The organism is Desulfotruncus arcticus DSM 17038 (assembly GCF_900113335.1).
GTDB lineage: Bacteria > Bacillota > Desulfotomaculia > Desulfotomaculales > Desulfallaceae > Desulfotruncus > Desulfotruncus arcticus.
Map to the genome: position 1 here is coordinate 1 of NZ_FOOX01000004.1, position 115,343 is coordinate 115,343.

Sequence of the window (115,343 nt, forward strand, 5' to 3'; positions counted from 1 at the left end):
AGCAGACCGGGGGCGATGACCAGTTTGTTAAATGGTCCCAGGGCGTCACAGGTGGCAGGCACTTCGTCGGCTATAAGCTGCGAGGTTAGGGCACGACCGCCCAGGGAGGTGTACTTGTCCGCAACTTCTTCAAACTTAACTTCTTTTTGGGTCATGTTGACCCTGATTATTTTGGACATTATCTCTCCTCCTTAAATTATATCCTCTCCTTTCCACACTGGGAGGCATAACAGTTTCCCGTTATACCCTGACGTCCTGTAAACCACCTGAGCAGAAGGTTAACAGGCTCGGAGAAATAATTACAAAATACAATTATTTAATTAATTAAAATTATTAAATAATGCAAAAAACGTGCCATGGCTTAGAAACGGTAAGCTGTTGATTAATAGCGCGGAGCACCGTCGTTATTTTAAATAATTTCATAACGACGGTGCTCCGTTTTGGAACAATTGTTCCGTATTGGTGCACTTGTTAGATATTATTATTACATAGCGTTGCGGTAAATCTGGATTACATCTTCTAACGTGGCCAGGCGCGGGTTGGTAAAGCTACAGGCATCCTTCATGGCGTTTTCTGCCATGATTTTGAGATCTTCTTCCTTAACATTCAGTTCGGTCAGTCCGCTGGGTATGCCTACGTCTGCAGAAAGCACCTGGATAGATTCGATCGCTACATCGGCGGCGGCTCTTGTGCTGAGTCCTTCGATGTTTTCACCCATGGCTACTGCGATTTCGGCAAAGCGGTCGGGGCAGGCAATCAGGTTAAAGTTGCATACGTGCGGCAACAGTATGGCATTGCAAACTCCGTGGGGAAGGTTGTAATAGCCGCCAAGCTGGTGAGCCATAGCATGTACATAACCAAGGCTGGCGTTATTAAAGGCCATGCCGGCGAGGAATTCTGCGTAGGCCATTTTATCCCTGGCTACCATGTTTGTTCCGTTGGCAACGGCGTTGCGCAGGTTTTCAGAAATAAGTTTAATGGCCATGAGCGCTGCGGAATCGGTAACCGGTGTGGCGATGGTGGAAACATAAGCTTCAACGGCATGGGTTAGGGCGTCCATACCGGTGGCAGCGGTTAATGCGGGAGGCATGCCAACCATTAGCATAGGATCATTGATTGCTATATTTGGGGTGACCCGCCAGTCGACGATAGCCATTTTAACCTTGCGGCTGGTGTCGGTGATAATGCAGAAACGAGTCATTTCACTGGCGGTTCCTGCAGTGGTATTGATGGCAATGAACGGGGGCATGGCCTTTGTAGACTTGTCCACACCTTCGTATTCGCGAATGTTTCCGCCGTTGGTGGCTACAATGCCGATACCCTTGGCGCAGTCGTGTGAGCTTCCGCCACCCAGTGATATAATCATGTCGCAATTGTTCTCTTTATAAACTTTGAGCCCGTCATGAACGTTGATATCGGTGGGGTTGGGTTCAGCCCCGCCCCAGACGGTAGCTTTGGCGCCGGCTGCTTCAACCAGTGCTTTAATTTCGTCGGCCATGCCTGATTTGGCTAAAAACGCGTCGGTAACAATCAAGACGTTGGTGCCACCCATAGTTTTAACCTGAGCGGTGGTTTCCTTGGCAGAGCCCACACCCATCAAGTTAACTGTAGGAATAAAATAACCGTAAACCTGTTCTCCAATAGCCATTAAAAAAAACCTCCTTGTTTTGTTATTATTATATTTTTTATTAATGATAAGTTATATACGCAAAGGTTATGCCAGTTCGCAATTGCGGGAATATTATCTTAGTTTTAACAGTATGAATATTTTGATGAGTCAAAATGGAACTAAAAAAGATATTTTTTTATCTGTTTTAAGTTCGAAGATGGGACAAGGGTTCCAAAAAGGAACAGTCCGCCTCTATGCCATAAAGTTTTTCCCGGTAGATTACCAAATAAAAAACGCCGGCTTAATGGCGTTTATATTTTTAATCCATATTCTTTTATTTTTCTGTAAAGGGTATTTCGTCCGATGCCCAGCGACCGTGCGGCGGTAGAGATATTTCCGTCATAAAAGGCCAGCGTATCTGTTATTGCTTTAATTTCAATCTCCCGCAGGCTGGGGGGTAAGGGCCCTGTCACGCCTAGCGCTATCATGCGTTTAAACAGTAGTTCTTCAATTTGTTTGTTGATTAAATATGTTTTAAGTATATTCTTCTCGTTGAGGCTTTGTTCTACCTTAACTGCTTGTAGGGCTGCTTCCAGGCTATCAACCGGACTTCCGGCAGGAGTCATTTGGTCTCCCATTGCCCCCCCCGTATGTTCCGTATTTCTGGGGATTATTTTATCCGGTAGATGGGACGGTAGGATGGTGCTGCCGTCACAAAGGGCAACTGCCTGGTCCACCAGGTTTACCAGTTCTCTGATATTACCGGGCCAATCATAATTAAGCAAAGCCTGAGTAACTTCGGGGGAAACCTGCAGGCTGCCTGTACGCGAGATAAAAAGGTTCAACAGCGGGGGGATGTCTTCCTTCCTTTCCCTCAATGGCGGTAGTTCAAGCCTGATTACATCAAGCCGGTAAAAAAGGTCTTCCCGGAAGGTTTTGGCCTTAACTGCTTTTTCCAAATCCACATTGGTTGCGGCGATAATCCTTACGTCCGTTTTAACAGGTTTTTCCCCGCCAACCCGCAGGAATTCGCCTGTCTCCAAAACCCTTAAAAGTTTTACCTGGATGGACAGGCTGGCTTCTCCGACTTCGTCCAGGAACAAGGTGCCGTTATCGGCTATTTCAAAAATCCCCCGGCGCAATGAGGTTGCTCCTGTAAAAGCGCCCTTTTCATGCCCAAAAAGCTCGCTTTCCAGCAGGTTTTCAGGCAAAGCGCCACAATTAACCGGAATGAAAGTATGGTCGCGCCTGTTGCTGGCAGCGTGAATGAATCTGGCCAGAACTTCTTTGCCGGTGCCTGTTTCGCCCTGGATTAAAACATTAATGTTTTTACGCGCAATTTTTTCCGCCACTGAAGCCAGCCGGACCATTTTGGGAGTGCTTCCCACAACAAAGCCCGTACGATTGGCTATTGTTTGCCATTCGTGCTGTCCGCCGGTCTGGCCGGTTATCCGGCGCTGATATTCAAAAGCTTTAGTTACAAGCTCTTCTATTTCAGAAATATCATCAAACGGTTTTTCAATATAGTCAAAAGCCCCCAGTTGAATGGCCTTTACGGCGGTTTTAGTGGTGGCGTAACCGGTCATGATGATGGCTTCACAATCCGGTTGGCTGTTTTTCAGCTGCCGTAAAATATCCAGCCCGCAGGTGTCCGGCAGCTTTAGGTCGATCAAAGCCACCGCAAAACCTGTAGATGCTATCAATTGAAAAGCATCGGCCCCCGTACCGGCGTAGCTGGTATGATAGCCGTTCTTTTCAAGTAGACGGCTTAAAAAGGTTCCTACTTCAATTTCATCATCAATTATTAAAATTTGATTAAGATTGGGCAAAAGCTTCGCCTCCCGCTCCAAAATTTTCGGTGTTAACCGGAATCACCAGGGAGAATTTGCTGCCCCCTTCAGGGTTGTTTTCCACTTCAATAGTGCCACCATGGGCCTCGGCTATGCCCAGGCTGACTGAAAGGCCCAATCCCGTTCCCCTGGTGGCTGCCTTGGTGGTGAAAAAAGGATTGAAAATTTTCGTTATGTTTTCTTGCGGTATGCCCTCGCCGTTGTCAGCCACAGAAGCTATGGCGTATGTTGTCTGGTCTGATTTCCTGATTTGGGTGGAGATGATGATCTTTTTGTTGCCGGTGCTGTTCTCCAGCGCATCCCGGGCATTTAACAGAAAGTTGATTAAAACTTGGTCCAACTGGTGTTCGTTAGCCAGCACTTTGGGTAAATCGGGGTCGAGTTCTACATTTATCTCTACGTTATTGCGATTAATTTGATATTGGATCAGGCTCAGCACTCTGTCCACAACATCATTCAGGCTGGTACGGGACATCGGGCGCTGGTCCTGCCGTGAAAAAGTCAACAGGTTTTGAATGATTTTTTTACAGCGCAGACCGCAATTATATACGTCCTTGAGCAGTTCGGTATTGGATTCATTGTTTTCACCATCGCGCAAAATCATTTGGGAGTTTCCGATAATCACAGTCATTGGGCTGTTCAATTCATGGGCAACGCCCGCGGCCATTTCACCGATAGCCGCCAGCTTGCCTGATTCCATTAATTGCGCTTCCATTTTAATTTTTTCGGTAACGTTTTTAATGTGTTGAATAACGGATTCAACCTGACCGTCTTTAAGCACCGGGTAATAGTGAACATCGTAAGTCTTTCCCAATTCCATTTGCATTCTCCTGTAAGCGGGCGCTTTGGTTATCATAACCTCGTCCATCAGGCAGTACTCGCATTTCTCAGTGCGGCCCCAGGCATAAGTATAGCACTTGCTCTTGGGTGACACTTGGCCGGGACGGTCAGGCAGCTCTACTGTCTGATTGTTGCAACGCAAAATATTATAGTTTTTGTCAATCAGTAAAATTGGGTCGGTTAAAGCCCGGAATGTTTCTTCCCATTCACTTTTGCTTTTTAACACCTGCTCATACAGCCGGGCGTTCTCTATACAAATCCCCAGTTGGTCGGCCAACTGGCGGGTAAAATTCATTTCATCCTCCAGATAAGCATTCTCCCTGCTGCTGCCGATCATTAAAACACCTATAACATTGCTCTTAACAATGAGCGGGTCCAGGGCGAGGGAGGCCAGGTTTAATATTTTAACCGGGGGGCATTCCTGCAGCACGGCTTGTCCTCCGTCGAGGGAGTAAAATCCGCTTTTTCTTTCCCTGACCACATTCCACAGCAATGATTTGAAAGGCACCGGTTTGCCGGTGCAGTCACAGTCCGGGATCATGGCCGTCATTACCAGATCATCCTCCTGCATCAAGGCAAGACCCAAAAACTCACAATGGATTACCGATGGCAGCTTTTTGTATACCCGCTCAATAATATCACCAAGAGACATATCTATATTAATGTCTTTAATAATTTGGTGAATAATCTCCAGCCGGTTGTTTTGCTTTTTTACTTCGGTATAATAACTTATTTTGGAAGAGTTAATCCCGGTGAGATTTTCTATAATCCGTCTTTTTTCGTTAATCAGTTGCTGGTTCTTCATCCTTTAACCCCCCTAAAGAGCTTTATAAAAGATTCGGGCCAGGTCTTCAGCGCTGGCGTCCCTTGGATTGGTGACGATGCAGGCGTCGTCCAAAGCGTTTTTGCTCAATTCGGGAATGTATTCTTCTTTAAATCCCATAGCGGATAAACCATAGGTAATGCCGATATCCTGAACCAATCGCCGGACCGCTTTGATCGCCATTTCCGCGGCGTCCTGCTTGCTCAGGCCCGCAACATTTTCACCCATGGCTATGGCCACCTGGCGGTATTTTTCCGCGCAGGAGATCAGGTTAAACTCTATCACGTGGGGCAGCAGCACGGCGTTGGTTTCACCGTGGTGCAGGTCTAAAAGGCCGTCCACCTGGTGGGTCATGGCATGGGTTGCGCCGAGCATGGCATTGGAAAAAGCTATCCCGGCCTGCAAGCTGGCTATGGCCATGGCAGATTTGGCCTGCATGTTGGTCCGGCAGGCCACCGACTTCCGGAGGTTTTCTGAAATTAACCGAATGGCTTCCAACGCCCTTACGTCGGAAAGGTGATTAGCAGCAAGGGAGACGTAGGATTCAATGGCGTGGCTCAGGGCGTCGATACCGGTGGCTGCCGTCAGACGCGCGTCCTTGGTTTGTAAAAGCTGGGGGTCGATGATAGCTATGTCTGGCATCAGAGATCTTGAGATAATGGTCATCTTTTTTTTGCGCTCTTTATCCACGATGATGGCGTATTGAGTTACCTCCGAGCCGGAACCGCCGGTGGAGGGCACCATGACCATGGGGGGGAGGGGTCTGGTTATTTTATTTACCCCCTCGTAATCCTGGATTTTACCGCCGTTTGAAACTAATATGGCCACCGCTTTAGCCGCGTCGATGGGACTGCCGCCTCCTACTGCGATGATGGCGTCACACTGTGAGGATAGATATTGTTTTACGCCGCCGGTAATTTCGGTATCCTTGGGGTTGCTGGTGATGCCGTGCCAGACCGTATACTCCAGGCCGGCTTGTTCTATAAAACCAAGGGCTTTATCAACCCAACTGTTATTTTTCACCCCGTCATCGGTAACTAAAAAGACCTTCCTGGCGCCAAGGCGCAGGGCGCTTTCACCCACCTGACTGATAGCTTCCAAGCCAAAGATTATTTCAGGAGCCATAAATTTTATAATATTCACAAAGTTAACCTCCAAAATTGTTATGTTCCAAAATGATACGGTCTCACGGTTATATTTTAACAGATAAAACAATAAGTTAGTAATATAAATAATTCCCTTATTAAATAAAATGTTGTAACTATTCAGCATTTGTAACTTCAATATAAATGCTTCAAAAAAATAAGGGGTGCGATTATTTAATCGCCCCCCGGCCTGCCGTCTCTATAACATCGAGCGTTCTGCCTTTTGGATGGCCAAGCGGACAAGGTTACCGCAGTCCCTTGATGAGACACTGCCAAAACCGCCCTCCTGGCGCACGACATCGGCAACCCCAAGTTCTTCGGCTAACTCCATCTTTAGTCGGTCGGACATAACGCCGTTCCTTCTAGCCATAGCAGCCTTCCTCCTTTGGGTTTTTGAGATCGGCAGATCCGTTATTATTATTTATCAAAGAATAGGTCCTATTCCGAAAAATACTGGGAAATGTTTTGAATTATAGCGGTAACGAAGTGAAAATGTCAGCTGTGTCACCTCATTTAGTTTTCTTCAACTGTTGTTGACTCCTCGTCGGCTTGCGGTTTCGGTGTTCTTAAATATTTTGACCCCGTCCAGATCAGCACGGCGGCGAAGATGGCGCGTAAAGCATCTTCTGTCAGGATGTGGGCCAGAGAGCCGCCCAGGTATGTACCTAAAAGAACGCCCGGGACTAATCCAGGCAATATACTTGTGCTGACGTTCCCCAAACGCCAGTGGGTATAAGCGCCTACTATTCCCACCGGGATCATGGCCAGAAGGGAACAACCCTGAGCGGTGTATTGGGTGAAGCCGATGAGCAGCACCATAGAAGGCACCATGATCGTACCTCCGCCAACCCCCATCATCCCGGAGAGGAAGCCGGTAAAGATCCCTGTCGACAAGAGAACTACTATTTTTAGCCATCCCGTGGTGGGCTCGGCAACATGATACAAATAAGGTTTTAGAAGCAGGAGCAGGGAAATTAGGATTAAAAACCCGCCGAAGGACCTTTTGAGTTTCCATTCCGGAAGGGCATTGGCAAAACGCGCGCCCGCCCTGGCTGTGAATATGGCGGTGGATGCCAAAAGCAAGGAAGCCGGTATATCCACTGAACCATTTAAGGCATAGGTGAAAGCTCCTGATATTCCGGTGAATACCAGCGCCACAAGACTTGTGCCGTGGGCCTTGTGCTGGCCCATTTTGAGAATTCCCACCATCAGGGGGATCATTATCACCCCGCCGCCGAGACCCACAAGCCCCCCGAAGAACCCTGCCGCTAATCCTATGAACAAATTTATCATTCTGCTACCTCAACAATCTAAGAGTCGTGCATTTTATTCCGGGCCATTGCACTTGGCAGACACGCTGACATTAATATTAATTATATATTTATCTGCTAATCTGGTAAACAGGGTGGTTGGGGAAAATTTTAGTCTAATTAAGCGGCAAGGGCGGCTGCATTGAGCAGGGCACCCGCAAGAGGTGCCCTTATAAGTTTATTAATATATCGACATGGAAATAGAATGCCCGGTTATTGAGTCGGCAAGAGCGGTAGGCGGATCTCGAACCAAGTACCCCGGCCCACTTCGCTGCCGGCTGTAATAGTTCCGTCCAACCGCTGGACAGCTTCCCGGGCTATGGCGAGCCCTAATCCTGTACCGGGGATGGACTGGGTGTCGATCCCCCGTTGGAACCGCTCAAAGATGAAGGGTAATTCCTCCGGTGCAATACCTTTACCGGTGTCTCTGACAGTGATGACCGCTCTGCAGTCGTCCACCTGCAAAGTCAGAGCAATTTGACCGCCGGGTGGCGTATATTTGCTGGCGTTGTCCACAAGGTTATTTAAAGCAAGTTCCAGCAGACGCTGGTCTAACAATACCGTCACCGAGTTATCCGGGCAGGCGGTGGTCAGGCAATGCCCGCTGTCTTCAGCCAGGGCCTGGTAGGCCGGCTCCAGGTTGCGTATCGCTTTGCGGAGGTCGGCAGGCTGAAGCACTAAGCCGCTGCTTTCGCCCAAATTGGCTAACTGCAGCAGCCCGGCGATAATCTTTTCCATTCGTTCGATCTGTCGGCCGAAGGCAGGTAAGACCTGTTGCAGCCGCTCGTGGTTTTCCGTAATTAACTCGTGGTGAGCTCGCAGCGTGGTCACCGGCGTCTTTAATTCGTGGGCGGCATCAGCGGCAAAGCGCTGCGCTGTATCCCGCTCGGCGGCCAGAGAGCGAAAGGACTCTCGCAGGTACAGGACCATCCGGTTGAACTGCTCCCCCAGCCGGTCCAGCTCAATGATGCCCGACCGGTCCACCGTCTCCAGAAAGTTGCCCCCTGCCACCGCTTCCGTTGCGGCGACCAGTCGGGACAGCGGCCGGGCGAGCCAGTGGCTTAGCAGCCAGCCGATGAGTATGGCCAGTGTCAGGGCCAGGAACAGCACTTCCAGCACCTGACGGTAAAGGTTGGATAAAGCCGTAAATGCCGAGGGGCTCATTGTAAACCGGTAAAGCGTGGCTGAGGATACCCCTTGTGTTACGGTAACCGTTGGCAGGGTAAATGAAATTTCTCCCGGTTTTGTTATATACAGAAGGCCGATTTTCCCGGGCCGGAGAATGGATGTTTCGACCTGGGAAGGGAGCGTCAGGACTTTACCATCGGGAGGCGCTGCCTGTTCGGGTGACATAAAGATTTTGGGTTCAGCCGGCACGATTTCTTTTTCCGGTGCCACTGTTTCCAGTTCAATACGTACGCCGGGAAGGTTTTGCCGCAACAGAGCAAGAGTTTCATCCCCGGAGAGGCTTCGCTTCTGGGCTTCCCCCAGTACTCTCAAAGCCTGCCTGGCATACAGGGCCTGTTGAGAACGCTGGACCGAAATTGCGTACCAGGACAGAGCGTTGGAAAATATATAGCCGGAAAAGGTAAGCAGCAGCAAGGCCAGGGCCACATAGCTGAAAATCAACCGCACACGCAGGCTCCGCCAGGCTTTCATCGTTCTTCCCCCCGCAGTTTATATCCAACACCCCGTATGCTGGCGATATACCGGGGATTTTCCGGATCGTCGCCCAGCTTGGCCCGCAGGTTGCGGACATGGACGTTAACCGTCAGCGGGCTGCCGGTGTTATGGTCGGTCTGCCAGAGGGCCTCCATCAGCATTTCCCGGGTAAAGATCATCCCGGGGCGCTGAGCCAGGGTGAGGAGTATCTGGTACTCGCTGGCGGTAAGCGGAAGCCGTTCCCGGTCTCGATAGACGGACTGCCGCTCCGGCAGAATGAGCAGGTCGTGCACCCGGATGCGCTTTTCCTCCCCCGGTTGCGCATGGGCACGCCGCAGGAGCGCCCGCACCCGGGCCCGCAGTTCCCGCATGCCGAAGGGTTTGGTCAGATAGTCGTCACCGCCCAGCTCCAGGCCGACCACCTTGTCCGTCTCGGAGCCGCGGGCGGTAAGAAAAAGCACCGGTATGTTGCTCGTGCGGCGCAGCTCCCGGCAGACGTCGAAGCCGTTCAAGCCGGGCAGCCGGACATCGAGAATGACCAGATCATGCTCGCCGGAAGCGGCCCGGGCAAGTCCCGTGGAACCGTCGGCCGCATGTTCCACCCGCCATCCTTCGTCCTCAATTCCCATTTTTATTGCCTCGGCCAGATCGCGATCATCTTCCACCAGAAGTACAACCACTGACACGCTGCGCCCCCCTTTCCCGAAACAATGGTGCCCCCCGTTGGCGGCAAGGGCCTCCATATCCTTTTGCAAGTTATTTTACCACCTTTGCCGGGAGTGTCCAACCGTCTGGCCAGTTCTCCAAGCCCACAACCACTTCTATCGCTCTTAACGGCCAATACCCTCACCGGTTATAAGAAAGGCTGGTTGGAGTTTCCTCCAGCCAGCCCCACGTTCAGAAGTCTCAGTTTTGGTTGTCGTCGGAGGTGGTGCTTTGAATTGAGAAGAAGACATCCTGCCCGCCGTGAATCCCGCTGTCCGGCGCCTCGCCGTTGATTGCCACACCGGACGCTCCCAGCACGGCCTCTCTTACGGCGTCGGCCTGCTGCTGAGTGATGATCCCCTGATCAACCATTTGGCTGACCGGGTCCTTGATGTCGCCCATGTTTTCCTTAAAATATTGGGTCATTTGTTCCTTGTCCATGTCTTTGGTTTGATCCAGTATATTCTGCTTCATATTCTTCATCTTTTGATCATTGTCCGCCAGGAAAACCTGAATATTGTCGGCCTGCTCCTGGGTGATGGTACCCTCGCTTACCAGCGCGTCCAGATTCGTCTGCAGTTGCTGCGGCGACGGTTTCTGCATACGTACAACATGCGGTAAGGATGGCATTGCTTGTTTCAGTGCGTCGACCTGCTGTTGGGTGATGATCCCCTGATCAACCATTTGGCTGACCGGGTCCTTGATGTCGTCCATGTTTTCCTTAAAATACTGGGTTATTTGTTCCTTGTCCATGTCTTTGGTTTGATTCAACATACTCTGCTTCATATTTTTTATCTTTTGATCATAGTCCGCCAGAAAGGCCTGAATATTGCCGGCCTGCTCCTGGGTGATGGTACCATCGCTTACCAGCGTATTAAGACTTGTCTGCCACTGCTGCTGTCTCTGCTGGTCGGTGATGTCGCGCATCTTATCCCTGATCGACTGGACCTGGTTCTCCGTGATGGTTCCCTCGTCTACCAGATCCTTCAGGGGGTCGACTATTTTTAGCACCGGACCCTGCCCGGACTCATTTTCGCCATCAGCCGGTTTTGTAATATCAAGTACTGGTTTCTGGGGTAGATTTTGTTGGAGATACGTGAGCACGGCATCAGATTGGGTCTGGGTGATGGTTCCTGCGGTCACCAGATCAGCCAGAGCCTCTTTGAGGATACTTTGATCGGTATCCCTGTTAGTGATACTGTAAACTATGGTTTTACCAGCCGCCATGTTAGCCGCACCGGTATTGACGGTTGTGGTGTTGCTGCTGGCCAGTACCGGACTGCCAAAGGAAGTTAGAAATCCCGCTACCAAAATTCCCGTGGCTGCAACTTTAGCAATTTTCTCGTTTTTCATTAATTAATTCCCCTTTCATTTTTTGGCATTATGTGCTTACTATTTACCTTATTGCCTTCCGACAACTGTATGTTTGAGTGCTCCAGCCGTCGATTGTTATTAAACCATATGAATATGTAGATTCAAGACAAGGTTTAATTAAGAAATCTACTCTGAAGATAAAACTTACCAAGCTTTGGACCGGTCGTTGTTTCTGGAAATCTTGCCAGGTTTTATTTTGTATGCTATATTTAACATAAGATAAAAAATAGCATACATTGCTGGGGGAAAAAGCAATTGCATATTTCCAAAATTATTGGCGACAACTTTGCCCGTATACGTAAAGCGAGAGGTTTAAGCCTGGATAAAGTCGCGGAGCAAACCGGGGTAAGTAAGCCCATGTTGGGTCAGATTGAGCGGGGGGAATCCAACCCTTCAATTGCAACCGTTTGGAAAATTGTCAACGGGCTGCATATCCCATTCAGTGAGCTTATAACTGAAAAAAAGCCTAAGATTGAGCTTGTTCGAAGGGGTGAAGTTGCTCCGATAGTTGATGATGAGATCGGTATAACAGTTTATCCTTTATTTTCTTTTCAGCAAGATCGGCGCTTTGATATATTTTTCGTTATTATTAATGCAAACAGCTCCTACTTGTCGGAACCGCATGACGACGGCTCTGAGGAATACATTTTGATGATGGAAGGAACTCTCGAAGTGACAGTGGGAGAAGCAACATTCGCTTTGTCTGCCGGAGATATCATGAAGTTTCAGGCCAATCGGCAACACATATACAGGTGTATATCAGGTCAAACAGTTAGCTTTTATAATATTGTTTATTACAATGAAATGATCTGAACAATTTCTTTAAAAAGTAACTATGGTGAGGAGGGCTTGGCTAATAGGTATTATTGAGATTAAAAGAAAGAGGTGTATAATATGGGTAATGCAGATATAGTGATACGCAAAGCAGTTCGATCAGATGCCGGGGAAATATGGCAGCTATTACATAACAACAGTATTCCTTGGGATATGGGCCGTATTCATCAAGAAATAGATTTCTTAAATGTACTTTCTTTTGAAAAAAAACTGCTGGGTGTTTTCCATGGCTCGGTCAGCCCCGGGTTTGAAAAAATATCCTGGGTGGCCGGACACCCGATGTATGCTGAGGATTCTTTACGTGCGGCTTTGGTTTATAGCTTGTTTGGCGTTATCTGCCGTTTGCCCGGCACCAGGATAGAACAATTAATGAAATCGTATCTTAAAATGCCTATTAATAAGCCGAACAGCATTGGTTTTGGAATCAGATGATTGATTTTGCTCAAGCTTTTGAGCGCAGAAATTCCGTTGTTTTTGAGTTAAATGGTTTTTAAGTTTAAGAAGAAAGAGATTTATTAAAGAGATTTATAAATGTATAATAAAAAATAGCGATACGTAAAGGGGGATATGCGATGCCGGATGCTTCCAGTTTAACAGTATTCATCTTGGCTTCGTTATTGCTTTTAGTGACACCTGGTCCTGCTGTTCTTTACATAGTGACCAGGAGCATTGATCAGGGAAGAATTGCCGGGGTCGTATCCGCACTGGGGATCGCTGTAGGTAGTTCCATTCATCTTGTTTTTGCGGCTGCCGGGATATCTGCAATTCTCGTTTCTTCTGCGACGGCGTTTAACGTGGTGAAATATCTTGGTGCGGCTTATCTTGTGTATCTGGGTGTCAGAAAGTTGTTCTTCAAGGTGAATCCTGTTATAGCGGACGAGAGTGAAGAGCCGGTTAAAATCTCCCGCGTGTTCACCCAGGGAGTGGTCGTAAACCTGTTAAACCCCAAAGTTGCGCTATTCTTCTTTGCCTTTCTGCCGCAGTTTGTGCATACCGGCGGTGCCCCGGTGGCTTACCAGATTATGTTTCTCGGTGCCATCTTCGTCGGTATGGGTATTTGCAGTGATAGTATTTACGCTTTGTTGTCCGGAACCTTTAGGCAGTGGCTGCGTGGCAACAGGCTTTTTACCCGGGCTGAATGCTACGTCGCCGGAACAGTTTACGTGGCGCTTGGCCTGGCAGCAGCTGCCTCCGGCAGCAATCATACTATAATGACAACGGAAAAATGAATGCCACGCGTCCAGAATCACCTCAAACAATTTTTGTTTTCCCCAGTTGATAAATGTCATTTTGCGTTTTAGGATTATCCTGCACCGAAACCGTGCCGGAACACACGCCATAGTACTGGATAAAATCCATCCCCAAATAATTACAGATATCATGGAACATATTTTTGATGATATTTGTTCCCGAGTTTGGGTCTTCATTTCCATAAGTCGTCAACAAGACAAACTTTTTTCCCTTAAAGTTATTATTAAAATTAAGTGCATAAAACCTGTCTATAAACTGTTTCGCTTGGGCTGTTATGTTCCACCAGTAAATCGGTGACGCTAGGATTAAAATATCAGCCTCTAAAATTTCCGGGTATATTTCCTGCATATCATCTTTGATCACACATTTTCTTTTGGAATTCCTGCATCCGTCACAGCTCATACATGACTGGATGTTTTTTTCAGCTACGTTAATTACTTTAATTTCTGCATTATGATGACTTTCCTCAAGACCAAGTAGATAATGCTTTAAAAGAACAGCTGTATTACCGTTTTTTCTCGGGCTCCCCTGAATGGCTAATACTTTCATTCTATGCTCCCCCATCTATTATTTAATGCCTTACCAAAACCATGATATAATAATAAATGCTAGTATGGATTATTGCTAGTACGCACTTTTTTGTAACATTGTATCTGTTTGTATACCATGATAATATTGTTAATTCCTTGGGATGAATGAAGGGGGAAGAATCATTTAATGATAAAATATAGAGACACCGAATACCGATGCTCAATGGAATTAACCATTGATCTTATTGGTGGGAAATGGAAATCACTTATTCTCTGGAATTTAGGCGAAGACACACTGCGGTTTGGTGAACTGAGAAAAAAACTTCCACAGGTCACGCAAAAAATGTTGACACAACAACTTAGAGAACTAGAAAAAAGCGGACTTGTAAATCGGTTTGTTTATACCGAGGTGCCTCCAAAAGTAGAGTATTCTCTTACGCCTGCAGGAAAAAGCATTTTACCTATTTTAGCCTCCCTTTGCCAGTGGGGTTTGGACTACATCGGCAAAACCGAAAAAATAAATGTCGATGCAGCTTGTCAAAATCGCATTGACAAATATATCAATAGTAATGCAAACCAAGAATAGCGGAGCCGGACGATTTGGGAAAATTGATATAATTGCTTTCGCAACTATATTGTGATACAATTCGAAAAAAGGCGATCAAATTATGGTAACTAAACTACCATTTGCTAAAGCCTGCTGAAAGCAAGAGAAAGGGTATGTCTATTGGGAAGAGGATCCTCAGGACGCCAGAAAGAAGCGGATCGGTAAGTCTTTGGAATTTGAAACAGAATTCCAATAAAAATTAATATAAAAATAGGTTCGGCAGATATTTGTTATCTCCGATAAAAGGGAAGTGGGTGTAAATCCCACGCGGTCCCGCCGCTGTAATAGAGGAGTTTTTGCAAAAAGCCACTGGGTAACCGGGAAGGCTGCAAAAATGATGATGCTTGAGCCAGAAGACCTGCCTATTTTACGTACCGGGGGTACTCTACGAGCGATAGGGCGGTATATGTGGATTTGTCAACCGGGTAGTTGAACAACTCTCAGCTTCTAAAGGATTGTAGGGGCTGGGAGTTTTTTATTTGATCAATTGCACTGCATTATGGGGAGGTGCATTAAATGTAACCAGAAAAAAATTATTTTTAGCGAGTTGCGAAGGAAGTTTTAAAAAGGAGAAAATAATGAGAAAAACAGTAAAAACAAGTGTTGCTTTAGCTTTTATTGTGGCCTTGCTCATTTCTCTCGCCGGGTGCGGCTCGTCAATCACAGCGGGAGGCTTTACGGGTGCGGCGGCAGGTTATCACGGAGATCTTGAGGTAACGACCGAAGTTGATCAAGACGGAAAAATTACCGGTATTACCGTGTGTGAGAACAACGAAACAGAAGATATCGGAAGTGTGGCCATAGAGAAAATTCCCCAACGCATTATTGAGGCGCAGTCGTTGGATGTAGATGTTGTTTCCGGCGCCACACTCACAAGCAACGGCATCATCAATGCAGTTGCCGATTCATTGAGAACCGCCGGCGCAGATCCGGCAAAATACGGATATGTTTCTCCTCCCGAAGAAGAAGTGGTAGCCACTGCCATAAACAAGGATGCCATGCCGGTAAAACAGGAAATTACAGATTCTGTAACGATAACAGATGCAAAAGGCAGGAAAGTAACCATTGACTTGCCGATTTCGTCCTATGCAATAAGCACCATGGATGTTGTTGACTACATTATACCCCTTAAAGGCAAGGATGCCTTTAACATGCTGGTGGCTTCCGGACAGGATGGTGGCGGGGGCATCCAAAAATATGGGAAGCTGTACACACCCGCCGTGGGTAATTACCTGGAGCACCTGGGACAGATATCCGACCATAACGCTCCCTTTGACCTGGAAATGATTCTGGCTATGGATCCCGATGTTCTCATCGTTAACTCCGCCATGTCCGCCCATAATTATGCGCTGGAAATAGAAGATCAGTTGACCAGGGTAGGAATCCCCATTGTTTTGATCAATGTTCCCGGCAAAAATTTGGATAAGTCTGTTCAGCAGACCATGAAACTGCTTGGTCAGATATTCCAGGAGGAAGAGAAGGCTGCCGCAGTGTCGGCTTTCATTGATGAGCAGTATGGATTGATCGCTTCAAAGAAGCTTGCCAAGCGTGAGGATAAGCCAGCGGTATACTATGAAAAGTCGGGATATTCCGAAATCTATGGATCTACCGCAACCAGTGTCACGGGCTGGGGTTTGCCCATCAGCATTGCTGGCGGTGAAAACATTGCCGACGCGCTTCTTTTAGATACTGCAGCCTCAGGCGGAGGCGGCAATACTCTTGATCCTGAGTATGTAATCAAAGCCGATCCGGATTATATTATTCTCAGCGGCGTCAACGACGGATGGCTAGATTCTGTCAAAGAAACAAAAAAATGCGAATTTGATATCTTCAACAGAATTGGCTGGCGTGACTTGGCGGCTGTTAAAAATGGCCATTTATACGAATTTGCCCATGCAACGAGCCGATCTATCTACGCTTTCTATCCCTGCTTGAAAATGGCCAAGATATTCTATCCGGAAGAATTTAAAGAGGTTGATCCGGAAGCGGTTCTCGATGAGTTCTTTGAGCGGTTTATGCTTCTTGACAGTGACATCTCCACCTGGTTTATAAGTCCTGAAGATGTACAGGCAAGTAAATAATACGGCGCAAGGGCCGAGGAAAAGCAGCACCGAAGGCGCCGGGTCCGGGGGGGATGCCGGTCCGCCTGTTCCTGACTTCCGGAGCCCTTTGGCCATACTTTACCGAAAAAATATACAGCGGAGTAATATAAAATAATGGAATATCAAATAAGGCATAAAGATAGTGCCAACCGAAAGCTGTATAACAGCCTGGTAAAGAAAAGAATTGTATTGATCGTAGTCATGTTGATTGGATTGGCTTTCTTGGCAATCCTGAATATTTCCATCGGTTCGTCTTCCATAGCCATCCAGGAAATATTGAGCGTGCTGTTTGCGGGTGGAGGGGACGGACATAATCCAATGATCATCAAGGAGATCCGCTTGCCCATGGCTCTTATGGCAATGGTTATCGGGGGGGCCCTAGGTATTGGCGGCTGTGGAATTCAAACAATACTGCGCAACCCCATAGCGAGTCCCTTTACACTGGGCATATCTGCCGCAGCCTCCTTTGGGGCAGCCATGGGACTGATATTGAACGCCAACCTGTTTCATGTTTCAGATACGCTGGCAGTGACGGTGAATGCCTTTGCCTTTTCGCTTCTGGTGGCCGTGGGGATATACACATTCTCACGTCAGAGAAATATCAGCAAAACTGCCATCATTTTATTTGGCATAGCACTTAATTTTCTTTTTAACGCCCTCACTATGATTTTGCAGTACATTGCTGATGAAGATGAGCTCCAAAGTTTGATTTTCTGGACCTTTGGCAGCCTGCTGAAAACCACCTGGAATAAGTTTTTTATTGTATTTGCTGTGCTTGTGGTGTGTTATCTGCTTTTGTTTAAAGATGCGTGGAAACTGACCGCCATGACCCTTGATGATACGAAGGCGAAAAGTTTGGGTGTAGATACTGCCAAAGTGCGAAGAAAGGTTATTTTTGTGACTTCCCTGCTTTCCACCGTAGCTGTTTGTTTTGTGGGAACCATAGGGTTTGTGGGTCTTATTGCTCCTCATATCGCCCGTCAGCTGGTGGGTGAAGACCAACGGTTTTTTATGCCGCTTTCAGCATTAATAGGTGCTTTTATCATGTCCTTTGCCTTTGTTGTAAGCAAGGTTATTATAAAAGGAGTCATACTGCCCATAGGATTGATAACGGCCGTAATCGGAATTCCGTTTTTTGTCGCCATCATATTTACGAAAATGAGGACTATGCAATGATTACAGTAAATAATCTGAGCTTTTCCTATAAAAAAAACAAAGGAGCACATAAAGTATTTGACGGCTTGAATCTTGCTTTCGCCAAAGGTTTCAATGCGATCCTCGGACCCAACGGCGCAGGAAAATCCACGCTGCTTAAATCCATTTTCGGATTGCTGCATTATGACGGAAACATATTATACGGCCATGAAAGCATTACCGCCATGGATACCGAAGACAGGATAAAACTGATGTCCTATTTGCCGCAAATGGATGTGGATATATCCACCCTCACCGTTTTGGAAATGGTTATTTTGGGGAGATTGCCCGAGCTTGGCTATAAAATATCGGATGAAGATTTAAATATCGTTATGGATACACTGGAATCTTTGAATATCGCCGCTCTGGCCACCCGTAACTTTAGTGAATTAAGCGGAGGACAAAAAAAGCTTGTCTTTATTGCCCAAACCCTGGTGAGAAAACCGAAACTGATTCTGCTAGATGAACCTGTGAATTCACTGGACTTACAAAAACAATTGGAACTGTGTCAACTTCTGCAGAAAATTGTGGACAAGCAAAACGTGGATATTATCGTTGTCCTGCACGACATCAATCTTGCGGCAAGGTATGCCGGGCATATCGTCGTTATGGATGAAAATGGTTCCCTTTACAGCACGGGCAAGCCGGGTGAAGTCATTACTGCGCGTATGCTGAAAGAAGTTTACGGCGTAATAGCGAATGTAATTTATGATGAAAAAGGCACCCCCATGGTTTCACCCGTATGTTCAGTACGCAAAGTCTAGGGTTTTTCCTTATTCCGGCGGGTTCTTGCTCCCAACGGATAAAAGCCGCTAAATTGGAAACTGCAAAAATAACAGGCAGAGAGTAATAAGGAGAGTGCCCGTTGAAGAATAAAAGTATATTCTTGATGTTTATGGTGATATTTTTCAACTTCGGCTGGCTGGCCGGCTGCAGCGGCAACTCGGAAATACCTGTGGAAAAACAGGGTTTTTATATGGGAACGGTTGTAACGGTAAAAGCCTATGGCCAAAAGGCACAAAGGGCAGCCGATGAGGGAATGAAGCGTATTAAGGACTTACAGGATAAAATGACGAGCCATGCTCCGGACGGCGAAATCCATCAGTTGAACGCATCCGCCGGGAATGGCGCCTGGGTACCGTTGAGTTCCGATTCCATCTATGTTTTAAAGACCGCTCTGAAGTATGCTCAATTAAGTCAGGGTTCCTTTGATGTTACCATCGGGCCGCTGGTTCAGTCCTGGGGAAGTTTTACACAAAATCCGCAGATACCTTCCCCAACAGAGCTTGACCGGATTAATAAATTAATTAATTATCGGGATATGGAAATTAACGAAAAAGAAAAAACGGCCAGACTAAAAAAAACAGGGCAAATGGTGGATTTGGGCGGAATCGCCAAAGGTTATGCCGGGGATGAAGTGATAAAAATCTTTAAGGCTTACGGGATTGAATCCGCCTTCGTTAATTTGGGAGGCAATGTTGTTGTCTTAGGCGAAAAGCCTGACGGCAGTCCGTGGAATGTGGGCATCCAAAACCCCGGGGCGCAAGACGGGGGATGTATTGGTGTCTTGGAGATCAAGGACAAGGCTGTCGTAACTTCAGGGGACTATGAAAGGTATTTTGAAGAAGGTGGCGTTCGTTATCATCATATTTTAGATCCCCAAACCGGGTATCCCTCCAAATCAGGTCTTATCTCCGTTACCATCGTAGCAGAGACATCCATCGACGCGGATGCGCTTTCCACGGCTGCTTTTGTCTTGGGTTTGGCTGAAGGTCTGGAATTGGTGCAAAGCCTGGAGGGAGTCGAGGCCATCTTTATCACCGGGGACAGACAGGTCCATATCACACCCGGGCTAAAGGACCGTTTTACCCTTACCGATCCCGGAGGAATATTTCAATACCATGAAAAAACATGACGGTATCCTTGTTGGCATCATTATCTTCATGGTGCTCACCGGTTTTGGCAGTTTAAAGTTTTATCAGTCACAAAATGAAAACGAACCCCGGTTTGCCGTAATCATGCAAGATAACGTGCTGGTGGAGCGCATTGACTTAAATGCTGTAGAGGAACCGCGGGAAATTATCCTTCCCGGGCCGTACCACGAAATCGTTCAGGTGGAAAAAGGCCGGATCAGATTTAAAGAAGCAGACTGTCCCGACCAGATTTGTGTCCGCACTGGGTGGCTGCAAAACCCCGGGGAAATGGCTGTCTGTCTGCCCAATAAGGCCATCGTCCGTATTACCGGAGACTAAGCGTCGTCTTTACCGGAGCCAAATATTGGCCGTGCTTTGGTTTTTTTAAGCAAGCTCAGTATTTCTTTGCTTGCTTCCTGCATGCTGCGGACATTCGTTTTCAGATCAAATCCCCTGGCCGATAAGGCCAGCAGAACTTGTAAAAACTCCGGCAACTCAAAATGGTAGCGTGCAAGGATTTCCGTCCTGGTCAGCAGGTCCTTGACGTCTCCGAAAAAGGCCAGGAAGCCTTTGTCCAGAATGGCGATCTTATCTGTTATAGTCATGATTTCTTTGAGGCTATGAGAAATGATGATCGTTGTTTCGTTTTTTTGCCGTCGTTTTTTTATGATATCAAGAATGAACCTTCGTCCGGCTAAATCCAAGCTGGCCATTGGTTCATCCAGTATGAGCAGTTCAGGCCGAATGGCCAGCATTCCGGCTATAGCCACCTTTCTCCGCAGTCCGCCACTCAGGGATGCCGGCGTTAGCGGAGCGGTTTTTTCCCGGGTTAGACCAACTTGCTGCAGGGCTTCGGCAACCCTTGCTTTGATTTCCCTTTCCGGCAGGCCCAGGTTTCTCGGACCATAGGCTATCTCATCATAAACGGAAATTTGAAAGATCTGTTGTTCGGGATATTGAAAAACCAAGCCCGCTTTTTTCCAAAGATCTTTGCTTATTTTAGGATCGGCAGTATTCAGCCCGCACACAAGCATGGAACCGCCGGTTGGCCGGAGCAGTCCGTTGAAATGCTGAGCGAGCGTTGATTTGCCGGAACCATTGGGCCCGAATATACCCAGGACTTTTCCCCGGTCCAGGGAAAAATTAATGTCCTTGAGTGCTTGATGCTCATAAACCGAGCCCGGTAAATAGGTATGTGAAAGCTGTTCAGCTTCTATAATTTTAGGCATAGGTCATCCACCAGCTCTGAAATGGATTGAATGTTTCCGGAAACAGCGTACCCGTTTAATCTCAATTGATTAATTAATTCGTAAATAGGGGGAATATCCAAACCCAGGGCGGCCAATCCGGCATCAGCATATACTTCCCGGGGAGATCCCTGCATATGGATTGACCCGCGGTCCATCACAATGAGTCTGTCCGCATGGATTAAATCTTCAGGGTTATGACTGATCAAGATGACGGTCATGTCTTCCTGCTTGTTTAAGATATTGAGCTGTTCCAAAAGTTCTCTCCGGCTTGAAGGATCCAGCATGGAGGCCGGTTCATCAAGAACAAGGTATTCGGGCAGCATCGCCAGGACGGAAGCCAGCGCCACCCTTTGTTTTTGTCCGCCGGAAAGCAGATGCGGCGCATGATACCTTTTGTCTTTAAGACCGCAGACCTTAAGGGCCCATTGGATCCGGCGTTTAATTTCCTCAAGGGGAAGTCCCAGGTTTTCAGGACCGAAAGCAATTTCTTCCTCAACAACAGGAGCGATTAATTGATTGTCCGGGGTTTGAAAGACCATGCCCACAAGCCGGCGAATTTCAGTCAAATTTTTCGTTATTGCCGTATCCATTCCATTGACATATACTTTTCCGGCCGTAGGTTTGAGCAGGCCGTTAAACAGTTTGGCCAGGGTGGATTTTCCCGAGCCGTTCATACCCAGTAAACCGATATATTCTCCCTTTCTGATGGACAGAGTAATGTCTTTCAGCGCCGTTTTTTTCTCGGGCCGGGCGTTATACTGTTTTGTGACATGAACCAGTTCAATACCTTCGCCTGTCATTCTTGCAACCCCTTACTCCATGAGAATCGTCATGATGATACCGGCAAATGAGAGCATAACCATCAGGAACAGCACCAGGATATCCAGGCCCGTCATTTTTAGACTGTTTAGCCGCAATTTATTGGGATGTCCCGTAAAACACCTGCTTTCCATTGCTTCACCCAGGTCTGCTGCTCTGGCCAGTGAAGCTTCAAACAGCGGGATTAGAATTGCGGTATAGGCTTTGATCCGGATCCCGATTTGGGGGGAGTCAAAGGGGGCTCCCCGGGATTTTTGGGCATTTTTTATGGTTGCCGCCTCTTCAAACAGAATAGGCAGAAAACGAAAAGAGATACTGAGAATGGTGGTAAGATTATAAATTGGGATTTTTAATTTGCTTAAAGGTCGTAAAAGGAATTCTATTCCGGCCGCCAGCTTGAGCGGGGAGGTCGTCATGAGTAAAACCATGGAGCCCAAAAACAATATAAGCAGCCGGGAGATATTGACTGCCCCTAAGATCAGGCCTTCTCTGGTCATACTTAATTTCCCCACCAGGAAAACCGCCTGGCCCGGCGTGAGAAACGCCTGGAAGAGGAAAGTAAAAAGAAGCAGGTATCTTAATTTCAGCAAACTGCTCACAATAAATCTTAAATTCAAACCGGCGCAAAGAATGGCGCCTGTCATTAATAGTAGATAAAAAAGCAAGTAATACCAGGTGTAGCTTAGGAAAACAGAAATAATAACCAATAAGCAGCACAATATTTTTGTTCGGGGGTCCAATGCATGAATAAAAGAACTCCCATATACAAATTGCCCCAGCTTCATTCCGGTCATCAAAAATTCTCCTTTGTCCATTTCTGTCCGATCAGTCCGATATGAATTTTGTGCAAGCGGGAAAGGAGAGCCAGGGTCAATGGAATTTACAGAAAACATGACATCGACAAAGAAACTGGCCGTTATCGCCATACTGGTAGCGCAAGCGTCTGTTCTTCATTTTCTGGAGAGTTTGTTGCCCAACCCGCTGCCCATACCCGGAGTCAAGCTGGGTTTGGCCAATATTATTACCTTGCTGGCTCTGATTGTCTTCGATTTTAAGACTGCCTTACAAATCACCGTCCTGCGGGCAATTCTCGGCTCTCTGCTCAGTGGAACCTTATTCGGCATGGGTTTTTTTATGAGTTTTTCAGGAGCTGTAACCGCTGCTCTCATGATGGGGCTCTTGCTGCGTTTCTTTAAAGGTTTAGGCATGGTTGGAATCAGCATTGCCGGAGCTGCAGCCCATAATCTGGGTCAGTTGGTTATGGCAGCCTTGATTCTCCGATTTGCCGGGATTTTTTTCTACCTGCCCTTTATGCTGCTGTTTTCTGTGCCAACCGGATTCCTGATTGGTCTGTTAACGAAGGAGTTGGTCGGATATATCAAAGCAACAAACCGATTTAACAGCATACTTAATGACTAATATATACCACATACCTTTTACTTTCAATCATTCCTTTATAGGAAGCAGAAAGCTCCGGTCGTCTGCCCAAGGCTTTTTCGTTTATTCCTGACGACCATTTGAGGTTATTATCCCAGTTGTTTGGATACAAGAAATCGGTCTTCCTTTGTAAATTTCATTAACGCATTTATTACAAGAAATACACCTTGCTTTTTTTTGTTCATTAGTTTTCCAATCGTTAATTAGGCCTGGTTCACATATCAAGGGACGGCATAGTGATATGAAATCGGCCTCTTTGTTTATAATAATCTCTTTCATAAGAGACAAAGATCTTAAACCACCAACCATCATGATTGGAATATCTGTTTGGCTTTTTATCTCCCGGCACCAATTACGATAGTATGCCTCTTTATTAAGGCTATTGATATGGGCTTTGTATTCAGTGCCTTCATATCGTTCACCTCTTAAACCCTGGCTGATTTCCAGAGAGTCAAAACCTAATTTAGCAAGGAATTTGGCGACCTGTATTCCTTCATCGAACTCAAGTCCACCGGAAAAACCATCTTGTACTCCAATTTTTATGAATACAGGATAATCCTCTCCAACTTTTTTCCTGATGTCCTTGTATATTTCGCTATAAATACGAAGACGGTTTTCAAGATTCCCGCCCCATTGATCCTGCCTGCAGTTTGTATAAGGTGAAAGAAACTGACTTAAGAGGTAGGCATGGGCACCGTGAACCTGGACGGCATCAAACCCGGCTTCTCTTGCTCTACGTGCTCCATCGCCAAAAGCCGCAATAATCTCCTGGATTTCGTTATCTGTTATCGCCCGGTATTCACCCTTATAATATGGATCGTTTTCAATAATTGAGGGAGCTAAAGGAAGTTTGCCTTTTGTTCTTAAATATTTGGCTTCTCTTCCACCATGAAAAATTTGCAAAGCAATTTTAGCACCCCGGTCATGAACTGCTTCTGTTAATTTTATATAACCGGAAATAAACTCGTCCCCTGCGATAGAGTTCTGAAACGGTGATATCTGACCGGTATGATGAACGTAAGCTATGCCTGCTATGATTAAACCCACGCCGCCATCAGCAAGATTTGAAAAAAGCTTCATTTGTCCGGCAGAAACACGACCGTTACTATCTGCAAAACCGTCATAAGTAGCTGACCTAACAAATCGATTTCTTATCGCCATATTCTTTATGCTAACAGGTGCAAATAAAGTATTCATTGTTTCATCCTCCTAAATTTAACGGGGATTTCATTTTTCTGGATATTTGCTATTTATTCAATTATATCTCTTTGAAAATTATCTGCAAAGACGGGCATAAAAAATGGCGGAGTAATTTCTATAGCGAGAAATATCAATATGGTAAAAACATCAGTTTGCTGGTATTTACGGAATAGATGTTATTACCAAATATTTTTGGACAATTAACTCAACGAGGTATATACTATGGTATATACCTCGTTGAAGGAGGAATATCATGGATATTGCTAAAATTTTTGAAAATGGTCGAAGTCAAGCAGTGCGTCTGCCGAAAGAATACCGCTTTAAAGATTCTGAAGTATTTGTTAAAAAAATTGATGATATTGTAATATTAATTCCGAAAGATAGTGTTTGGAAAACTTTTGAGTCAAGTATAACGTATTTTACCGATGACTTTCTAGCTGATAGAAAACAACCGGAAATACAAAAGCGGGATGATCTTTAAAAATGCAATTTATGCTTGATACAAATATATGTATCTATATAATCAAGAAAAAACCTCGCAAAGTCTTTGACACCTTAAAGAAACTTAAAATCGGCGTTGTATGTATTTCTGCAATTACGCTAGCCGAACTTGAATACGGAGCAGAAAAAAGTCAACACCGCGAGAGAAATAAAATTGCTTTAGCTGGATTTCTGACTCCTTTAGAAATTCTACCATTCTCTGATAAATCTGCAGTTAAATTTGGTGAGATTCGTGCAACACTTGAAAAAAAAGGGCAAGTTATCGGAGCATATGATTTACTAATAGGCGCACATGCACTTTCTGAAAATTTAACCCTGGTAACAAATAATACGAAAGAATTTAGCAGAATCCCTAATATATCTCTTGAAAATTGGGTGGAATAATATTTTTTTCCCTTTAATGTTTAATGTAAATTATTAAGCACAAGTCATTAAGCCAAATAGCGCGGGATTGGATACCGTTGGCAGGGGTTAAAGACGGCTTACTCGCCGTAATGCAAGTTTATAAGGATACGCCGGCTTACGTGAACGGTGTGCAAGCCGGTGACCGAATTCTTAAGATCGATGACCATGACGTGCGGGGCATAGGCCTGGAAACGGCTGGCAAATTAATGCGAGGCCCGGTAGGGGCGCAGATTGAGTTGTCTGTTTTGCGCGAGGGCAGGCATGAGCCTATTCAGTTCGAGATTACCAGGGAAGAAATCATTATCCCAACTGTGGAGAGTAAAATACTGTCAGATTCCCGGATCGGTTATATCATGATCTCCAAATTCACTGAGAAAACTCCAAATGAAATCCTGCAAACACTTGCCGGTTTGCTGGAGCAAGACATACGTGGAATCATTCTTGACTTGCGGGACAATCCCGGTGGTGAACTGGTTGCTGCCACTCAAATAGCGGATAATTTTGTCCCCAAAGGGCCAATAGTGTATATAGATTATCGTTCCGGTGATGAGGACGTAAAGAATGTGGACGACAGTTACCTGCAGTTACCGCTGGCAGTGCTGGTAAATGAATATAGCGCCAGCGCCGCCGAAATTCTGGCCGGTGCTATACAAGACACCGAAACCGGCGTTCTAGTCGGTACCACTCCATTTGGCAAGGCATTGTGCAGACACTTTTTCCACTGGACAACGGGGCTGGGTTAAAGCTAACCACCGCACGCTACCTCACTTCAGATAAAAATGATATCCACAACTAAGGAATCCAACCTGACGTTGTGGTGGAAAACCGGGATGACTTGCCTGGAGATGAGCAACTTGATCAGGCTGTGCAGTTGATGAAGTAAAAGATTAATTCTTAGACAGGTTTTTCACAGTAAAGGAAGTTTACTCAACTTATTATATAGTTTGAAGTGCAGACATTGGTTTGATTAGCTCTCAAAATTATGCTATATTTAATGCATAGATATTGATAGCAAGGAGGGTTATCATGCCAAACATACGACCAATTTCGGATTTGCGGAATAACGCCAATGAAATCTCGGAGTTTTGTCACAGGGAGCGTGAGCCGGTTTTTATCACCAAAAACGGCGTAGGCGATATGGTGGTTATGAGTATAGAAACATACGAGAGGCAGCAGACACTAATTGAGCTCTACGGAAAGCTGGCTGAAGCCGAGGCTGAGATTGCCAACGGCGCTGCCGGCGAGGACTTTTTAAAAGTCGCGAAAAAACTGAGGGAAAGTGTTCATGGAAAAGTATAGATTATTGCTCTTTCCTTCGGCCAAACAGGACTTGCAGGACATTGTAGACTATGTTAACGAGCTTTCCCCGGATGCCGCGCTCAAACTGTACGATGAAATTGTGGAAGGTATCGGTTCGCTGTCGCAGATGCCTGAGCGGTGTCCTTTGATGAAAAGCCCTGTGTTGAGGGCGAAGGGCTATCGCGCACTGATAGTTTACAACTATCTGGTGTTTTATGTTGTAAACGGCAAACAGGTGGAGATTCGCCGTATCCTATACGGTCGCAGGCGATATGAGTTTTTACTATAATGGGGGTACCAGTCAACAGGGTTGTTTGCGTGCTGGAGGAGATAAGGATTTTTTCATAGGTGAGCCCTGTTGGCCATAAAAAAAATAACCGCCCAAATATATTCAAGGTTATTATCCTGAATAACTATTACAAAATAATGAATAGAAGCTTCCAAAAATATTTAGCAAGTTAGGCGAATCTATGGTTCAGTCTCGTGAACAGAATATGTCATATCAATTAGAAAATTTCCTGGCTATCCACCGCCAGTGATTAACGAAATGAAAAATAAATAAAACAGTTAAAATAATTCCTATTTTTTCATATATTTCAGCTATTTCAAATGCCTCGAGACGTACATGAGCTGGCAGGGTCAGCCAGCAGATAATTCCGGTTAGGGATGTAGCAATGAACGCAATTAATAACGAAACTGTTATTTTAGTAGTTTTATTGGCGCTCCTAAGTGTTTTCTTCTTGAAAAGCATTTTAATCCACCTGGTATGTAACAAAACATGAATAGTTATGCCAAGCAGTGATATTACTGCCGTTAATTTATGAAGATACAACCACCCACTACTATTTACTTTTAAAACTGTTGCTTCATCTAAAAGATCTCCGGCATGGTAATAAATCGCAATTAGTAAACCGGAAAATGCTTTGTTTGCAACCATCTATAACTAGTGTTTCCGTGAATCGTTTGTTACGAATTATACATATGCAAGGGGGGCCCTCAAAATGGAGAAGATCGTTTTAAACAGGGAAAAGGAAACTTTATTGATTTCCTTGTTTGGGAAAGCCCCTAAGATAAACCAATAGCTTTTTGTAACATTAGCCGGATGACCAATGATTTTTGTTGGTCATTTTGTTTTTCTGTTTAAATTAAACATACTGCTCGTCATCCAGGGGAAAAATAACCTTGCCTGTTTAGAGTAGCAGGCTTAATTTAACTTTGTAGATGAATTGTCGTAGGGTAGGAATTGAACGGGCGGATGAAGGAGTGAATAGCCATGAGATTTGGCATTGCCGGCCCAATCTCCAAGGATCATATTATTGTGCCGATAGGTGAAAAAATGGGAAAATACGGAGCTGTGGCTTACAGTGCCAGCGCTATGGCCAAGCTCCTTGAGGGCAGCACAGATCAGGTAATCTGCCTGTCCCATCTATCAGCAGCAGATTTTGAGGCCGTTTCCACCCTTCTGCGCCATCCTAATATTAACTTATCCGGTTTGCGTATCCTTAATAACGGAACGACCGAAATTGAGCTAGCCTACATCGATGAGAAAGAACGCCGAAGCCGTCAAATAAATGTTATGCCTCCTTTGACCTTAGCTGAAATGGATTTGTTGTCCGAGTGCGAGGCAGTTCTGCTGATGCCATTGAACGAAACCGACATCCCCCTGGAATGTGTTCAAAAGCTGAGAAATTCTTCGAATGCGGTCATCTTTCTCGATGCTCACGGCTTGGTAACCGGGTTAAGTAAAACTGGCGAAAGGTTCAGAAAGACATGGACAGGCGCGCGGGAATGGTTTACCTGTATTGATATTCTTAAAATGAATGAAAATGAAGCTTCCTGGGTAGCCGGTCAACCCATGGAAAAATACGAGGAATTTGCGCAATTTGCTGCAAGTATCGTTGAATTCGGGCTGAACGCCTGCTGGATTACTTTTGGGGATCAATCATCCTTAATTTCCTGGCGCAGGGAAAACCATATCTTCTGGACAAGCGTACCCGTCGTTAAAGGCATCGGTCCGGTACTGGAAACAACCGGTTGCGGTGACGCCTCGTCCGCCGGGTTTATCAACACGTATATGAAAACTTATCACAACCCGGTAGCATCGGTAATTTTGGGAAATACCATGGGCTCTTTAAAAGCCACATTTCAAGAAACAAATACATTCCCGTCACGGCCGGAAATCAGGGGGGTTATTGGCTATCATTACAGGGAATATCTTCACACCTTGCTGGATGATTTTTTGTCCAGAAGTCAGCTAATTGTACATGAAATGAAAGGAGGCCGGGACATTGAAAGTTTTATGTACTACCCAGATGGGAGTAGCTTCGGCCCTGGGGCAAACCATGCGCGTGATCGCGGTGGCCAAGGCACTTCAACGTAAGGGGCATGAAGTGAAAGTTCTTGCCGGGGACAAACAAGTCTCTGTAATTAAAGATCACCACCTTGATGTTATTGAGTTACCACCTATACCTAAAATTGATTTTCCGATTGGTATTTTAGCCGGAACAGACAGCGAACGGCAGGAAGATATGATGGCTCGTATGAAAGAAGTATTCCAGCCGGTGGCGGAAGCGGAGAAGGAATCTGTCAGCGTTGAAAAGCCTGACGTCATGCTTTGCGGCAATTTTACCGGTCCGCTTGCGGCTAAAACATTTCATATCCCGTGCGCGATGGTTTTGCTTCAGCCGCATGGCAAAAAAACGACTGATTTCATGACCCGGCGGCTGTCAAAGGGACATGCTTTTGATTTTCTAAATGCGGCAAACCTGCTCATCATGGAAGGCATGCCCGAGCTTAGCGGCGATTCGGATCCGGAACTTTCAGGAGCAGGGTTTGCCGCTATAAAAGATAAGATCCGTTTTACCGGGCCTTTGCTGGCCGAGCCGCCGGAAAATTTGCCCGGGCAGGAAGAACTGAAAGCCCGTCATACCGGGAACAATGAGTTGCCGCTGGCCTATGTCACCATCGGCGGCGGTACGCCGCTAATCGGGGAGGATTTTCTTGCCCTGGTTCTAAAAGCCTTCCGGCAGTTGGCGGGCGTAAACGGGGTCATTTCCACCGGTCTGGCCATTGATCCGGACCGGCTTGCCGGTTGCGATCCGCCCGATAATGTGTTCATCCGCGGCTTCGTACCTGGCACTGAATTGATCAAGGCCGGTGACGTAACAGTTTTTCACGGCGGGTCATCCACCCTGATGACCTGCATTGCTTGCGGCAAGCCGGCGGTAGTTGTGCCTTCCATGGCCGAGCAGGAAGATAACGGGGATGTTCTTGCTCAAAACAGAGCGGGTATCGTATTGGATAAAAAAGGTTTGACTTCAACCGCCCTGGCTGAAGCAGTGAAAAAGATTTTACATGAGCATAGTTTTCGGGACAACGCGCAAAGGTTAAAAAAGTTGGGTGAAAAGTATGGCGGCGCGCCGGCAGCCGCTGCCATGGTGGAAGAACTGGCCGGTAAGGGGGGTACTCTTTGAAGGCGCTGATTCTGGCCGCCGGCAAAGGCACTCGTTTACGCCCCATAACCAATTATGTTCCCAAGCCCATGCTTCCGCTGCATGGCAGACCGCTTATGGAATGGGTCCTGTATCCTTTAATTGCCTGCGGAATCACAAATTTTGTGATTGCAGTAAGCTATCTGGCCGAACAAATTGAGAATTATTTTGGCAAAGGTGAACGGTGGGGTGTAAATATAGATTATAGCTGTGGTTCCGAACCCGCCGGAAAGGCAGGGGAAATCTGGCGCGCCCGCAACTTGTTGCAACAGGAAGAAGGACCTTTTCTGGTAGTGCCGGGAGATACCGTATGCCACCTGGATTACCGTGAGCTGCTGGATTTTCACCAGGGCCACGGGGGTCCGGTTACCGTTGCTTTTTCCAGCCGCTACCACCTGGAGGTGGGAACGGCTCAAATTGATGAGCATAACCTGGTTAAAGAATTTAAGGAAAGGCCAAATCTGAATCAGCCGGTGAGCTCGGGCGCTTACGTTTTAGATAAGCGTATCTTTTCACATATAGAAAAATTTAATCCCGAGAAGCAAGAAGTAGATCTACCCAGTGATATTTTCCCCCGCTTATTGCAAGAAGGCACGCCTATCTATGGATATACGCGTGATTATCCCTGGTGGGACGTGGGACGGATTAATGACTATGAAAGTTTGCTCAAACTTTCTCGGGCTGAGGCAGCACAAATTTTACCGTGGGGTTCTTAAATAATGAGTATTTTTAAACCCTGTGACATCCGGGGTGTCTACAATAGGGAACTAACGGATCAAGACGCTTACGATTTGGGCCGGTCGGTGGGGAAATTAATCCGGGGACAAACGGTGCTGGTATCGGGTGATGTGCGGTTAAGCACTATTGCGCTGCAAACGGCGCTTTGTGGTGGTTTGGTCAACGCGGGCTGCCGGGTCACAGACGCGGGAATTTTAACCACGCCGGCCTTTTATTTTGCTGTTCGCCGTACAGGTAGCGCTGCCGGAATAATGGTTACAGCTTCCCATAACCCGCCGGAATATAACGGCTTTAAGCTTTTATTGGAAAACAGGCCGATTAATCAGGAAGAATTGGATTATTTACAGCAAACCATGGTCCAAAAAAATTTTATCAAAGGATCGGGAAATTATCGGAGGGACGATACCTGGCTTCATCAGTACCGCGATGAAATAGTCCGCCGTTTTCAGCCGGGAAATCTTAAAATAGTGCTGGACTGCGGCAACGGCACCTGTTCCCTGGTAGCGCCGGAAATATTTCATTCTCTCGGTTACCGGGTAAAAGAACTTTATTGCATTCCAGACGGCAGCTTTCCCAACCGGTCCCCAAATCCGGCTGTTGCGGAGAATTTAATTACTTTGAGCCGGTGTGTGGCAGAGGAAGGTGCCGCAGTGGGCATCGCCTATGACGGAGATGGGGACCGGGTGGCTTTTGTGGATGAAACCGGACAGACAATTGAGAATGACCGTTTGCTGGCTTTATTTGCCCGGCACCTGCTTGTCCGAGAAAAAGGTGTGATAGTGTACGATACCAAATGCTCGCTGGTGGTGGCCGAAGAGGTTGCGCGCCTGGGGGGTACGCACCGCATGGCCCGCTCGGGCCACGGGTTTGTCGGACATGAATTTTTGGAAAGCAGAGCTCTCCTGGCCGGGGAATTAAGCGGCCACTTTTTCTGGCGTGATTTGGGCTTTGACGACGGCATCTTCTCTTCGCTGGTACTGATGGATTTGCTCCGGGAGAATCGCACCTCTCTTTCCCGGATGAACAAAGCTCTTCCGCGGTATCTGATTACACCTGACTTACGGCTGCCTTTTATTGGCAGTCCGCAGGAATTAATCACGGATATAGCCCGGAAGCTTTCCCGTTTTCCCCTTTCACGCCTGGACGGTGTACGTGTGGAATTGGAGGATTGCTGGGGAATGGTCCGCCCTTCCATAACAGAACCTATTTTAACTTTGCGGTTCGAAGGGAAGACTAGGGAAAGTTTGTCATTTATAACTGATTTAATCTTATCTGTCTTGCCTGAGGAAATTCAATTCAGGGCAAGAGAAATTATGGCATCCAGCCTTACTGTCTCCCCCTGAATATGTGTTAACCTTCAACCGGCTTGACCCTGGTGTTGTCCTTTAAATCCAGGTTGCCGTCCCGGATAATAACGTCTCCCGCCGTAAGGCCTTTTGTTATTTCAATATTCTCCCTGTCTCCGATACCTGTTTTAACCGGCTGGTGTTTAACCCGGTTATCTGTTACCACCATTACTTCTTTGCCGCCATCTTTTAGGGTGCGCACGGCTTCTCTGGGGATAACCAGTACATCCCGCCGGGTGGAGGTTTCAATGGCCACCTTGACCTCATAACCTGGTTTCAGATTGGCCGGGTCGGCCAAAGTGACGATAACGGGCACCCGTCTCTGAATAACCCCCAGGGCTGATTGTTTTTCCTCGGCCTGAGGATATATTTCCTTGACTTTGCCGTACAATGCCTTGGTGCCAAGAACCGGGGCGGTGATTTTTACCCGCTGCCCCAGCTTTACCTCACCCAGGTCGTCGCTGAGGATATCCGCCTTGATTTCAAGTTTGTCCGGCACCGCTACGCTGGCCAGCACTGTACCGGGGGTCACCACCTGTTCCTGTTTGGTCGGCAAACTCAGGACTATGCCGTCCACGGGGCTTTGCAGCGTCAGCTGCCCCTCTTTGCGGTTGAGGTCCTGCAGCGACCGGTTTAAGCCCGCTTCCTGGGCCCGGGCGCTCTCCAGCAGTGATGTCTGCTCCTGCAGGCTTTGTTCCAGGGTTTCCACTTTGAGCCGGGCTTCTTCAAAAGCAACCATGGTGACAGCCCCGGATTCGTATAACTCTTTGGAACGCTCCAGGTTTTCCCGGGCGTTTTTCAATTCCAATTCTAGACGTTGCACGGCCGCTTGGGCGGCGGAAATAGAGGCTGCCGTTTGGGACTGTTGGGAGCGGGTATCTTCAATTTGCAGCGACAGGTCAAGGTTTTCCAATACAACCAGGGGCTGTCCCGCTTTAACCTGTTGGCCCGTATCAACGGGTACTTGTACTACTCTGGCGTTCTGGACGGCATGCAGGTCGTAATTGGTGGCGGGCTGAACATAACCGGTATCTTCAACTGATCGGATTATGTCTCCGGTTCGGGCCTGCACCGTTTCCGCCTCGGTTCCACCGTTTAAAACAGTAGCTGCGGTTATTATCGCCAGTATCACCACGGCGCCTATCAGCAGGAACATTTTTTTTCTTTTTTTGGCAACCGGCTTCATATTAGACCTCCCTGTTGTTACTTTTTAGGTATTCAGAATTCATTATCCGTAATAATTCGGGACGAAAAACCGTCTTTTATTCTGACTCCTGAATTCTGTCTCCTGACTCCTAATTTAATCTTTATTCTTTAATACTTCCACCAGTTGCAGCTGCCGGACACCCCTGACAGCCAGCAGGTGGGCCACTATGATGAAGAAAAAACCACCCAGGGCAGAATATATATAAGTGGTTGGATAGATTATTACCGGCATGGTAAACAGGTCCGTGCTTACCGCACTGATGTAGCCCTTAACCATCAGGTAGCCGAAGGGCAGGCCCAGGGCTACTCCCAGCAGGGATTGCAGCAGGTTTTCCTTCAGCAGGATGCCGGAGACCTCCTTTATCGTAAAGCCCAGCACTCGCAAAGAGGCCAGTTCCCGCTGCCGTTCTGAGAAACTGATGACCGAAGAGTTGTACACTATGGCGAAGCCCAGCAGCAGGGCGAAAATGACCATAATAGAGATTGAGTAGACCATGGCGTCCATGTTTTGGTTGAAATTGCCCAGTTCCTGCTGGCGGCTGAGGATGGATGAAACGGCGGTCATGTCCTCCAGTTCCTCTTCCAGCTGTGCGGTAAAAGCAGGGTCCATTTTCAGCATAACACCGGATGCCAACTGCCTCTCCTGCAGAATGAGGTTGGCCTGATCCAGGGAGACGAAGGAACCTGCCCCCACCAACTGTCTGTTGATACCCACGATTTTAACCTGGGCGTACCTGGCAGGGCCGATGCCCAGCAAGGTTTCCACTTCCACCGTATCGCCCACCTTGGCTCCCAACCTGTCCGCCGTCCTCTGGCTGACGAGCAGGCCTTCTTCGGGTATTTCAACGGGCTGCTCCCGGGGGTCCCGCAGTCTTTTTAAAGTGGTTCCGGGTTCTAGTCCGGTGATGGAATCATCTTCGTTTTTACCGTTAAACTTGATTTTTACCGGTATCTCCAGCAGGGGTTCCGCTCTATTCACGCCCGCTATACGATTTATATTCAAAAGTTCGTTTTCCTTCACCGGTGAAGTAAAGCGGATCAGGTAGTCGTAACGCTGGCTCTGGTGGAAATGAGATTCAATCATGTAGTCCACAGCGTCAATGGTAAACAGGGACACCACCAGCATGCCCACGGCAAAAACAACACCTACCATGGTGATGGCGAAGCGGCTGCGGTTCCGGGCGGCGGACCTGATGCTCATCTTCCAGGAGGTATCCAGCCGGTGCCAGAGCCATGACAGATTCTCAACCAGAGTTTTACCACCACCTTTGGGCGGCTCGGAGCGCATGGATTCCGCGGGGTTGATGGCAGTCACGCTGCGGCATGCGGTCAAGCCGGCCAGGGTGCTTACCCCGAGGCTGAGGATGATACCGTACAGGATGGCCTGGGTGTTCACAGCCCCAATGGTTGCCGGCAGGTTAAAGTATATGGCATAAGCCTGGGACATGACCGAGGCCAGGGCAAGGCCCAGCAGAGTTCCCATTACGGCGCCGCATAAAGCCACCAGGACGGAATAACCGGTATAATGAAGGATAACTTGCCTGTTATTATAGCCCAGGGCTTTCATGACTCCGATTTGCAGGCGCTGGGAGCGGACTAGGCGTCCCAGGATGACGAACTGGATGGCGGCGGCAATGCCCAAAAAAATGGCGGGCATAAAACGTGAAGAAGCTTTTAGGCCGTCCAGTTCACCCTCCAGCATGGCGTTGCTGAGCTGTTGCTTGCGCGGGTAATCGGCCAGGTTGCCGTAGGGTTCCAGTATGCTTTTTACCTGCTCCGCCACCTTTTCAGCGTCGGTGCCCGGGGCCAGAGTGACCAGTACCTGGTTCACCTGCCCTTGCAAGTTCAATAGCTGCTGGGCCCTTTCCCGGGACATGGCAATGATGCCGAAGGACCTGGGGTCGGGTAAAAGGGTGGCGGCGTCTTTCATCAGATAAATAAATTCCGGCCCGGTGGCGGTGCCCACCATGGTCAGGGGCACGGTCTTTCCCTCCGCCACGATGGTGACGGTGTCGTTGAAGTCCAGGTGGTTGGCTTCGGCATACTGGGGGTCCACCAGGATCTCGATATCACCGGTCCGGGTAGGTTGCTCTCCGGGCCTGCCAGTCACTGTCTCTTCGGCAAAAAACCGGCCGGTGAGCAGCTGCAGGTTGTTGATTTCTTGTTCAATGGGCAGGGAATAGCTGGTTAGGCGGGCGGTAGCCCGCTTGTTATAATCGTTGACCAGGGTAACGTCTTTTTGGATACGCCCGGTTACTCCGGTTACTCCGGGTATGGTTTCAATCTGTTTGGTCACCTGCTGCGGGGCCTTGACCACTTGGAAGTAATAATCAGCAAAATTATGATCCCGGTAAAACTTCTCCTTTGATTCGTTTAAGTTGAAGTACGCGGTGGTCATGGCTATGTAAACGGCTATACCCACCGTAACCACCGCCGCTACGGCTATAAACTGCCCCTTGGTTTTGCCGATGGTGCGCCATAATTTTTTGTATAGAGCGCTCATTACCACTCAATCCTTTCCGGTGACAGGGGGGAGGCATTCTCCCTGATCTCGGCTATGGCGCCGTCTCTCATGCGTATCACCCGGTGGGCCATGTCCCCGATGGGGGTGTTGTGGGTAACGATAACCACGGTGCTGCCCCTGTCCCGGTTGATTTGCACCAGCAGAGCCAGGATGAGTTTTCCGGTCTGGTAGTCCAGGGCGCCGGTGGGCTCGTCACAAAGCAGCAGACGGGGGTTTTTCACCGCCGCCCGGGCGATGGATACCCGTTGCTGTTCACCGCCGCTCATTTGGGAGGGAAAATGGTCCATCCGGTCGGCCAGGTCCACGTCTCTCAGTACATCGGCGACAGCCAGAGGCCCGTCCACCAGGTCGGCGGCCAGTTCTACGTTTTCCCTGGCAGTCAAGTCAGGTATCAAATTATAAAACTGAAATACAAAGCCAATTTCATTTCTTCTGTAACTGGTTAACTGATTGTCATTAGCCAGTCCGAGATTATGTTTATCGAAAAACACCTCTCCTGTGGTGGGGAGGTCCATTCCCCCCATAATGTTAAGCAGAGTGCTCTTCCCGGAGCCGCTGGGACCCAGGATTACTAATATTTCACCCTGGTACACATCCAAGGTGGTTTCTTTCAGGGCATTAACTGTCACTTCTCCCATGTGGTAGGTTCTGGTCACGCGGTTCAAACGCATCAGTGCATTATTGGTCATGTCCGCACGCCTTTCATGGTTTTTCCGAGGATTCGTCAATCTCATCCTTCTTCCAGCGCTCATATTGAACCGATATGTCTGATAAATACCAGTTGATAAAACTAAAGTAGTCTTTCAATACCAGCAGGTTTTCCCTGGATTCCCGGCATTGGGGCGGGACACAACTCAACCCCCGGTCGATTAATTCCGCCCAAGTTTTCATTTCACCGGCCTTTTCCATCGAGGCTTTGATCCAGGACTGTGTATTGGCACAGTAACGGGCTTTGCGTTCTCCGGGGATGCTCACCTTTTCAAATATGCGCATAACCAGTCCCTGGCGGACGGTGAGGGATGCCGTGGCCTTGCTGAACAACAGATCTTTGGCTATCTCGTCCAGAGTCCGGGGCTGATCGGCCAGCAGCAGGTAGCCAAAGGTGCGGCCCAGGGTCTTGGTCGCGCCTGAATTTTCCATTAACAGCCCCAGTTCTTCTATGAATTGAAGTTCCTGCTCTTTGATGTAGCATCACGCTCCTTTCGGGCATTATAACATTTAGTTTGTTTAGTTGCAATTAAATAAACTAAAAACAGTTTGGGATTATAATTGACCGTACTCAGGGTGTGGCAGTAACATGCTGATAGTTACGGTAATTCAAACAATGCTCCAATAAGTATAGTATAGGTTAAAATAATTAATAATCCTGAACATAGTATAGCGGTAAAAAAGCTTCTGATAGCTGTGACCCAATTGCTAATACCACAAAATCCAAAGACACTCAATATAAATACAATTAAAGTTAGGTATAAAATAAATATCAAAGGGTGTATACCTGTCCAGGCTATTATTATATTTTTAAGATGTGACGAAGCACCACGTATAAAAAAAAGAATCAAACATAACCAAGAAAGAACGAATGACCAAAAATTTATTTTATTTCCCATTAATGCCTCCCAGTTGGTAAATAGTCTTCGTATTTTATGATATCATATATAAAACCAGTTAAAGGAAGGTCTCTTGTTTGTGAATAATGAAAAGCTGAGGAAAAAGGTCAGAAGGACCGCTGCTGAAATTTTAGCTGCTGAGATTGTCATTTCCCCGGTTGATCTGTTAATGAGGATGGGAATGTTATCAAAAAAGGACTATGAAGATTGGAGAATGGGAAAAATCCCATATTTAGAGAGGGTATGTCGGGCTAACTTGAGCAAGTTGGGGACAGCGATGAAAGAACTGAAGAAATTTGCACGGGAAAATAACCTAAAGCCTTCAATAACGGTGTACACAAAATGGGGAAAAGGGAAAAAGACATTACTGCGGTTCAGTAAAAGCAATAATCCCGCTATAGAAAAAGCTTATTCAACTCATTATGTAAATAGGAAGTTATGCGTTGATGTGAATTTTAGCGCCAATACATAACCCCCCAAAATATTTCAAAAATAGCCCCAGGTATGATGGCTGGTAAACTTGTAAAGCTTATACCTAACAACACGCTTGCCGATCAAACATCTTTCATAGCATCAATCATTTCTTCAACTTCGCGGGCCCCTTCTTCATAGAACTTCGCCTCATCAGGTGCTAATTCATAAAGAAGCCTTAAAAACTCACCGGCATGAACCCGTTCCTCATCAGCTATATCCTTCAACACCTTTCGGGCCAGCTTATTATCAGTAGATTCCGCCAGCTGCATGTATAACTGGACGGCTTCATACTCAGCAGCTACCATAAACCGGATAGCCCGGACCAGTTCTTCGTTACTTAGTGTGCGCCCCGCTGCCAAGCCGGAAAATGGATTGCCAAAATCAGGCATTCTCAAAAACCTCCTTGTATCTTATCTTGTTAGAGTTTATGAAGCGGGGGATTAAAATATGTAATTATATGAAAATCAATTCTTGCCTCCCGGGACTCCCGGGTCAACATAAACTGTTTTTTGCTTTTCGTAAATCACATAGCCGGGTTTGGCCCCGTTTGGTTTTTTTACATGCTTGCGCAGTGTGTAGTCAACCGGAACATTGGATGATTCCCTGGCGCGGCTGTAGTAAGCGGACAGGGCTGCCGCCTCCAACAGAGTTTGATCCGGAACCGGCCTGCCGCCGGCGCGGATGATTACATGCGAGCCGGGTATTTTACAGGTATGCAGCCAGATATCGGTGTCTTCGGCGGTTTTTAAGGTCAAAGTGTCATTTTGGCGGTTATTTTTTCCCACTAAAACGGTAAAACCTTCACTGGATGTGAATTCCAGCGGTTTCAACTTGGGCTGCCTGGCTTTGGCCTGTTTTTTACCCTGCACTGCGGCAGGGCTTTTTAAATACCCCTGACTCACCAGCTCCTGTCTGATTTCTCCCAACTCTTCGGCGTTTTCAGCCAACTCCACCGCGGTTGCCACACCTTCAAGATATTGCAATTCCTCAGAGGTCTGATTAGCCATTTTTTGAGCCGCCACCAGGGTATTCCTTGCTTTATTGTATTTTTTAAAGTAGTTTTGGGCGTTTTCTGCTCCGGAGCGTTCCGGGATCAAAGGGATAGTTATTGTCTTTAATTCCGGGTCGTGATAATTTTCCAGTTCCACTTCATTTAAACCCCGCTCGACCCTGTACAGGTTGGCAGTGAGTAATTCACCGTAAAGGCGGTACTGGTCGCCTTCTTCAGCGTCAAGCACACTTTTCTGCTGCAGCTTTAGCTTTTTATTCAGCCTTTTGTTTTCTTTTTTAATCCGGTCCAGGATCAGAGCCTTTTGTTTGCGCAGTTCTTCCCGTCCGGCTTTGTCGGAGAAAAATTTGTCGGCTGTTTCATTGGCTGCCTGGTAGGAATATTTAACATTGTCCTTAGGCACAACCGGCATGGGAAAAAACTCAACCGGACAGCCCTGCGGGTTATAAACCAAAGTGGTTTTGATTGCATCGGCCTTACTTGCTTCTAAAACTTGCTGCAGTGACTGCCACAGCATCCGCAATTCGTGCTCGCCGCAGTGGTTAAGCACCAAATCCGCAGGCAGCCCCGCAAGCTCTATAATTTCGCGGCAGGTAGGAATGCTCAACCCATCCAGTTTTTTCTGAATTGCAATTGCCAGCGGTTCGTCCAAATCATCTCCCATGACCAGTTCCCTGAAGTGCTCTTCCGTTAAATCAAAGGGATTGGCTTTATTCTGGCCGGGCGGGGCAATGTACCGGCGGCCGGGCAGCACTTCCCGGTGCCGGCTGACTGCGTGGGTATATCTGCGGATGCCGTCTATGATGGTATGATCTGTTCTTGCTACCAGGATGATATTGCTGTGGCGCCCCATAATTTCACAGAACAACGATTTCTGAGCTGGTTGACCCGTTTCGTCCCTGGTATCGATTCTAATATCCAGCACCCGGTCCAGTCCCTGCTGAAAAAAACCAACAATTCTTCCACCCTCCAGGTGCTTGCGCAGCAGCATGCAAAACATCGGGGGTGCGGTTGGGTTGGTCCGAACGGCTGATGTGATGTGAGCCCTGGCATTAATGGCATTAGCATTGAGCAGCAGCCGATATTTACTGCCGGGTTTGGATATGATCAGTATTATTTCATCGCGAATAGGCTGGTAAATTTTTTCGATTCGGCCTTGATTTAATTTTTCATTTAATTCTTTGCATATACCATGCAAAAAAAGACCGTCAAATGGCATGGTCCAAGTCCTCCGTTTACACAAATTACCTCCTAGTATACCACCCATAATGATCCAGGTAAATAGGAGACCCCTAACGGTTTAACGGTTAAAAAAATGGTAATTATTTCATCTCTATTTGAATATGTTTGTTAAAAATATGTAATTTTCTTCAAGGGGTGAGGACATGCCTGGAATCTGGCCAACATTAAGCGCTGAAGAAACAGCGTTGCGCCTGGAGGTGGACAACTCTAAAGGGCTGAGTGACCGTGAAGCCCGGACAAGATTGGCGCGGATCGGGCTGAACATGCTCGAAAAAGGCCCGGACGTAGCGATGTGGCAGATGTTTTTAAACCAGTTCAAGGACTTTATGGTGCTGGTGCTTTTGGCAGCCACTGCCATTAGCGGGTTTCTGGGAGAGTGGTCGGATGCGGTCACTATATCTATTATTGTATTGCTTAACGCCGTGCTGGGAGTAATGCAAGAATACCGGGCCGAGCGCTCCATGGAGGCGCTAAGTGAGCTTACCGCGCCGGAGGCCAGGGTAATGCGGGGGGGCCTGGAGAAAAAAATTCCGGCTGCCGAGCTTGTTCCGGGTGATATCGTTATTTTGGAAGCCGGCGACAGGGTCCCTGCGGATATTCGCCTGACACACACTGTTGATATTGAGGCTGTTGAGGCTACATTAACCGGAGAGTCAACTCCTGTAAAAAAACACACCCACACCCAGGAGCGGCAAGTTGGTCCCGCCGACACCGGCAACATGGTGTTTATGGGTACTATCTTAACCCGCGGCAGGGGACAAGGTATTGTTGTAGCCACTGGAATGGCCACGGAAATGGGACAAATTGCGGGGATGATCAGGGAGGCCGAAAATGAGCCTACCCCGCTTCAGCGGAGACTGGCCCAGTTGGGTAAAGGTTTGGTGACATTTTGTCTGGGCGTTTGTGCCCTGGTTGTTGTGGCGGGTATTCAGCGGGGGGAACCGGTGTACCAGATGTTCCTGACCGGGGTTAGCCTGGCAGTTGCGGCAATTCCCGAAGGCCTTCCGGCCATTGTAACGGTGGCTCTGGCTATCGGCGTGCAAAGGATGATCAGGAGAAACTCCATTATCAGGCGGTTGCCTGCAGTGGAAACCCTTGGCTGTGCAACTTTTATCTGTTCGGATAAAACAGGCACCCTGACGCAAAACGAAATGACAGTCAGACGGGTATATGTTGCCGGCGGTGAACTGGAAGTAACGGGTGAGGGGTATGATCCCAAAGGGAAATTTATAGGTGAGCTGCGGGGATCAACTGAGGCTGGCTTAAATAAAATGATGTATATCGCAGCTTTGTGTAATAACTCCGTTTTGTTCAGAAACAGTATTTCCATCGGAGGTTTATTCAGAAAAAACGGTGGGAAAAACAGTGTTGCCTGGCAGATTAACGGCGACCCTACCGAAGGGGCGCTGATGGTTATGGCCGCCAAAGCCGGATTTTGGCGGGAGAGGCTGGAAAAGCAGGATTTGCGGCTGGCTGAAATTCCCTTTGATTCGGAACGAAAAAGAATGACAGTGATTTGCGGTGACAAAAACGGTAAAAAAGAGGCTCTGGTTAAAGGGGCACCCGATGTGGTGTTGGGCCTGTGCACTCACTATTTAAAAGAAGGCCGTCCGGTCCCGCTGGACAACCGGGAACGTTCAAGGATACTGGCCGCCAATTCAGATATGGCGGAAAATGCCCTACGGGTTCTCGGCCTGGCCTACCATGAGCTGCCGACCGGTTTTAATGTCAAGGGCGGTGATCTGGCTGAGGTTGAGCGTGACCTTGTTTTTGTCGGACTGGCCGGAATGATCGACCCGCCCAGGCCCGCTGCCGTCAGTGCTGTGCATACGTGCCGGCGGGCCGGGATAAAAGTAGCCATGATTACCGGTGACCACCAGCTTACCGCCCAGGCGGTAGCCCGCGAGATGGATATTGCCGGGCGTGACGGCCGGACGCTAACCGGAGAGGAAATAGAAAAGTTAAGTGACGAAGAATTGGCCGGCCTGGCAGAGAACACCCACGTATACGCCAGGGTCTCGCCGCGCCACAAGCTCCGTATCGTTAAAGCCCTAAAGGCCAACGGGCATGTTGTAGCTATGACCGGCGACGGTGTAAATGACGCGCCGGCCGTAAAAGAAGCCGACATTGGCATTTCCATGGGTATAACCGGCACAGATGTCACCAGGGAAGCATCGGCCATGGTGCTGGCTGATGACAATTTCAGTTCAATAGTTGCCGCAGTCGAAGAAGGCAGGGGCATCTATGAAAATATCCGCAAATTTATCCGCTATCTGTTGTCGTGCAATGTTGGTGAAGTGCTGGTAATGTTTTTAGCGGTACTGGGGGGATTGCCGCTGCCGCTTTTGCCCATTCAAATCTTATGGATGAACCTGGTAACGGACGGCCTGCCGGCTATGGCGCTGGGTGTGGATCCCATAGATCGTAATATCATGCGCCGCCCGCCGCGTGATCCGGGTGAAAGCATCTTTTCCCACGGTTTGGGGCTGCGTATATTAGGCAGTGGCTCGATGATAGCAGTGCTTACGCTTTTAGTGTTTGGTTATTCCTTTATTGAAGGCCGCAATCTGGAGCTTTCCCGGACGATGGCTTTTAATACCCTGGTTTTCCTGCAGCTGTTTTATGTTTTTGCCTGCAGGTCCGAACATGTCAGTATCAGGGATATCGGACTGTTCACCAACCCCCACCTGGTTGGGGCGGTGTTGATTTCAATGTTATTACAGGTTTCCGTAACTTATCTGCCGTTCTTGAATTTTATATTCCACACTGTTCCGCTAGGTTTGGGACACTGGTTGGTCATTCTGGCGGTTGCTGCGCTGCCGACTGGCTTAGGCGTATTATTAGCCGGATTTGGCGGCCGGGTCAAGGAAAAGGTAACTTATTTAAAAGTTTAAGCACTAACCAGCCCCCTTGCATCCAAGGGGGCTGGTATAACTGCCGCCAGAAAGCTTTTTTGAATTTGAACTATTCTATGGGTAAAAATTCAGGACGAATCAGACTATGGTCCTATTGCATTAGGACTTGCTGACCATTTACAAATCCAACTAAATACTCAATAATACTTGAAATAGGTAATAATTTGTTTGTATTTTGGATAACAGGATGAGAAAGCATGAAATTAGACGAATTGCGCCAACGATTAATCTCATACGGTTATCATCCCGATGAGGTGGAATACGCTTTGGTAGAGATTTTGCAATACAAAAAAGCCGAAATTATAAACTCGACGGATATTAAGGTTTTGCTCAGTATGCTGCAGGAAAGAATGGAAATAGCCAGAGCTGAGTTAAGGGTTAAGATTTTTACAGATTGACTACCGGACCCCCTTGCGTGCAAGGGGGTCTGTTTATGGCGCTAGCGGGGCCTCATAATGGCTGCACTTATCGTAGAGATTAAAGAACATCTTTCCAGGCAATATTAGCACTTGTTTTCCATGAATTAACAACAATAAAAAGTATTGTTATCATATAGATAAATAATCCAAGGTAAACATCTTTTAACGCGTAATGTAACGCCGCGGAAATGCCGCAGAAGGCAAATGAACCCAAGACAACCTCAAACTTAATGTTTTGGGCATTTTGAAAGTCTTTGCTGAACGGCAGTTTTTTGGGTGATAGCCGGAAAAGCAAAATGATTAATAAAAGCATGTTTAAAAATATCAATAGTGCATGCGGCAGTAGACTAATGCCGTAAGGTATGGCAAACAATAAGCATACAAACAAATATACCGGGATGAGATACTTCAATACAAAACCCAATAACGCTCCCCTGAGTATGACGCCTGGTGACTCCACGGGCAAAGCTTTGTATAGCCATGCCCCTTGATATTTTTCGCTTGAATTTATGGTCAATATGCTTGTAGAAAGAATTAAAACAGTGATATAAATAACCAGGTAAAACGGTCCTTGAGCTATGTCTGACAGTACTTCATGCTGCGAATCTTTGCCGATCAATGGATTTACCAGCATAATTATGGGCAAAAATGCCGCAAGGCCAAGATTGGGAAATAGCCGCAGCTTTAAATTCCGTTCGCTGGAAATCATATTTTGAGAAAATCTGCAAAAGACATTTTCAGAACTGTTGGGAATAATATAATTAAGCAGCTTTTTAGATTTAACAGCTCTGTTTTCCGCTGTTTTGCGTTTCCTGGCCGCAACCTGGTCAAGTTTATGTAAGCTCTTCTCGAAGTAGGTAACTGCGACCTTAAAATATATTATCAAAAGCAAAATCGGAATTAGCAATCCCATAAGACTTAAATAAATAAGGTGGCTTTGCAGCCTGTTCTCCAGAAGCAAACTAAAAGGCGCTGCAAACCAGGCGGAAGGAAGCAGATATAGCCACCATTTGAAAACAAAACCCGTATTTAAGTCCATAAAATTGAATATGCGGCCAACAAACTGGTAGACAATTGTTATTGCCAACGATAAAATGATTTGACAATAATTAATAATATCCTTAAGCTTATCACCATCAAAAAATAAAAGAATGAAGAAATAGAGAAAGGTGGTAAAGAAAAGAATAAAACCTGAGACAAGTAACAACTCAAAAAATAGTATAACAGCAAATAGCGGGCCCTGTACTAAAGCTCCTACTATTAACAAAGGCCCGGCCATGATAAAAGTAATGGTTAATAAATTAATAATTATGTGAGTTATTTTAGCGGCATTTACAGTCTTGGCATCTATAGGTTTTGATAATAAGACAGACTTATCCTTTGTGTCCAGCAATGCAGTAGAACAGTCAGACACCATAGTCATCGCAACCATAAATATAATCATTGCGATGATAAGATTCATTTTAAAGAAAAGGGGTACAGGAAGGAAAATTAAAATCATAAAAAAAATACCTATAATTCCATAGGTCAATAAAGCTGTATTGAAAGTGTTTTCTCTATTATCATTTTTATTATTAACCAGTATTGCAGGTACTTTTCTGCGGTCCATCAGTAATTTAATTTGCAAAATTTTTCTCATTACCGGGTAATTAACTCCCATAACCCGGTAAAAGAAACTGAAAAAGTCAATTAATTTAAGGACTATGAAATCTTTCATCTGTTAAACTCCTGTAATTCATTAATGAATTCATGCGCGATTTCTTTGTGTTTGTTAAAGCCGGTCAATTGGTTGAATATCTGCTCAAGCGACCCCTTACTGCTCTTTTCCTTAAGCTCGTCAAAGCTTCCGTCGGCAACGATCTGCCCATCATTAATCAAGATTATTCTGCTGCTGATTTTTTCCACCACATCCATAATGTGTGAAGAATAAAATATGGTTTTACCCAGGGCCGCCAACCCCGCCAAAATTTCTTTGACAATCATTACACTGTTTGCATCCAGCCCGCTTAAGGGTTCGTCCAAAAACAAAATATCAGGATTATGGATAAGACTGGAAATAATCAGCAGCTTTTGCTTCATACCCTTGGAGTAGGACGAGATTCTGGCGTGGTAAACTTCTTCTATGCCGAGCATGGACATAAGCTTTTTGGCTTTGTTATTGGCTTGATGCAAATCGAGGCCGTAAACTTCTCCAATAAATGTAAGGTATTCATATGCTGTCAGGTTATCATATATTTCCACTGTTTCAGGCACGTAGCCTATTTTCCTTTTATATTCCACGCTGCCGCTGGAGATATCTTCGCCAAAGATTTTGATTCTACCACTGTACCCATCCACCAGCCCAAGCATGATTTTAACAGTGGTGCTTTTTCCCGCCCCATTGGGTCCTATGTATCCGATAACCTGTCCCCCGTATATCTCAAGACTAATCCCTTTCAGTACTTCTTTGGTGCCATAACTCATTGTAAGATTATGAATACTTACTACCGGTTCAATGTTCATTATAATAGTCCCTTCTTGGTAAAATATAAAATTATAGAACTGCCGGGTTATAAAGTCTCTTGGGAACCGGCCAATCTTTAATCGAAAATATGAAAGATAACAGCTCACTATCTTCACATCTATAAAAGTTGCTTGGCGATTTGTTAATCAGATATTTCGCCGGTAGCTACTTCAAGAATGCGGGATTGGGAGCTGGTGAGAGTTAGTACCAGCAATAGCTTTTCCTGCGCCGGAACAGCCTGCCAGGTATTCATCACCGGGTAGCCCTGTAAAGCGGCGGACCAATCCCGTGTCCTGGTTATGTGGCCTTGTTCATTGATTTCCAACAAACGGTGTGTATTCAAATCGGTAACCAGGGTATAGCCGTCTTCCAGACGGCGGGCGCTGGAAGGCGCCGCCAAGAATTCCGGATTTGTTTCTAATTTCGCACCGGCTTGCCGGCGGCCGAACTGCCAGACCACCTGCTTGTTTCTGTTTATTTCCAGAACCCGGCCCCCGGCCAATCCCCGGTCCACTACAAGTACGTTGCCGTTGTCCAGGCCTGCGGCCATGACCGGCTGCTCCAGGTAACCAGCGCTATCCGAAGGCAGCGGTTTGTAGCTGCCGTATGACCATACCACCCGGTCCTGTTTGTCCAGTTCCACGATCATGAAGGGCAGGGTCACCAGAACATTGCCGTTGGTCAGTTGCTCCGCGTAACGGGGTGACTCGGCCAGAGAATTGAAACGGTGCTCCCATACCACTTGGCCGGTTGGGGAAACCTCCAGTACTCGTGGCACATACGGCAGCCCCGGCACCCCGGAGTCGGCCACCAGCGTGTTTCCGTTTTGCAGCCGCTTTGCGCTAACCGGCTGCACGCCGTCCAGGGACCAGACCACCCGGCCCGCAGGGTCGATTTCCTGCACTGAAGGTTCCTGAAAGCCCACCCGGCTAACCAGGTAATTCCCGTTTTCCAGCGGGTCGACAAATAACGGATGGTTGACGGTACTTGTGTCGACATATTCCCGGTTGATTGTTCCGGCAGCGATAGAGATGTTTTCCTGCTCCGCAGGTGAAATTTGTTCCGCTGCGGCGGGAAGGCCCGGCACGCCCGCCAGCAGGGCCAGGCCGAAAAGTGCCGGTATAAATAATTTGCTTTTTTTAATTAAGTTTGGGACGAATATTTTACTAATCAACATCAGGATCCTCCTCCTGTAAGGTTTTATGTTCAGAAGGCGGGGAATCCTACCTTCATTAAACGTTGGAATCACCCGCACGTAATGTATTTAAAAGAAGAAACTTCCCATAAAAATGATGGGATCAAAGGTGATTTACATTTTCTCTGCGGTGCTGTAGATTTTAACGGCTTTGGGGTTACTCTGCCAAATCACCCGGTCTCCCAGCGATTCACCGATAAACCTGAGGGGGACCATGGTGCGTCCGTTCACCGTTCGGGGCACGGCATCCAGGATTATGGTTTTACCGTCCGCCCGGGCTTCATTTTCGCCGATGGTGAGGCTAACCGATCGTTCACCCCGTACCGCATCTACGGTCTTGGTATCCGGGTCCCAGTTTACCGTAGCACCCAAAAGTTCGAATATTCCGCGCAGGGGGACATAGGTACGCCCTTTTTCCAGGTAGGGGGGAGCATCGAAATAGACCCTCCGCTCATCCAGGTAGGTGGGTATCTGATAAAGCACCACCAGCGCGTTGGCCACTTTTCTTTCACTGCCGTCGGAGGGTTTGCTTACCAGCTTGCCATCCGCCCACATGGCACTGGAACCGCCGCCATCCAGGGCGGCCGCCTGTACCGAGCCCAGGCGGACCATCAGCCAGGCCAACTCGTCCGGCGTCAGTCCTGCGCTGGTGTTGGCAGCGGCACTGCCGCCCGGGTTGGCCTTTTGCGGGGTAGACGTACTGTTATCCCCGGCGCTTTGCAGTTTTTCCACCACCACCAGCAGGATATTCCCGTCGGCCTTGACTCCCATGGCAGTCCGCGCATTAGACGACAACACCCCGCCCCGGAAACCTTCGTTAACGGCCTGGGAAACGGGTACTCCGTCTTGTACCAGCAGCGGCCCACCGGTTACCAAATGCTCGATGCCTTCCAGACCGGGGCCGAATTTGGAATTGATTTGAACGTCGTCTCCCGACTGGAAGGAAGCGGCCAAAGCCGCCTGCATGCTGCCGAAAACCAGTACGTAATTTTCGGAGCCCGGTTGCTTGTCCACAACTTTGAACGTACCGTCCTCCGTTCTTTGTAACACTACGATATTGGCCGACGGCGGGTTGATGCCGCCGCTTCGCAGGGGCGTCAACAGCGTCACTTCGTCGGTCCCGGGCAGTTGATTATAACCTGTTACGGCAATACTGCCCCGGTTTGTTAAAACCTCGACCTCGGGCATAAAATAGCCAAATTTAAAATTGCCCTCGCCGGTCCAGCCGACAGAGGTGCGGAGCAGATCCCGGTAATAGTGCACCTGGCCGTCTACCACCAATCCCCCGATGGGGTTACCGCTGCCGCCGTCAAAAAAACCACCATTCACCGCTGCCACGGCGCCGTGCCGGGCGGCCAGGCTGCTCACTGTTTCTCTGCCTCCCAGTGCATCATTTCCCGTTGCCGGCCTGATTTCCAGCAAGTCTTCGCCGGGCTTGATTTCCGTAATGTGGCCTGTTACCGGCTGTCCGGACCAATTATTGGTCGAAAACGGGTAATAAACTACTCCGGGAGCCAGTTGTTTCTTGGCACCGTAATGGATACTGCCCTCTACGGTAATACCGGCAGCGGTGCTCCCGGGCCACCCTACGCTGACCAGACCCAATAACGCGGTGCAGATAATTATTCTCTTAATCCAGTTGAGCATACTTTGTAAAGCCTCCCATATAATTTGTCTACTAAGCACCCAATTTAAATATAGACTAACTGTTTTTCTGTTTAGTTCCATATTTAATGACTATAAATGCAATATGCTCTTTTGATGCTCGTTGGCAGTGGAAAAAAGAAAAAGGTTACCGGTAATAAACCAATTTATAAGACGGTGAAGTATAAGCAAAATAAGAATGCCAATCCTCTTGTCCCGGCATTACATCCACAATCTTGACCGGATTGCCGTCGTGGACGTTGATCAGCCATACAGCGTTATCTTTAAGATAGATGATATGAGAACCGTCACGAGACCAGAGCGCACGCTCGATTCCGGTTCCGGCTTCGTCCAGCCGCCGGGCATTGGCGCCGCCGGCATCAGCTATCCAGAGAGACCAGGTTTGCTCCCAGGCAGTAATTGCTTCTTCATTTTCCGGGTAATCCTCCAACTCGGCAGCCTCCAAGTAAGAGATGTAGCGTCCGTCAGGAGACCAGTCCGGATATAGGGTTACTGTATTGGTCTGCCGGGGCAGTTTAGTACAGGTGCCTGTCTGGGAATCAAATTCAACAAGATATTTATTCATCCAGAATTCTCTCCCGTAGCCTGCGACAGCAAGCAGCTTTTGGCCATCCGGAGACCAGGAACGCCACTCTGGATAGAGTTGGGTGACTGTAAGCGGGTATGGTTTACCGCCGGACAGCGGCAGAGAGTATAGTTTCAACCCGTCCGCACACGAGGAAACCCCGTGTCCAGGGTCTACCCAAAAGAGCAATGCATTGCCGTCGGGCCGCCACCCGGCAAGTATTATACCTGCATTCTCTTCAATATGCAGTTGCAGCGGTTTTCCTCCTTCCACCGGTGTAATGTAAAGAGCATCATCGCGGTTAACAGGAGCTTGTTCATCATAAGGCAATGTATCGACATAGGCTATGGTTTTGCCGTCCGGCGACCAGGCAAATGAGGAAACGGATGTGTCTGCGGAGGTGATCCGACGGGGCGTTTCGCCGGGCCAAGCCAGGTAAATCTCTTGTTTGTCCGCGCCATGATCCACGCCGGTGGCAACGGCAAGCGCATCGGCGTTGGGCGACCAGGCGAAATCCAGGGCATTAACCGGTGCCGGCAAGCCGGTGATTTCGTGGGTTATGCTTCCATCCGCTTTGGTGATCACGAGCCGATTTCCGTTACCGAGATAGGCCAGCCATTCCCCGCCCGGAGACCACTGCGGCTTACCGGCCGGGCCGGTGTCGCTTAACCTGGTGATTGTACCGTTATCCCCGTTTAAGACGTAAAGCTTGTCTTCCCGGGTAAACGCCAACCGCCCCTGACCGCGCCACGCTTCATTGTTAAAATTCGGCATTTCTAATGTGGACTTGTTGGAGCGGTCGGGGTTGGCAACTTCGGTCTGACCGGATTTATTGGACTTGCTGCAGCCTGCTGAAATAAATAATGCCGCTATGAGCAGCAGAATAACGGAAAGTTTTGTGACAGCGATTAGTTTCATGATCATAGCCTTCCTTTGGTAATTGCTTGATTGACTGATATTTCTACAAATAGAGACGGCAAAAATACGTAAATGTTCCGGAAATAATGGTGTATGGAAAAATAAATTTTGATGATGTTGGCATTGCTGCAATAAAGCCAGCTTTTGACAAGTAGCAAGTGTGGGGGGCCCGACAGGGTTGGATTTATCGCCGGGAAATTGAGTACATAAATCGAGGATTTAAAAGAAATAAAGAATAAAAGTAAAAATAATCAATTTAATGGAGGTTGATATTGTATAAAAAGTAAAGGAAGGATAGCGCTGAAAACGGCGGGGGGCTCCATCGTATAAACTGTCACCGGCAGCCAGCAGGTTGATTGTTCCAAAAAGCGTAGGGGCAGCAGCAAAGGGCTGCCGGCAGTGGTGGCGGTTTTCGCTGCCTATTTTCTAAACAAAGGATATATTTCCTTACGTAATAGATCTAAGACAGTATATCCTCCTACCAATAAGACTAGTACATATTCAATAAGGTTAAGAACCTTGAACTCATTAAAAATGGGTGCTTTATAAAAAATATATCCAAGATATAAGACAAATAAAAATATACTGCCAAATTTCTTGATTAACCCCATAATGCTGGGACTCCTTTCTAATACTAAAATAGTGAGAAATATATTCACTATAACGAATTGTTAATTATAACATAGAGATTTGTTATGAGTATGGTAAGTATATATTGCTGTAGTACAACCATGTTGCGGCAAAGAACTAGCCAACATTATAAATTTCATAACTAATCACGATTGTTCCGGGGTTTTACCGACATAACTGAAGCCCCACTCGTCCCATCTCCAGACGGTGCTGCGTGCAGGTGCTGTTCTGTCCATGGCATAAAGCTGTCCGATAATCCGGTGGTAACTGCCCTCTTCTACAACCAGCTCGTTCATGCCGTCATCGTCAGCATCCCGGACAGTAAAGGAGACGATGGGGCGGTCGAGGTCGGAGGAACACCACGTCAGCCGCAGGGTGTTGTCAGACAGGTGGCAGCATTTCATTGGTTAGCTCCTTTCATATTTCAACTGTTGGAAGATATGTATTGTCTTGGCTGTTTTGGTTAAATATATTTGATTATCGTAAGGGATTCTCCTTCTTTCTATAAACTAAGTTTGCTCCGCAATTTATCCTTCCCCGCCGCCAGCAACCCTAAAACGTGATTTGTCGAGCAATCCATACAACCGGCGATTTCTCCGCAATCCAAACCTACCTTATACTTTAGAATCACCGCCACCCTTTCCCGGGGTGGCAATTCCAGCAAAGCTCTCTGTATCAATTCCACACCGGACAAAAAGTGTGACTCGGAACAGGTGGTATTCATACCAATTTCTTCTTGTTCTTCGCAATATTGGCGGAAAACATGGCAAAATAAAAGCCATACCAGGTTTTTATTAGTCTTAAAACCCGGCAGGCTGAATTTATCGAAAACCAGGGCGCTTAACTGCTCCGCCTTTTCCCGGTGCCCGGTTAGATAAAAACCAGCGGTATAAACTTGAATGATTAATTGGTCCAGGTCGTTTACCAAACTACTTTTTTCCGGCATAAACTTTCTTATAACCTTTCCAAGGCTTTCTCCAAACGGACGTCAACATGATATACCACTTCCGAATATTCGGTTTATAAGTAATGTTTTGGGTTTTTCATCACATACATCATATTACTAATAATTGTTCTATGTCCATTATCCTTGTCTGAAAAGGGCATATCCTTGTCTGAAACCAGTATTTGCATGTCTGACTAAAAATCAAAAGCTACTAGCTGATAAAGAAGACTTAGTTCAGGTGGGGTTTTGACCCCATCTGAACTTTAGTCGCACTTATTTCGAGCTTACAGCCTGTGCGAAGATAACGCAAAAATTAAAAGGTTATTGGCATATTACGTTGAAAATTTGTTTATGCACTGAATATTTACTATCGTTAACTTCACATAAACAAAGGACACAGCCTTCAAACACCCAAATCCACTTTTCGGACAATCGGGAAAGGAATATTAAGCCGCATTCAAGAACCGGGAGGTGAAGCGTCTTGGATAAAATGTCATTACTTGCCCTGATTTTGGTTTCACTGCCCGAAGTGTTATTGGTGACCATGTTGGGGTTTCAACTGGCAGGCCTTAAAATAATGCCGCTGCAGCTGATAATAACCGGTATTGCTCAAACGGCATTTTCCTATTACATCAGACTGTCCTCCATACCTTTCGGGCTGCACAGCCTGGTTCAGATGGCCATTTATGTGGTGATTCTACGGGTCGTCACCGGCATATCTTTGCGCAGGGTTACCATTATCGCCCTGCTGGGCCTTGTGGTATTCGCGACGCTGGAGGCTGCCGTCGTACCCCCGCTATTAAACAGCACCGGTTATTCTTTACAGGATATTTTCGTCAGGGACGACGTGCGCATCGGTCTTTTTCTACCGGAAGCAGTGGTTATTTTGATTTTTATTGTTGCCTGCCGGCGGTACAATTTTCACCTGCTGGATTTTGCCTCCGAGCTCAAAGACCGGGCTCCCGAAGACGGCATTGGCAAGATGGCCGAGAAAGCGTGTTTAAACTTATATATACTGGTGTTATTGCCCGTGCTGCTGCTTGCCGTTGTAAATATGGTGCTGTTTGTCTCCCGCACAGGCGCTTTGCCTGATATATATTTTCATCTATTTGCCGCCACATTCAGTATGATACTTGTTGCGATAACAGTGCTGTCCATGGGATCGTTAAGAAAAATATCCTTTTTAAAAGAAAAAGAATTCGAGGCCCGCAAAGCCGGGGAAACCATCGCCCATCTGGACAAGTTGATTAGAACCATTAGAAAGCAGCGCCATGACTTTAATCACCACCTGCAGGCTGTATACGGGCTTTTGGAGGTCGGTTCCTGCGATAAAGCACGCGATTATATCAAACAAATGTTTTTAGATATCTCCAACCCTGCGGAAGTGGTTAAAACCGACAATCCCGGTATCAGCGCCATGCTGTTTGCTAAGGCGGGCCAGGCCGAAGCCCGGGGTATATCTTTTAGCGTTCTGGTGGACTGCAGTTTGCGGGGTGTTTCCTTAAGCACTATGGAGGCCAACTCCTTGCTGGGAAATCTGCTGGACAACGCCATCGAGGCAGCGGCAGCTTATACCGGGGCGCATCGCTCTGTAAGGCTGGAAATTACCCGGGAACCCGGGGAATATATTTTCACCGTGGCCAATACGGGTGATCCAATTCCCCTTGAAACACGGGATCGAATGTACGAGCCGCACTTCAGCACCAAAAAAAGCAACCGGGGACTGGGAATGGCCATTATTAAAGAAATCGTGGACAAATACTCGGGCCGGATCGCCATAGATCATGCCGAAGGTGAAACAATTTTTTCCGTACATTTATCGGATAAAGGTGCCGGGAGGTGAAACCAGCCGAAGCCACCCGTGAAGAAATAATTGATAGAAAGGTTTGTGACAGATCATGCTCACGGTATTAATTGCTGAAGACGATCCCGCTATGCGCCATGTACTTAATAAGACATTGTCACAAATACCAGGAGTGGAAGTTTTGGGAGAAGCCGGCGACGGCATCACGGCATTGAAAATGGTGGAGAAATTAAATCCCCGGGTAGTCTTTATCGACATTGACCTGCCGGGGAAAAACGGTGTGGAACTGGCGCGGGAAATTTGCGATATCTATTCCCAAACCATTCTGATCTTTGCCACCGCCTATGACGACCACATTCACGAAGCTTTTGAAGTATATGCTTTCGACTACCTGGTCAAACCATTCAAACTGGACCGCATTAAAAAAACCATGGAAAGAATCAAGCAACAGGAAAGGCAAAGGTCGCCGGTTCCAACAAATCACTTTGTTCCACCCGTCGCCGAAACAAATCCTGCCAGGCTTGTGATCAGGCAGAACGAAAAGCTGATCTTTTTAGATACCCAAGACATTATCTTTATCACCAGGGAAAAACGGAAGACCGTCATCGTTACCAGCATAGATAAAATCAGCATCACGGAAAGCCTGAACAGCGTTGAGACAAGGCTGACCGGCAATACCTTTTTCCGTTCCCACCGGGCCTATATTGTGAACTTAAATATGATCAGGGAAATCTGTTCCTGGGGCAAAAATGGCTACGAAATTACTTTTTCCGGCACACGGCAAACGGCAATACTGGCCTTGAACAAAGCCAGGGAACTGGAAAAAACACTGGTATTGCCCGGTAGTTAAAGATGAATATAACCAAGATCATTAGTTTAGTTATGTTGTAAAGCAACAAAAAATTGAGGTGGTGCTAGAGGTGTGCTTAAAGATTTAAGAGATTTAAAACAGATAGTTAATGAACTGAAAGATAGCCAGAGCAAGTTCCCATCATCATATGGAGCTGAGAAAATGCTTATGAGCAAACAGGAGTTCGATATGCTCTATATTTATTGCGCGAAAAAACAAACGATATTTTTCTGATCAATACTTCGAAAGCTTATAAGGTTTATTTTAACCGACCTTGTATTAATCATTTTCCTTTAGATACAGCTGAAATTAATCCTGATGAATTAAAAGTAATTTATGAGAAAAGCAGGACGACTAAGCCCTTGTTACACGAAAATAGAAAACGATTTGTACAAGAATGGGAAAGCTTGGCTAAAAAACAAGAGGTGTTACGGATATGGCAGAATGGAGAAATACAGAGCGTTCCCGAAAATTTTTATGATCAATACATCATCAATACGGCGCGAAGGCTTCATAACAGCCAAAAGAATAAGGACTCGTCGGTTAATGGCAGGGAGAATGGCTTTAATACGTTACTTTTTAAGGTTATCTCTAATATCCTTTAATATCTCTTCTATTTTAAGCATCCTTGCCTTTAGATCATTTAATGTGGAAAACAAGTAAACCAACAAAACAATTGGAACAATTAGAAAAATAATTAACATAGCAAAATTGATAATTTGAGCCACTATCGTCATGTTTAATCCAACACCCTGAATTATATTTCCCAAAACTATAAACCTCCCACGCATCATTAAGTTTGAGGTTCTGAAACCGACCCCATAAATAAGATTGTACCAGTTTGATCATCCGTAATGGCAAAGAAGAACGGGCGATCTACAACCATGTTGGTTATCTGCGGCATCCCGGTACATTTGAATTCCACGGAAGTTGCCGCGGCGGCCTCGGTACCCTCTTCGTTCACATCAATAAAGGTTTTATGCTTAACTTTACCGATATAAACAACCGAAAGCGGGGTAATCGGGCACATCTTTCCGAAGTCGGCCTGCCGGCTGTCAAAAGCAATTTCCATCCCGAGGGCTTTTAACGTGTCGTTGAGGCTTACTTCATATTCAAATTTAAAACGCGGCAAAGCGAGCTGTACCGTTGTTTCCGTAAACCGGGGCAGCCACTTTTCCCAATTGGCGGCATCGAGATTATGATAAAACTCCGTAAGACTGGATTCCCGGGCCGGAAGAAAAACATACATGCTGACCCTTTGGTTGCCATATGGAATCCTCACGGCCTGGAAATTGTCTCCCTGGTAATAACCGTATTGACCCGTCCGGGACATCATCGGCTGCTTTTTCTGCGTGCCGTCCGGCAGATTAAATAATCCATCTTTCGTTTTTGATTGTTCAAACTTGTCCGCCCAGCTCCCTTTAAAGTAAACGGCGTTAATTAAAAACAAAATGTCATCAGCTTCAATGCGTTCAACAATTTTATCGATTTTACTGCCGGTATTCTTTTTAACCCAGTTATTAATGGTATCCGCAGCGCCGGGCTGGGAAAAATCAATAGTTTCCACTTCCGCCGCATAATAATCCCTGTTTCTCTGTATAAACTCAGACTTAAAGTCGATGCCCTGCCTGGTCCAGAGCGAATTGGCAATGGTGATCTGCACCCCGGGGTCGGGATTTTCCAGGATGGTTTTCAGGTCGGCATTGGCCCGGTTCACTTCTTCCAGGCTCATTCCCTGCAATCCCAGGGTTTTAGCCATGGCCTCTTTAGTTGCGCCGTCCGCCCCGTTATAAGTCATGGCCAGCGCCATAGCCACGCTGGCGGGTGAAATAAAGACATTTTGCCCGGGGTCCGTTTGCTCCAGTTTCCGGAAAAGATTAAAACCCAAACCCGTATTGGCAGTAACCAGCTTTGTATCCACTGACTCGGCAGGCGCCGGTTTTTTTAAGGTTGCCTGCGTGGCATTCAAACACCCTCCGGCGAACAGGCTTATGGTTATAAGGGATAATACCGGCAATAAAGCTCGTAACCGCAGTTTTTTCATAACAATCACCCTCAACCTTGATTTTTTTATTAATAAAGACGGCAAAAATTTTAAAATGTTCCAGGAATAATAGAACATTCATTTATAGGGTTAAAATTTTCTAATGATGTTAAAAACACAGCCGGGTGGCGGGTACGGATACCGCTTACGTGGAAGATGCGATTCGAAAGTGGGAATGAGTAAAGTTAACAACAGTGAACTCGCTCAGTTAAAGCTGCACATCGGGGGAGTCTTATGAAGCAGATAAAGAGTTGTGGGTTGTCCAATTTTCCTTGTCTTTCTTCAATGACGAGGGGAACACCCCAAAAAACAAAATGCGTAACAATAAAAACATTGTTGTTGCGCATTTTGTTTATTTGTGCAGCATTATTTCAACCGCGACCCGTAGTGGCGGGAAGAAGGTATTAATTCTACGGATTAACACACTTCCTTTACAATTTAGCGAACCTTTTTCAGTCCCTGTTCGGTTAAAACCAGCGGACCGTTCTTGGTGATAGCAATGGTATGTTCATACTGAGCTGACAGGCTGCCGTCCGCTGTCCTGGCCGTCCATCCATTCTGGTCAATTGTCAGGTCATAGGAGCCAAGATTAATCATCGGTTCGATGGTGAAAACCATCCCTTCAGAGAGCCTAAGCCCCTTGTTGGGGTGGCCATAGTGAAGAACTTGCGGATCTTCATGCATGTTATGACCTATACCATGTCCTGTAAATTCACGCACTACGGAAAACCCATGGGATTCGGCATGAATTTGAATTGCATGTGAAATATCACCGAGCCGATTGCCGATGACAGCCTTGTCTATACCGAGGTAAAGGCACTCTTTAGTCACTTCGAGTAGTTGTTTAGCTTGTTCAGTTATCTGACCCACCGGGTAAGACCAAGCAGAATCAGCCATCCACCCATTTAGATTGACAACCATATCAATGGTGACGATATCGCCTTCTCGGAGTGGGGTTTGAGTTGGGAATCCGTGGCAGATTTCATCGTTGACAGAAGCACAAATAGCAAAAGGATAGCCATGGTAACCCTTTTGCTCGGCTTTCGCCCCATGGGATTGAATGAAATCATCTACGAATTGATTAATTTGCATAGTCGTAATGCCCGGACGGATAATCTTGCGGAGTTCCCGGTGGCAGGTAGTTAATATTTTACCCGCTTCAGCCATTAGTTTAATTTGTTGCGGGGTTTTAATTATGACCAAACTTCATTCCTCCTCGATTTAACTTTATGGAAACATGTTATGTTTCTGTGGACGACCTGTTTTTCTGGCATCTCAAAGGGTTAAGCATGTTATCTATATCTTAACAGTAATCCCATGAATTTTATAATATGTTCTCAAAATTGTTAAGGATATTCCATTAGTTTAAAACTTTTACATATTATCATTATGCGCAACATGGAACCGTTAAAGGCTTTAAATTACCGGAATATACTGTTCCGTTTGAGCTTATTGGGACCATGCCTGCCTGTAATTTGCGGGAACATTTTCCAATGCAAAAACGCCTAAATACTCAGAGACCCCACACAGAGATCCTAATTAGTATCGCGTCTAAAAAGGAGCTGTTTCATTTGAACAGAACTTTGCCCAAAATAATTCCTCTTGAAGAAATTAAACAGTTGGTTCAAAAGCGTCTGGCTCTGTCCGAAGGATGGGATGAGCATACAGCCAGGCTGGAAACCTGGACTTCCGGTAAAAAAATCCGGCATCTTGCCTGGAAGGCCCAGGATCAGGAGCGTGAGGAGTATTTCCGGGTCAGCGTCGATGCCGCCAGCGGTGAAATTCTGGACTTGGATCATGTAATTCCCGGGGCTGCAATGCTTAAACAACACTGGTGCAGCAGGGAGGAAGCTATCGCAATAGCCCAAAAGTTTATTGAACAGGTTTATCCCGACAAAGCACGGCAGGTGGAACCCTATGCTGTACATACCCAAATGGATTGCTACAGGTTACGCTACCGGCGCCTGGCCAACGGCATCCCCTTTGACCCGGACGGGTTTGAAATTGCGGTAGAACCGGTGGCCAGGCTGGTGCGGGATTTACATTTAACCTGGAGTGATATTGACTTTGCTCCCCGGGACAACGTAATCAGCGCGGAGGAGGCTAAAAAATGTTTTTTAGAACAGTTTCCGCTGCAGCTTGGTTACTATGTTCCGGCACAACTGGCAATAGAATCAATGCGCTTAAATGAAATGGACCAACTGGATGTAAGGCTTTCACCTTACCTGCCGGACAGAGGAAATCCACGTCAGGCCCGGCTGGTTTACTCCCCCGTTTATAGTTCGTTTTACAGCAGCGAACCCTACTGGCAAATAGATGCTCTAACCGGGTGTTTAATTGATAACTTTGGTGCAAAAATGGATGCGGCAGCCATACATTGCAACCTCCTCTGGCCGGACCAAAAGGCATCACCCCGGTCATTACCGTCCGCCGGGTTAAGCCGGGAGGAGGCCCTGGGACGGTCACGAGAAATCATGGATTGGTTAATCGGTGAATACGAGATAGTCCAGGTTAAAAAAACAACCTGGGATTTCGGGGACGGTTCAATCGAGATATGGGAACTGCGCTGTGTGGGTGAGCTTGGGGAAGCGCATATCCGGTTGGATTGCGGTAGCGGAGAAGTGTGGTTTATCAACAGCGCTTTTAACGATACACCGGAAGGTATCGCCACCTCTTCGCTTGAAGAGATGGAGACCGGGGCACACCACTTGCTCGAGCTTTGCCTGCCCCACCGGGCGGAGCGCATGGTCAGCCAGGAATATGCGTTGCCCCGGGATTACCGGAAATTAATCAAAGCATATACGCCCCCGCCCGGCACGAAGTGGAGCCAGGCTTATACTTTTATGGAAACTATCAACGGCCTGCCGGTATATAATAACCTGGTGACCATCATTCTTTGCGGCAGCACCGGACGACTGCAATCTTTCAATCGCCACCGGCTTGCGGCCGGGACAACCTTTCCCGACCCTCAAACGGCAATCAAGCCCGGTGCGGCCGCCAGAAGTTACCTCGACACCTTTGGCTTGGAGTTGGCCTATACATGTACCGACTGGCCCGACCCCGGCCGGGAACAACCTGCAACCCGGCTGGTCTACCGTATCAAGCCGGCAGTTTTACCCGACTTTAATTTTCCCGCCGGCAGACTATTCCTCGATGCCGGGACGGGTGAAAGGCTTTTTAATAGTATGGTTTCAGGAGGTTGATTTGAATGAAACTGACGCCCCGGTTGGCCAATAGTAATGCCGTGCATCTGGCCAAGTTATCTGACGCGCCCCTGACCGGGCGTGAAAAGGAATATCTTGTCGGCAGGTTGCTGCAAACGGTACATTTAAACTTTGCCGAAAGCGAGGACAATAGTATGCTGGGCACAAAGCTTTTCGGCACCCCGTTTATACCCGCGGAGGAAGATTACCCCGCCTGTCCTCAATGTGGAGGCCATATGCATAACCTGTTTCAGCTCAATTTCCGGGAAGCCGGTTTAAACATTGTGCCGGGATGCGATCTTCTGGTGTTCTACTTTTGTTTCAAATGCAACCCTTTGAAGAATACTGAGCCTGGCTGGGTTATCCGCACCTATGCGGAACCGGAGCAAATGAAAGCCCGGACGGATCTGATAGTACCCCCCATTCCCGGCCAGCCTGAAGTGGAGGGCATAATTTGCCCCGTCAGTAAATCTTGCGTGCAGGCTGCATATTATGCCGCCGTGGACGTGCCCAGCATTTATACGGACCCGGGTGTCCGGCAGAATATTGGGCGCAATGATTTGGCCATGGACCGTTACATGGCCTACCTGGAAGACCTGAGGAACATACCCGGTTGGCACGTGCGGTCCAAGATCGGCGGCTGGCTGGAGTGTGAGCAGGACCCGCAGTATACCCGGTGCCGGTGCGGCGCTGACCTGGTTCACATAGCTACCATTAAAACCGATAACTACACCCCCTGGGTAGTGGGCGATATCGGGGCTATATACCTGGCCGGCTGCCCCGACCCCGGGTGCGGCGATGGACAGGATGTTTACTGGTGGGCGGACTGGACATAAAGGGCCCAGGTCTGTATTTCTAAAAGTCCAGCGGCAGGCATGAGCATAACCCTGTAACTCTAAAATTGTTAATACTCATAATGATTTATGGCATTGTGTTCAATCTAATCAAATTATCAACCCGGAAGTGACGGGTGTGCTGAAGAACGGAATTGTTTTAGGTGCCAAATCAGCCTTAATGAGATTTTTAAGGCGAAAGGAGAAAACATTATGCTAAATCCTCAATTAGAGGGGCAAAAAATCAATGTGGAGCAATATTATGAATATACGCCCGAAAAGTTGGAAATAATCGACGGAATATTGACTGGTGAAATCGAATGGGCTAAGAAATTACTAAACTTACTTGTATATAACTTAGGGGTTAAAGAAGTTGCCAAAATGGTTCCTTTGGATATTTGGAAAGAAGCAATGTTATACGCTAAAAAAGACTAAAGATGGTTATGGGGTGATTTAATTGATAACGGGAAAACTGGGGCGACCGCCCCAGCCGCCGTACCGGTTCCAGTTAAATTGCCGGTAAGGGCGGCTGCGGCGACACTAGTTAGGAGGTGTTGCTGCAAAATGCAAGCACAGTGTCTAATTTGCTATTCTTATCTGTCTCATAATGGAGATTGTCCGGTATGTCAGCAGAGAAAAAGCCTTGGGCGAGGACGGTCTTATCACCGCTATCATCGTGCGAGAGTTATTAAAAAACGCCAGAATATTATTAAGCATGTATGGGGTGATGCCCATCGTTATGACTTTGTTACTGAAAGTGGCAGCTATGGCAGCTCTAAATATTATAAAATTATTGCTTACGAAAGTTTGTGGACAGGGAGCAGATATAATAAACAACCGGGCCGATTAGCTAAACACAACTTAAGTTGTAACTGTGATCTCTGTAAATGGGAAAAACATTGGGGGCCCGAAAAGATAAAATATAGGTTATTTAAAGAAAGCCTCCTTCTTTAGTAAGGAAGGGGGTATTGATCTCACTTCTCGTATCGGTAATAAGCCAATTGGTCGGCCCACGAAGTATAACCATAATAGTCATGCAGATCCTTTTGGCCCGGCATTAGATCTACGATTTTGACCGGACTGCCCCCATTGACATTAATCAGCCAGACAGCGTTATCTTTAAGGTAGACGATATGAGCGCGGTCCCGGGACCAGAGGCATAGTAGATTCCCGTGTCGGCCTTATCCAGCCGCCGGGCATTGGCGCCGCCGGCATTCGCTATCCAGAGGGACCATGTTTTTTTCCGTCTGCATAATAAGCGCCGTTGGCATCTCTCTGTTCTTCTGCATGGATATAAGAAATGCGGGTGCCGTCCGGCGACCAGTCCGGGTAGAAGGTTACTGTGTCGGGCTGTCGGGGAAGTTCCGTGCATTTCCCTGTTTTGGCATCATAGACTATAAGGTATTTGTTATGCTTCATAACTTGATATGAAAACGGCACTCATTATCTCCAGCCAGAATTGATTTTTCCATGAGTACATCGACCTCGCGACCCAGTCCGATAGCGAATTTTCGCTTAATATTGCCCAGAGTGCAAGAGCATAATGTCTTTGAAACGCCCTGGATATCTTCGTTGACTAAAGGACAGTAGCACTGATCAAAAACAACGAAATACTCTCCGTCTTCTTTTTTGAGACGCCACTGAAAGCAAAGGTGCTCAAGAAACTCCTCTTCGCTTTGAGAGTTCTCCTTTATTTTGTTAAGCTTAGCATCTGGAAGATGCGTAAATGGACATTTTTCCCCGCAGGATTCCATTATTCTTTTGCGAGTGGCTTCATCAACATGCTCATCTAAATTCTTCAATAATTGTTTAATCCAAATATTTATAGCCATACTTAATCACCCTCCAAGGAAAAAGGTTCCTTTATATTTAACACAACTTTTAACTGATGAGATAACTGAGCAATGCACATATTTAATCCAAACCGACGGGAAACCGGGTGATATCATAGAGTACCTGGGGAGCCGGTTGGATTAAAAAACCCGGAACAATGGTTTTACTTGCAAAGCTTCTCCGCCGGTTGACTAATCCGTTTTGCCGATACCGTCAAAACCACGAGAGAGGCCAGGAGCAGGGCTGCCCCAACCCAACCCGCCACCGTTAATCGCTCGCCCACGAAGCCCACGGCCAGCAGGGTTGCCACCAGGGGTTCGACGAGTACAACGATGGATGATGAAGTGGCCGTAGCCTTCTTTAGACCTGCGCCGAGAAGGGCGTAGGATGCTGCCGTCGGGAACAGCCCCAGATAAAGCAGGATAAGCCAACCTGCTAACGGCAGGTGCTGTTCTATATCTGCGCTGCCGATATCAGGCAGCACGAAAAGAGGTATGTCCGATACCAGGAATTCATTTCTGTCGGTGGCACAAAAAGTATGGTCGAAATTTGGCGGCAGAAAAAACAAATGCCGGCTATCTAGTGATAAATCGTGAATTGGGGTTCTGTAATGCAAGGTGCCTTCTATGGGCAGGATGAGTTGAGCATAAGGATGGCTGTGAGTATGATATTGTTTATCATATGTTCTTCGTTCACAAAAAACTTCTGTTATCCTGCCACCCACAGTCAACTCTCCCATCCCATTTTACTCACCATCTTCCTATACCATTGTAACAGGAGGTCCTTTCCAGGCTCAAGGAAAAGTCCTCTTCTTTCATGCCAAGCAGGCAGAGTTAGCGATTGTCACTAACCCCGTCCCCCTGACCGTTTTTTAACTTGTGCAATTCTGCCTTTACTGCGCGGATACGGGCATAAAGGGCTTCCCTGGCGTCTTCTCCTTCCGGTTCTTCTTCGGTCATTAACCGGGTCAGTTCCAAGTTCAAAGAAAGTATCCGCCCTTCCAGTACAGAATCACCCGGTTGAGTGGTCCGCTTACGCAGGTCATTTTGGTACTCTTCATAGTTACCGGGGTAGTATGTCAACTGACCACTATCCAAGCTGGCAACCCGGTTGGAAACTTTTTTTAATAAATACCGGTCATGAGACACAACTGCCAGGGCGCCGGGATATCCTATGAGGGCTTCCTCAATTCGCTCACGAGTGGGAATGTCCAGGTAATTCGTCGGTTCATCCAGCACCATCAGGTTGGCCCCGGAAAAATAAAGGGCAACAAAGGCTACCCGGCACCGTTCTCCCATGCTCAGGCTGCCTATTTTCCGGAACACTTCATCATGCCGAAAAAGGAAACCGGCAAGTATGTTCCGTGCTTCCCGCTGCGTCATTTCCGGCAAACAGAGCAAACTATCCAAAATGGTGTTGTCATCATGCAGGTTATCCAGCTCCTGGGCAAAGTAACCTATCTTTAATGCCGGGTGATGAGTGACCGTTCCCACCTGGGGCCGGAGTTGCCCGGATAGTAGCTTAAGCAGCGTAGTTTTTCCGCTTCCGTTTGGGCCGACCACTGCCAGCCGGTCACCCCTGGAAATAGTGAAATTCACGTCATGGAGCAACTGCGTATGACTATAAGAAAACCTTATGTTCTCCATGCGGACAAGCTGGTGCGCCTGAAAATCACTTCCTGCAAAGTGGACTATTACACCGGGTGAATTTTTGGGCCGTTCCACCAGTTCTTTTTCCAATCGTTCAAGCGCCTTTTCCTTTGCTTTATAGCGGGTTTTGTTTTTTTCGGCTTTTTTCTTGTAAAAAGGATTTCGCTCCCCTGCTGCCGCGTGAGCCTTCGTGAACCAATCCCTGTAACGGTGAATTGCTTCCTCCAGTTTCTTTTTATCCTGTAATTGTTTTTTATAAAGGGATTCCTGTTCCCTTCTCTCCCGCTCCCGTTCCTGAAAGAAATCTGAGTATCCTCCCTGGTAGGTTTTGGTCCCTTTAGGTGATAGCTCCACCGTTTTATCAGCTATACGGTCGATGAATTCCCGGTCATGTGAAACAAATAAAACGGTGTTGCTGAATGTTTGGATCCAGTTCCTTAACCAGTCCAGTGTCTCAATATCCAGATGGTTTGTAGGCTCATCCATGAGCAGAAACGAAGGGTTCCCTGCCAGTACCCGGGCCAACTGGGCTTTGGTTTTCTGCCCCCCGCTTAATTTCCTGTACGGGACGTTGCCTGAAAGGGCAAACCGGCTCAAAACAGCTTCCACATTATATTCCCACTCATATCCTCCCAGGGATTGGTAATGTTCCAGGGCAGTACTATAACGTTCAAATATGGTGTTTAATTCATTTCCTTTCTCATGTTCCATTATAGCCTCAAGTTGGTTCAGTTCTTGTTTCAACCGGTATAAATCCGAGTGTCCTGATTGGACAAATTCCTGTATTGTCAAAGTCTCCGGGACCATTAAATGTTGTTCAATGCTGCCCCATTCTTTTACAGGCCAGCGGCGAAAAATTTTCCCTCCATCCGGGAAAACCCGGCCCAACAGGCACCCCAGGAGTGTAGTTTTTCCCACTCCGTTTTGTCCTATCAGGGCGCAACGTTCTCCTTGGTGTATTTCCAAGTTAATGTTTTCAAATACCTGTTTGCCGTTCCAATCTTTTTTAAGTCCTTCTGCTTTAAGGATCAACATAAATAACCCTCCATATCCTTATTTTGCAAATAAATACAGGCCTATGCTCTGCCTGCACTAGGATACACAGGGTCGAAAGAAATACTTATGAGTTGAAACAAACATATAAAAAACAAACAGTACCTATTATGGAACTTGGCGATTATGATATTTTCTTTATCCGGGGTTAAAAAAAGACATACTTATTCCGACCGCTGCATCCGCAGGCAGATTTTAGACAACCATATTGATTTGGTTACGGAATTATCGGTCGAAACGCATGTTTTCGTTTTTTTACCTCCTGTTTTTTTCATAATATATTTTATTGATTTTTACTATAAATGTCTACACCTATTGAGGTTCCATATGATGGGCGCGATTAATCTCCCTTCAATAACCCGCAAAAAACGCTTCCGTTTACCCACTTGGTTATTGACAGTCGCATGCGTAACTGGTAAAATCGCAATAATATTTCAAAATGACGATGAGAGGGAATAGTAAGCGGTTTTGCCGGTTCAGAGAGCCGCCGGTTGGTGCGAGGCGGTCAGGGGTGGGGCGCCGAACTCTCCCTGGAGTAGCCGGTCGAAATCCCTGGGAAAGTAGGTCCGGACGGAGTCTTCCACCGTTAAAAGGAAGGGGATATCGGATTTGATTGATCTTATCAATCCCGCATCCTTTAAGAGAGCGGCATTAACGTCGCTAATTTGAGTGGTACCGCGGAGGCAAACCCTTCGTCTCATATATTGAGGCGAGGGGTTTTTTATTTTATTCAATGGGGGGTGGTGGTACGGTGGAATCTGACCTTAGTGGCCTTACCAACGGTAAAAAACAAAATCGATTTTTTAATCAAGGAGGAGAGATAAAATGCGCAGGCTCTATGTATTTGATACCACCCTCAGGGATGGAGAACAGTCACTGGGAATAACACTTAATGTTCATGAAAAGCTTGAAATCGCCAGACAGCTGGTAAAGCTTGGTGTAGATGTGATCGAGGCGGGTTTCCCGGCTTCTTCGCCCGGAGATTTGGCAGCGGTGCGCACACTGGCCCGGGAACTGAAAGGTGTGATTGTCTGCGGCCTTTCCCGGGCGGTGGAGCATGATATCGACTGCTGCGCCGAGTCCCTGCGGGAGGCCGGGTACCCGAGGATTCACACCGGTATAGCGGTATCCCCGGTGCATATGGCGCAAAAGCTGCGGCTTTCCCCCGACCAGGTGGTGGAAACCGCGGTGGCGGCGGTAAAACATGCCAAAAAGTATGTGGGTGACGTTGAATTTTACGCGGAGGATGCTTTCCGCAGTGAGCTTCCCTTCCTGGTCCGGGTTCTGGAACAGGTTATTGAAGCAGGGGCGACGGTGGTCAACATACCGGATACCGTCGGCTATGCCACCCCCTGGGAATACGCTGAAATGGTTACCTATGTAATGAAACACGTTAGTAATATCGACAAGGCCGTGCTCAGCATACATTGTCACAACGACCTGGGGATGGCCACTGCCAACTCCGTAGCCGGGATTATGGCCGGGGCCGGTCAGGTGGAGGGTACAATCAACGGTATCGGAGAGCGGGCCGGCAATACCTCCCTGGAAGAAGTGATCATGGCCATTTACACCCAGCGCAACCGCCACGGGATCAGCACAGGAGTGCAGACCCGCGAAATTTCCGCCACCAGCAGGCTGGTGGCCCGGATTACCGGTGTCCCGGTGCCTGCCCATAAAGCCATCGTGGGGGCCAATGCTTTTATGCATGCTTCGGGTATTCACCAGGATGGTGTATTAAAGGAAAGAACCACTTATGAAATTATCAACCCGGAAGTGGTGGGTGTGCCGAAGAACAGAATTGTTTTAAGCGCCAGATCAGGCAGGCATGCCTTCCGGCACAGACTGGAAGAATTGGGTTATCACCCGGAGCACGATAACCTGGAGGCCCTGTATCAAAGCTTCCTACAGCTGGCTGATCAAAAGGGGGAGATTTTTGACCAGGATTTACATGCTCTGTTGGGAGACAGCGGTTCGGAAGAGAGCCGGATCATGATCAAGCATATTTCAGTAACCACCGCCGGGGCTTCCCGGGCCACTGCCACGGTTACCCTGGAGTTGGACGGTGCTGCAGTGACAGACGCCGCTTGCGGCAACGGGCCGGTGGATGCTGTTTTCAAGGCTATTGACCGGCTGGTGGGTGAGCCGGTGGCTCTGGAGGACTATACTTTGCAGTCCGTCAGCCGGGGCAAGGAGGCCCTGGGCGAGGCCACGGTAAAGGTGCGCTGCGCAGATGGCGGGCTGGTAGTGGGCCGGGGTATCAGCACCGACGTTATCGAGGCCAGCGCCAGGGCCTACGCCGGCGCCCTGGTTAAGGTTAAAAGAGTGGCTGCCGGAATCAACAGCCCGGCCAGCGTCGTTGTTGCGGATGAAGCGCCGGTGTTGCAGGTGACAAGTTGAATCCGTAAAAATTGAAGGATTGTTATGGGTGTAAGTGTTGCAAAGTGCTCAGTTTTAAACAGACCTCCTTGTGTGCAAGGGGGTCTGTCCAATAAATATTAGGGTTTTGATTAGTTTGCGTTATGTTGTTAAATGCCAAAACAATGATGTGGCGTTGGATGTATACAACTGAGACTATTTATAGAGGCGGGAGTCTTATGAAGCAGATAGAGAGTTGCGGGGTTGTTCAATTTTCCTCCGTGTATCTTTCTTCAACAACGTGAGGAAAACCCCAAAAAACAAAATGCGTAACAATAAAAACATTGTTGTTACGCATTTTGTTTTTTTATACGCAATAAGGATCTGTTACAGTAAAATGTTGGAAAACCAACGTTAAGACATTTATAGAATGAAAAAGCCGATTTTCCCTATGATAAGGATAATCGGCTTTTTAACATAATATTTTTCGAATTATATAGATGCCCATGAAAATTAAAAAAATGGCATATAGGCTTTGGGGCATACTATAACAATAGTTTAACTAACAAAAAAGAAAAAGTCTATTCTTTTTTTAGGATTTCGATTATATTTTTAATGCTGGCTTCCAAGCAAAATAAAATTTGGGAGGTTTTAATGTGGAAAAAGTAAAAATCAAAAATTATCCTATGGTAAGTCCTGCTCCAACTGTCCTTGTCGGAGCCGATGTAAATGGCAGGCCTAACTATGCTACCGTTGGAGCATTTGGTATGGTGTGTCTGGAACCAGTGTTTTACATCTCATTAAAAAGCACTCATTATACAACTATTGGGGTTAAGGAAAATGGATATTTTAGTATCAATGTACCCTCGGCAGATATAGTTCAAATGACAGATTATTGCGGTATAGTATCGGGAAAAACAACAGACAAGTCAATTGTGTTTACTCCGTTTTATGATGAACTTGAAAAAGCTCCCATGATTAGCGAATGTCCGTTGAATTTTCTCTGTAAGATCATTCAAAGCATTCCTATCTGCGGCTTTGAAGTGTTTTTTGGGGAGATAGTTTCTACATACCTAAATAAGCAATGCTTGACAGACGACAAGCCTGACCCACTAAAAATCAATCCGATGATTATGATGGGCACCAGTTACTTTGACTTAGGTCAGGCTGTGGGGAATGTGTTTAAGGAAGGTGTAGAATATAAGAAATCACAAAATATATAATAAATATAAATAATGTCAGTAAGAATATTGTTAATTTGCATTTCAATGATTATGCGCAACATGGAACCGTTAAAGGCTTAATATATAAAGTCATAAAACTGCCGGGTTATAAAGTTTTTTGGAACTGACCAGTCTTTAATCGAAAGTTATGAGGGATAATACCGGCAATCAAACCCGTAACCGTAATTTTCCCATAACCAATTACCCTCCATCTTTATCATTTTGTCAATAAAGACGGCAAAAATTTAAAAATGTTCCGGGAATAAGGTTTGGTAAAGGTTACACAAAAACGACAAATAGGAAGAATTACAATAGGGGTATTGTTTTAAAAAAAACTGTAGAGGCATAGAGGGGTGCCACCTCCAGTCTAAGGAAAATTTAAAGGGGACAGGGTTATTGAGTGTCAGCAATCCCGTCCCCTTGACACAATTAACGTACCTATAAAAAACCGCCCCGTTCTTATAGGCGGCTTAATTATAACTTTAATTAAAAATGTCACTCAGTTGTATTTCTAACCCGGTTAACAGAGGGGACGCTAATGTGTCCTCATCATCATAGGATTGGAACAGATTCCAGTTTTTTTCGGCAGGTATAAAAACTTCAATAGTTTTATGGTCTGGGTCAACTATCCAGTATTCCTTTACTCCATGCTTGTAATACATTTTGCTTTTTTCGACTTTATCATATTTGCCTGTTGACGGCGACAATATTTTAACCACTAAGTCGGGGGCACCTTGAACATTCATATCGGTAATAATGCCCAAACGTTTTGTTGAGATAAAAAGTATATCCGGCTGGGGCTTTTCTGTTTCTGATAAAAGAACATCTGTTGGGGCAATTAATACCTTGCCTAAATTGCTTCTACGAACAAAATCTCTTATGACTGAAGCTATTGCTAATGTTATTTCCTGGTGAATCGTTTTTGGTGCTGGAACCAAAATTAACTTCCCTCCGATCAGCTCGTATTGATTGTCGTCGTCAATTTTTAAATAATCCTCATAGGTATACAACCTGTCGGCATTTTCGGTTCGCAAGAACACCCCTCCTTTTCCTAAAGCCTACCTTTTTAATTAAATAATGTCAAGCTGATTGGGAAATGATTCCTAACTCCAAAGTTTTGATTAATGCCGATATTACTAAAGTAACCATAGGGACTGTGAACTAACATTAGCTATATACGTGTGGAGTAGGGAAAGTTTTTGATAATATTGCTTAGTTGACTAATTATAAAAAAAGTATTTAAATATTCATAGATAGCAATATTTAAATACTTTTTTAAGGTGTTGAAAATGTACAGAATTACAGATAAATGCCGCTTTTGCGATACTTGTACAGCTATTTGCCCGGCTGGAGCGGTTAAAAAAACATATCCATTTTACAGTATTGACCCGGCCCGTTGTCTGGAATGCGGTAAATGCCTGGAAAATTGCAGTTTCGGGGCAATTGAGCTGGTTGAGTAAAGCAAATGGAACCCCAAAATTATTAGCCGCATATTAGCCGCGGGGAGTTTTTCTATGCGTGGCCAGGTATTCCAGTTGAAAAACTTCTTTTTCCGCAAGGCATTCCGGGCACACCCAATCCTCGGGCAGGTCTTCAAAGGAAATACCGGGTGGTATATCATCAGTGCCTTCAGCAGGGTCATAGACGTAGCCGCAAAGGGTGCAAATATATTTTTCCATCAAACTACCTCCCATTATTTAATCATGTCATTCTTTAATCAAGCTGGCTTGTCATCCCTGTATCAAATATAGAATTAAAATATTACATTCATTTTAAGTATTCCTTAATATTTAATAAATTAATGATTTACGCAGCTTTTTTTTGCTGTTCATGAAATGTAATTTGCCGGGTATGGCAAAGATTGTAGTAATAAGGGGTAAAAAATATAAAACGCGTGCTAAGGAAAATAATTTAGCGTGCGTTTTTTGCGGCTGCCCGGGGTTAATAAAGCGCTTGCGCATGGATTATTGGCCATGGGACAAATATCATGTATACATGAATACATCAGGGAAGGAAAGATTTGACCGGCAGGGAAGTGTTATAATAAACTGAACAAAAAATCGGGAGTGAATAGTCCGTTGAAGTTTACCAAAGTACAGGGATTGGGGAATGATTTCGTTTTAGTCAACATGAAAGAAGTCAGCCGGGAAGAAGAAAAAAATCTGACCGAAAGCCTGGCCGAACTGGCAATCAAGATTTGCGACAGGCATTTCGGTATTGGGGCTGACGGTTTGGTATTATTACGCCCCAGCCAAAAGGCGGATATTGCCATGCAGATAATTAATTCCGACGGGAGTGAAGCTGAAATGTGCGGTAACGCTATTCGCTGCGTTGCCAAATACGCCTATGAGCGGGGGCTGTTCGATAAAACCACGCTGCAAGTGGAAACAGCCGCCGGAATTATGGTTCCGGAATTAATTATTGAAGGTTCGGCAGTTGCCGCCGTCAGGGTCGATATGGGTGTGCCCCGGTTGGAGCGGGAGCAGATTCCAATGACCGGCCCTGCAGGCAGAGTCGTTAACGAACCACTTGAAGCGGAAGGTAAGGTTTATCATATTACCACCGTATCCATGGGTAATCCACATTGCATAATTTTTGTTCCCGATGTGCATGCTGTTCCACTGGAAAACCTGGGACCAGTGCTGGAAACACACAACCTTTTCCCCCGTAAAACCAATGTGGAGTTTGTTCAAGTTTTAAATGATCACGAAGTGCGGATGAGGGTTTGGGAAAGAGGTGCCGGTCCCACCCTGGCTTGCGGCACCGGGGCATGCGCAACGGCGGTGGCGGCAGCCTTAAACGGCTTAACCGGCAGGAAAGTCCGGGTGTACCTGCACGCCGGCCCGCTGGACATTGAATGGGCCGGTGACGACCGGGTATATATGACCGGCCCGGCACAGGAAGTTTTTACGGGTAATTATCCTGTTTAAGACAGGAATATAAGAATATAGAACATGGATGGTTGATTTTACAAGGAGGTCGTGTGTAATTGAGTTTACAATTGGAAGAAGCCCAAAGGATTAAAAATTTACCCCCCTATCTGTTTGCCCGTATTGAAAAATTAATTGCTGCCAAACGCAAGGCAGGTGTGGACGTCATCAGCCTGGGTATTGGTGACCCGGACATGCCGACCCCCGGCCATATAATTGAAGAGTTACAAAAACAAGCGGAAGTGCCCGCCAACCACCAGTATCCATCCTCCGTTGGAATGCTTTCTTACCGCCAGGCGGTGGCCCGGTGGTACCAAAACCGCTTTGGAGTGGAGCTTAACCCCGACAGCGAAATAGTTTCCGTTATTGGTTCCAAGGAAGGGATAGCCCATATTGCCTGGTGTTACCTTAACCCTGGCGATACGGTGCTGGTGCCCGATCCGGGCTATCCTGTTTACGCGGGGGGAGCCATTTTGGCCGGTGCCGAGCCATATTACATGCCTTTGGAGGCTGAAAAGGGCTTTCTGCCCGACCTGGGGGCGATACCTGCCGATGTTGCCCGCAGGGCCAAGATGATGTTTATTAATTACCCCAACAACCCGACAGGTGCGGTGGCAGGTGAAGAATTTTATCAGGAAGTAATTGCTTTTGCCAGAGAAAACAATATTCTGATTTGCCACGACGCAGCCTATTCGGAGATGTCCTATGACGGGTATAAGCCGCCCAGCTTCCTGCAGTTCCAGGGCGCTATTGATGTGGGCATTGAATTTCATTCCGTCTCCAAATCCTATAATATGACCGGCTGGCGGATCGGCTGGGCTGCCGGCCACCCCGCAGTGGTTGAAGCGCTGGGGCGTCTTAAATCCAATATTGATTCCGGGCAGTTCCAGGCTGTTCAGTATGCTGCAATTAAAGGTTTGACCGGACCCCAGGATGATGTAAGCAAAATGCAAAAGATTTACCAGGAAAGAAGGGACATTCTAGTTGATGCCCTGAACGGGATGGGCTGGAGCCTGACCAAACCAAAGGCAACCTTCTATGTTTGGGCACCTGTGCCGGCAGGCCATACTTCTGAGTCCTTTGCCGAACTGGTGTTGGAAAAGGCCGGTGTGGTTATCACTCCGGGTACAGGCTACGGCGAGAATGGAGCAGGATTTTTCCGTATCGCCCTGACCGTGCAAAAAGAGCGCATGATTGAGGCGCTGGAAAGAATGAAGCAAAATATCGGGACTGTAAAGTTTTAAATATAGGAGTCAGGAGTCAGAATTCAGGAGTTAGAATAAAAACACTTTGTTGGCTTGTGATATTCTGAATACTGACTCCTGGCTACTGACTACTTTGTTTATTACAGGAGGAGAAACAAATGCTATTAGCTGATAGGGCAAAAAACATCAGCCCGTCACCAACTCTGTCCATTGATGCTCAGGCTAAAAAAATGATTGCCGAAGGCATCAATGTTGTTAATTTTGGCGTAGGTGAACCCGACTTCGAGACGCCGGAAAATATCAAGCTGGCGGCCAAGGAAGCCATAGACCAAGGCATGACCAGGTATACTCCCGTTGCCGGGATACTGCCCCTGCGCCAGGCCATTGTTAAAAAATTTGCCGATGACAACGGGCTAACTTATGAACCCGGGCAAATTGTTGTTTCAGCGGGTGCCAAACACTCACTTTATAATGCTTTCCAGGTATTGTGCCAGGCAGGGGACGATGTTATTTTACCGGCCCCGTACTGGGTCAGCTATCTTGAACAAATCAAGTTAACCGGGGCTAAGCCGGTGGTAATTCCCACCCGCATTGAAAATAGTTTTAAACTCACACCCGGGGAATTAGCCGCAGCTATTACGCCAAATACCAAAGCGATCATATTAAACAGTCCCAGCAATCCAACCGGCGCTGTTTACTCCCGGGAAGAACTGACCGCACTGGGAGAGCTGCTGGTTAAACATAACATAGCCATTATTTCTGATGAAATATATGAAAAACTATTATATGACGGCAACGAACATGTGAGTATCGCCTCTTTGAGCCCGGAATTAAAAGAGCTTACCGTAGTGATTAACGGGGTTTCCAAAACCTATGCCATGACCGGCTGGCGTATCGGTTACGCCGCGGCGCCGCCACCCGTGGCCAAAGCTATGGCGGACCTGCAAAGCCACTCCACCTCCAATTCCACCTCTATTGCCCAGGCGGCTACAGTTGAGGCGCTGGTAGGGACGCAGGAGCCGGTTAAAAAAATGGTTGCCGAATTTGTGAAGCGCAGAGACTATATGGTGGAAAGGATGAATGCCATTCCGGGGGTTAACTGCGACAGACCGGGCGGTGCGTTTTACGTCTTTCCGGAAATTAAGTCACTGCTGGGCAGAAGTTATGACGGTACTGTAATCAACGGCGCCTCGGATCTGGCGGCCGTGCTGCTGGAAAAAGCTCACGTTGCCATCGTGCCCGGTGTAGCTTTTGGTGATGATACTTGCTTCAGGCTCTCCTACGCCACCTCAATGGAAAATATTAAAGAAGGTGTTGACAGGATAGAAAAAGTAATCACTCAGCTGAAGTGAATTAACGCCGGCCTTTTAGGCCGGCATTTTAATTTAAATTGGGGCCATTTTTCTCCGACTCTGAGGCATTCTGTCATGGCAAAGAGCGAAGCGACGTGGCAATCTCATTCTTCTGACTTTATCTGGTATTAAAGGGTGCTGCCGCATATAATATAAAGTTAGAAGTTTATTTTTTTTGACTAGGGGTTTCCTTTTCAGATATAATTAACCGGAATTCAAAGGAATTCTTTAATTAAGGTAGAAAATATATTGTTTGTAACTGGAGTTAATACTAAGGTAAATACACTTTGCGCATTGGGTGGTGAGAAATTGATAAAAAGCATGACCGGGTTTGGTCGCGGGGAAATAAACAACGAAAAAGTTAAAATTAATGTTGAAATGAAATCCGTAAATCATCGGTATTGCGAAATTGTTTTACGTATGCCCCGGTTATTAAATGTACTGGAGGACAGGATCAAACGGGTTATTCAAAAAAGAATTGCCCGCGGCAGGGTTGAAGTCTATATCAAAATAGAACTTTGCGGCGAGAACAGAGCGCTGGTAAGGGCCGACGGCGAATTAGCGGCGTCGTACCTTAAGGCTTTGACCGAATTAAACAGCAAATTTAATTTGCCTGGTGAAATTAAAATCTCCAAGTTGCTGCAACTGCCGGGAGTTTTTAATCTGGAAGAGCCCGAGGAAGATGTTGAATTATGGTGGCCCACTCTGGAAAGTACTTTGCATCATGCCCTTGATGGCCTGATGCAAATGCGTATTAAAGAAGGTAAACAGTTGTCTGAAGATGTTGTGGTCAGGGCAAAGCGCATTTCCGAAATGGTAGCCCAAATAGAGCGGCGCTCCCCGGTGGTGGTAGAGGAATACCGGGAGCGGCTTAAACAGCGGCTTAAAGATATACTGGAACAAGGTAACCTGGACCCGTCCAGGCTGGAAGGGGAAGTTGTTATTTTTGCAGAGCGTTCAAGCATTACGGAGGAAATCGTCAGGTTGGGCAGCCATTTAACTCAACTGGCAGGGTGTTTGAACAGCGACGAGTCTGTGGGTAGAAAAATGGATTTCCTGCTTCAGGAAATGAATCGGGAAATAAATACCATTGCATCAAAAGCTTCAGACCTGACTATTAATAGTCTTGTGGTTGAGGTAAAAAGTGAACTGGAGAAGATTAGAGAACAAATCCAAAACATGGAATAAACGAGGAGGACGGCAATATGGATATAAAACTTGTAAACATAGGTTTTGGCAATATAGTTTCAGCCAATAGAATAATCGCCATTGTCAGCCCCGAATCCGCACCGATTAAGAGAATCATCACTGAGGCCAGGGACAGGGGGATGCTGGTGGATGCCACTTACGGGCGTCGTACCAGGGCGGTTATTATCACTGACAGCGATCATGTCATTCTTTCCGCCGTTCAGCCGGAAACTGTAGCACATCGTCTGGTTAACAAAGACGGCTCGCTTAAAAACGATGAAGAGTAACAGGGTTGGCCGGTATGAAGAGCAAAGGAAATTTAATTGTCATTTCAGGTCCCTCCGGTTCCGGCAAGGGTACTGTTTGTCACGCCTTGACTGAAGAAAACCCCGGTCTGCTGGTGTCGGTGTCGGCTACAACCAGAAAGCCCCGGGGCGTAGAGCAAGACGGAATTGATTATTTTTTTTTAACCAGGGAACAATTTGAGGAGATGATTGCCGCGGACCGCCTGCTGGAATGGGCGGATGTATATGGCAATTATTACGGTACGCCGCGGGAACCTGTTGAAAAAAATCTTTCCGGGGGACGGGATGTTATTCTGGAAATTGATGTTCAAGGAGGCTTACAGATTAAGAACAAATATCCACAATGTGTTTTGATTTTCTTGATTCCCCCTTCCCGCAGTCAGTTGGCAACCCGCCTTAAACAGCGCGGCACCGACAGTGCCGGTGATATTGAACGCCGGCTGAGTTGGGCTGAAAGGGAGCTCAAGGAAGTTCATAAATACGACTATCTGGTTATTAACGACCAGGTTGAAGCAGCGGCGCGAAAAATTAACGCTATTGTCACCGCAGAAAGCTGCCGTCCCGCGCTAATGGACGTGGAATCATTTTTGAAAACTAATTGGTAATAATATCTAAAAGTCGGAGGGATAATGCGATGGCGATGCATAAGCCTTCTCTTGATAAATTAATGCAAAGGGTTGATAGCCGGTATTCACTTGTGGTTATTACGGCCAAAAGGGCACGCCAGCTTACTGAAATAGCGCTGCAGCAGGATGTCGATAAGGACGGAGAAGCTGCCGGCAACCCTGTTTCTTCGGCGCTGTTTGAGGTAGTTAAAGGTAATATCAAATTCAGAAGAACCAGGCAAGGCATAAAATAATGGGGGTGCCGTATGATTAAAGGCAAGTTTGTCGTTATCGGTGTAACCGGGGGTATAGCGGCACACCGCGCACTTGACCTGACCAGCACGCTGGTTAAGGCAGGGGCGGAAGTACATGTAATTATGACCCACGGAGCCCGGGAATTTATCGGCCCCCTTGCCTTTGAAGCCCTTTCCGGTAACCGGGTGCATGTCGACACGTTCAGTGCACCGCCGGGTTGGCGTTTTCCACACCTGGAGCTGGCCAGGAAGGCCGATATAGCTCTGGTGATGCCTGCTACAGCCAATATCATGGCTAAGATAGCCTATGGCATGGCCGACGATTTGCTTACTACTTCAATATTGGCTATGACCTGCCCTGTTTTGGTTTGTCCTGCCATGAACGTATATATGTACCGCAACAGCGTAGTGCAGGAAAACATTAAACGGCTGCGGAAATTAGGCTTTGTCCTGGTGGAGCCGGATGTCGGCAGACAGGCCTGCGGGGATGAAGGACCCGGCCGTCTGGCCGCTGTTGAGGATATTGTAAAACTAATTAAAAAAGTATTTGAACCGGAAGGTGACCTTGCCGGCAGCCAGGTGTTGGTGACGGCCGGGGGAACCAGGGAACCTATTGATCCGGTCAGGTATATCTCCAACCGGAGTTCCGGTAAAATGGGTTACGCTCTGGCAGCGGCGGCTGTCAACAGGGGAGCGGTTGTGCACCTGGTGACAGCCCCGACCTGTCTGGAACCTCCTGATGGTGTTAAAACTTATCACGTAAAAACCGCGCTGGAAATGTTGCGGGAGGTTATGAACCTGTATCAGCAGGTTGATGTCGTGGTTAAGGCGGCAGCAGTTGCGGATTATCGTCCCAAAATGGTTTCAAAGCAGAAAATCAAAAAAAACGACTCCGGGTTAATCATCGAGCTGGAAAAGAATGCAGATATTCTTTTTGAGCTGGGCCAACAAAAAAAACACCAGATACTGGTTGGCTTTGCGGCAGAGACGGAAGACCTGATCAATAACGCGCAGCAGAAGGTAGCCAAAAAAAACCTGGACTTTTTAGTCGCCAATGACGTTACCCAGCCAGGCGCCGGGTTTGGCACTGATACCAATATCGCTAAATTGGTTTTTCCCGATAGGCGAATAGAATCTTTGCCCATGATGGACAAGCTGGAACTGGCCGACAGGATCTGGGATGAAGTCGTTAAACTCAGGTACGGGAAAACAAAATAATGCGGCGGATTATTCCGCCGCATCGTTACTTGAAGCTTGGTAACATGCCACTGCCTGCTTTCGCCTGCTGCTATTGCACTCCCGCAACTGGATTACTCCATGCCTTCTCTTAATCTCTGCAGTAAAGACAAAAATAGTTCTTTTTCGTCTATTGTCAAACCCGACATGGTCTCTTGGGTAAAAGCAAGGTGTACGGGTAAAATAATTTCCAGCAGGTTGGTGGCTTTAGGTGTCAGCTTGGCCCTGAACACCCGGCGGTCCCGGCGGTCCACTTCCCGAACCACCAGGTCGTCTTTTTCCATCCGGTCGATCAGCCCGGTGATATTGGCCCTGCTAACAAACATCCGCTCACCCAGCTCAGATAAAGCCAACCCCTGTTCGCCTGCTTGACGAAGCTGCATCAGTGCGTTGAATTTGGGTTGGGAAAGGCCAAACCTGGCAAAATGTCTGGCCATGGTGTCTTCGAAAACATCATGACATTTTATCAGCTCAATAACCGTTCTAACGGCAAGGTAGGAGTCTTTTTTTTCCTTTTCATTTGGGTCAGTCATTTTATATTTCCTCCATTTTTTTATTTTAAAAATAATAATTGGCATTTGTCAATAAAGAAGACTTGGTTCAGGTGAGGTTTTTGACCCCATCTGAGCCCTTAGTCGCACTTATTTCGAGTTTACAGCCTGTTAATCCCCGACCTGAGAGGGCGGGGTTTTACAGGCTGTACGAAGATAAAAACTCACGGAAGGACGTAAGACATCATGCCTGATATAAAAGAAAGCGTACTTGAGCTTGTTTGCCGTACGCCGGTGGTGCGGTTGCATAAAGTAAAGGATAATTGTCCGGCAGACATACTGGTCAAGTTGGAAATGTTTAATCCCAGTGGAAGCGCCAAAGCCAGGGCAGCACTGGGGATGATTACCGCAGCCGAACAAAAAGGCACGATTAAACCGGGCGCGACGATTGTCGAACCGACCAGCGGCAACCAGGGCATCGCACTGGCCATGGTAGGCGCAGTCAAGGGATACCGGGTTATTGTGGTTATGCCCGATTCCATGAGCAAGGAAAGAAGACAGCTGGCCAGGGCCTACGGCGCAGAGGTGGTGCTGACGCCGGCTGCGGAAGACGTTGACGGGGCTGTCCGCAAAGCCAGGGAACTTACTGCTCAAATTCCGGGTGCCTGGATGCCGGACCAGTTTTCCAACCCCGAAAACCCGGCATTCCATGAGCGGACCACTGCCAGGGAAATTATGGAACAAGTGGAAGGGGAGATTCACGCCTATATTGCCGGTGTTGGCACAGGCGGCACGCTAACCGGTGTGGCCAGGGTTTTAAAAAGCCGCTACCCGGGGCTTAAAGTCTATGCCGTCGAGCCGAAGGGCTCCGCTGTTCTATCGGGCGGCAAGCCCGGACCCCACGGCATCCAGGGCATCGGCGACGGTTTCGTCCCCGAAAATCTGGACTTATCTTTAGTTGATTCACCTTATGCGGTGGGCGATGAGGAGGCCTATACCATGACCAGGCGGCTGGCTCGGGAGGAAGGGATACTAACCGGCATCTCCGGCGGCGCCGCCGTTGTTGCCGCTCTGGCTGTCGGCCGGGAGCTGGGCGCCGGTAAAACTGTACTAACGATATTACCGGACACAGGCGAGCGTTACCTCAGCACTCCTGTATTTGAAAGCTAAAGGGAGCATAGGCTCTCTTTTTTTTTGGTCAGGGGAAGGGGGCAGGCTTGAAATATCTCTTTATTTAAGAAAGATAATTGAACTGAATTAAGATTTTAAAAAAATCTGGAATTTCTCCAATTTAACCATGTTTTCCATAGTTTCAGGTACATTTTACTTCCAAATAAAGAAGCCCCTAGAGAGACCAGCGACTTAATGTTGGGCTTTACAAAAAAACTCTCCCATAGGTACTTCCTGGCTAACGCAATTTCATCCCCGTTAATTTTAATCAAGGCATAAAAACGTAATATCCGGCACGCCGTGTTGGGATATCTTAAATAATCATCGCGATACTTAGCAATAATCCTACCCATGGCAGCATCATATGCTGCCATATTTTTACTAATACTGTCTTGGGTATGATAAGCTCTTACCAAAGGCTCGTTTATATATGAAAAACGATAATTACGTGCTATACGAATCCACAAATCCCAGTCTTGCAGTCTGGGCATTTCTTCGTCAAACATGCCACAGTCAACAATGCATTGACGTCTTGCCAGTACCGTTTGCGTAGTAATAAAGTTGCCTTTTAGAAGTTGTTGGTGAATATATCCTTCCTTCTTAGAAATATGATCCCCGGGAATGTAAGTAACCTCGTCTCCTTTTAAGCGTAAAAAACCTGTATAAACAGCAGCAACTTCATGGCTTGTAGCCTCTAATACGCCTACTTGTTTCTCCAGTTTTTCCGGCAGCCATTCGTCATCGCTATCCTGAAAAGCTACAAATTCGGCGCAGGCAGTTTTGATACCTGTATTTCTGGCTGCATTGGCACCCTGGTTGGAATCATGCCGAATATAACGAATACGAGGATCGTTAACGCTGGATACCACTTCTATCGTATTATCGGTAGACCCGTCATCCACTATGATTAATTCCAAGTCATTAAAAGTCTGGCCTAAAATGCTTTTTATTGCTCGATCCAGTGTGTGTGCCCGGTTGTACGTTGGGATCACCACGCTCACCTTTGGCTTTTTTTCTGCATCATCCACTATGTTTATCACCCTTCCTCGCCTACCGGCAAGCCAACTCCCTATAAATTTCCGATAAATAAACCCCTTGTTTTTGAGCATTGTATTTTGTTTCTATATGCCTACGACTGTGTTCAAGCATTGACAGCCATTTATCGGGATGACTGACTAACCATTTAAGGTGTGCCAACAATCCCCCAACGTTTCGTTCTTCCGCCAACAATCCAGTATAGCCGTTAAGAATAACCTCGGGAATGTCACAATGTGTCGTACTGATCACCGGCATTCCTGTGGCTGCCATTTCTATAATCGTTACCGGTGCCCCTCCTTCGGTATCACCATCGCTTGCAGTAATGCTTGGCGAAAGAAAAACATGGTGTTTGTAAGCTTCTTCGAACAGCACATTATAGGGTTGGAAACCAAGCATACGCACTATGGGTTTTAGATTATGTTTCTTAATAACAGATAAAATTCTCTCTTTTTCAACCAGGCTCGCCGGTTTACTGCCGGCGTCACCGATAACGGTGATTTGCAGGGGGACATCGTGTTGCAATCTTCCCAAGGCTTCCAGGGCATAAGGAATACCTTTTTTTTCCCGGAACGAAGCTGCGATAAGAACGCGCAAAGGCTCGCCCGGACTCCATGCCCTGGGTTTAAATGAAATTTCATCTGCCCTGACACCAAGATGATGTACCAGCACTTTATGTTCCGGACATCCCATTTCTTTTATACACTTCGCCATATGAGATCCTTCACAAAGAATATAATCCACGTGCATAAAAAGGGTATTGTAGCGTTCACGCCAACGGGGATCAATAGTAGGCAAATGATTGACATCAAATCCGTAAAAAGTAACCAGATGCCTCAACCCTGCCCGCCGGGCCGCCACCATATTTTTCCATCCTGTATGCCCAAAGTGAGAGTGTAATACTGAAGCTTGACACTCCTTTGCCAGCTGTACCAGAAAGTCTGTATTATTTCGTATGCCCAGCTTACACAGAGCTATGTTCAACAGGTAACGCCAGGACGAGGCCCTGCTTATTACATGAATCTTAGGTAAATAAAACTGGTCAAGGTTTTCTGTTGCTTCGCAGACAACATGATTCTTTACAAAAGGAAGCAAATATTTAATTTGATTGTACAGTCAGGTTTCCGTTTGCGGGAGCCAACGGGGAACCGAGTGAATTAATGTAATTTCTTTATTGATCATACTAAAAGACCTCTCATCATAAAAGCTTTATCGACTCCTAAACCACTGTTTGCGCAATAACTCTTTTATTTCTCTGTAAGCCTTAATATTAAATGCATGCAGCAATATCAAGTAAATCAGTATCCCAAAACAAACTTGCGACAATAAATATTCCCAGTGCCGCCAGTTAAGCGGCAGCATAAACCCCAAAACCCAAACAGCAATTCCCATTAAAACAGTACAATAAAAAGACCCGGATAAATTTTTCAGCATTTCCCCAAAACTCAGGCCAATCAAACGCCCCGGAATTGCCCAGGCCGGGTACCAAAGTACGATACAGCCGCTAAGGACATATGCCGCTGCTACACCTGTAATACCCCACCGTAAGCCGATGATAATTGAAGTGCCTTTTATTAATCCGGCAAACAGGCTCCACTTAAACATTAGGTCCGTTCGCCCCTGGGAAGTATAGATCCAGCCAACCGTAGTTCCCACAGACTGCATCGCGCCGTTTAAACAAAATATCTTGAGGACCGGAATCACTCCCTGCCACTTATTACCATATATTGTTGCTATAAATGGTTCTGCAACCACCAGCAGGCCCATCATTAAGGGGAAAGTGACCAAGGCTATTATTCGTGTCGAACGAAGGTAAACTTCTTTTGTTTTGCTGAGATCTTTTTGAATTGCGGACATAGCCGGAAACATTACCAGGGATATAACTCTTGATATCTGAGTAAGAGGCAGCAGCATCAGGCTGTAAGCCCTGGTATAGATACCCAACGCTGTTGAACTGATATACTTGCCTATTAGCACATTATCAAGATTTCTAATCCAGTAATTTATAACATTGAAACCCAACAGGCTAGTGCTGAAGCCGGTTAATTCTTTAAGCGCTCCGGTATCGTAGTGCCAAGTGGGACGCCATGTTGAACACAACCACATTATAACTACAGAAGTGACTGTTAATACAAGGGATTGGATTACCATACTCCATACTCCGAAACCTGACAAAGCAGCAACTGTGGCTGCAGATCCGGATATAAAAACCGCGGCAATTTCAATCTTGGCTAACCTTCGAAAATCCATTGCTTTTTGTAATAGGGCATTATGTACTACCTTAAATGCCCCGATAACGAAATTAAAGGCAATTGCCATGGTTAGCAAACGCAGGGCCGGCTCTTGGTAAAACATGGCTATAAGGGGTGCGGCGGCAATTACAACCGCAGTTAAAACAACTCCGGCAGCAATATTGATCCAAAATACCGTACTTAGGTGCCGTTCTTCAATGCCGGACTTTTGGATTAGCGCCGCCCCCAGGCCCAAATCCGAAAAAAGAGCGGCAAAACCGGTAAAAACGGTGGTCATGCCGATTAAACCAAATTCCCGGGGGCTCATTAAACGCGCCAGAATTACGGAAATTACGAAGTATAACAGTTGGCGTATTAATTGAGCTGCTCCACTCCAGGCAACACCCGACAAGGTTCGAGTCCGCAAATTATCCATTAAAACAAAACAACTCCTGGAGTTTACTTAATTGTTTTTCCCCTTATGATGATAAGCTTTCTATTTCTTCACAACGCGTATAAAAATGTTTACACCGGTTACTGATCTAAATAAACAACTAGAATAACGAAAACATTTGTAAATTAGATAAAAAATTGATAAGCCGGGTAGACGTTTTCTCCGCAACTTCTGGTTAAATTGAAGCTGGTCGACGTCCATGACAGTTAGTCCTAATCCCGGGTATTGCCGTTCAACTTTTCTTATTGCTTTATAAATGCTGTTTTTTGTTACATATTGGAGAGTGTCAAGACCATTAGACGGTCTGCCGAGCATGCGCAAAAAAAGTTTGGCAATTTTATGAGGGAAAAGAGGTAACCAGGGAAGCCTGTAATGTGCTTCAAATGTTCCTCGATAATCCGGGCATCTAATATGAATTCCCCCACCGGGTTTGGTAATGCGTATCATCTCCTTTATTACAAGGTCCGGGTTTTGAACATGCTCTAATGTTTGGTCTGAGTTTATATATTGGAAATGATTATCTAAAAAAGGCAGAGATTCGCCATAGCCTCGTATAAAGCGTGCATACCACTCTTTGGGATAACGTTCGCGGATGATCTTTTCTTTGATGAAGTCCAGTTTCCATTGCTCCGGTTCGATTCCATAACAATCATATCCCTTTTTTAAAGACCAAAATACAAACTGTCCGCAGCCGGCTGCCATATCCAAAATCGGGCCGCAGGTTTGGGTCATTCCGAATAAATTGAAATTTATTTGTGCGGCTCTCTGATAAGATTCATCGTACAGATATTTGGTGACATAGTCGATTCTTTCTTTCGGGAGAGTTCCCCAAAACTCGCTGCTTTCTAGTACCTTTTTCCGCAGAAATGTCATTGCCCATTCAGCGTCATTAATCATTGACTATCTCCCAGTTATTCAGGTTTTCGGGGAAAATATCATAACGTTTTTTTATAAGGCCTCTCAAGGACCACAACTGCCGGGTTACCTTTAGCGACTGAATCATCTGGTATTGAATCTTTTACTCTAGTAACACTGTGGGGCCCGATCCAAGCATCTTTGCCAATAACGGTTCCCGGCAAAACAATTACATTGGAAGCAACTCCCGCGCCATCTTTAAATTCAATAAATCCCTGTATAATGCACTGTTCCTCCGGTAACGCCCCTGTCGAGTACTTATAAGCTCTATTTATATCTTTACCTTTATAATGGAACGATTCTGATAGTACAAATGCCCCCGGCCCAATACCGCATTTTTCTCCTATTCTCACACCACCGTATCCCAATATTAAGGCACCAAACGCAATATCGGTATGACTGCCAATTGATACCAATCCTTTTGGGAAATCATTACAAGGATTTATTTCAATTACATCCCTTTTTTCGTTTTTCGCTTTTGAGCTTCCGGTATGTATAATTACATTTTCTCTAATTTTTACATTATCGCCCATTTCAATAAGCGAGTGCCCCACTATGTGTACGTTGGCACATATATGGAGGTTTTTACCACAAACCCTTAGCCTTTTGGAATAGTACCAACGCCGCAATAAAACTCCTGATTCACCCGGCAAATAAATAATGAACATAAGGGCGATACTTCCAATAATTTGCTTAACCCATTTAAAAATTTTCATACTACCCATACCTTATCTTGAAGTTGAATACTCATATGAAGTACAAAAATCTAGACGAATAATGAAATTACCTTCAATCTATAATTTAGTCAGTACATATATGATTTGTTTAGCAAAGAATCCAGGCATTCGGTACGCTAAAAAACTCCCTTGCGGTACCGTAGCCTGCAAGCTTTTTATCTGCCATCCATAATGCCGGCACATATCTACGAAATCTTTTTTTGTCCATAACCGTACATGCTCTTTCATATGAAAGATAACATCCGTTACTGGAACCCTCCCGAACAATAACCGCATCCTGTGCTGCCAATATCCGGCATTTGGAACTGAAACAATAAGTATATCTGTTAAACACAATAAATTGCCAATTAATTCTTCTGCATCCTGAACATGTTCTGCAACCTGAAGCAAAGTTATAGCATCAAATTTTATTTTTTCCGGTATTTCATTAACATGATAAAAAGTTATGTTCTCCGGAAATTCCGTGGCCCTATAAACATCTGCCCCAAGAAGGTTTTTATACCCATTCTGCTGAAGAAATCTGAGAAATTCACCACTTCCGCACCCATAATCAAGCACCTGATCATGCTTTTTTAAATATTTAAGGGCCATTAAAAATCTTGGGTAGACAACACAATCATTTCCTAGCTTTTTTCGTTTCTCCCAATAGTCATCATAGTCGGAATACTCTATTAAAGGAGCTTTCCGGCTTAAAATATACCCTGCAGTATTACGGCAATTACTGATCCAAGTAAATACTTTTCGGGAAAACGTTACGAAGGGAATCTTTTGCATAACCCTTTGCAAATATTTTTTTAAACCGGGAAGGGGGTCTTTCTTGTTTAAAACAGCTTCATTAAAAAAAATGTAGGGTTTTAAAAATTGGAAAATTGTTATGGACCATCTTTTATTGGATTTACGCCATTTATAGCCCTTTAGGTCACCTTCAATATCTATCCAATATTTCCCATTGTTAACCTGTTTTTGAGTCAACATTTTTTGATCAGTACTTAGCAAATACTGCTGAAGAGGTAAATTGACTCCCTTGAGTGTAGACATGCGAATCCAGAAATCTAATCGCGGATTGATTTCAATAAAATACCATTTCCCATCGTCCTGATTCCATTTAAACTCCATGCCGGCAGGGCCAATATATTTTGTAAATCTACAAAACCTTTCTGTATAATCTTGTAGCTCTGAAATATAGACCGCCTGAGCAACTGTACAAGTTCCAAAGTCAGCCGGATACTGGCGAATTTTCCTGGAAATAAAGCATGATGGAATACTGTTATCTATTGCGGTAACAAACTTAATATTAACTATATTTCTGTTTTCACCCTCAATTAGCCGCTGTACACAGAAATCAATATTTTCTTTTTTTAATTTACTGATAGCTTTTGCTAATTCTTTTGTGTTGTTTACTTGAATAGCCTTTCCTCCGAAAATGGCAGGAAATTTAAGCACATCAACTAGCTTTTTACCATTAAAATTAAAGCGGGATATCAATGGCTTCAATATAGCCGGAAATATATCCCAGTTATTAACCTGTTGACTTTCAAGAGGCGAAAATAGTGTATCAGGTACATTTAAGCCAGCCTTGACTGCTGCCTGGATCATTGGTTTTTTATTAAAAAATGGATTAAGTCTTTCAGACTCTATGTACGGATAAAAATAAAACTCACGCAGATGATCTTGATAAAGGGAAACAATATACGCATATAAATCCTCAGCTAGAAAAAGAACTGGTTTATTAAGCTGTCTTTGACCGAATTTAATTAACCAATTGACAAATGCTTCATGATCATAGATAGGATCTGGAACAACATAGCACTCTTTAACGTAACGTGACTTGAAATTGGCACACTCTTTCGGGTTAAGAGCAACTATGGGAATACCGGCCACCCCTAAGGAAAAAATATGACCATATCCGGCAACAGTTCCGGCAGGATAAACAACAGCTTTTGATTTTCGCATTATTTCCGTGCTGTAAGCAATCATTCCGGTAAAACCGTCCTTACCGTTTCAATCACATCCTTTACATCTTTATCCGTCAGTTTGGCTGAAAGCGGCAGACTGACTGTCCGGCCACCGATGCGTGCAGCGTTGGGATAATCTTCAGGGTTCCAGCCGAAAGTTTGCCGGTAATACGGGTGTTCCGGAATACTACGATAATGAACGCCAACACCAATATTATTAGCGGTCATGGCGTCGATAAAGGAATCCCGGCTGATACCCGATTTTGTATCGTCAACCAGGATAGTATACAGGTGATAGGCATGGCGGCTACTTCCCCCGGCAGTTGGGGGAATTTCAACGGGAAGGCCGGCAAAAGCCAGGTTATACCGCTGCCATATTTCCCGGCGGCGAAGCCAGTTCTGTTCAACCCGCGCTAATTGATGGATACCGATGGCCGCCTGCAGGTCCATCATGCTATATTTAAAACCACATTCCACTACCTGGTAATGTTTAAATCCATCGTCGCTGAAGCGTTTCCAGGCGTCCTTGCTCATACCGTGGAGTCCTAAAACTTTGATTCGTGAAATATCTTCCTCATGACGGGTAAGTACCATACCACCCTCGCCGGTAACAACATTCTTAGTTACATAAAAGGAAAAACAGCCGAAGTCACCGATAGTGCCGGCTTTTCGGCCTTTATATTCTGTTTCTATAGCGTGGGCACAGTCTTCAATAACTTTGAGGTTATACCGGTGGGCAATATCCATTAGCTCATCCATATCACACGGGCGGCCTGCAAAGTGAACCGGTAGAATCGCGCGTGTCCTGGGAGTAATTTTAGCCTTAACCTGCTCAGGATCTATATTCATCGTACGCGGATCCACATCAGCTAATACAGGAACTGCGGCAACGTGGATAATGGCGTTGACAGTGGCACAAAAGGTCAGCGGGGTAGTAATGACTTCATCCCCCGGTTTAATACCAGCGGCCAAAATGCTTAAATGTAAAGCAGCCGTACACGAATTAAGAGCAGCCGCATATTTGACGTCTTTATATGCAGCAAAATCACGCTCAAATTTGGCAACTTTGGGTCCGGTGCCGAGCCACCCTGCGTTCATACTGGCGATGACTTCTTGTATCTCGGCCTTTTCTATAGCGGGAGCACCGAATATAAGAAACTGATCTTTAGACCGGACAGGTAAATTTGTCATAAGATTCCCTTCAATCTATTTGTGTCAATATATGTTATGTTGAAGTCAAATCAGGTGTGTATATGGTCATCGAAGATGTTATTCGAAGGTGAGAATAAGTAAGTGAATAATTCAAGCCTGACCCCTGGAGTATTTTAAGCCTTTTTTTTGAATTCCTTTAACAGGACATGCAACAGCCAACATAATATGGTAGCAAAAATGAGGAGATATTGAATTAAAATGCTGAAATTATTAAAAAAACTTCTCCTCAAACGCAGGCGGCAGATGGATACGCTGTTTGATGTGGCTACCATCCAGGTCGACGACCTGACCGTAACCATGTCTCGCAGGGAAAGAAACACTGATCCTCCTTATGAATTCAGCATGTTTATACCGCGGCTGGAATTCAGGCAGAGATATTATAAAGACAGACAAGAAAAAGACGCGAAAGAAATAATCCTTGAAAATATAAGCATAGTTCATGCACCACAGCACCCGCCCTCGGAAGGCAGCCGGAGCAATGGGAAGTATATTATCCACCATAAAATGGATTGAGGTGCGGCATTAATCTGTTCTATAATTAAGTATGGATACTATAACATTTGACACCGGACTTGAGGGAGAGTAAATGACTGACCAACTGTTTGCCGATGTGCTTGTCGATGTACCGGTTCCTGAAACCGGCCGCACTTTTCAATACCTTGTGCCACGGGAAATACAGCCTTTGTTGCATTTTGGCCACAGGGTGCAGGTGCCGTTTGGCGGGAGAAAGGTAACCGGTTACGTGGTTGGTTTGAGCCACTTCAAGGCGGTTGACAAAATAAAGGAAATTAGCAAATTAGTTGATGAAAAGCCGTTGTTCCGGGAGGATCAATATGCATTAGCCAGGTGGATGGCTGAATATTACCTGTGTGATACAGTGAAATCGCTGCAAGCGGTAATAGCGCCGGTTTTAAAAAAAACCTCCGCGAGGTTGATTACCCGCTATTACTGCAGCGTTGACAGCAGTAAATTACCCGGCCTGCGGGAAGAGCTGGGACGGCGTGCTCCCAAAAGCCTGGCGGCTCTTGAAAAAGCTTTGCTCAGCCCCGGTTTGACCAGGGCGGGACTGGCAGCTGCCGCCGGGGTTTCCACTGCGGTGGTGGACAGATTGTGCGCCAAAGGATTGCTTAAAGCGAAAGACCAGGTTTCATTCCGGGACCCTTACCCGCAGGCGGAAATGGACGTGAGCAAACGGGTAGAATTAAATGTTTTGCAGCAAAAAGCTGTGGGGGAAATCAATAACTCCATTGCCGGCCGCCGGCATCAGGTCTTTTTGCTGCATGGAATAACCGGCAGCGGCAAAACCGAGGTCTACCTGCACTGTATTGAGCAGGTCCTGCGGGAAGGAAGACAGGCTGTTACGCTGGTGCCGGAAATATCTCTGACACCGCAAATGGTCAAGCAATTCAGGTCCAGGTTCGGGCGGGAAGTGGCCGTTTTACACAGCCGGATGTCCGACGGCGAGAGGTTCGACGAGTGGGTACGTATTGAAAGAGGTGAGGCGCCGGTTGTGCTGGGGGCCCGCTCAGCCGTACTGGCGCCTGTCCGTGACCCCGGGCTGATCATTGTGGATGAGGAACATGAGTGGTCTTACAAACAGGAGGAGACACCTAGATACCACGCCCGGGCCGTTGCCCTTTACCGGGCCCAAAAAAGTTCCGGGGTAGTGGTGCTGGGCAGCGCCACACCGTCACTGGAGTCCTATTGTCGTGCCACGCCGGACGGTGTTTACCGGCTGATCAGTATGGATAAGCGGGTTGAAGGCAGGGGGTTGCCCCGGGTTGGCCTGGTTGATATGCGCGAGGAAGCCCGGGCCGGGAACGGGGGCATCTTCAGCCGCCTTCTGATTGCTGAACTGCAAAAAAGGATTGCAGCCGGAGAGCAGGCGATCATATTTTTAAATCGCAGGGGCATGAACACTCTGGCGGTTTGCCGGGAGTGCGGGTTGGTTTTAAAGTGCCCGCGTTGTGATATTTCTCTTACCTACCATACCGAAGGCCGGCTGCGCTGTCATTATTGCAATTATTCGATGCGGGCGCCCAAGCTCTGTCCGGATTGCGGCGACAGTCAGATTAGTTATTTCGGCACGGGGACCCAGCGGGTTGAAAAAGAGCTGCGTGCGGCCATCCCGGGTGCGCGGGTGCTGCGCATGGACGCCGATACTACCACTCGCAAGGGCTCCCACCAGCAAATACTGGAGGAGTTTGAGAGCGGGGCGGCGGATATACTGGTGGGCACCCAAATGATTGCCAAAGGGCTTGATATCAGCGGGGTAACCCTGGTGGGCGTGGTTAATGCGGATATTACCCTGCATATGCCGGATTTCAGGGCGGGGGAACGCACTTTTCAACTGCTGGCCCAGGTGGCCGGGCGGACCGGCCGGGGTGATAAGCCCGGGGATGTATTAATTCAAACTTACACACCGGAACACTATTCCGTTCAGGCAGCGGCCAGGCACGATTATCCTGCTTTTTTTGAAAAAGAAATGTTGCTGCGTAAAACAGCGGGCTACCCGCCTTTTTCCAAAATGGCCAGGGTGCTTGTGACCGGGCCGGAAGAAGGTGCGGTGAAAACCGCGGCGGAAAGGCTGCGGGTTATGCTGGATGAGTTTGCACAAGGACAGGATGGGGGAAGAATATATCTAGTAGGCCCCGCGCCGGCCCCACTGGCCCGTTTAAAAAATACCTGCCGGTGGCATATCATTACCTGGAGCCAGGATTATGGCCAACTGCACCGGATGTTAAAAAAATTCAGGCGGGCGGGCGGGTGCGCGCCGCCGGGCAAGGGTTTGCACGTAAGCCTGGATATAGACCCGTTTAACTTAATGTAATATAAATATATTAATTGGTAAGGGGGCAAACTCCATGGCGGTTTATAAAATTGTAGAAGCCGAGGATGATATTTTAAGGGATAAGGCCCGGCTGGTTACTAAATTTGGCAAAAACACAGAAAGACTTTTAGATAATATGAAGGATACAATGTACGCCAATAAGGGTGTTGGGCTGGCCGCGCCTCAGATTGGCGTGTCCAAACGCGTTATTGTGGTCGACGTGGGGGAAGGTCCGATAGAGTTTATCAATCCGGAAATAATAGATGTAGACGGAACGCAAACCGATTCCGAAGGCTGCCTGAGCGTCCCGGGTGTTTTGGGCGACGTTACCCGTGCCTTGAGAGTAGAAGTTAAGGGCCTGGACCGCAGCGGCAATGAAACCGGAGTCCGGGCGGAAGGTTTTTTGGCCAGAGCTCTGCAGCACGAGATAGATCATTTGGACGGAATCCTTTTTATCGATAAAGCGAAGAATTTGAGAAAAATCTAATGTAACTACGTAGGAGTCAGGAGACAGGAGTCAGAATTCAGGAGACAGGAGTCAAGAAGGGGTTCAGGCATTCTGACTGCTGTCTCCTGAATTCTGAATACCATAAGGTAAAAGGAGTTTTTTATGAGAGTTGTTTTTATGGGAACACCTGATTTTGCTGTTCCTTCACTTAAAGAAATAGTTAACGCAGGCTTTGATGTATTGGCTGTGATTACACAGCCGGACCGGCCCGGCGGCAGGGGGAAAAAAATTAGAAAGACCCCGGTTAAGCTTGCCGCCGAGGAACTTGGCCTGCAGGTCTTGCAGCCGGCCAAGGTGCGGGAACCTGATTTTATCAATGAACTGCGCCGGTTGAACCCCGAAATAATTATAGTTGCCGCCTTTGGCCAACTGCTGCCGTCCGGGATACTGGATCTGCCGCGCTATGGCTGCATCAATGTACATGCTTCATTACTTCCGGCTTACCGCGGCGCCGCTCCCATCCACAGGGCCGTCATCAACGGCGAGCAGCAAACCGGTGTAACCATTATGCAGATGGATGCCGGCCTGGATACGGGGGACATGCTTTTACAGGAAAAAATAATCATCGGCCCCGAAGACACAGTTGGCTCGGTGCATGACCGACTGGCCCTGTTAGGCGGCAGGCTGTTGGTTAAAGCCGTGGAACTCATTCAAACCGGCCGGGCGGAGCCGGTTCCCCAGGATGATGCCAGGTCCTCCTATGCTGCCATGCTAAAACGCGAGGATGAAATAATTTGTTGGGCAGAGGATGTCGAGGTGATTAAAAACCGGGTCAGGGGACTCAATCCCTGGCCGGGAGCCCGTACCGAACTGGGTGGCAAGGTTTTAAAAATTTGGCGGGTTGCCCTGGCAGATGGTCCTGCGGTAAAAGGAAAACCAGGTCAGGTGCTGGAGGCGTCCGCCGGCCGTGGTATTCTGGTTCAGGCGGGAAACGCCGTACTTTCTTTAGAGGAACTACAGCTGCAGGGCAGAAAAAGCATGCGGGCCGCTGACTTCCTGCGGGGTAATGCACTAACTCCCGGGATTATTCTGGGTGGCCCACCATGCGGCTAAACCGGCACCGGCAATAGCATGGGGTATAGATACCGCAGGCAAGGTGATCCGGTGGCTTCCCGGAGTAAGCGGAGCACTGGATGCGGCCAGCAGCCCGTCATAGCCCCAAAGATTGACCCCGTAAGGGCGTAAAGTTTCAACGGGCTGTTGGTGTAAGCGTTAGCTATAAGTAACTATCAAAGATACAAGGAAAATTGCGTAGCGCACGGAGGGAACCACCGAAGCGCCAGATACAAGTAACGTGAAAACTTTTTTCAGGGTAGGATAGCCCCAAAGGCGGTGATTGATTTGGACAACCTCATTCCCATTCATGAAAGAAAGAGATTATTTATCGGCTTACTCGGCGGCAGCCTGTTAATAGTAAGCTTACTGACCATGTCTATCTGGTACCTGATTTTCAGCCCGGAAAAATCTCTGGTCTACCAGTTGGTCTTGTTTGCGCTGGCCGCGGTGCTGATCATTGCCATCTTGCTGGCTGGATTTGGACTGGCCGGCATTGTGCTTACCATCATGCAGTCAAAGCAATTCCTGCTGCTGCAGGGTCCCATGCGGGTGGCGCTGAATACTTTTTTCCCACTGGTGCTGGCCCTGGGTAAAATTTTTGGAATCGATATGGACCGGATTAAAGGTTCCTTCATAGAAGTCAATAACGGTCTGGTATACGCCAGGGGGATCAAAATTGAACCGGCGCAATTGCTGCTGCTGGCGCCACACTGCCTGCAAAACAGCGAATGTGATATTAAGGTAACTAATAATATCGACAACTGCCGCCGCTGCGGTAAATGCGGTGTTAATGATATTTTAAGCATTCGTGAACGCTATGGTATTAAGGTGGGGATGGCCACCGGGGGGACGCTGGCCCGCAAATACGTGCGCGAATACCGGCCCAAGGCCATCGTGGCCATCGCCTGTGAGCGGGATTTAACCAGCGGGATTTTAGATGCCAACCCCATCCCGGTTTTGGGCATAACTAATTTAAGACCCAACGGACCATGTTTTAACACTCATTTTTCCCTGGAGCGGGTGGATGAAGCAATAAATTTTTTTGTGCGGTCTGGAAGTGATGGCAATTGAAACCTAAATTTGAGGCCAGAGAAGCGGCCCTGCAGGTGCTATTGGACGTGGATAAGCGTGAAGCTTACGCGAATCTGGCCCTGGGGGCCGTTTTAGGCAAGTATCAGCCGGAAAAGCTGGACCGGTCCTTTACCACAGAATTGGTCTACGGAACTTTGCGGGCGCGCAACACACTGGATTGGGCACTTGGCAATTATCTCCGGCGCCCCATCTCCGGCTTGACCCCGGTGGTGCGCAATATTTTGCGCCTGGGCGCGTACCAGCTGCTTTACATGGACAGAGTGCCTGATTCCGCCGCTGTAAACGAGTCCGCCAACCTGGCCCGCCGGCACGGGCACGCCGGCATCGTTAAATTTGTCAACGGTGTGCTGCGCAACCTGGCGCGGGGTAAAGACAAACTGCCCTATCCGGATCCGGCGGCCGACCTCGTGGCAAGTATAGCCCTGCGCCATTCACATCCCGAATGGCTGGTGCGGCTGTGGCTGGATGAGTTTGGCTATGACGGGACGGTGGCTTTGTGTATGGCCAACAACCAGGCCGCTCCCAACTCGGTCCGGGTAAACAGCTTAAAGACAGAGATAACTGAACTGATGGCATTGCTCCGCGGTATGGGCATAACAGCGGAGCGGGGCAGATACGCGGCTGACTGCCTGTACCTGTCCGGTTTCGTCGCCCTTGGCGAATTAGCGCCGTTTAGGGACGGTTTATTTCAAATGCAGGACGAAAGCTCCATACTGGTGGGACAGGCAGTGAGCCCGCAGCCGGGTGCGCGGGTGATTGATGTGGCCAGCGCTCCCGGTGGCAAGGCCACCCACCTGGCCCAGCTAATGCAAAACCGGGGGGAAATTCTGGCCCTGGACGTTCATGAACACAAGATCGGGCTGATTGAGGAAAACTGCCGCAGGCTGGGCGTAACTATTGTTAACACCATGCTGACCGACGCCAGAACCCTGCCGGAAAAATACTCCGGCCGGGCGGATTATGTGCTGGTGGACGCACCCTGTTCCGGTCTGGGTGTGCTGCGCCGGCGCCCTGATGCCAGGTGGCGCAAAAGCCTGGAACAAATTCGGGAATTAACGGTGCTGCAGGCGCAAATACTGGAAGCTGCAGCCGCTGTTTTAAAGCCCGGGGGAGTGCTCGTCTACAGCACCTGCACCATCACCCGGGAGGAAAATTACGGTCAGGTTATGAATTTTTTGGCGGCACATCCAAATTTCAGCCTGGAATCTATCGCCGGCTTGGTGCCCGAAAGCCTGGACCATGCCGGAACCCTGCAGCGGGGTTATTTGCAAATACTGCCCCACTTGCACGGACTGGACGGCTTTTTTATGGCCAGGCTGAGGAAACAAGGCTAAGAAAAAAGGCTAAAAAGAGGAGTTTTTAAGGCGACGTAGAAGTAGCACAAATGCCGAGGGGGTTTGAGAATGTGGCATTTTTTCCCAATATCAGGGATTTAAACCTGCCTGAACTGGAGCAGCAAGTCGAGGCCATGGGTATAGCCAAATTCAGGGCTGCTCAGCTGGCAGACTGGATTCATAAAAAAGGTGTCACTTCTTTTGATGAAATGACTAACTTGCCTAAGGAAGTCAGGGATAAATTAGCAGCCAATTTCAGTGTGGGTGGTTTGGCTCTGTTGGACCGAAAAATATCCCGGGACGGCGAAGCGGAAAAGTACCTGCTGCAGCTGGCTGACGGCCAGGCTGTGGAAAGCGTATTGATGCAATATCACCACGGTGTGTCAGTTTGCCTTTCAACCCAGGTGGGCTGCCGGATGGGCTGCAAAATTTGCGCCTCGGGTCTGGAAGGACTGGTGCGCAACCTTACTCCGGGTGAAATACTGGATCAAATTCACACTATGCAAAGGGAATCCGGCAAGCGGGCCGGCAGCGTGGTACTGATGGGTTCCGGCGAACCTCTGGATAATTACAGCGCTACGATTAAATTTCTGGAACTGGTCAACGCACCATACGGGCTGAATATAGGGCACAGGCACATTACCTTGTCCACCAGCGGCATCGTACCGCGCATTTATGATTTGCTTAAATTAAAGCTGTCCATAACTCTGGCCATTTCGCTGCATGCGCCAAACAATGCTTTGCGCAATCAGCTGGTGCCGGTTAACAAATCTTACCCTCTGGAAAAACTGTTGCCTGCCTGCCGGAGTTACGCTGAAACCACCGGCCGGCGGGTTTCCTTTGAATACGCCCTGCTGGGCAATATTAACGACTCCAGGGAACAGGCCCGGGAACTGGGCCGGGTTTTAACCGGTATTCATGGTCATATCAATTTAATCCCGGCCAACCCTGTGCCGGAACGCGGGATAGTGCGCAGCAGCATAGATAAAATTCGTACTTTTAAAAAGACCCTGGAAGATCTGGGATACCCGGTAACCGTTCGCCGGGAACTTGGCCTGGACATCGACGCGGCCTGTGGCCAGTTGAGACGCCGGGTGCGGATGCGAGGTGGTACTGATGGGGTTTTTGTCGGAACTGGAAGGCAGCCTGGAAAGAATTATTGAAGGTTTTTTTAAAGATAAGTTTAAAGGCAGCTTACAGCCGGTTGATATGGCTAAAAGGCTGGCCCGTGAAATGCGGGAACAGCGCCGTACCGGGTTAAAGGATATATTCGTGCCCAACCGCTACGAAATTTTCCTTAATCCCGGGGAGTATAATGCCAATGAGCCGGTAATTGAGCACCTGTCGGGGGAACTGCAGGAATATGTGGCCGGTAAGGCGGCAGAAAAGAAATATACTCTGCTGGGACGCATTGAAGTGAGCTTTGACCAGGATCAGGCTGTTGCGCCCGGCGAAATGGTGATCAAAAGCTACTTCGATGAAGAAGAAAACGACGTAGAAGAGGAGAGCGCACCGGTTTCCGAGGCAACGATGCAGTATGTGCCCATAAAAGGTGAATTTGCGCCGTCTGCGCGGGAGCTGCCGGAGGCTGCTGCGAGTCTTGAGGTGCTGGAAGGGCCTTTAAGCGGCAGGCGGTATCAAGTAGAGGGCAATTTGGCGGTAATTGGCCGCAAAGAATCCTGTGATATTTTTTTGCCTGATGAAAGTATTTCCAGAAGACATGCGTTAATCAGCCGGGTAGGGCGCCAGTTTTACATCAAGGATCAGGCCAGCACCAACGGAACCTATATTAATGGGGCCAGGGTGGAGCAAGAGGAACTCATGCCCGGTGATATGATAAAAATAGGAAGAATCCTATTAAGATTCAGGGTGGAATGATGTTGGAAATCTTAATTTTCGTGCTGCGAACTGTTTTTCAGGTACTGATTTACGCCTTTATTTTTGTGGTCATAATTTATGTGGTTAAAGACCTGCGTGGGACGGGGCAGACGGTCAAGGCGCGCCAGGGCCTACAAAAATTTAACCGGGGACAGTGTTATTTAAAGGTGGATTATGCCCCGGAGGATAGCGGGCTGGCCGGGTCGGAATTTCCGCTGGGTGCGGAAACAATAATGGGCAGGGACCCTAAAAGCGAGATAGTATTGCCTGAAAAAGTAATCTCCAGTAACCACGCTAAAATTTATTTTGACCATGGACAGTACTGGTTGGAAGACCTGGGCAGCACCAACGGCACTTTGCTGAACGGTTTGCCGTTGAGCGAGCCGGCGGTTTTGGCAAATGGTGATCGGATAAAAATTGGAGATTATATATTTAGGCTGGTGAGGTGGAAATATGAGGTGGAGTCAGATCACCGAATGCGGCCCGGTGCGTCGTAGAAATGAAGATTGGGTGTGTGCTTGTCCCGATCTGGGAGTCTTTGCCGTAGCCGACGGTATGGGCGGGCACCGTGCGGGCAATATCGCCAGCAAACTGGCCCTGGAAGTGCTGGAAGAATATATTAGAAGCTCTGCCGGTGCCGGCCGGCCGGTTCAACCATGCCTGCTTTTATCTGAAGGTATACTGCGGGCCAATGAGGCAGTCTACCGCGCAGCGTTGGCCAAAGAAGAGTGGCAGGGGATGGGCTCGACGCTGAATGCCTGCCTGCTGCTGGGAAACACCCTTACTGTGGCCAATGTGGGAGACAGCCGGGCATTGCTGCTGCGCAACAATGGAATCAGCAAGTTGACCAGCGATCATTCACTGGTGCAGGAGCTGGTTGACGGCGGCGGAATTACCGAAGAAGAAGCGTTTAATCACCCCAGGCGCAATGTGCTGACCAGGGCTTTGGGAATTGGGCCGCGAGTCGAAGTGGACTCATTCGAGTATAATATTGTCCAAGGGGACAGATTGTTGCTCTGTACGGATGGGCTTTGCGGCTTTGTTACTCCACAGAGGATCGGGGAGTTAATGAGCTCGGCGGACGACCCCGACACAGTGGTGCATCGTCTTTTACAAGAGGCTATTGCTTCCGGCAGCAATGATAATATAACCATGATTTTTCTGGTGGTGGATTAATTTTGCAAGGACGCGGCAGGGAAAGAGCGCTGCTTTTTATCGCTTTTATTTATACATTTACAGGCGGAGTTGTATTATACCTGCGTGAGCCGGGGCAGTATGGGCTGCTGGCTATTGCTGCAGCAGTGGTCACGTTTGCCGCCTTGATGCTGTTAAGTATCATCTGGCAAAAAAAGGGTGTTGGCTTCGATCAATATATTACCCCGCTGGTTAGCTTTCTGACCGGTACCGGGATGGTGTTTTTAATTAGATTGCAGCCGGCTTATGGCTACCGGCAGTTGGTCTGGCTGATTGTCGGGATAGCAGCCTTGTTCTTAACTACCACTTTGGTTTATAACTATCGTTTGCTGGCAGATTACAAGTATGTTATAGCGGTAACAGGTATACTGGCGCTCCTATTGCCCATATTTTTCGGGATAGAATTGGGGGGGGCCAAGAGCTGGCTGAACCTTGGTGTCTTTCACCTGCAGCCCTCCGAATTTGTCAAGCTGTTATTGGTGCTTTTCCTGGGCAGCTACCTGGTGGAAAACAGGGTTTTGCTGCACTCGGGCGGAGATAAAAAATATTTTTTACCCGGTCTCCGCCAGTGGGGGCCGCTGCTGGGAATGTGGCTGGTATCCCTGCTGGTGCTTGTCTTTCAGCGGGACCTGGGCACAGCCCTGATCTATTTTGCAACCTTTTTGGCTATGCTCTATGCTGCCACTTCGAGGCTTGTTTATGTCCTGGCGGGTACGGTGATGTTTTCTGTGGGAGGTGTGGCCGCCTACATGGCGGTAGGCCATGTGCATACCCGGGTGGCCATCTGGCTTAACCCCTGGGATTCGGCACAGGGCGCCGGATACCAATTAATCCAGTCGCTGTATGCCATTAACGCCGGTGGTATTGTCGGCACAGGACTGGATGCCGGGTTTCCCCGGTTTATACCCGCAGTGCACACAGACTTTATCTTTTCGGCGATATGCGAGGAAACAGGTTTGCTTGGCGGAATAGGGATTTTATTGGTTTTTATTCTTTTGGTATACAGAGGCTTTAAGATTGCCCTGGCTTCACGCGACGATTATTCTGAAATCTTGGCGGCGGGGTTCACCGCACTGTTGGGACTGCAGGTTTTTATCATCGTCGCCGGGGTAACCAAGCTTCTGCCCATGACAGGTATTACACTGCCGTTTATCAGTTACGGAGGGAGTTCTTTGGTGGCTAACTTTATTCTGGCGGGAATGCTGCTTAACATATCCGGAGAGAGTTGGCAGCATGAAAAATAACGTTCGCAGGCTGGCTTATGTCATATTAGCCGGCCTTGTAGCCATTTGCGTCTACCTGGCCCTGATTCCTTATTACCTCAAGCACACTCCGGGCGGGGGGGCTCTGACTGATCCCCGGATTGCCGCCCGGGAAAACATGATCCAGCGGGGTACTATTTTTGACCGCGAGGGCCGGGTGTTGGCCCGCAGTGTGCCACAGACGGACGGCGGGTTTGTCAGGGAATATTCCCTGGGCAGCTACGCGTCGCATATAATTGGCTATTATTCCATAAAAGCCGGTTCTGCGGGGCTGGAAAAAACCAGGGCTTCAGTTTTACTGGGGCTAAATGAGGGAAACCCGTTTTACAGCCTGATGAACAGGGTTACCGGCAAGCCCGGGGTCGGCAATGATATGATATTGACCATTGACGCGGATCTCCAGCAATACGTGGCCACTTTGCTCGACGGACAAAAGGGTGCTGCGGTGGTGCTCAATCCGGCCACCGGCGAGATCCTGGCCTCGGCCAGCTATCCAAGGTTTGATCCCGCCAAGGTCACGGATTATTTAAACCAACCCGATTCACCCCTTTTGGACCGGGCGCTGCAGGGGGCCTACCCGCCGGGTTCAATATTTAAAATAGTAACCGCTGCAGGGATCTTAACGGATTTGCCCGGTATGACCGATGAAACAATTCAATGTAACGGCGAACTTGAAGTTAACGGATTTATTTTAAAGGATAATGCGGTGCATGGAAATGTAGATTTTAAAGAGGCCTTTACCCGGTCCTGCAACGTGGCCTTTGGCCGTTACGGGCTGGCGTTGGGGGCCAAGGATTTTGTCAAGCAGGCCGGAGCTTTTGGGATAGGTGTCAGTCCTGATTTCCCCCTGCCGTTATATCAGGGCTATCTGCCGCGGGTGGATGAATTAGATGGACCTGCACTGGCTTCCAGCGCCATCGGCCAGGGCAAGGTGCTGGTTTCTCCGCTGCAGGCTGCGCTGGTAGCCGGCGCGGTGGCCAACGGCGGTGAGATAATGAAACCTTACCTCATCTCCCGGTATAGCGGCCCCGGCGGCTTTGAAAAAACATTTAAGCCGGAAAAGTGGCTGGTACCTATGACACCGGCTGTTGCCGGCGTATTAAAAGATGAGATGATTGCCGTGGTTCAAAGCGGCACCGGCAAGGCAGCCGCGCTGCCGGGAATTACCGTGGCCGGTAAAACCGGGTCGGCCGAAAACCCCCACGGTCAAAGCCATGCCTGGTTTGTGGGGTTTGCGCCGGCTGAACAGCCGCGGGTTGTAGTTGCCGTTGTGCTGGAAAATCAGGGGTCGGGCGGGGCCAAGGCCGCGCCGCTGGCCGGGGAAATATTGCGCCGGGCACTGGAAGGGTAGTTACTAAAAGGTATTTTGGTTTAGCTCGAGGTGGATAAAATGATTGGTAAACTTCTGGGAAACAGATACGAGATAATTGAAAAAATCGGCGGCGGCGGTATGGCCATAGTCTACAAGGGTAAGGATACTTACCTTAACCGTATTGTTACCATCAAGATACTGCGCCCCGAATTTACCTCGGATGAAGATTTTATTAAACGTTTTCGCCGCGAGGCCCAGGCAGTAGCCAGGTTGTCCCACCCCAATATTGTGAATATCCATGATGTGGGGCAGGAAGACGCCATCCATTATCTGGTCATGGAATATGTCCGCGGCGATAACTTGCGGGAAATTATTAGAAAAAACGGCTGCCTGTCCCCTGCCGAGGCCACCAGGTTTGCCATACAGGTCTGCGATGCCCTGGAACACGCCCATCAGAACAATATCGTGCACAGAGATGTCAAACCGCACAATATATTGGTAACTGAAGAGGGCAGGGCCAAACTGACCGACTTCGGAATTGCCATGGAAGCCTCGGCCGCCACCATTACCAGAACCGATACAATTATGGGGTCGGTGCATTATTTGAGCCCGGAACAGGCCCGAGGCGAAACGGCCACTGCCAGGTCGGATATTTACGCTGTGGGGATTCTGCTTTATGAAATGCTGACCGGCTCCAAACCCTATAGCGGTGACACTCCCATCGCCGTGGCGTTAAAGCACATTCAGGAAACACCCAGGCCAATTCGTGAGGTTAACCCCGAAGTTCCCCGTGAATTGGCTGCCGTGGTCATGCGGGCCATTGAAAAAAACCCGGAAAACAGGTATCAAAGCGCCGGCGAGCTGGCCCGCCACCTGGAAATGTCCCTGGACGACGGCCAGGCTACGGTAATTTTACCTGCCAATGAGCTGGCGCAAAGGATAAAAACCGAAACAGACGGGAAAACTGCGGGCAAATCCGGGCCTAAAGCCGGGCTGCGGGAAAAAAGTCCAACCAAGCCCTGGACCTGGGCTATCGTTATTGTTGTGCTGGCGGGGCTGCTGTCCGGAGGGCTGTATGGTTTTTATAACTACTACATTAACGTACCCGAAATAACTGTGCCCAGCGTGGTGGGCAAAAGTTATGACGAAGCCAAGGAGCAGCTGGAGGCACTGGGTCTGGAGGTTAACCCACCGGTGGAACAAAACGACGAGGCACCCGAGGGTGAGGTAATCGCACAGGACGTCGGGCCGGACGACCCGGCGGTAAAGCTGCCCCGGGCCATTACCCTTACCGTAAGCAAAGGGCCGGAATTAACCGATGTACCAAACCTTTATGGTTATACCCGGGACGAAGCGGAACAGAAATTAAAGGAAGAGGGGCTGTCGCTGGGGCAGGTCACAGAGTACCACAGTTCGGACGTGGATGCGGGTAAGGTATTTGAACAAGATCCTGAACAGGGGGCCCAAAAGGCTAAAAACTCCAAGGTGGACATTACAATAAGCCTGGGCCCGGAACAGCAAACCGTTAAGGTGCCTGATTTGACCGGCAAAACCCTGGATGAGGCCAGGTCGACCCTTGACGAGCTTAATTTGTCTTTAAGTGAAGACATTGCGTGGGACTATAAGGCGGACTACCCGCACGGCCAAGTGATTGACCAGGATCCCGCACCGGACGAAGAGGTTGATGAAGGCAGCACGGTTAGCGTAACTTTGAACAACGGCTCGGGACCGGTGGAAAGGACGGCAACGGTTAATATTACTAAGGATGACATACCCAATGACGGCCTGGCGCACAAGGTGGAGATAGTGGTTAAAGACGCCGAGGGCAGAGATGTCAAGTATTCAGATACACATGTCTATGGCGATAGAATCAATAAAAAGATAACTTACGTCGGCCAGGGTACTGTTGAAATATTTATTGACGATGACAAAATAAAGGAAGCCGAACTAAAGTAAGGTGGATTTATGAGGGGTACCATCATTAAAGCCTATGGCGGATTCTTCTTCGTCCGGGTTGCAGACCGGGTGCTGCGATGCAAAATAAGGGGCAGAATTCGTAAACATTACGGACAGGTCCTGGTTGGTGACGAGGTCGGCCTCGAATTTGCTGCGTGCCCTGCGGGTGCTGCGGCCTCTGCGCACGATGGGGTTATTACCGATATTTACCCCAGGAGCTCGGAACTTACCAGGCCGCCCGTCGCCAATGTAAACCAGGCTGTCATCATTTTTTCCGTTGATCATCCCAAACCAAACACGGTGCTGCTGGACCGCTTTCTTTTGCAGGCTTACAAGGCGGGAATCGACCCGGTGCTATGCTTTAATAAAATGGACTTAATTGACTTTGGCGACCTGGATTTCTTTAAGGATTATGAGCCTGCCGGGTATCCGATGGTTAAAATAAGCGCTAAAAGCGGTCAAAATATAGAATTATTGAGACAGCTTTTAAAAGAAAAAATATCAGTTTTGGCAGGCCCTTCCGGGGTGGGCAAGTCAAGCTTGTTAAATGCCCTGGAACCGGGGCTGCAATTAAAGACGGGTGATATCAGCCAAAAGCTTAAACGGGGCAGGCATACAACCAGACACGTGGAACTGATGCCGCTGGCCGGCGGAGGCATGGTTGCCGATACACCGGGCTTTTCCAGTATGTATCTTCCTGCCATGCGCAAAGAGGAGTTGTCTGCCTGTTACCCGGAATTTATTGATTACTCGGCGGGCTGCAGATTTTCCGGCTGTCTGCACCACCGGGAACCGGATTGCGCTGTAAAGGAAGCCGTAGCGGAAGGCCTTATTTCGATATTGCGTTACCAACAATATACCATGCTGCTGCAAGAAGTGACAGAAGCTGAAAGGAGATACTAGCATTGGTAAAAATTGCACCATCCATACTATCGGCTGATTTTGCCATCCTGGGTGAACAGGTGAGCAAGGTGGAGCAGGCCGGGGCTGAATTATTACATATAGATGTTATGGACGGTCATTTCGTCCCCAACATAACCATCGGGCCCCTGGTCGTGGAAGCGCTGCGCCCGGTGTCCCAACTAATTTTTGATGTACACCTGATGATTGAGAACCCGGACCTTTATATTAAGCAATTTGCCCGGGCCGGCGCCGACATTATCACTGTGCATGCCGAAACATGTCCCCACCTGCACCGGACCGTGCAGGCAATTAAAGAAACAGGGGTAAAGGCAGGTGTTGCCCTGAATCCCTCAACGCCACCGGACATTTTAGAATATGTCCTGGGCCAGTTGGACCTGGTGCTGGTAATGACGGTAAACCCCGGCTTTGGCGGCCAGAAGTTTATCCGGGAGATGCTGCCTAAGATTAGTAAGATCAAAGCAATGCTGGACCGAATCCAATCCACTGCGCTATTGGAGGTTGACGGCGGCGTAAACGTGAACACCGCCGGAGAAGTGGCTGCGGCCGGCGCCGACACGCTGGTTGCCGGTTCGGCCATTTTCGGAGCGGAAGACCCGGCGGTGGCAGTACAAAAAATAAAAGAAGCGGCCGGCGAAAAAAACCTTTAAAAAAGTGTCAAAATATAGACTTTCTAGAGGAAAAAAGAGACAATACATATAATATAATTTAGTTAAAATCGAAAGCGGGTGAAAAACATGCAGAACGAGGGCCAACTGGTAATTTTCGAACTGGCTGATCAACTATACGCTCTTCCCATTCAAGAAACCCAGGAAATCATTAGGATGACGGATATAACCAAGGTTCCGAATACCAAACACTTTGTTGAGGGAATTATTAACCTCAGGGGCAGCATTGTTCCGGTAATTAACCTTAACCGGAGGTTGGGGCTGCCGGAAAAAGAATACGATGAGTCGACCAGAATAATTGTAACTGAGCATAACGGGCAAAAGGTTGGCATGATCGTGGACAACGTGCAGGAAGTAGGCAGGTACATTGATGATGAAGTTGAACCACCGGCGGTGGCCGGCGATAATGTAGATTATCTCAAAGGCGTGGTAAAAAAAGGAGAAGATCTCTGGCTGCTTCTCAATCTGGGCATGGTGATTTAATAACAACGTCGGCCGGCATCCGGTTTAACGGGTAACCGGCCTGTTTATTAATAGAGATAAGGAGGAGATGCGCGTGTTTGTTAAGGATTATATGAGCCCTTCACCAATTACGATAACAAATCAGACCCCGGTATTTGAGGCGCTGAGCATAATGCGCAAAAGAAAAATCCACCAGCTTCCCGTGCTGAACAGCCGCGGCAAGTTGACCGGATTAATTACCGAACTCGAATTGCTTACGGTTTCTCCTTCACCGGCCTCAACTCTGAGCATTTATGAGATGAATTATCTGCTCTCCAAAATGACTGTTAAGGACGTATTAACCAAAGAGCCGGTTATCGTTGAGCCCTCTTGCACCATTGAAGAGGCCGCCTTAAAAATGCGCGAACACAGTATCAGGTGCCTGCTGGTGGTGGAAAATGATGAACTTAAAGGAATCATCACCCAGACCGATGTTTTTGATGCTCTGATCAGAACCTTCGGGCTGCACAAGGCAGGTGTGCGAATGGTGCTGGAAATGGATGATAAGGTAGGAGCCCTGGCCGATGTTTTAAATATTGTCAGAGAACATGGCTTGAACGTATTGGGTGTAGCCTGCAGGGATAAAGATGACAGCAGTGTTCAGGTTATGCTCAGGCTGAGGGCGGCGAATGTGGATGAATTGGAAAAAAGTTTAAACAAAAATGGCATTCGTGTAATATATGTAAGTTAAGTAATTATAATGAATTAACAGACGCCAAATATAGCAAGATAAATAAAAAAGGGTAGGGAAAACTGATGCACGAAGAACAACCACAAGTCCACCTGGCCAGGTATATCACCATAGCCGTGGATATTGCCACCAGAATCATTCGCGGTGAATACCGGATCGGACAAAAAATATTTGGCAGGTCTACTCTGGCGGGAAAATATAATGTTTCCCCTGAGACCATCAGAAGGGCGCTGACATTGCTTCAAGAGAGAGGCATTGTGGATGTGATGCCCGGAGTGGGCGTAGTGGTGAAGTCGGACCGGGCTGCTCGTGAATACCTTGCTGATTACAACCAGAAAAAGGTATTGCTTGACATACAGGAGAGGTTGACAGAGCTATTAAAAGAAAGGGAAAAGCTAAACAGCGAAATAGATAAACTCACCAACCAGCTGTTGGATTACACTTTTAAAATGGCCGGACGCCTTCAAAAACTGGATGAAATAACTGTTCCGGATGGCTCACCCCTGCTGGGCAAATCCCTGGCTGAAGCAGATTTTAGAGCCAGAACCGGCGCAACGGTGCTTTCAATTTATCGCAACGGTCATGAAATTCTGTCCCCGGAAGCCAAAACGAGCTTGCATGCCGGTGATGTACTAATTGTGGTTGGCACTCCGGAATCCGCCAGAATGGTAGCCCAGTTGGTTAATGGTAACGATAATGGCAATGACAGTGAACTGGGCCGGCCTGAGGTAAATGTATAGTTTTGTGGCAATTGGTCAATAATACCTCCCAAATAACTTTGGGAGGTATTAATATGGGCTTTAAGGACCTCGAAAAAAGAGTACAGGATTATCGAAAAGCCGAAGAAGACAAAAACAAAGCCTGTGAATTGCAGCCGGAATTAACATCAGTTGAAGATGAAGACAGCGTAGAGTAAACATAACGCATTAAACATAAAGTGGCCAACTTAAACAGTTACATTAGATAGCACCGAGACTCCATTTGCACTATGGCAAAGGAGTCTCGGTGTCTTTATTAGCTTGTACAACCGTTCGGATGTATTTTTTTACATTCCAGCAGTAAAAATGTTGTGATACTTTAGGTGTTGTAATATAATGAAAATAATATTTATTTGGAATATTTAAAAAAGGGAAAAAGAGGGGGGAGCATTTTTACTGTTTTTTATCGACTATCGTTAAGTAACTGTTCAACTAGGTTTCAAAGATAGATTTTTTTAAATATCTTTAATCTTTAATAAATGAGGGGAGGAATCTTTTTAATGACACAAAAAACAGTGGGGACCGGTTTGATACCGCCGCATGTGAAAAAATTTATCGACTGGGCAGCAGAGGACACCGAGGGCTTTTGGAATCATGCTGCAGAGCAGGCGATGGGCGAGATTAAGTGGTTTAAAAAGTGGGACCAGGCTTTTAAGTGGGAATATCCAACTTTTAAATGGTTTGTCGGTGGACAAACAAATATTAGCTATAGCTGCCTGGACTATAACATAGAAAAAGGCCGGGCCGGCCGGACCGCCATTGTTGTCGAATCAGGGGAGACCGGTGAAACCGGAGCTGTTACCTACGCCCAGCTGTTTGAACTGGTTAAAAAATATGCAAGAGCGTTGCGTGGCATAGGGGTCCAAAAGGGAGACCGGATTGCTGTTTACATGCCTACCAGTGTTGAGTCTGTGGCCACGATGCTCGCCTGCGCCAGGGTAGGAGCAATCCACGTGGTTATTTTCGCCGGCTTTTCCTCCAGCGCAGTTGCCGACCGCCTGCAAATTTCCGGCGCCAAGTACGTTATTGCTCAGGCTGAAGGTTCAAGACGCGGCAAACCGGTGGGATTAAAGCCCATCGTAGACGAAGGAATTGCCAAGTGCCCGGCTGACTTAATCAAAAAGGTGGTAGTGCTGAAAAAGAATGACCAGCAGGAATATCCTATGGTCTCTGGCCGGGACATTGATTGGGAGGAGTTCCTGGCCGGCGGTGAAGGGCAAAGTGATGCCTGTGAAATCATGGATTCTAATGAGCCGCTGTTCCTGCTGCCTACCTCTGGAACCACCGCCAAGCCCAAGGTTACAGTGCAGAAGCACGGCGGTTACCAGATTTATGTTTATAGTATGTCCCAGTGGGTTTACGGTTTGCAGGAGAGCGATGTTTGGTTCTGCACCTCCGACATCGGCTGGATTGTGGGGCACAGCTATAACGTTTACGGCCCGCTGTTAAACGGCTGTACCACCGTGCTGTACGAGGGCACACCGGATTATCCGAATAAGGATATGTGGTGGAGCGTGGCGTCCCGGAACAAAGCAACTGCCTTGTGGCTGTCACCAACCGGCGTCAGAGCCCTGATGCGTTTTGGCACCGGCGAAGCACGTAAACATGACCTCAGTTCTGTTCAGAGAATCTTCTGCGCGGGCGAAGTATTGAACCCGCCCGCCTGGTCCTGGTTGCAGGAAGAAGTATTCGAAAACAGAATCCCCGTTATGGACCATATGTGGCAAACTGAAACCTCAGGACCGATTTTTGCCAACCCGTATGGCCTGGGTATAATCCCCATTAAGCCGGGCTCGGCCCATATTCCCGTGCCGGGTGTGGTGGCGGAAGTGTTGGATGAAAAGGAAGGCAAGGTATTACCACCCAATGAAAAAGGCGTTGTGGTGATTAAGAAACCGTTCCCGGGTCTGGTTTCCACCCTTTGGGGCGACGAAGAAGGCTACCTGTACAATTACTGGGAGCGCCTGCCTGTTACTAAAGGTAAATACCTCTGCGGCGATGCGGCTTATTTTGATGAGGACGGCTATATCTATTTTGCCGGCCGCTCAGATGAGGTAATTAAGATTGCTGCCCACCGTATCGGGACTGTAGAAGTTGAAAGTGCTCTGATTTCCCACCCGGCAGTGGTGGAATCCGGTGTTTCCGGTGTTCCCGATGAATTAAGGGGCGAAGTGGCCTGTGCTTTTGTTGTGTTAAAAGGTGGCTATGAGCCTTCCGAAGAATTGAAGAAGGAACTGATTGCCCACGTGCGTAACACCATGGGCGCCATTGTGGTAATGAGAGATATTCAGTTCGTCGGCACCCTGCCTAAGACCCGCAGCGGTAAAATTATGAGGCGGGTAATGAAGACTCTCTGGCTGGGCAATGATCTGGGCGACCTGTCCACCATTGAAGAAGCAGCTTCAATTGATGAAATTAAAGACGCTATTTCCAAAATGAAAGATTAGGCTGCTGCCATATCTCCTTTAATATAAGAAAAAGTTCTGCCACCAGGCAGGGCTTTTTCTTTTTCTAGATAGCTTTATCTGGCGCTCCGGTGATCTCGTTCCGTTCGCTCTCGCAATTTTCATTTGGTAAAAAGAGCAGCGTTTACCTAACGCTTTCAACAAATTGCTAACTTGAAACTTTACGCCCTAAGGGGTCAAAGCTTTTGGGATTTGACGGGCTACGGACCGCATCCAGTGCTTCGCTCTCTCCAGAGATCACCGGATCGCCTGCGCTGCGGTATCTAATAAAGAAGAGGTGTATCCCCATTCCTTTGCATAAAAAAAGACATTTCAACTGCATAATAACAAAAAAGACACGGGTGTGAAAAACTTGACTACTGGAACAACAACTGCAACAACCAATATTCCGCGTTGGGCCAACGCAACTGAAGCAGAATGGAACGACTGGCGGTGGCAGCTTGCCAATCGCATCGATACAGTGGATAAACTGGCCGGTATTATAAACCTCAGTGCTGCTGAAAAAGAAGCCATCAAAGAATCTCTGGGCCGTCTGCGGATGGCTATAACGCCCTACTACGCCTCGCTGATGGACCCTGACGATACAGAGTGCCCGGTGCGCAGGCAGGCGGTGCCGGTTTCAATGGAGCTTTTAGACAATGAATTTCAGATGGAGGACCCCCTGCATGAAGATGTTGACTCTCCGGTACCGGGTCTAACGCACAGATACCCGGACAGGGTTTTGCTGCTGGTTACCGACCAGTGTTCAATGTACTGCCGGCACTGCACCAGGAGGCGCTTTGCGGGCGTGGAGGACCGTGCGCGCTCGCAGGAGGATCTGGAAAAAGCGCTGGACTATATTCGTAAAAATGTAGTCATTAGGGATGTGCTGTTATCCGGGGGTGACAGCCTGTGCATTAGCGATGGCATGCTCGAGTTTCTGCTATCCTCGCTGCGGGCAATTGAACATGTGGAAATAATCCGCATCGGCACACGTACTCCCGTGGTTATGCCGCAACGTATAACGCCCGAGTTGTGCAATATCATTAAACGGCATCACCCTGTCTGGCTAAACACGCACTTCAACCATCCCAGAGAGATAACGGAAGCCTCCCGCCGCGCCTGCGCCATGCTGGCGGATGCCGGAATACCCCTTGGGAACCAGACGGTACTGCTCCGGGGCGTCAACGACTGCCCTTATGTGATTAAAGATTTAAACCACCGCTTGCTGGAGCTGCGGGTTAGACCCTACTACATGTATCAGTGCGACCTGTCCCCGGGCATAGAGCATTTTCGCACCTCAATAACCAGAGGGATAGAAATAATTGAATTGCTGCGGGGGCACACCTCGGGGCTTGCCGTACCTACTTACGTGGTTGACGCGCCCGGTGGCGGGGGCAAAATTCCTGTTTCGCCTCAATATTTAATTTCAATGTCACAGCAAAAAATGATTCTCAGAAATTATGAGGGGGTCATCAGCGCTTATCCCGAGCCGCTGGACAAGGACGACCAGTGCGGAGACTGCGCAAATTGCCGCAAATTAAAGGACAAAGACCCGGTCGGGCTGGAAAAACTGCTGCTGGGGAGCAAGATAAGCCTGGTACCCAAGGGGAATAAGCGTGAGCGGCGGCGTTTGGAGAAAAACTTTTGTTAAAGCGGTGGTGAAGGCGGTTTGAGTAACGCGGTGGATTACGGTTATAATGAATCACTGGAAATTGGCCATAGCAACGCCAGCGTGTTTGTAGATAAAATAAATAAGCGGCTGCGCTTAACCGGCTATTCGGGCGATCTTAACGAAATTGCTCCGGCTCTGGCCGAAATGGCTCAACAGCTGGCCTTGGGCAAAGTTATTATTTTTGCGCCGCAGCAGGACAGTGCTGATCTGGAGTCCAGCGGCTATGGCTGTGAAGGAAAAATTACGGCCTATTTTCGGGGCGAAACCGCTTATGTTTATACGCTCTTTACAGATCTCCGAAGAAAGCAGAGCGGCTACCGGCAACAGGAAGCTGAACTGTTAAACACAATCAAGCACTCACAGCCTGCCGCCAGAAATTCGGACTTGGGGGATTTGCAGATACGAACTGCGGGAGAAGAAGATATAGAAAAGCTGCTTCAATTGTACAGCCGGACTTTTAAATCCTACCCCAGCCCTTTAATGGAAAAGGCTTACATGCAGCAGATTATGCGCCGCAATGTAGTGTTTATCTGTGCATTTAACGGCAACCAACCGGTTAGCTCCGCTTCGCTGGAAATGGACCTGGAAAATGCCAACGCCGAGCTGACGGACTGCGCCACCCTAAGCCAATACCGGGGGCGGGGGCTGCTCCAGGAAATAATGAACAGGCTGGAGGACCGGGCCAGGGAAATTGGCCTGGTGGTACTCTATAGCCTGGCCCGGGCCGGTTCTTACGGAATGAACGCCTCATTGCATAAACTGGGCTATAATTTTGAAGGAAAACTTGTTAATAACTGTCATATCGGAGGCAGGTATGAAAATATGAATATATGGGTAAAACCGCTTTAAACTGTTCGTTAGCTGCTTGTAAGTTTACAAACAACACTTATTGTATTATAATTTTGTATGGTCTATTTTTTTGCTTCATCAGGCAACCTGATATATATAATAGAGTTGCCGACAACTTTCGTCATAATGAGGTATGTATTGGGTAGGGCCCTCATGCCGCCGGTTTATCTTCGCACAGCCTGTAAGACCCCGCCCTATTAGGTCGGGGATTAACAGGCTGTAAGCTCGAAATAAGTGCGACTAAGGTTTAGATGGGTTCAAAATCCCACCTGAACCAAGTCTTCTTTATTAAATAGGTTTTTTAAAGATATCCTTTTATTCAATTATTTAATTAAAGCCAAGGAGGTGAAAGCTATATTCAATAGCCCGGTTAGGCTATTAGTTGTAAAAGCGGTTATTTGCTAAAGCAGTTATTAAAAGGGAGGAGTGAATTTTTTGCGGAAATTCAAATGGTTGTTCCTGCTGGTCATTCTGGTTATGTCTGTGTCGTTAGTGGTAGCAGGCTGCGGTGGACAGTCCAATTCCGGAGAAGAAAATAATGGAGCGGAAAATAATGCGGAAGCGCAGAAGGAAAAACCCAAATTCACTTATGCTATGAGTGGTTTATATAAGCCCTTTAACTACAAAGATGGCGGTAACCTGGTGGGCTTTGACGTTGAAATCGGAGCAGCCATAGCCGAGCGCATGGGCATGGAGCCCAACCCCGTTACCAATCCGTGGGAAACCCTTATTCAGGGCTTAAAAGCAAACAAGTATGATGCAATTATCGGCAGTATGGCGATCACAGAACAGCGTCAAGAGCAAGTGGATTTTTCCAGGCCGTATTACCGTTCCGGCGCCCAGGTATTCATAAGTGCCGATAATGAAGAGATTAAATCGCCTGAAGATCTGGTAGGTAAAAAAATCGGCGTGGTAAAAGCCAGCACCTTTAAAGAAGTGGCTCTGGAATATACCGATGAGCAGAACGTAGTTGGCTATGACAGTGACGTAATTGCCCTGCAGGACCTGCCCACCGGACGTATTGACGCTGTTATTACCGACCAGATGGTGGGACTGGTGGCGATGAAGAACGAGCTTAAAATTAAAGATGTGGGAGATCCCCTGTGGGTGGACGAAATGGCAATACCGGTAAATAAGGGGAACACAGAACTCCTGGATAAAATCAACACTGCACTGGAAGAAATAATTAATGACGGCACTTACGAACAAATCAGTGAAAAATGGTTCGGTCGCAGTATTCTTGGTGAATAGGCGTTTACAGTGGGGTGCGTTATTACGCGCCCCCATTTATAGAGGTGACCTAAAATGAATGCAATGTATACTATCTTTATTAAAAACTTCGATGCTTTCACCCAGGCGACTTTAGTTACCCTGAAATTAACGTTTGTGTCGTTAGTTTTGGCCTCATTTATCGGATTGGTATTTGCTTTTTGCAAAATTTCCGGCAGCCGGGTGCTTTACGGTATCGCCCAGATTTATATCACCATCATCAGGGGAACACCGCTAATCGTGCAGTTAATGTTCCTGTATTTCGGGATCATCAAGCTGGTGGTGCTGCCTGCGTTTTGGGCCGGTTCTTTAGCGCTGGCCATCCACGCGGGAGCATATATTGCTGAAATATTTAGAGGTACAATCCAGTCAATTGACAGAGGACAGATGGAAGCCGCCCGCTCACTGGGTATGAGTTACCCCCTGGCCATGCGGCGCATTATTCTGCCGCAGGCGTTTAAGAGGGCCATTCCGCCGTTAGGCAACCAGTTTATTATCGGGCTTAAAGATTCTTCGCTGGTCGCCTACCTTGGCGTGGCGGAAATATTCGGAACCTCGCTTTATGCCCAGGCGGAGAATTTCCAACCCTTTGAAACATATATGGTGGCAGGTATGTACTATCTTGTTCTGGTAATAATCTTTACGTTCCTGGTGAATAAGCTGGAACTGAAGTTAAACGTGGACGGGGTGAACGCCAAGTGATCAGAATAAAAGGACTGAATAAATCTTTTGGTACGCTGCATGTGCTGAAGGATGTTGATATAAATGTTGACAAGAGTGAGGTTGTTGTTTTGATCGGGGCCAGCGGGTCGGGAAAAAGCACGCTGCTAAGGTGTATCAACTTTCTGGAGATCGAGGACTCCGGTGAAATTGAGATTATGGGACGGAAGGTCGACCCCCAAAAAGACAACCTTAATCAAATAAGGGAAAACGTCGGTATGGTTTTTCAGCATTTTAACCTTTTTCCGCATAAGACAGTTATGGAAAACGTTATCGAGGCTCCGGTATTTGTCAAGAAGATGCCCCGGCAGGAGGCAACGAAAAAAGCAATGGATCTGCTGAACAAGGTGGGGTTGTCCGATAAGGCCGATGTGTACCCGTCCCAGCTTTCCGGAGGCCAGAAGCAAAGGGTGGCTATTGCCAGGGCGCTGGCAATGAATCCGGATATTATGCTGTTTGATGAGCCCACCTCTGCGCTTGATCCGGAACTGGTGGGAGAGGTTCTGCAGGTTATGAAAGAGCTGGCCCGTGAAGGCATGACCATGGTGGTGGTGACGCACGAGATGGGTTTTGCCAAAGAAGTGGCCGACCGGGTATTTTTCATGGATGACGGCAAAATTGTGGAACAAGGACAACCTGGCGATATTTTTTCCAACCCTCAAAATTCACGAACCAGGGAATTCCTAAGTCAGGTTTTGGGGTAGAACTAGTGGGATAAAAATTAGAACGCAGGTTATAATAATAAGGCCGCCGTAAATTGTACGGTGGTTTTTTCACTTGAGTTGGTTATGAGGTGGTAATATTGAGCGATTGTAACCAGCAAAGCACGTCACAGCAAAAGAAACCCCTGCAGCCCTTATTTTTACGTTCATTAAAAAAGCTATTAAAGATAGGGAAAATAATATTAACCTGTCTGGTAATTATCTTTAGCCCCTTTATTGTCTGGGTAATATTGTCCCTCAACAGAGAGCTTATTGTCATCATGGCTAACTGGGACTGGCTTTCGTCAACCTTTCCCTTGTTATTTCATGCATTGGGAGAGCAGGTTAATACTTCCGCCTTCGCCAGGGGGTTTAACGAGGCTGCGCTCGGCGGGCTGTTAACATTGTTTGGTGTAGTGGTTACCGTATGGTATTACCAGATGGTGAGAGTGCAGGAGGTTACGGAAAAAAGGTTATTTGTAATCGATGAATTACTGGAAGAACTAAAGAAGAACCGGGCTATAGTCGCAGCTTTAAATGAAGAAAAGGTCGATCAACCATGCACTATGGATAATGATAAATTTCCTCCGGGCGAGCGTGTATTTGTTACCGAAGCCTGGCACAAGCTTGGGGCGGATGTAGCGCTTCTGCCCAGGCGCCTGCACCTGCGGCTGAGTATTTTATACGGGTGCCTGAACAGGTGCAGGAATAAAGACGATTACCATAAAAACAAAGCCTCTATCGACCGGATTAACGGCATCATCGCTGAATTGCATAAATTCAGATCCAGCTTAAGCAAGTCGGATATAGCCTGATGATAAAGAACAAAAGGCAGCCATCCGGCTGCCTTTTGGTTGCTGGTTGCAAATTGTTTATGTTTTATATTTACGCTTGGGGAATCCAACTCTCTACAGTGTCCTGGTGATCGGCAATCCACTTTTGCGCTGCTTCATCGGGGGACATGCCGTTTTGAATGTCCAGCATTACTGCGTTCATGTCGTCCGGTGTCCAGTAGAAGTTATTCAGCATCTCATAGGCTTCAGAGTTATCGTCTTTAAGGCCGGGCCTTACGATGGTGTCGATGTGCTCTGCACCGCCGTAATCGCCGTTGGGGTCGTCAAGATATTTAAGATCCCATTCGGCAAACATCCAGTGCGGTGTCCAGCCGGTAACAGCGATCCATTCATTATTCTCAACCGCTGTTTTAAGCGCAGCCGCCATGGCGGGGCTGCTGCTGTCCTGCAGCGAATAATCCAGACCGTAATCTGCAATGGCCTTTTCGGTGGCGCTCATAATACCGGCGCCGGGCTCAATGCCCACAATTTTACCGCCAAATTGATCTTTAACGCCATTCAGTTCCTCGATTGAATCAATGGTGACGTAAGACGGAACCACCAGGCCGATTTTGGCGCCTTCCAGGTTCGGGCCCAGGTTTTCCACCTTATCCTCAACTTTGGCGTAATAGTCGGCATGGGTTCCTGGCAGCCAGGCTGAAACGATGGCGTCAAAATCACCTTCGCCGATACCGGTCCACATGATACCGGCGTCA

Annotated in this window: 114 protein-coding genes, 2 pseudogenes, 2 riboswitches and 1 other annotated feature (1 of these 119 running past the window's edge); of the genes and pseudogenes, 69 read left to right on the forward strand and 47 right to left on the reverse strand. The window is 47.4% G+C overall.

The annotated features are described in order from the left end of the window. From BM056_RS06565 to BM056_RS06610, 10 genes are all read right to left on the reverse strand, one after another. Positions 1-179, reverse strand: a 179-nt coding sequence (locus tag BM056_RS06565) for an aldehyde ferredoxin oxidoreductase N-terminal domain-containing protein (protein ID WP_274377531.1), incomplete at its 3' end; no start/stop codon positions are given. 10 nt (positions 180-189) lie between these two features. After that, positions 190-305, reverse strand: a riboswitch (molybdenum cofactor riboswitch). A 179-nt stretch (positions 306-484) separates the two neighbouring features. Next, positions 485-1,648, reverse strand: coding sequence for an iron-containing alcohol dehydrogenase (locus BM056_RS06570; protein WP_092469970.1), 1,164 nt, complete (start codon positions 1,646-1,648; stop codon positions 485-487). A gap of 272 nt (positions 1,649-1,920) precedes the next feature. After that, positions 1,921-3,438: a sigma-54-dependent transcriptional regulator gene (locus BM056_RS06575; RefSeq protein WP_092469973.1), complete on the reverse strand. Its 1,518-nt coding sequence runs from the start codon at positions 3,436-3,438 to the stop codon at positions 1,921-1,923. Next, positions 3,425-5,104 (reverse strand): GAF domain-containing sensor histidine kinase, encoded by a 1,680-nt coding sequence (locus tag BM056_RS06580; protein WP_174549933.1) that lies wholly within the window; start codon positions 5,102-5,104, stop codon positions 3,425-3,427. The genes BM056_RS06575 and BM056_RS06580 overlap by 14 nt, the downstream gene beginning before the upstream one ends. Positions 5,105-5,116: 12 nt before the next feature. Beyond that, positions 5,117-6,265: an iron-containing alcohol dehydrogenase gene (locus tag BM056_RS06585; protein ID WP_238456339.1), complete on the reverse strand. Its 1,149-nt coding sequence runs from the start codon at positions 6,263-6,265 to the stop codon at positions 5,117-5,119. A 201-nt stretch (positions 6,266-6,466) separates the two neighbouring features. After that, positions 6,467-6,637, reverse strand: coding sequence for a small, acid-soluble spore protein, alpha/beta type (locus BM056_RS06590; RefSeq protein WP_092469975.1), 171 nt, complete (start codon positions 6,635-6,637; stop codon positions 6,467-6,469). 143 nt (positions 6,638-6,780) lie between these two features. Then, complete coding sequence (locus BM056_RS06595; RefSeq protein WP_174549934.1) at positions 6,781-7,560, reverse strand: sulfite exporter TauE/SafE family protein; 780 nt, start codon at positions 7,558-7,560, stop codon at positions 6,781-6,783. A 230-nt stretch (positions 7,561-7,790) separates the two neighbouring features. After that, positions 7,791-9,236 (reverse strand): sensor histidine kinase, encoded by a 1,446-nt coding sequence (locus BM056_RS06600; RefSeq protein ID WP_092469977.1) that lies wholly within the window; start codon positions 9,234-9,236, stop codon positions 7,791-7,793. After that, positions 9,233-9,925, reverse strand: coding sequence for a response regulator (locus BM056_RS06605; RefSeq protein ID WP_207648152.1), 693 nt, complete (start codon positions 9,923-9,925; stop codon positions 9,233-9,235). Before BM056_RS06605 ends, BM056_RS06600 begins: the two co-directional genes overlap by 4 nt. 220 nt (positions 9,926-10,145) lie before the next feature. Then, the gene (locus BM056_RS06610; protein ID WP_092469979.1) at positions 10,146-11,297 is read right to left on the reverse strand and encodes a hypothetical protein; all 1,152 of its coding nucleotides are present in this window, start codon (positions 11,295-11,297) and stop codon (positions 10,146-10,148) included. A 276-nt stretch (positions 11,298-11,573) separates the two neighbouring features. Here BM056_RS06610 and BM056_RS06615 point away from each other — a divergent pair, with 276 nt between their 5' ends. The 3 genes from BM056_RS06615 (at position 11,574) to BM056_RS06625 (ending at position 13,381) form a co-directional block, all read left to right on the forward strand. Then, complete coding sequence (locus tag BM056_RS06615; protein ID WP_207648153.1) at positions 11,574-12,131, forward strand: helix-turn-helix domain-containing protein; 558 nt, start codon at positions 11,574-11,576, stop codon at positions 12,129-12,131. Between the two features lie 81 nt (positions 12,132-12,212). Next, positions 12,213-12,584, forward strand: a complete 372-nt coding sequence (locus BM056_RS06620; protein WP_092469981.1) for a hypothetical protein — start codon at positions 12,213-12,215, stop codon at positions 12,582-12,584. Between the two features lie 140 nt (positions 12,585-12,724). Next, the gene (locus BM056_RS06625; protein WP_092469983.1) at positions 12,725-13,381 is read left to right on the forward strand and encodes a LysE family translocator; all 657 of its coding nucleotides are present in this window, start codon (positions 12,725-12,727) and stop codon (positions 13,379-13,381) included. 22 nt (positions 13,382-13,403) lie between these two features. Here the strand turns inward: BM056_RS06625 and BM056_RS06630 are convergent, their stop codons facing one another. Continuing rightward, complete coding sequence (locus tag BM056_RS06630) at positions 13,404-13,952, reverse strand: flavodoxin family protein (RefSeq protein ID WP_165613412.1); 549 nt, start codon at positions 13,950-13,952, stop codon at positions 13,404-13,406. Positions 13,953-14,120: 168 nt separating this feature from the next. Between BM056_RS06630 and BM056_RS06635 the strand changes: the two genes are divergently transcribed. The 6 genes from BM056_RS06635 (at position 14,121) to BM056_RS06660 (ending at position 20,088) form a co-directional block, all read left to right on the forward strand. Further along, positions 14,121-14,519 (forward strand): winged helix-turn-helix transcriptional regulator, encoded by a 399-nt coding sequence (locus tag BM056_RS06635; protein WP_092469987.1) that lies wholly within the window; start codon positions 14,121-14,123, stop codon positions 14,517-14,519. 216 nt (positions 14,520-14,735) lie between these two features. Then, positions 14,736-14,920: riboswitch (cobalamin riboswitch) on the forward strand. Between the two features lie 198 nt (positions 14,921-15,118). Then, positions 15,119-16,621, forward strand: coding sequence for an ABC transporter substrate-binding protein (locus tag BM056_RS06640; RefSeq protein ID WP_092470478.1), 1,503 nt, complete (start codon positions 15,119-15,121; stop codon positions 16,619-16,621). Positions 16,622-16,756: 135 nt separating this feature from the next. Then, the gene (locus tag BM056_RS06645) at positions 16,757-17,818 is read left to right on the forward strand and encodes a FecCD family ABC transporter permease (protein ID WP_092469989.1); all 1,062 of its coding nucleotides are present in this window, start codon (positions 16,757-16,759) and stop codon (positions 17,816-17,818) included. Next, positions 17,815-18,600, forward strand: a complete 786-nt coding sequence (locus tag BM056_RS06650) for an ABC transporter ATP-binding protein (RefSeq protein ID WP_092469991.1) — start codon at positions 17,815-17,817, stop codon at positions 18,598-18,600. The genes BM056_RS06645 and BM056_RS06650 overlap by 4 nt, the downstream gene beginning before the upstream one ends. A gap of 101 nt (positions 18,601-18,701) precedes the next feature. Next, positions 18,702-19,751: an FAD:protein FMN transferase gene (locus BM056_RS06655; RefSeq protein WP_238456340.1), complete on the forward strand. Its 1,050-nt coding sequence runs from the start codon at positions 18,702-18,704 to the stop codon at positions 19,749-19,751. Next, entirely contained in the window at positions 19,738-20,088 is a 351-nt protein-coding gene (locus BM056_RS06660; protein ID WP_092469994.1) for a NusG domain II-containing protein, read from the forward strand. The genes BM056_RS06655 and BM056_RS06660 overlap by 14 nt, the downstream gene beginning before the upstream one ends. Here BM056_RS06660 and BM056_RS06665 read toward each other — a convergent pair. Genes BM056_RS06665 through BM056_RS06675 form a run of 3 tightly spaced genes read right to left on the reverse strand, consistent with a single transcriptional unit; the run spans position 20,085 to position 22,612 of the window. Beyond that, positions 20,085-20,978 (reverse strand): ATP-binding cassette domain-containing protein, encoded by an 894-nt coding sequence (locus tag BM056_RS06665; RefSeq protein WP_092469996.1) that lies wholly within the window; start codon positions 20,976-20,978, stop codon positions 20,085-20,087. The genes BM056_RS06660 and BM056_RS06665 overlap by 4 nt on opposite strands. Then, positions 20,963-21,799 (reverse strand): energy-coupling factor transporter ATPase, encoded by an 837-nt coding sequence (locus tag BM056_RS06670; RefSeq protein ID WP_092469998.1) that lies wholly within the window; start codon positions 21,797-21,799, stop codon positions 20,963-20,965. Before BM056_RS06670 ends, BM056_RS06665 begins: the two co-directional genes overlap by 16 nt. A 12-nt stretch (positions 21,800-21,811) precedes the next feature. Further along, positions 21,812-22,612 (reverse strand): energy-coupling factor transporter transmembrane component T family protein, encoded by an 801-nt coding sequence (locus BM056_RS06675; RefSeq protein ID WP_092470000.1) that lies wholly within the window; start codon positions 22,610-22,612, stop codon positions 21,812-21,814. A 79-nt stretch (positions 22,613-22,691) separates the two neighbouring features. Between BM056_RS06675 and BM056_RS06680 the strand changes: the two genes are divergently transcribed. Beyond that, the gene (locus tag BM056_RS06680; RefSeq protein WP_092470002.1) at positions 22,692-23,237 is read left to right on the forward strand and encodes a Gx transporter family protein; all 546 of its coding nucleotides are present in this window, start codon (positions 22,692-22,694) and stop codon (positions 23,235-23,237) included. Between the two features lie 81 nt (positions 23,238-23,318). On the opposite strand, the gene BM056_RS06685 is transcribed toward BM056_RS06680, so the two are convergent. Next, the gene (locus tag BM056_RS06685; RefSeq protein WP_092470004.1) at positions 23,319-24,452 is read right to left on the reverse strand and encodes an oxidoreductase; all 1,134 of its coding nucleotides are present in this window, start codon (positions 24,450-24,452) and stop codon (positions 23,319-23,321) included. A 256-nt stretch (positions 24,453-24,708) separates the two neighbouring features. Between BM056_RS06685 and vapB the strand changes: the two genes are divergently transcribed. From vapB to BM056_RS06710, 5 genes and pseudogenes are all read left to right on the forward strand, one after another. After that, entirely contained in the window at positions 24,709-24,936 is a 228-nt protein-coding gene (gene vapB, locus BM056_RS06690; RefSeq protein WP_092470006.1) for a type II toxin-antitoxin system antitoxin VapB, read from the forward strand. Between the two features lie 2 nt (positions 24,937-24,938). Continuing rightward, complete coding sequence (vapC, locus tag BM056_RS06695; RefSeq protein ID WP_092470008.1) at positions 24,939-25,340, forward strand: type II toxin-antitoxin system tRNA(fMet)-specific endonuclease VapC; 402 nt, start codon at positions 24,939-24,941, stop codon at positions 25,338-25,340. Positions 25,341-25,450: 110 nt separating this feature from the next. After that, a pseudogene (locus BM056_RS06700) lies at positions 25,451-26,157 on the forward strand (S41 family peptidase). A 230-nt stretch (positions 26,158-26,387) separates the two neighbouring features. Then, the gene (locus tag BM056_RS06705; protein ID WP_092470010.1) at positions 26,388-26,660 is read left to right on the forward strand and encodes a type II toxin-antitoxin system Phd/YefM family antitoxin; all 273 of its coding nucleotides are present in this window, start codon (positions 26,388-26,390) and stop codon (positions 26,658-26,660) included. Next, positions 26,647-26,949 carry a type II toxin-antitoxin system RelE/ParE family toxin gene (locus BM056_RS06710; protein WP_092470012.1) on the forward strand — a complete coding sequence of 101 codons (303 nt, stop codon included), beginning with the start codon at positions 26,647-26,649 and terminating at the stop codon, positions 26,947-26,949. Before BM056_RS06705 ends, BM056_RS06710 begins: the two co-directional genes overlap by 14 nt. Before the next feature lie 213 nt (positions 26,950-27,162). Here the strand turns inward: BM056_RS06710 and BM056_RS06715 are convergent, their stop codons facing one another. Next, the gene (locus tag BM056_RS06715) at positions 27,163-27,597 is read right to left on the reverse strand and encodes a hypothetical protein (RefSeq protein WP_092470014.1); all 435 of its coding nucleotides are present in this window, start codon (positions 27,595-27,597) and stop codon (positions 27,163-27,165) included. 336 nt (positions 27,598-27,933) lie between these two features. Between BM056_RS06715 and BM056_RS06720 the strand changes: the two genes are divergently transcribed. Genes BM056_RS06720 through BM056_RS06735 form a run of 4 tightly spaced genes read left to right on the forward strand, consistent with a single transcriptional unit; the run spans position 27,934 to position 32,232 of the window. Continuing rightward, positions 27,934-29,040 (forward strand): carbohydrate kinase family protein, encoded by a 1,107-nt coding sequence (locus BM056_RS06720; protein WP_092470016.1) that lies wholly within the window; start codon positions 27,934-27,936, stop codon positions 29,038-29,040. Continuing rightward, entirely contained in the window at positions 28,949-30,133 is a 1,185-nt protein-coding gene (locus BM056_RS06725) for a glycosyltransferase (RefSeq protein ID WP_131820737.1), read from the forward strand. Before BM056_RS06720 ends, BM056_RS06725 begins: the two co-directional genes overlap by 92 nt. After that, complete coding sequence (locus BM056_RS06730) at positions 30,130-30,867, forward strand: nucleotidyltransferase family protein (protein ID WP_092470020.1); 738 nt, start codon at positions 30,130-30,132, stop codon at positions 30,865-30,867. The genes BM056_RS06725 and BM056_RS06730 overlap by 4 nt, the downstream gene beginning before the upstream one ends. 3 nt (positions 30,868-30,870) lie before the next feature. Next, entirely contained in the window at positions 30,871-32,232 is a 1,362-nt protein-coding gene (locus tag BM056_RS06735; protein ID WP_092470021.1) for a phosphomannomutase/phosphoglucomutase, read from the forward strand. 7 nt (positions 32,233-32,239) lie between these two features. On the opposite strand, the gene BM056_RS06740 is transcribed toward BM056_RS06735, so the two are convergent. The 5 genes from BM056_RS06740 to BM056_RS06760 all read right to left on the reverse strand — a co-directional run bounded on the left by BM056_RS06740 (position 32,240) and on the right by BM056_RS06760 (position 37,572). Beyond that, the gene (locus BM056_RS06740) at positions 32,240-33,421 is read right to left on the reverse strand and encodes an efflux RND transporter periplasmic adaptor subunit (protein WP_092470023.1); all 1,182 of its coding nucleotides are present in this window, start codon (positions 33,419-33,421) and stop codon (positions 32,240-32,242) included. Positions 33,422-33,535: 114 nt separating this feature from the next. After that, a complete protein-coding gene (locus BM056_RS06745; RefSeq protein ID WP_092470024.1) occupies positions 33,536-35,944 on the reverse strand; it encodes an ABC transporter permease in 2,409 nt (802 codons plus the stop codon). Further along, the gene (locus BM056_RS06750; RefSeq protein WP_092470026.1) at positions 35,944-36,654 is read right to left on the reverse strand and encodes an ABC transporter ATP-binding protein; all 711 of its coding nucleotides are present in this window, start codon (positions 36,652-36,654) and stop codon (positions 35,944-35,946) included. The genes BM056_RS06745 and BM056_RS06750 overlap by 1 nt, the downstream gene beginning before the upstream one ends. A 13-nt stretch (positions 36,655-36,667) precedes the next feature. Next, complete coding sequence (locus BM056_RS06755; protein ID WP_092470027.1) at positions 36,668-37,105, reverse strand: GbsR/MarR family transcriptional regulator; 438 nt, start codon at positions 37,103-37,105, stop codon at positions 36,668-36,670. Positions 37,106-37,272: 167 nt separating this feature from the next. Further along, positions 37,273-37,572, reverse strand: coding sequence for a hypothetical protein (locus BM056_RS06760; RefSeq protein ID WP_092470029.1), 300 nt, complete (start codon positions 37,570-37,572; stop codon positions 37,273-37,275). Positions 37,573-37,651: 79 nt separating this feature from the next. Here BM056_RS06760 and BM056_RS06765 point away from each other — a divergent pair, with 79 nt between their 5' ends. Beyond that, entirely contained in the window at positions 37,652-38,044 is a 393-nt protein-coding gene (locus BM056_RS06765; RefSeq protein WP_092470030.1) for a hypothetical protein, read from the forward strand. 82 nt (positions 38,045-38,126) lie between these two features. Here the strand turns inward: BM056_RS06765 and encB are convergent, their stop codons facing one another. Both encB and BM056_RS06775 read right to left on the reverse strand, forming a co-directional pair. Further along, positions 38,127-38,435 carry an encapsulin nanocompartment ferritin-likeEncB family encapsulin nanocompartment ferritin-like cargo protein cargo protein gene (gene encB, locus BM056_RS06770; protein WP_092470032.1) on the reverse strand — a complete coding sequence of 103 codons (309 nt, stop codon included), beginning with the start codon at positions 38,433-38,435 and terminating at the stop codon, positions 38,127-38,129. Between the two features lie 75 nt (positions 38,436-38,510). Next, positions 38,511-40,274: an Rqc2 family fibronectin-binding protein gene (locus BM056_RS06775; RefSeq protein ID WP_092470033.1), complete on the reverse strand. Its 1,764-nt coding sequence runs from the start codon at positions 40,272-40,274 to the stop codon at positions 38,511-38,513. Between the two features lie 166 nt (positions 40,275-40,440). Between BM056_RS06775 and BM056_RS06780 the strand changes: the two genes are divergently transcribed. Next, positions 40,441-43,191: a calcium-translocating P-type ATPase, SERCA-type gene (locus BM056_RS06780; protein ID WP_092470035.1), complete on the forward strand. Its 2,751-nt coding sequence runs from the start codon at positions 40,441-40,443 to the stop codon at positions 43,189-43,191. A 218-nt stretch (positions 43,192-43,409) separates the two neighbouring features. After that, entirely contained in the window at positions 43,410-43,610 is a 201-nt protein-coding gene (locus BM056_RS06785; RefSeq protein ID WP_092470036.1) for a hypothetical protein, read from the forward strand. Between the two features lie 79 nt (positions 43,611-43,689). Here the strand turns inward: BM056_RS06785 and BM056_RS06790 are convergent, their stop codons facing one another. The 7 genes from BM056_RS06790 to BM056_RS06825 form a co-directional block, all read right to left on the reverse strand. Further along, on the reverse strand, positions 43,690-45,348 hold the full coding sequence (locus BM056_RS06790) for a hypothetical protein (RefSeq protein WP_092470038.1): 1,659 nt from the start codon (positions 45,346-45,348) through the stop codon (positions 43,690-43,692). Beyond that, positions 45,345-46,133 carry an ABC transporter ATP-binding protein gene (locus BM056_RS06795; protein WP_092470040.1) on the reverse strand — a complete coding sequence of 263 codons (789 nt, stop codon included), beginning with the start codon at positions 46,131-46,133 and terminating at the stop codon, positions 45,345-45,347. Before BM056_RS06795 ends, BM056_RS06790 begins: the two co-directional genes overlap by 4 nt. Before the next feature lie 143 nt (positions 46,134-46,276). Next, positions 46,277-47,311: a PQQ-binding-like beta-propeller repeat protein gene (locus BM056_RS06800; protein ID WP_092470042.1), complete on the reverse strand. Its 1,035-nt coding sequence runs from the start codon at positions 47,309-47,311 to the stop codon at positions 46,277-46,279. A gap of 132 nt (positions 47,312-47,443) precedes the next feature. Further along, positions 47,444-48,976: a stalk domain-containing protein gene (locus tag BM056_RS06805; RefSeq protein WP_165613413.1), complete on the reverse strand. Its 1,533-nt coding sequence runs from the start codon at positions 48,974-48,976 to the stop codon at positions 47,444-47,446. 145 nt (positions 48,977-49,121) lie between these two features. Then, on the reverse strand, positions 49,122-50,477 hold the full coding sequence (locus BM056_RS06810) for a TolB-like translocation protein (RefSeq protein WP_165613414.1): 1,356 nt from the start codon (positions 50,475-50,477) through the stop codon (positions 49,122-49,124). A gap of 776 nt (positions 50,478-51,253) precedes the next feature. After that, positions 51,254-51,403 carry a hypothetical protein gene (locus BM056_RS26120; RefSeq protein WP_165613415.1) on the reverse strand — a complete coding sequence of 50 codons (150 nt, stop codon included), beginning with the start codon at positions 51,401-51,403 and terminating at the stop codon, positions 51,254-51,256. A 206-nt stretch (positions 51,404-51,609) separates the two neighbouring features. Then, a complete protein-coding gene (locus tag BM056_RS06825) occupies positions 51,610-52,053 on the reverse strand; it encodes a hypothetical protein (protein ID WP_092470052.1) in 444 nt (147 codons plus the stop codon). Between the two features lie 490 nt (positions 52,054-52,543). On the opposite strand from BM056_RS06825, the gene BM056_RS06830 reads away from it, so the two are divergent. The 4 genes and pseudogenes from BM056_RS06830 to BM056_RS06840 all read left to right on the forward strand — a co-directional run bounded on the left by BM056_RS06830 (position 52,544) and on the right by BM056_RS06840 (position 55,312). After that, positions 52,544-53,896 (forward strand): sensor histidine kinase, encoded by a 1,353-nt coding sequence (locus BM056_RS06830; RefSeq protein ID WP_238456357.1) that lies wholly within the window; start codon positions 52,544-52,546, stop codon positions 53,894-53,896. A gap of 55 nt (positions 53,897-53,951) precedes the next feature. Beyond that, positions 53,952-54,707 carry a LytR/AlgR family response regulator transcription factor gene (locus BM056_RS06835; RefSeq protein WP_092470056.1) on the forward strand — a complete coding sequence of 252 codons (756 nt, stop codon included), beginning with the start codon at positions 53,952-53,954 and terminating at the stop codon, positions 54,705-54,707. A 170-nt stretch (positions 54,708-54,877) separates the two neighbouring features. Next, positions 54,878-54,937, forward strand: a pseudogene (locus tag BM056_RS27480) (hypothetical protein); the annotation flags it as partial. Next, positions 54,911-55,312 (forward strand): DUF3658 domain-containing protein, encoded by a 402-nt coding sequence (locus BM056_RS06840; RefSeq protein ID WP_092470058.1) that lies wholly within the window; start codon positions 54,911-54,913, stop codon positions 55,310-55,312. The pseudogene BM056_RS27480 and the gene BM056_RS06840, both read left to right, overlap by 27 nt. 188 nt (positions 55,313-55,500) lie before the next feature. Here BM056_RS06840 and BM056_RS06850 read toward each other — a convergent pair whose 3' ends face one another. Continuing rightward, positions 55,501-56,751, reverse strand: a complete 1,251-nt coding sequence (locus tag BM056_RS06850) for a serpin family protein (protein ID WP_092470061.1) — start codon at positions 56,749-56,751, stop codon at positions 55,501-55,503. A gap of 438 nt (positions 56,752-57,189) precedes the next feature. After that, positions 57,190-57,954, reverse strand: a complete 765-nt coding sequence (map, locus tag BM056_RS06855; protein ID WP_092470063.1) for a type I methionyl aminopeptidase — start codon at positions 57,952-57,954, stop codon at positions 57,190-57,192. A 368-nt stretch (positions 57,955-58,322) separates the two neighbouring features. On the opposite strand from map, the gene BM056_RS06860 reads away from it, so the two are divergent. The 4 genes from BM056_RS06860 (at position 58,323) to BM056_RS06875 (ending at position 61,637) form a co-directional block, all read left to right on the forward strand. After that, positions 58,323-59,954 (forward strand): YcdB/YcdC domain-containing protein, encoded by a 1,632-nt coding sequence (locus BM056_RS06860; protein WP_092470065.1) that lies wholly within the window; start codon positions 58,323-58,325, stop codon positions 59,952-59,954. A gap of 5 nt (positions 59,955-59,959) precedes the next feature. Next, positions 59,960-60,790 carry a DUF1963 domain-containing protein gene (locus tag BM056_RS06865; protein WP_092470067.1) on the forward strand — a complete coding sequence of 277 codons (831 nt, stop codon included), beginning with the start codon at positions 59,960-59,962 and terminating at the stop codon, positions 60,788-60,790. A gap of 210 nt (positions 60,791-61,000) precedes the next feature. Beyond that, entirely contained in the window at positions 61,001-61,222 is a 222-nt protein-coding gene (locus tag BM056_RS06870; protein WP_092470069.1) for a hypothetical protein, read from the forward strand. 172 nt (positions 61,223-61,394) lie between these two features. Next, entirely contained in the window at positions 61,395-61,637 is a 243-nt protein-coding gene (locus BM056_RS06875) for a hypothetical protein (RefSeq protein WP_092470070.1), read from the forward strand. Between the two features lie 368 nt (positions 61,638-62,005). Here the strand turns inward: BM056_RS06875 and BM056_RS06880 are convergent, their stop codons facing one another. From BM056_RS06880 to abc-f, 4 genes are all read right to left on the reverse strand, one after another. Then, the gene (locus BM056_RS06880; RefSeq protein WP_092470072.1) at positions 62,006-62,206 is read right to left on the reverse strand and encodes a DPP IV N-terminal domain-containing protein; all 201 of its coding nucleotides are present in this window, start codon (positions 62,204-62,206) and stop codon (positions 62,006-62,008) included. After that, positions 62,203-62,619 (reverse strand): DUF6144 family protein, encoded by a 417-nt coding sequence (locus tag BM056_RS06885; protein ID WP_092470074.1) that lies wholly within the window; start codon positions 62,617-62,619, stop codon positions 62,203-62,205. The genes BM056_RS06880 and BM056_RS06885 overlap by 4 nt, the downstream gene beginning before the upstream one ends. A gap of 164 nt (positions 62,620-62,783) precedes the next feature. Beyond that, on the reverse strand, positions 62,784-63,359 hold the full coding sequence (locus BM056_RS06890; protein ID WP_092470075.1) for an EamA family transporter: 576 nt from the start codon (positions 63,357-63,359) through the stop codon (positions 62,784-62,786). Positions 63,360-63,453: 94 nt separating this feature from the next. Continuing rightward, entirely contained in the window at positions 63,454-65,304 is a 1,851-nt protein-coding gene (abc-f, locus tag BM056_RS06895; RefSeq protein WP_092470077.1) for a ribosomal protection-like ABC-F family protein, read from the reverse strand. 454 nt (positions 65,305-65,758) lie between these two features. Next, positions 65,759-66,025, forward strand: a binding site (T-box leader). A gap of 122 nt (positions 66,026-66,147) precedes the next feature. Between abc-f and BM056_RS06905 the strand changes: the two genes are divergently transcribed. Then, on the forward strand, positions 66,148-67,719 hold the full coding sequence (locus tag BM056_RS06905; RefSeq protein ID WP_092470081.1) for a 2-isopropylmalate synthase: 1,572 nt from the start codon (positions 66,148-66,150) through the stop codon (positions 67,717-67,719). A gap of 614 nt (positions 67,720-68,333) precedes the next feature. After that, a complete protein-coding gene (locus BM056_RS06910; protein ID WP_092470083.1) occupies positions 68,334-68,900 on the forward strand; it encodes a flavin reductase family protein in 567 nt (188 codons plus the stop codon). Positions 68,901-69,382: 482 nt separating this feature from the next. Here the strand turns inward: BM056_RS06910 and BM056_RS06915 are convergent, their stop codons facing one another. Further along, entirely contained in the window at positions 69,383-69,934 is a 552-nt protein-coding gene (locus tag BM056_RS06915; protein ID WP_092470085.1) for a Uma2 family endonuclease, read from the reverse strand. 255 nt (positions 69,935-70,189) lie between these two features. Between BM056_RS06915 and BM056_RS06920 the strand changes: the two genes are divergently transcribed. Beyond that, the gene (locus BM056_RS06920) at positions 70,190-70,360 is read left to right on the forward strand and encodes a DUF362 domain-containing protein (RefSeq protein ID WP_092470087.1); all 171 of its coding nucleotides are present in this window, start codon (positions 70,190-70,192) and stop codon (positions 70,358-70,360) included. A gap of 33 nt (positions 70,361-70,393) precedes the next feature. Here the strand turns inward: BM056_RS06920 and BM056_RS06925 are convergent, their stop codons facing one another. Then, positions 70,394-70,579, reverse strand: coding sequence for a rubredoxin (locus BM056_RS06925; RefSeq protein ID WP_092470088.1), 186 nt, complete (start codon positions 70,577-70,579; stop codon positions 70,394-70,396). A 399-nt stretch (positions 70,580-70,978) separates the two neighbouring features. Between BM056_RS06925 and dapF the strand changes: the two genes are divergently transcribed. From dapF to coaBC, 8 genes are all read left to right on the forward strand, one after another. Further along, complete coding sequence (gene dapF / locus BM056_RS06930; protein WP_092470090.1) at positions 70,979-71,830, forward strand: diaminopimelate epimerase; 852 nt, start codon at positions 70,979-70,981, stop codon at positions 71,828-71,830. 59 nt (positions 71,831-71,889) lie between these two features. Further along, positions 71,890-73,074 (forward strand): LL-diaminopimelate aminotransferase, encoded by a 1,185-nt coding sequence (locus tag BM056_RS06935; RefSeq protein WP_092470092.1) that lies wholly within the window; start codon positions 71,890-71,892, stop codon positions 73,072-73,074. A 119-nt stretch (positions 73,075-73,193) separates the two neighbouring features. Next, complete coding sequence (locus BM056_RS06940; protein WP_092470093.1) at positions 73,194-74,387, forward strand: pyridoxal phosphate-dependent aminotransferase; 1,194 nt, start codon at positions 73,194-73,196, stop codon at positions 74,385-74,387. Positions 74,388-74,696: 309 nt separating this feature from the next. Next, positions 74,697-75,575 carry a YicC/YloC family endoribonuclease gene (locus BM056_RS06945; RefSeq protein WP_092470094.1) on the forward strand — a complete coding sequence of 293 codons (879 nt, stop codon included), beginning with the start codon at positions 74,697-74,699 and terminating at the stop codon, positions 75,573-75,575. A 17-nt stretch (positions 75,576-75,592) separates the two neighbouring features. Beyond that, positions 75,593-75,862 (forward strand): extracellular matrix/biofilm regulator RemA, encoded by a 270-nt coding sequence (remA, locus tag BM056_RS06950; RefSeq protein ID WP_092470096.1) that lies wholly within the window; start codon positions 75,593-75,595, stop codon positions 75,860-75,862. Between the two features lie 14 nt (positions 75,863-75,876). Next, positions 75,877-76,485 carry a guanylate kinase gene (gene gmk / locus BM056_RS06955; protein WP_092470482.1) on the forward strand — a complete coding sequence of 203 codons (609 nt, stop codon included), beginning with the start codon at positions 75,877-75,879 and terminating at the stop codon, positions 76,483-76,485. A gap of 29 nt (positions 76,486-76,514) precedes the next feature. Then, positions 76,515-76,739, forward strand: a complete 225-nt coding sequence (gene rpoZ / locus BM056_RS06960; RefSeq protein WP_092470098.1) for a DNA-directed RNA polymerase subunit omega — start codon at positions 76,515-76,517, stop codon at positions 76,737-76,739. A 12-nt stretch (positions 76,740-76,751) separates the two neighbouring features. Continuing rightward, positions 76,752-77,957, forward strand: a complete 1,206-nt coding sequence (gene coaBC, locus BM056_RS06965; protein ID WP_092470100.1) for a bifunctional phosphopantothenoylcysteine decarboxylase/phosphopantothenate--cysteine ligase CoaBC — start codon at positions 76,752-76,754, stop codon at positions 77,955-77,957. Positions 77,958-78,049: 92 nt separating this feature from the next. On the opposite strand, the gene BM056_RS06970 is transcribed toward coaBC, so the two are convergent. Then, positions 78,050-78,508: a MarR family winged helix-turn-helix transcriptional regulator gene (locus BM056_RS06970; RefSeq protein WP_092470102.1), complete on the reverse strand. Its 459-nt coding sequence runs from the start codon at positions 78,506-78,508 to the stop codon at positions 78,050-78,052. A 204-nt stretch (positions 78,509-78,712) separates the two neighbouring features. Between BM056_RS06970 and cysK the strand changes: the two genes are divergently transcribed. Next, positions 78,713-79,636, forward strand: a complete 924-nt coding sequence (cysK, locus tag BM056_RS06975; RefSeq protein ID WP_092470104.1) for a cysteine synthase A — start codon at positions 78,713-78,715, stop codon at positions 79,634-79,636. Positions 79,637-79,731: 95 nt separating this feature from the next. Here cysK and BM056_RS06980 read toward each other — a convergent pair whose 3' ends face one another. The 7 genes from BM056_RS06980 to BM056_RS07010 all read right to left on the reverse strand — a co-directional run bounded on the left by BM056_RS06980 (position 79,732) and on the right by BM056_RS07010 (position 88,154). Then, complete coding sequence (locus BM056_RS06980; RefSeq protein WP_165613416.1) at positions 79,732-80,664, reverse strand: glycosyltransferase family 2 protein; 933 nt, start codon at positions 80,662-80,664, stop codon at positions 79,732-79,734. Positions 80,665-80,686: 22 nt separating this feature from the next. After that, positions 80,687-81,766 (reverse strand): glycosyltransferase, encoded by a 1,080-nt coding sequence (locus BM056_RS06985; protein WP_207648154.1) that lies wholly within the window; start codon positions 81,764-81,766, stop codon positions 80,687-80,689. A 114-nt stretch (positions 81,767-81,880) separates the two neighbouring features. Continuing rightward, entirely contained in the window at positions 81,881-83,338 is a 1,458-nt protein-coding gene (locus tag BM056_RS06990; protein ID WP_092470108.1) for an MOP flippase family protein, read from the reverse strand. A 60-nt stretch (positions 83,339-83,398) separates the two neighbouring features. Further along, on the reverse strand, positions 83,399-84,253 hold the full coding sequence (locus tag BM056_RS06995) for a class I SAM-dependent methyltransferase (RefSeq protein ID WP_092470110.1): 855 nt from the start codon (positions 84,251-84,253) through the stop codon (positions 83,399-83,401). 38 nt (positions 84,254-84,291) lie between these two features. Next, positions 84,292-84,987, reverse strand: a complete 696-nt coding sequence (locus BM056_RS07000; RefSeq protein WP_092470112.1) for an acyltransferase — start codon at positions 84,985-84,987, stop codon at positions 84,292-84,294. Between the two features lie 78 nt (positions 84,988-85,065). Further along, positions 85,066-86,961 (reverse strand): methyltransferase domain-containing protein, encoded by a 1,896-nt coding sequence (locus BM056_RS07005; protein WP_165613417.1) that lies wholly within the window; start codon positions 86,959-86,961, stop codon positions 85,066-85,068. A 20-nt stretch (positions 86,962-86,981) separates the two neighbouring features. After that, positions 86,982-88,154: a DegT/DnrJ/EryC1/StrS family aminotransferase gene (locus BM056_RS07010; RefSeq protein WP_092470116.1), complete on the reverse strand. Its 1,173-nt coding sequence runs from the start codon at positions 88,152-88,154 to the stop codon at positions 86,982-86,984. Between the two features lie 219 nt (positions 88,155-88,373). Between BM056_RS07010 and BM056_RS07015 the strand changes: the two genes are divergently transcribed. The 27 genes from BM056_RS07015 to BM056_RS07135 all read left to right on the forward strand — a co-directional run bounded on the left by BM056_RS07015 (position 88,374) and on the right by BM056_RS07135 (position 114,609). Next, complete coding sequence (locus tag BM056_RS07015; RefSeq protein ID WP_092470118.1) at positions 88,374-88,688, forward strand: hypothetical protein; 315 nt, start codon at positions 88,374-88,376, stop codon at positions 88,686-88,688. A 73-nt stretch (positions 88,689-88,761) separates the two neighbouring features. Further along, positions 88,762-91,005: a replication restart helicase PriA gene (gene priA / locus BM056_RS07020; RefSeq protein ID WP_092470119.1), complete on the forward strand. Its 2,244-nt coding sequence runs from the start codon at positions 88,762-88,764 to the stop codon at positions 91,003-91,005. 34 nt (positions 91,006-91,039) lie between these two features. Then, on the forward strand, positions 91,040-91,492 hold the full coding sequence (def, locus tag BM056_RS07025; RefSeq protein WP_092470121.1) for a peptide deformylase: 453 nt from the start codon (positions 91,040-91,042) through the stop codon (positions 91,490-91,492). Positions 91,493-91,615: 123 nt separating this feature from the next. Then, on the forward strand, positions 91,616-92,566 hold the full coding sequence (gene fmt / locus BM056_RS07030) for a methionyl-tRNA formyltransferase (protein WP_092470123.1): 951 nt from the start codon (positions 91,616-91,618) through the stop codon (positions 92,564-92,566). After that, positions 92,547-92,669, forward strand: coding sequence for a hypothetical protein (locus tag BM056_RS27200; RefSeq protein WP_274377526.1), 123 nt, complete (start codon positions 92,547-92,549; stop codon positions 92,667-92,669). Before fmt ends, BM056_RS27200 begins: the two co-directional genes overlap by 20 nt. 185 nt (positions 92,670-92,854) lie before the next feature. Next, on the forward strand, positions 92,855-93,640 hold the full coding sequence (locus BM056_RS07035) for a DUF116 domain-containing protein (protein WP_238456341.1): 786 nt from the start codon (positions 92,855-92,857) through the stop codon (positions 93,638-93,640). After that, positions 93,637-94,995, forward strand: coding sequence for a 16S rRNA (cytosine(967)-C(5))-methyltransferase RsmB (gene rsmB / locus BM056_RS07040; protein ID WP_092470125.1), 1,359 nt, complete (start codon positions 93,637-93,639; stop codon positions 94,993-94,995). Before BM056_RS07035 ends, rsmB begins: the two co-directional genes overlap by 4 nt. Positions 94,996-95,066: 71 nt before the next feature. Next, the gene (rlmN, locus tag BM056_RS07045; protein WP_238456342.1) at positions 95,067-96,158 is read left to right on the forward strand and encodes a dual-specificity RNA methyltransferase RlmN; all 1,092 of its coding nucleotides are present in this window, start codon (positions 95,067-95,069) and stop codon (positions 96,156-96,158) included. Next, positions 96,112-96,873: an FHA domain-containing protein gene (locus tag BM056_RS07050; RefSeq protein ID WP_092470129.1), complete on the forward strand. Its 762-nt coding sequence runs from the start codon at positions 96,112-96,114 to the stop codon at positions 96,871-96,873. The genes rlmN and BM056_RS07050 overlap by 47 nt, the downstream gene beginning before the upstream one ends. Positions 96,874-96,875: 2 nt before the next feature. Next, on the forward strand, positions 96,876-97,370 hold the full coding sequence (locus tag BM056_RS07055; protein WP_165613418.1) for an FHA domain-containing protein: 495 nt from the start codon (positions 96,876-96,878) through the stop codon (positions 97,368-97,370). After that, the gene (locus tag BM056_RS07060) at positions 97,327-98,049 is read left to right on the forward strand and encodes a Stp1/IreP family PP2C-type Ser/Thr phosphatase (protein ID WP_092470133.1); all 723 of its coding nucleotides are present in this window, start codon (positions 97,327-97,329) and stop codon (positions 98,047-98,049) included. The genes BM056_RS07055 and BM056_RS07060 overlap by 44 nt, the downstream gene beginning before the upstream one ends. A 2-nt stretch (positions 98,050-98,051) precedes the next feature. Then, on the forward strand, positions 98,052-99,311 hold the full coding sequence (locus BM056_RS07065) for an FtsW/RodA/SpoVE family cell cycle protein (protein ID WP_174549935.1): 1,260 nt from the start codon (positions 98,052-98,054) through the stop codon (positions 99,309-99,311). Further along, entirely contained in the window at positions 99,301-100,680 is a 1,380-nt protein-coding gene (locus BM056_RS07070; RefSeq protein ID WP_092470135.1) for a peptidoglycan D,D-transpeptidase FtsI family protein, read from the forward strand. The genes BM056_RS07065 and BM056_RS07070 overlap by 11 nt, the downstream gene beginning before the upstream one ends. 39 nt (positions 100,681-100,719) lie before the next feature. Beyond that, complete coding sequence (gene pknB / locus BM056_RS07075; protein ID WP_092470137.1) at positions 100,720-102,597, forward strand: Stk1 family PASTA domain-containing Ser/Thr kinase; 1,878 nt, start codon at positions 100,720-100,722, stop codon at positions 102,595-102,597. Between the two features lie 9 nt (positions 102,598-102,606). Further along, positions 102,607-103,500, forward strand: coding sequence for a ribosome small subunit-dependent GTPase A (gene rsgA, locus BM056_RS07080; protein WP_092470139.1), 894 nt, complete (start codon positions 102,607-102,609; stop codon positions 103,498-103,500). A 2-nt stretch (positions 103,501-103,502) separates the two neighbouring features. Continuing rightward, positions 103,503-104,168 carry a ribulose-phosphate 3-epimerase gene (gene rpe / locus BM056_RS07085; protein WP_092470141.1) on the forward strand — a complete coding sequence of 222 codons (666 nt, stop codon included), beginning with the start codon at positions 103,503-103,505 and terminating at the stop codon, positions 104,166-104,168. 87 nt (positions 104,169-104,255) lie between these two features. Continuing rightward, positions 104,256-104,669: a chemotaxis protein CheW gene (locus tag BM056_RS07090; protein ID WP_092470143.1), complete on the forward strand. Its 414-nt coding sequence runs from the start codon at positions 104,256-104,258 to the stop codon at positions 104,667-104,669. A gap of 67 nt (positions 104,670-104,736) precedes the next feature. After that, positions 104,737-105,378, forward strand: a complete 642-nt coding sequence (locus tag BM056_RS07095; RefSeq protein WP_238456343.1) for a CBS domain-containing protein — start codon at positions 104,737-104,739, stop codon at positions 105,376-105,378. Positions 105,379-105,443: 65 nt separating this feature from the next. Next, complete coding sequence (locus BM056_RS07100; RefSeq protein ID WP_174549936.1) at positions 105,444-106,118, forward strand: TrkA C-terminal domain-containing protein; 675 nt, start codon at positions 105,444-105,446, stop codon at positions 106,116-106,118. A 53-nt stretch (positions 106,119-106,171) separates the two neighbouring features. Then, on the forward strand, positions 106,172-106,294 hold the full coding sequence (locus BM056_RS27205; protein WP_274377527.1) for a hypothetical protein: 123 nt from the start codon (positions 106,172-106,174) through the stop codon (positions 106,292-106,294). Positions 106,295-106,636: 342 nt separating this feature from the next. Continuing rightward, on the forward strand, positions 106,637-108,583 hold the full coding sequence (locus tag BM056_RS07105; protein WP_092470149.1) for an acetate--CoA ligase: 1,947 nt from the start codon (positions 106,637-106,639) through the stop codon (positions 108,581-108,583). 370 nt (positions 108,584-108,953) lie between these two features. Further along, positions 108,954-110,234, forward strand: coding sequence for a lysine 2,3-aminomutase (gene kamA / locus BM056_RS07110; RefSeq protein WP_092470151.1), 1,281 nt, complete (start codon positions 108,954-108,956; stop codon positions 110,232-110,234). An 18-nt stretch (positions 110,235-110,252) separates the two neighbouring features. Next, positions 110,253-111,104 carry a putative beta-lysine N-acetyltransferase gene (gene ablB / locus BM056_RS07115; RefSeq protein ID WP_092470153.1) on the forward strand — a complete coding sequence of 284 codons (852 nt, stop codon included), beginning with the start codon at positions 110,253-110,255 and terminating at the stop codon, positions 111,102-111,104. Positions 111,105-111,539: 435 nt separating this feature from the next. Then, positions 111,540-112,355 (forward strand): ABC transporter substrate-binding protein, encoded by an 816-nt coding sequence (locus tag BM056_RS07120; protein WP_238456344.1) that lies wholly within the window; start codon positions 111,540-111,542, stop codon positions 112,353-112,355. A gap of 54 nt (positions 112,356-112,409) precedes the next feature. Beyond that, the gene (locus BM056_RS07125; protein WP_435050953.1) at positions 112,410-113,075 is read left to right on the forward strand and encodes an amino acid ABC transporter permease; all 666 of its coding nucleotides are present in this window, start codon (positions 112,410-112,412) and stop codon (positions 113,073-113,075) included. Next, positions 113,072-113,797, forward strand: a complete 726-nt coding sequence (locus BM056_RS07130) for an amino acid ABC transporter ATP-binding protein (RefSeq protein ID WP_092470155.1) — start codon at positions 113,072-113,074, stop codon at positions 113,795-113,797. The genes BM056_RS07125 and BM056_RS07130 overlap by 4 nt, the downstream gene beginning before the upstream one ends. A gap of 98 nt (positions 113,798-113,895) precedes the next feature. Then, positions 113,896-114,609: a hypothetical protein gene (locus tag BM056_RS07135; RefSeq protein ID WP_092470157.1), complete on the forward strand. Its 714-nt coding sequence runs from the start codon at positions 113,896-113,898 to the stop codon at positions 114,607-114,609. 70 nt (positions 114,610-114,679) lie between these two features. On the opposite strand, the gene BM056_RS07140 is transcribed toward BM056_RS07135, so the two are convergent. Next, on the reverse strand, positions 114,680-115,343 hold the 3' portion of the coding sequence (locus BM056_RS07140; RefSeq protein ID WP_092470159.1) for a glycine betaine ABC transporter substrate-binding protein. 233 nt of this gene lie beyond the right edge of the window; only the last 664 of its 897 coding nucleotides appear in the window; its start codon lies beyond the right edge, outside the window; its stop codon occupies positions 114,680-114,682.

Excerpts from the sequence above, each read along its gene's own strand:
- BM056_RS06570 (WP_092469970.1), bottom strand. The coding sequence starts at position 1,648 with ATGGCTATTGGAGAACAGGTTTACGGTTATTTTATTCCTACAGTTAAC.
- BM056_RS06580 (WP_174549933.1), bottom strand. The coding sequence starts at position 5,104 with ATGAAGAACCAGCAACTGATTAACGAAAAAAGACGGATTATAGAAAAT.
- BM056_RS06590 (WP_092469975.1), bottom strand. The coding sequence starts at position 6,637 with ATGGCTAGAAGGAACGGCGTTATGTCCGACCGACTAAAGATGGAGTTA.
- BM056_RS06595 (WP_174549934.1), bottom strand. The coding sequence starts at position 7,560 with ATGATAAATTTGTTCATAGGATTAGCGGCAGGGTTCTTCGGGGGGCTT.
- BM056_RS06600 (WP_092469977.1), bottom strand. The coding sequence starts at position 9,236 with ATGAAAGCCTGGCGGAGCCTGCGTGTGCGGTTGATTTTCAGCTATGTG.
- BM056_RS06610 (WP_092469979.1), bottom strand. The coding sequence starts at position 11,297 with ATGAAAAACGAGAAAATTGCTAAAGTTGCAGCCACGGGAATTTTGGTA.
- BM056_RS06620 (WP_092469981.1), top strand. The coding sequence starts at position 12,213 with ATGGGTAATGCAGATATAGTGATACGCAAAGCAGTTCGATCAGATGCC.
- BM056_RS06625 (WP_092469983.1), top strand. The coding sequence starts at position 12,725 with ATGCCGGATGCTTCCAGTTTAACAGTATTCATCTTGGCTTCGTTATTG.
- BM056_RS06630 (WP_165613412.1), bottom strand. The coding sequence starts at position 13,952 with ATGAAAGTATTAGCCATTCAGGGGAGCCCGAGAAAAAACGGTAATACA.
- BM056_RS06635 (WP_092469987.1), top strand. The coding sequence starts at position 14,121 with ATGATAAAATATAGAGACACCGAATACCGATGCTCAATGGAATTAACC.
- BM056_RS06640 (WP_092470478.1), top strand. The coding sequence starts at position 15,119 with ATGAGAAAAACAGTAAAAACAAGTGTTGCTTTAGCTTTTATTGTGGCC.
- BM056_RS06645 (WP_092469989.1), top strand. The coding sequence starts at position 16,757 with ATGGAATATCAAATAAGGCATAAAGATAGTGCCAACCGAAAGCTGTAT.
- BM056_RS06650 (WP_092469991.1), top strand. The coding sequence starts at position 17,815 with ATGATTACAGTAAATAATCTGAGCTTTTCCTATAAAAAAAACAAAGGA.
- BM056_RS06660 (WP_092469994.1), top strand. The coding sequence starts at position 19,738 with ATGAAAAAACATGACGGTATCCTTGTTGGCATCATTATCTTCATGGTG.
- BM056_RS06665 (WP_092469996.1), bottom strand. The coding sequence starts at position 20,978 with ATGCCTAAAATTATAGAAGCTGAACAGCTTTCACATACCTATTTACCG.
- BM056_RS06670 (WP_092469998.1), bottom strand. The coding sequence starts at position 21,799 with ATGACAGGCGAAGGTATTGAACTGGTTCATGTCACAAAACAGTATAAC.
- BM056_RS06675 (WP_092470000.1), bottom strand. The coding sequence starts at position 22,612 with ATGACCGGAATGAAGCTGGGGCAATTTGTATATGGGAGTTCTTTTATT.
- BM056_RS06680 (WP_092470002.1), top strand. The coding sequence starts at position 22,692 with ATGGAATTTACAGAAAACATGACATCGACAAAGAAACTGGCCGTTATC.
- BM056_RS06685 (WP_092470004.1), bottom strand. The coding sequence starts at position 24,452 with ATGAATACTTTATTTGCACCTGTTAGCATAAAGAATATGGCGATAAGA.
- vapB (WP_092470006.1), top strand. The coding sequence starts at position 24,709 with ATGGATATTGCTAAAATTTTTGAAAATGGTCGAAGTCAAGCAGTGCGT.
- vapC (WP_092470008.1), top strand. The coding sequence starts at position 24,939 with ATGCAATTTATGCTTGATACAAATATATGTATCTATATAATCAAGAAA.
- BM056_RS06705 (WP_092470010.1), top strand. The coding sequence starts at position 26,388 with ATGCCAAACATACGACCAATTTCGGATTTGCGGAATAACGCCAATGAA.
- BM056_RS06710 (WP_092470012.1), top strand. The coding sequence starts at position 26,647 with ATGGAAAAGTATAGATTATTGCTCTTTCCTTCGGCCAAACAGGACTTG.
- BM056_RS06715 (WP_092470014.1), bottom strand. The coding sequence starts at position 27,597 with ATGGTTGCAAACAAAGCATTTTCCGGTTTACTAATTGCGATTTATTAC.
- BM056_RS06720 (WP_092470016.1), top strand. The coding sequence starts at position 27,934 with ATGAGATTTGGCATTGCCGGCCCAATCTCCAAGGATCATATTATTGTG.
- BM056_RS06735 (WP_092470021.1), top strand. The coding sequence starts at position 30,871 with ATGAGTATTTTTAAACCCTGTGACATCCGGGGTGTCTACAATAGGGAA.
- BM056_RS06740 (WP_092470023.1), bottom strand. The coding sequence starts at position 33,421 with ATGAAGCCGGTTGCCAAAAAAAGAAAAAAAATGTTCCTGCTGATAGGC.
- BM056_RS06745 (WP_092470024.1), bottom strand. The coding sequence starts at position 35,944 with ATGAGCGCTCTATACAAAAAATTATGGCGCACCATCGGCAAAACCAAG.
- BM056_RS06750 (WP_092470026.1), bottom strand. The coding sequence starts at position 36,654 with ATGACCAATAATGCACTGATGCGTTTGAACCGCGTGACCAGAACCTAC.
- BM056_RS06755 (WP_092470027.1), bottom strand. The coding sequence starts at position 37,105 with ATGGAAAATTCAGGCGCGACCAAGACCCTGGGCCGCACCTTTGGCTAC.
- BM056_RS06760 (WP_092470029.1), bottom strand. The coding sequence starts at position 37,572 with ATGGGAAATAAAATAAATTTTTGGTCATTCGTTCTTTCTTGGTTATGT.
- encB (WP_092470032.1), bottom strand. The coding sequence starts at position 38,435 with ATGCCTGATTTTGGCAATCCATTTTCCGGCTTGGCAGCGGGGCGCACA.
- BM056_RS06775 (WP_092470033.1), bottom strand. The coding sequence starts at position 40,274 with ATGCCATTTGACGGTCTTTTTTTGCATGGTATATGCAAAGAATTAAAT.
- BM056_RS06780 (WP_092470035.1), top strand. The coding sequence starts at position 40,441 with ATGCCTGGAATCTGGCCAACATTAAGCGCTGAAGAAACAGCGTTGCGC.
- BM056_RS06785 (WP_092470036.1), top strand. The coding sequence starts at position 43,410 with ATGAAATTAGACGAATTGCGCCAACGATTAATCTCATACGGTTATCAT.
- BM056_RS06790 (WP_092470038.1), bottom strand. The coding sequence starts at position 45,348 with ATGAAAGATTTCATAGTCCTTAAATTAATTGACTTTTTCAGTTTCTTT.
- BM056_RS06795 (WP_092470040.1), bottom strand. The coding sequence starts at position 46,133 with ATGAACATTGAACCGGTAGTAAGTATTCATAATCTTACAATGAGTTAT.
- BM056_RS06800 (WP_092470042.1), bottom strand. The coding sequence starts at position 47,311 with ATGTTGATTAGTAAAATATTCGTCCCAAACTTAATTAAAAAAAGCAAA.
- BM056_RS06805 (WP_165613413.1), bottom strand. The coding sequence starts at position 48,976 with ATGCTCAACTGGATTAAGAGAATAATTATCTGCACCGCGTTATTGGGT.
- BM056_RS06810 (WP_165613414.1), bottom strand. The coding sequence starts at position 50,477 with ATGAAACTAATCGCTGTCACAAAACTTTCCGTTATTCTGCTGCTCATA.
- BM056_RS26120 (WP_165613415.1), bottom strand. The coding sequence starts at position 51,403 with ATGAACGAGCTGGTTGTAGAAGAGGGCAGTTACCACCGGATTATCGGA.
- BM056_RS06825 (WP_092470052.1), bottom strand. The coding sequence starts at position 52,053 with ATGCCGGAAAAAAGTAGTTTGGTAAACGACCTGGACCAATTAATCATT.
- BM056_RS06830 (WP_238456357.1), top strand. The coding sequence starts at position 52,544 with ATGTCATTACTTGCCCTGATTTTGGTTTCACTGCCCGAAGTGTTATTG.
- BM056_RS06835 (WP_092470056.1), top strand. The coding sequence starts at position 53,952 with ATGCTCACGGTATTAATTGCTGAAGACGATCCCGCTATGCGCCATGTA.
- BM056_RS06850 (WP_092470061.1), bottom strand. The coding sequence starts at position 56,751 with ATGAAAAAACTGCGGTTACGAGCTTTATTGCCGGTATTATCCCTTATA.
- BM056_RS06865 (WP_092470067.1), top strand. The coding sequence starts at position 59,960 with ATGAAACTGACGCCCCGGTTGGCCAATAGTAATGCCGTGCATCTGGCC.
- BM056_RS06870 (WP_092470069.1), top strand. The coding sequence starts at position 61,001 with ATGCTAAATCCTCAATTAGAGGGGCAAAAAATCAATGTGGAGCAATAT.
- BM056_RS06875 (WP_092470070.1), top strand. The coding sequence starts at position 61,395 with ATGGAGATTGTCCGGTATGTCAGCAGAGAAAAAGCCTTGGGCGAGGAC.
- BM056_RS06880 (WP_092470072.1), bottom strand. The coding sequence starts at position 62,206 with ATGAAGCATAACAAATACCTTATAGTCTATGATGCCAAAACAGGGAAA.
- BM056_RS06885 (WP_092470074.1), bottom strand. The coding sequence starts at position 62,619 with ATGGCTATAAATATTTGGATTAAACAATTATTGAAGAATTTAGATGAG.
- BM056_RS06890 (WP_092470075.1), bottom strand. The coding sequence starts at position 63,359 with ATGGGAGAGTTGACTGTGGGTGGCAGGATAACAGAAGTTTTTTGTGAA.
- abc-f (WP_092470077.1), bottom strand. The coding sequence starts at position 65,304 with ATGTTGATCCTTAAAGCAGAAGGACTTAAAAAAGATTGGAACGGCAAA.
- BM056_RS06905 (WP_092470081.1), top strand. The coding sequence starts at position 66,148 with ATGCGCAGGCTCTATGTATTTGATACCACCCTCAGGGATGGAGAACAG.
- BM056_RS06920 (WP_092470087.1), top strand. The coding sequence starts at position 70,190 with ATGTACAGAATTACAGATAAATGCCGCTTTTGCGATACTTGTACAGCT.
- BM056_RS06925 (WP_092470088.1), bottom strand. The coding sequence starts at position 70,579 with ATGGAAAAATATATTTGCACCCTTTGCGGCTACGTCTATGACCCTGCT.
- BM056_RS06940 (WP_092470093.1), top strand. The coding sequence starts at position 73,194 with ATGCTATTAGCTGATAGGGCAAAAAACATCAGCCCGTCACCAACTCTG.
- remA (WP_092470096.1), top strand. The coding sequence starts at position 75,593 with ATGGATATAAAACTTGTAAACATAGGTTTTGGCAATATAGTTTCAGCC.
- gmk (WP_092470482.1), top strand. The coding sequence starts at position 75,877 with ATGAAGAGCAAAGGAAATTTAATTGTCATTTCAGGTCCCTCCGGTTCC.
- rpoZ (WP_092470098.1), top strand. The coding sequence starts at position 76,515 with ATGGCGATGCATAAGCCTTCTCTTGATAAATTAATGCAAAGGGTTGAT.
- coaBC (WP_092470100.1), top strand. The coding sequence starts at position 76,752 with ATGATTAAAGGCAAGTTTGTCGTTATCGGTGTAACCGGGGGTATAGCG.
- BM056_RS06970 (WP_092470102.1), bottom strand. The coding sequence starts at position 78,508 with ATGACTGACCCAAATGAAAAGGAAAAAAAAGACTCCTACCTTGCCGTT.
- cysK (WP_092470104.1), top strand. The coding sequence starts at position 78,713 with ATGCCTGATATAAAAGAAAGCGTACTTGAGCTTGTTTGCCGTACGCCG.
- BM056_RS06990 (WP_092470108.1), bottom strand. The coding sequence starts at position 83,338 with ATGGATAATTTGCGGACTCGAACCTTGTCGGGTGTTGCCTGGAGTGGA.
- BM056_RS06995 (WP_092470110.1), bottom strand. The coding sequence starts at position 84,253 with ATGATTAATGACGCTGAATGGGCAATGACATTTCTGCGGAAAAAGGTA.
- BM056_RS07000 (WP_092470112.1), bottom strand. The coding sequence starts at position 84,987 with ATGAAAATTTTTAAATGGGTTAAGCAAATTATTGGAAGTATCGCCCTT.
- BM056_RS07005 (WP_165613417.1), bottom strand. The coding sequence starts at position 86,961 with ATGCGAAAATCAAAAGCTGTTGTTTATCCTGCCGGAACTGTTGCCGGA.
- BM056_RS07010 (WP_092470116.1), bottom strand. The coding sequence starts at position 88,154 with ATGACAAATTTACCTGTCCGGTCTAAAGATCAGTTTCTTATATTCGGT.
- BM056_RS07015 (WP_092470118.1), top strand. The coding sequence starts at position 88,374 with ATGCTGAAATTATTAAAAAAACTTCTCCTCAAACGCAGGCGGCAGATG.
- priA (WP_092470119.1), top strand. The coding sequence starts at position 88,762 with ATGACTGACCAACTGTTTGCCGATGTGCTTGTCGATGTACCGGTTCCT.
- def (WP_092470121.1), top strand. The coding sequence starts at position 91,040 with ATGGCGGTTTATAAAATTGTAGAAGCCGAGGATGATATTTTAAGGGAT.
- fmt (WP_092470123.1), top strand. The coding sequence starts at position 91,616 with ATGAGAGTTGTTTTTATGGGAACACCTGATTTTGCTGTTCCTTCACTT.
- BM056_RS07050 (WP_092470129.1), top strand. The coding sequence starts at position 96,112 with ATGGGGTTTTTGTCGGAACTGGAAGGCAGCCTGGAAAGAATTATTGAA.
- BM056_RS07060 (WP_092470133.1), top strand. The coding sequence starts at position 97,327 with ATGAGGTGGAGTCAGATCACCGAATGCGGCCCGGTGCGTCGTAGAAAT.
- BM056_RS07070 (WP_092470135.1), top strand. The coding sequence starts at position 99,301 with ATGAAAAATAACGTTCGCAGGCTGGCTTATGTCATATTAGCCGGCCTT.
- pknB (WP_092470137.1), top strand. The coding sequence starts at position 100,720 with ATGATTGGTAAACTTCTGGGAAACAGATACGAGATAATTGAAAAAATC.
- rsgA (WP_092470139.1), top strand. The coding sequence starts at position 102,607 with ATGAGGGGTACCATCATTAAAGCCTATGGCGGATTCTTCTTCGTCCGG.
- BM056_RS07090 (WP_092470143.1), top strand. The coding sequence starts at position 104,256 with ATGCAGAACGAGGGCCAACTGGTAATTTTCGAACTGGCTGATCAACTA.
- BM056_RS07095 (WP_238456343.1), top strand. The coding sequence starts at position 104,737 with ATGCGCGTGTTTGTTAAGGATTATATGAGCCCTTCACCAATTACGATA.
- BM056_RS07100 (WP_174549936.1), top strand. The coding sequence starts at position 105,444 with ATGCACGAAGAACAACCACAAGTCCACCTGGCCAGGTATATCACCATA.
- BM056_RS27205 (WP_274377527.1), top strand. The coding sequence starts at position 106,172 with ATGGGCTTTAAGGACCTCGAAAAAAGAGTACAGGATTATCGAAAAGCC.
- BM056_RS07105 (WP_092470149.1), top strand. The coding sequence starts at position 106,637 with ATGACACAAAAAACAGTGGGGACCGGTTTGATACCGCCGCATGTGAAA.
- BM056_RS07125 (WP_435050953.1), top strand. The coding sequence starts at position 112,410 with ATGAATGCAATGTATACTATCTTTATTAAAAACTTCGATGCTTTCACC.